General features: G+C 72.6%; 93 protein-coding genes and 2 riboswitches (1 of these 95 only partly in view). Of the genes, 33 read left to right on the top strand and 60 right to left on the bottom strand.

The genetic code is table 11. The features are described 5' to 3' along the window. Positions 1–19 precede the first annotated feature (19 nt). Complete coding sequence (locus tag ACH4RC_RS18810; RefSeq protein ID WP_398201972.1) at positions 20–883, bottom strand: SigB/SigF/SigG family RNA polymerase sigma factor; 864 nt, start codon at positions 881–883, stop codon at positions 20–22. Between the two features lie 394 nt (positions 884–1,277). On the opposite strand from ACH4RC_RS18810, the gene ACH4RC_RS18815 reads away from it, so the two are divergent. Then, complete coding sequence (locus ACH4RC_RS18815; protein WP_398201975.1) at positions 1,278–2,558, top strand: YeeE/YedE family protein; 1,281 nt, start codon at positions 1,278–1,280, stop codon at positions 2,556–2,558. Positions 2,559–2,603: 45 nt separating this feature from the next. Here ACH4RC_RS18815 and ACH4RC_RS18820 read toward each other — a convergent pair whose 3' ends face one another. From ACH4RC_RS18820 to ACH4RC_RS18830, 3 genes are all read right to left on the bottom strand, one after another. Continuing rightward, positions 2,604–3,149 (bottom strand): TetR family transcriptional regulator, encoded by a 546-nt coding sequence (locus ACH4RC_RS18820; RefSeq protein WP_398201978.1) that lies wholly within the window; start codon positions 3,147–3,149, stop codon positions 2,604–2,606. Next, positions 3,146–4,657: an MFS transporter gene (locus ACH4RC_RS18825; RefSeq protein WP_398201980.1), complete on the bottom strand. Its 1,512-nt coding sequence runs from the start codon at positions 4,655–4,657 to the stop codon at positions 3,146–3,148. Before ACH4RC_RS18825 ends, ACH4RC_RS18820 begins: the two co-directional genes overlap by 4 nt. Positions 4,658–4,820: 163 nt before the next feature. Next, entirely contained in the window at positions 4,821–7,832 is a 3,012-nt protein-coding gene (locus tag ACH4RC_RS18830; protein ID WP_398201982.1) for a family 16 glycoside hydrolase, read from the bottom strand. 314 nt (positions 7,833–8,146) lie between these two features. Between ACH4RC_RS18830 and ACH4RC_RS18835 the strand changes: the two genes are divergently transcribed. Together ACH4RC_RS18835 and ACH4RC_RS18840 are read left to right on the top strand one after the other, a co-directional pair. After that, a complete protein-coding gene (locus tag ACH4RC_RS18835; protein WP_398202319.1) occupies positions 8,147–8,962 on the top strand; it encodes a DUF1206 domain-containing protein in 816 nt (271 codons plus the stop codon). 80 nt (positions 8,963–9,042) lie between these two features. Continuing rightward, entirely contained in the window at positions 9,043–9,459 is a 417-nt protein-coding gene (locus ACH4RC_RS18840; RefSeq protein ID WP_398201985.1) for a hypothetical protein, read from the top strand. A 203-nt stretch (positions 9,460–9,662) separates the two neighbouring features. Here the strand turns inward: ACH4RC_RS18840 and ACH4RC_RS18845 are convergent, their stop codons facing one another. From ACH4RC_RS18845 to ACH4RC_RS18860, 4 genes are all read right to left on the bottom strand, one after another. Beyond that, on the bottom strand, positions 9,663–10,703 hold the full coding sequence (locus tag ACH4RC_RS18845) for a LacI family DNA-binding transcriptional regulator (protein WP_398201988.1): 1,041 nt from the start codon (positions 10,701–10,703) through the stop codon (positions 9,663–9,665). Between the two features lie 9 nt (positions 10,704–10,712). Further along, complete coding sequence (locus ACH4RC_RS18850) at positions 10,713–13,178, bottom strand: glycoside hydrolase family 3 C-terminal domain-containing protein (RefSeq protein ID WP_398201991.1); 2,466 nt, start codon at positions 13,176–13,178, stop codon at positions 10,713–10,715. A gap of 80 nt (positions 13,179–13,258) precedes the next feature. After that, positions 13,259–15,019, bottom strand: coding sequence for a discoidin domain-containing protein (locus tag ACH4RC_RS18855; protein WP_398201993.1), 1,761 nt, complete (start codon positions 15,017–15,019; stop codon positions 13,259–13,261). Positions 15,020–15,140: 121 nt separating this feature from the next. Beyond that, on the bottom strand, positions 15,141–16,241 hold the full coding sequence (locus ACH4RC_RS18860; RefSeq protein WP_398201996.1) for a DUF1996 domain-containing protein: 1,101 nt from the start codon (positions 16,239–16,241) through the stop codon (positions 15,141–15,143). Positions 16,242–16,506: 265 nt separating this feature from the next. Here ACH4RC_RS18860 and ACH4RC_RS18865 point away from each other — a divergent pair, with 265 nt between their 5' ends. Next, complete coding sequence (locus ACH4RC_RS18865; protein WP_398201998.1) at positions 16,507–17,091, top strand: histidine phosphatase family protein; 585 nt, start codon at positions 16,507–16,509, stop codon at positions 17,089–17,091. A gap of 83 nt (positions 17,092–17,174) precedes the next feature. On the opposite strand, the gene ACH4RC_RS18870 is transcribed toward ACH4RC_RS18865, so the two are convergent. The 6 genes from ACH4RC_RS18870 to modA all read right to left on the bottom strand — a co-directional run bounded on the left by ACH4RC_RS18870 (position 17,175) and on the right by modA (position 22,570). Further along, complete coding sequence (locus ACH4RC_RS18870; RefSeq protein WP_398202000.1) at positions 17,175–17,945, bottom strand: CbtA family protein; 771 nt, start codon at positions 17,943–17,945, stop codon at positions 17,175–17,177. Between the two features lie 22 nt (positions 17,946–17,967). After that, complete coding sequence (locus ACH4RC_RS18875; protein WP_398202002.1) at positions 17,968–18,192, bottom strand: CbtB-domain containing protein; 225 nt, start codon at positions 18,190–18,192, stop codon at positions 17,968–17,970. Between the two features lie 65 nt (positions 18,193–18,257). Next, positions 18,258–18,353: riboswitch (cobalamin riboswitch) on the bottom strand. Between the two features lie 108 nt (positions 18,354–18,461). Then, positions 18,462–19,523, bottom strand: coding sequence for an enoyl-CoA hydratase/isomerase family protein (locus ACH4RC_RS18880; RefSeq protein WP_398202005.1), 1,062 nt, complete (start codon positions 19,521–19,523; stop codon positions 18,462–18,464). 265 nt (positions 19,524–19,788) lie between these two features. Continuing rightward, positions 19,789–20,877, bottom strand: coding sequence for an ABC transporter ATP-binding protein (locus ACH4RC_RS18885; protein ID WP_398202008.1), 1,089 nt, complete (start codon positions 20,875–20,877; stop codon positions 19,789–19,791). After that, positions 20,874–21,725 (bottom strand): molybdate ABC transporter permease subunit, encoded by an 852-nt coding sequence (gene modB, locus ACH4RC_RS18890; protein ID WP_398202010.1) that lies wholly within the window; start codon positions 21,723–21,725, stop codon positions 20,874–20,876. The genes ACH4RC_RS18885 and modB overlap by 4 nt, the downstream gene beginning before the upstream one ends. Then, positions 21,722–22,570: a molybdate ABC transporter substrate-binding protein gene (gene modA, locus ACH4RC_RS18895; RefSeq protein ID WP_398202012.1), complete on the bottom strand. Its 849-nt coding sequence runs from the start codon at positions 22,568–22,570 to the stop codon at positions 21,722–21,724. The genes modB and modA overlap by 4 nt, the downstream gene beginning before the upstream one ends. 215 nt (positions 22,571–22,785) lie before the next feature. Between modA and ACH4RC_RS18900 the strand changes: the two genes are divergently transcribed. Then, complete coding sequence (locus ACH4RC_RS18900; RefSeq protein ID WP_398202015.1) at positions 22,786–23,226, top strand: molybdopterin-dependent oxidoreductase; 441 nt, start codon at positions 22,786–22,788, stop codon at positions 23,224–23,226. Between the two features lie 12 nt (positions 23,227–23,238). Here ACH4RC_RS18900 and ACH4RC_RS18905 read toward each other — a convergent pair whose 3' ends face one another. Genes ACH4RC_RS18905 through ACH4RC_RS18915 form a run of 3 tightly spaced genes read right to left on the bottom strand, consistent with a single transcriptional unit; the run spans position 23,239 to position 25,418 of the window. Beyond that, positions 23,239–23,634, bottom strand: coding sequence for a molybdopterin-binding protein (locus tag ACH4RC_RS18905; RefSeq protein WP_398202017.1), 396 nt, complete (start codon positions 23,632–23,634; stop codon positions 23,239–23,241). Positions 23,635–23,672: 38 nt separating this feature from the next. Next, positions 23,673–24,269 carry a hypothetical protein gene (locus ACH4RC_RS18910; RefSeq protein WP_398202018.1) on the bottom strand — a complete coding sequence of 199 codons (597 nt, stop codon included), beginning with the start codon at positions 24,267–24,269 and terminating at the stop codon, positions 23,673–23,675. A gap of 54 nt (positions 24,270–24,323) precedes the next feature. After that, positions 24,324–25,418, bottom strand: a complete 1,095-nt coding sequence (locus tag ACH4RC_RS18915; protein ID WP_398202020.1) for a chemotaxis protein — start codon at positions 25,416–25,418, stop codon at positions 24,324–24,326. Positions 25,419–25,607: 189 nt separating this feature from the next. On the opposite strand from ACH4RC_RS18915, the gene ACH4RC_RS18920 reads away from it, so the two are divergent. Together ACH4RC_RS18920 and ACH4RC_RS18925 are read left to right on the top strand one after the other, a co-directional pair. Beyond that, entirely contained in the window at positions 25,608–27,047 is a 1,440-nt protein-coding gene (locus tag ACH4RC_RS18920; protein WP_398202022.1) for a basic amino acid/polyamine antiporter, read from the top strand. 37 nt (positions 27,048–27,084) lie between these two features. Further along, entirely contained in the window at positions 27,085–28,347 is a 1,263-nt protein-coding gene (locus tag ACH4RC_RS18925; RefSeq protein WP_398202024.1) for an arginine deiminase, read from the top strand. A gap of 9 nt (positions 28,348–28,356) precedes the next feature. Here the strand turns inward: ACH4RC_RS18925 and ACH4RC_RS18930 are convergent, their stop codons facing one another. Next, on the bottom strand, positions 28,357–28,848 hold the full coding sequence (locus tag ACH4RC_RS18930; RefSeq protein ID WP_398202321.1) for a nucleotidyltransferase domain-containing protein: 492 nt from the start codon (positions 28,846–28,848) through the stop codon (positions 28,357–28,359). Positions 28,849–28,916: 68 nt separating this feature from the next. Then, a riboswitch (cobalamin riboswitch) is annotated at positions 28,917–29,114 on the top strand. 37 nt (positions 29,115–29,151) lie between these two features. Here ACH4RC_RS18930 and ACH4RC_RS18935 point away from each other — a divergent pair. From ACH4RC_RS18935 to ACH4RC_RS18945, 3 genes are read left to right on the top strand one after another with little or no spacing between them, the layout of a single operon-like run. Then, positions 29,152–30,210, top strand: a complete 1,059-nt coding sequence (locus tag ACH4RC_RS18935) for an ABC transporter substrate-binding protein (RefSeq protein WP_398202025.1) — start codon at positions 29,152–29,154, stop codon at positions 30,208–30,210. Positions 30,211–30,242: 32 nt separating this feature from the next. Further along, positions 30,243–31,280 carry a FecCD family ABC transporter permease gene (locus ACH4RC_RS18940; protein WP_398202322.1) on the top strand — a complete coding sequence of 346 codons (1,038 nt, stop codon included), beginning with the start codon at positions 30,243–30,245 and terminating at the stop codon, positions 31,278–31,280. Further along, a complete protein-coding gene (locus tag ACH4RC_RS18945) occupies positions 31,277–32,083 on the top strand; it encodes an ABC transporter ATP-binding protein (RefSeq protein ID WP_398202028.1) in 807 nt (268 codons plus the stop codon). Before ACH4RC_RS18940 ends, ACH4RC_RS18945 begins: the two co-directional genes overlap by 4 nt. Positions 32,084–32,090: 7 nt before the next feature. Here ACH4RC_RS18945 and ACH4RC_RS18950 read toward each other — a convergent pair whose 3' ends face one another. Then, positions 32,091–32,711: an L-threonylcarbamoyladenylate synthase gene (locus ACH4RC_RS18950; protein WP_398202030.1), complete on the bottom strand. Its 621-nt coding sequence runs from the start codon at positions 32,709–32,711 to the stop codon at positions 32,091–32,093. 159 nt (positions 32,712–32,870) lie between these two features. On the opposite strand from ACH4RC_RS18950, the gene ACH4RC_RS18955 reads away from it, so the two are divergent. Next, the gene (locus ACH4RC_RS18955) at positions 32,871–34,022 is read left to right on the top strand and encodes a hypothetical protein (RefSeq protein ID WP_398202031.1); all 1,152 of its coding nucleotides are present in this window, start codon (positions 32,871–32,873) and stop codon (positions 34,020–34,022) included. Positions 34,023–34,046: 24 nt separating this feature from the next. On the opposite strand, the gene ACH4RC_RS18960 is transcribed toward ACH4RC_RS18955, so the two are convergent. Next, positions 34,047–34,412, bottom strand: coding sequence for a hypothetical protein (locus ACH4RC_RS18960; protein WP_398202033.1), 366 nt, complete (start codon positions 34,410–34,412; stop codon positions 34,047–34,049). 75 nt (positions 34,413–34,487) lie between these two features. Between ACH4RC_RS18960 and ACH4RC_RS18965 the strand changes: the two genes are divergently transcribed. Then, positions 34,488–34,871, top strand: a complete 384-nt coding sequence (locus tag ACH4RC_RS18965; RefSeq protein ID WP_398202035.1) for a DUF779 domain-containing protein — start codon at positions 34,488–34,490, stop codon at positions 34,869–34,871. A 38-nt stretch (positions 34,872–34,909) separates the two neighbouring features. Further along, complete coding sequence (locus ACH4RC_RS18970) at positions 34,910–36,223, top strand: phosphodiester glycosidase family protein (RefSeq protein WP_398202038.1); 1,314 nt, start codon at positions 34,910–34,912, stop codon at positions 36,221–36,223. Here ACH4RC_RS18970 and ACH4RC_RS18975 read toward each other — a convergent pair. From ACH4RC_RS18975 to ACH4RC_RS19010, 8 genes are all read right to left on the bottom strand, one after another. Continuing rightward, a complete protein-coding gene (locus ACH4RC_RS18975; protein ID WP_398202040.1) occupies positions 36,175–37,758 on the bottom strand; it encodes a hypothetical protein in 1,584 nt (527 codons plus the stop codon). The genes ACH4RC_RS18970 and ACH4RC_RS18975 overlap by 49 nt on opposite strands. 95 nt (positions 37,759–37,853) lie before the next feature. Next, entirely contained in the window at positions 37,854–38,048 is a 195-nt protein-coding gene (locus tag ACH4RC_RS18980; RefSeq protein ID WP_398202042.1) for a hypothetical protein, read from the bottom strand. Positions 38,049–38,166: 118 nt separating this feature from the next. After that, on the bottom strand, positions 38,167–39,039 hold the full coding sequence (locus ACH4RC_RS18985) for a phosphatidylinositol-specific phospholipase C/glycerophosphodiester phosphodiesterase family protein (RefSeq protein ID WP_398202045.1): 873 nt from the start codon (positions 39,037–39,039) through the stop codon (positions 38,167–38,169). Between the two features lie 505 nt (positions 39,040–39,544). Next, on the bottom strand, positions 39,545–39,919 hold the full coding sequence (locus tag ACH4RC_RS18990; protein ID WP_398202048.1) for a VOC family protein: 375 nt from the start codon (positions 39,917–39,919) through the stop codon (positions 39,545–39,547). Between the two features lie 115 nt (positions 39,920–40,034). Next, the gene (locus ACH4RC_RS18995; RefSeq protein ID WP_398202049.1) at positions 40,035–41,135 is read right to left on the bottom strand and encodes an acyl-CoA dehydrogenase family protein; all 1,101 of its coding nucleotides are present in this window, start codon (positions 41,133–41,135) and stop codon (positions 40,035–40,037) included. Further along, complete coding sequence (locus ACH4RC_RS19000) at positions 41,132–42,316, bottom strand: acyl-CoA dehydrogenase family protein (RefSeq protein ID WP_398202052.1); 1,185 nt, start codon at positions 42,314–42,316, stop codon at positions 41,132–41,134. Before ACH4RC_RS19000 ends, ACH4RC_RS18995 begins: the two co-directional genes overlap by 4 nt. Next, the gene (locus ACH4RC_RS19005; RefSeq protein ID WP_398202054.1) at positions 42,313–43,299 is read right to left on the bottom strand and encodes an NADPH:quinone oxidoreductase family protein; all 987 of its coding nucleotides are present in this window, start codon (positions 43,297–43,299) and stop codon (positions 42,313–42,315) included. Before ACH4RC_RS19005 ends, ACH4RC_RS19000 begins: the two co-directional genes overlap by 4 nt. 189 nt (positions 43,300–43,488) lie before the next feature. Then, entirely contained in the window at positions 43,489–44,064 is a 576-nt protein-coding gene (locus ACH4RC_RS19010) for a helix-turn-helix domain-containing protein (RefSeq protein ID WP_398202324.1), read from the bottom strand. 187 nt (positions 44,065–44,251) lie between these two features. On the opposite strand from ACH4RC_RS19010, the gene ACH4RC_RS19015 reads away from it, so the two are divergent. Further along, positions 44,252–45,274: an NAD(P)/FAD-dependent oxidoreductase gene (locus tag ACH4RC_RS19015; RefSeq protein WP_398202056.1), complete on the top strand. Its 1,023-nt coding sequence runs from the start codon at positions 44,252–44,254 to the stop codon at positions 45,272–45,274. A gap of 123 nt (positions 45,275–45,397) precedes the next feature. On the opposite strand, the gene ACH4RC_RS19020 is transcribed toward ACH4RC_RS19015, so the two are convergent. Together ACH4RC_RS19020 and ACH4RC_RS19025 are read right to left on the bottom strand one after the other, a co-directional pair. After that, complete coding sequence (locus ACH4RC_RS19020; RefSeq protein ID WP_398202059.1) at positions 45,398–45,829, bottom strand: PPOX class F420-dependent oxidoreductase; 432 nt, start codon at positions 45,827–45,829, stop codon at positions 45,398–45,400. Between the two features lie 123 nt (positions 45,830–45,952). Next, positions 45,953–46,174, bottom strand: a complete 222-nt coding sequence (locus ACH4RC_RS19025; RefSeq protein ID WP_398202061.1) for a hypothetical protein — start codon at positions 46,172–46,174, stop codon at positions 45,953–45,955. Between the two features lie 40 nt (positions 46,175–46,214). On the opposite strand from ACH4RC_RS19025, the gene ACH4RC_RS19030 reads away from it, so the two are divergent. Beyond that, positions 46,215–46,805, top strand: coding sequence for a TetR/AcrR family transcriptional regulator (locus ACH4RC_RS19030; RefSeq protein ID WP_398202063.1), 591 nt, complete (start codon positions 46,215–46,217; stop codon positions 46,803–46,805). After that, entirely contained in the window at positions 46,802–48,181 is a 1,380-nt protein-coding gene (locus tag ACH4RC_RS19035) for an MFS transporter (protein ID WP_398202065.1), read from the top strand. The genes ACH4RC_RS19030 and ACH4RC_RS19035 overlap by 4 nt, the downstream gene beginning before the upstream one ends. A gap of 13 nt (positions 48,182–48,194) precedes the next feature. Here ACH4RC_RS19035 and hemC read toward each other — a convergent pair whose 3' ends face one another. The 9 genes from hemC to ACH4RC_RS19080 form a co-directional block, all read right to left on the bottom strand. Next, positions 48,195–49,127 (bottom strand): hydroxymethylbilane synthase, encoded by a 933-nt coding sequence (hemC, locus tag ACH4RC_RS19040; RefSeq protein WP_398202067.1) that lies wholly within the window; start codon positions 49,125–49,127, stop codon positions 48,195–48,197. A gap of 338 nt (positions 49,128–49,465) precedes the next feature. Beyond that, positions 49,466–49,723 carry a hypothetical protein gene (locus ACH4RC_RS19045; protein ID WP_398202070.1) on the bottom strand — a complete coding sequence of 86 codons (258 nt, stop codon included), beginning with the start codon at positions 49,721–49,723 and terminating at the stop codon, positions 49,466–49,468. After that, positions 49,720–49,938: a hypothetical protein gene (locus ACH4RC_RS19050; RefSeq protein ID WP_398202072.1), complete on the bottom strand. Its 219-nt coding sequence runs from the start codon at positions 49,936–49,938 to the stop codon at positions 49,720–49,722. The genes ACH4RC_RS19045 and ACH4RC_RS19050 overlap by 4 nt, the downstream gene beginning before the upstream one ends. Positions 49,939–49,967: 29 nt before the next feature. After that, positions 49,968–50,720, bottom strand: a complete 753-nt coding sequence (locus tag ACH4RC_RS19055) for a PIG-L deacetylase family protein (protein ID WP_398202074.1) — start codon at positions 50,718–50,720, stop codon at positions 49,968–49,970. A 295-nt stretch (positions 50,721–51,015) separates the two neighbouring features. Further along, positions 51,016–52,347, bottom strand: a complete 1,332-nt coding sequence (locus ACH4RC_RS19060) for an alpha/beta fold hydrolase (RefSeq protein ID WP_398202077.1) — start codon at positions 52,345–52,347, stop codon at positions 51,016–51,018. Between the two features lie 81 nt (positions 52,348–52,428). Continuing rightward, positions 52,429–53,460 (bottom strand): LacI family DNA-binding transcriptional regulator, encoded by a 1,032-nt coding sequence (locus tag ACH4RC_RS19065; protein ID WP_398202079.1) that lies wholly within the window; start codon positions 53,458–53,460, stop codon positions 52,429–52,431. Positions 53,461–53,530: 70 nt separating this feature from the next. Further along, on the bottom strand, positions 53,531–56,731 hold the full coding sequence (locus ACH4RC_RS19070; RefSeq protein WP_398202082.1) for a family 78 glycoside hydrolase catalytic domain: 3,201 nt from the start codon (positions 56,729–56,731) through the stop codon (positions 53,531–53,533). 17 nt (positions 56,732–56,748) lie between these two features. Continuing rightward, a complete protein-coding gene (locus ACH4RC_RS19075) occupies positions 56,749–60,126 on the bottom strand; it encodes a glycosylhydrolase-like jelly roll fold domain-containing protein (protein WP_398202084.1) in 3,378 nt (1,125 codons plus the stop codon). Between the two features lie 39 nt (positions 60,127–60,165). Continuing rightward, positions 60,166–62,751, bottom strand: coding sequence for a beta-L-arabinofuranosidase domain-containing protein (locus ACH4RC_RS19080; RefSeq protein ID WP_398202086.1), 2,586 nt, complete (start codon positions 62,749–62,751; stop codon positions 60,166–60,168). Between the two features lie 258 nt (positions 62,752–63,009). Between ACH4RC_RS19080 and ACH4RC_RS19085 the strand changes: the two genes are divergently transcribed. Together ACH4RC_RS19085 and ACH4RC_RS19090 are read left to right on the top strand one after the other, a co-directional pair. Further along, the gene (locus ACH4RC_RS19085) at positions 63,010–65,970 is read left to right on the top strand and encodes a glycosyl hydrolase (RefSeq protein ID WP_398202088.1); all 2,961 of its coding nucleotides are present in this window, start codon (positions 63,010–63,012) and stop codon (positions 65,968–65,970) included. 94 nt (positions 65,971–66,064) lie between these two features. Beyond that, the gene (locus tag ACH4RC_RS19090) at positions 66,065–69,160 is read left to right on the top strand and encodes a family 78 glycoside hydrolase catalytic domain (protein ID WP_398202091.1); all 3,096 of its coding nucleotides are present in this window, start codon (positions 66,065–66,067) and stop codon (positions 69,158–69,160) included. 17 nt (positions 69,161–69,177) lie between these two features. On the opposite strand, the gene ACH4RC_RS19095 is transcribed toward ACH4RC_RS19090, so the two are convergent. The 6 genes from ACH4RC_RS19095 to ACH4RC_RS19120 form a co-directional block, all read right to left on the bottom strand. After that, positions 69,178–70,200, bottom strand: a complete 1,023-nt coding sequence (locus ACH4RC_RS19095; RefSeq protein ID WP_398202093.1) for a LacI family DNA-binding transcriptional regulator — start codon at positions 70,198–70,200, stop codon at positions 69,178–69,180. Then, positions 70,193–70,513, bottom strand: a complete 321-nt coding sequence (locus ACH4RC_RS19100) for an L-rhamnose mutarotase (RefSeq protein ID WP_398202326.1) — start codon at positions 70,511–70,513, stop codon at positions 70,193–70,195. Before ACH4RC_RS19100 ends, ACH4RC_RS19095 begins: the two co-directional genes overlap by 8 nt. 33 nt (positions 70,514–70,546) lie before the next feature. Continuing rightward, positions 70,547–71,638, bottom strand: coding sequence for a rhamnose ABC transporter substrate-binding protein (rhaS, locus tag ACH4RC_RS19105; protein ID WP_398202096.1), 1,092 nt, complete (start codon positions 71,636–71,638; stop codon positions 70,547–70,549). Positions 71,639–71,686: 48 nt separating this feature from the next. Next, positions 71,687–72,694 carry an ABC transporter permease gene (locus ACH4RC_RS19110; RefSeq protein ID WP_398202099.1) on the bottom strand — a complete coding sequence of 336 codons (1,008 nt, stop codon included), beginning with the start codon at positions 72,692–72,694 and terminating at the stop codon, positions 71,687–71,689. Further along, entirely contained in the window at positions 72,687–73,742 is a 1,056-nt protein-coding gene (locus ACH4RC_RS19115) for an ABC transporter permease (protein ID WP_398202101.1), read from the bottom strand. The genes ACH4RC_RS19110 and ACH4RC_RS19115 overlap by 8 nt, the downstream gene beginning before the upstream one ends. Positions 73,743–73,890: 148 nt before the next feature. Then, positions 73,891–75,402 (bottom strand): sugar ABC transporter ATP-binding protein, encoded by a 1,512-nt coding sequence (locus tag ACH4RC_RS19120; RefSeq protein WP_398202103.1) that lies wholly within the window; start codon positions 75,400–75,402, stop codon positions 73,891–73,893. Positions 75,403–75,756: 354 nt separating this feature from the next. On the opposite strand from ACH4RC_RS19120, the gene rhaI reads away from it, so the two are divergent. The 7 genes from rhaI to ACH4RC_RS19155 all read left to right on the top strand — a co-directional run bounded on the left by rhaI (position 75,757) and on the right by ACH4RC_RS19155 (position 85,029). Continuing rightward, a complete protein-coding gene (gene rhaI, locus ACH4RC_RS19125; protein WP_398202106.1) occupies positions 75,757–76,923 on the top strand; it encodes an L-rhamnose isomerase in 1,167 nt (388 codons plus the stop codon). 56 nt (positions 76,924–76,979) lie between these two features. Next, positions 76,980–79,025: a bifunctional aldolase/short-chain dehydrogenase gene (locus tag ACH4RC_RS19130; RefSeq protein WP_398202109.1), complete on the top strand. Its 2,046-nt coding sequence runs from the start codon at positions 76,980–76,982 to the stop codon at positions 79,023–79,025. A gap of 372 nt (positions 79,026–79,397) precedes the next feature. Further along, entirely contained in the window at positions 79,398–80,843 is a 1,446-nt protein-coding gene (locus ACH4RC_RS19135; RefSeq protein WP_398202111.1) for a rhamnulokinase family protein, read from the top strand. Positions 80,844–80,944: 101 nt separating this feature from the next. Continuing rightward, complete coding sequence (locus ACH4RC_RS19140) at positions 80,945–81,718, top strand: (Fe-S)-binding protein (RefSeq protein ID WP_398202112.1); 774 nt, start codon at positions 80,945–80,947, stop codon at positions 81,716–81,718. Beyond that, positions 81,715–83,193 (top strand): LutB/LldF family L-lactate oxidation iron-sulfur protein, encoded by a 1,479-nt coding sequence (locus tag ACH4RC_RS19145; protein ID WP_398202115.1) that lies wholly within the window; start codon positions 81,715–81,717, stop codon positions 83,191–83,193. Before ACH4RC_RS19140 ends, ACH4RC_RS19145 begins: the two co-directional genes overlap by 4 nt. Further along, a complete protein-coding gene (locus tag ACH4RC_RS19150) occupies positions 83,190–83,843 on the top strand; it encodes a lactate utilization protein C (RefSeq protein WP_398202118.1) in 654 nt (217 codons plus the stop codon). Before ACH4RC_RS19145 ends, ACH4RC_RS19150 begins: the two co-directional genes overlap by 4 nt. A 22-nt stretch (positions 83,844–83,865) precedes the next feature. Further along, the gene (locus ACH4RC_RS19155) at positions 83,866–85,029 is read left to right on the top strand and encodes an ABC transporter ATP-binding protein (protein ID WP_398202121.1); all 1,164 of its coding nucleotides are present in this window, start codon (positions 83,866–83,868) and stop codon (positions 85,027–85,029) included. A gap of 135 nt (positions 85,030–85,164) precedes the next feature. Here the strand turns inward: ACH4RC_RS19155 and ACH4RC_RS19160 are convergent, their stop codons facing one another. The 4 genes from ACH4RC_RS19160 to ACH4RC_RS19175 form a co-directional block, all read right to left on the bottom strand. Beyond that, a complete protein-coding gene (locus tag ACH4RC_RS19160) occupies positions 85,165–86,382 on the bottom strand; it encodes an NAD(P)/FAD-dependent oxidoreductase (protein ID WP_398202123.1) in 1,218 nt (405 codons plus the stop codon). 79 nt (positions 86,383–86,461) lie between these two features. After that, positions 86,462–87,412, bottom strand: a complete 951-nt coding sequence (locus ACH4RC_RS19165) for an ABC transporter substrate-binding protein (RefSeq protein ID WP_398202126.1) — start codon at positions 87,410–87,412, stop codon at positions 86,462–86,464. Continuing rightward, on the bottom strand, positions 87,409–88,086 hold the full coding sequence (locus tag ACH4RC_RS19170; protein ID WP_398202129.1) for an ABC transporter permease: 678 nt from the start codon (positions 88,084–88,086) through the stop codon (positions 87,409–87,411). The genes ACH4RC_RS19165 and ACH4RC_RS19170 overlap by 4 nt, the downstream gene beginning before the upstream one ends. Then, entirely contained in the window at positions 88,083–88,778 is a 696-nt protein-coding gene (locus tag ACH4RC_RS19175) for an ABC transporter permease (RefSeq protein ID WP_398202328.1), read from the bottom strand. Before ACH4RC_RS19175 ends, ACH4RC_RS19170 begins: the two co-directional genes overlap by 4 nt. A 312-nt stretch (positions 88,779–89,090) precedes the next feature. Between ACH4RC_RS19175 and ACH4RC_RS19180 the strand changes: the two genes are divergently transcribed. Together ACH4RC_RS19180 and ACH4RC_RS19185 are read left to right on the top strand one after the other, a co-directional pair. Then, positions 89,091–90,071: a glycoside hydrolase family 11 protein gene (locus ACH4RC_RS19180; RefSeq protein ID WP_398202132.1), complete on the top strand. Its 981-nt coding sequence runs from the start codon at positions 89,091–89,093 to the stop codon at positions 90,069–90,071. Between the two features lie 34 nt (positions 90,072–90,105). Next, the gene (locus ACH4RC_RS19185) at positions 90,106–91,080 is read left to right on the top strand and encodes a polysaccharide deacetylase family protein (RefSeq protein WP_398202133.1); all 975 of its coding nucleotides are present in this window, start codon (positions 90,106–90,108) and stop codon (positions 91,078–91,080) included. Between the two features lie 9 nt (positions 91,081–91,089). On the opposite strand, the gene ACH4RC_RS19190 is transcribed toward ACH4RC_RS19185, so the two are convergent. From ACH4RC_RS19190 to ACH4RC_RS19200, 3 genes are all read right to left on the bottom strand, one after another. Next, the gene (locus ACH4RC_RS19190; protein WP_398202136.1) at positions 91,090–92,307 is read right to left on the bottom strand and encodes a cysteine desulfurase-like protein; all 1,218 of its coding nucleotides are present in this window, start codon (positions 92,305–92,307) and stop codon (positions 91,090–91,092) included. A 94-nt stretch (positions 92,308–92,401) separates the two neighbouring features. Further along, complete coding sequence (locus tag ACH4RC_RS19195) at positions 92,402–96,277, bottom strand: glycoside hydrolase family 2 TIM barrel-domain containing protein (protein WP_398202138.1); 3,876 nt, start codon at positions 96,275–96,277, stop codon at positions 92,402–92,404. Positions 96,278–96,393: 116 nt separating this feature from the next. Beyond that, a complete protein-coding gene (locus ACH4RC_RS19200; RefSeq protein ID WP_398202140.1) occupies positions 96,394–97,059 on the bottom strand; it encodes a DUF6226 family protein in 666 nt (221 codons plus the stop codon). Positions 97,060–97,175: 116 nt separating this feature from the next. Between ACH4RC_RS19200 and ACH4RC_RS19205 the strand changes: the two genes are divergently transcribed. Both ACH4RC_RS19205 and ACH4RC_RS19210 read left to right on the top strand, forming a co-directional pair. Beyond that, positions 97,176–99,248, top strand: coding sequence for a DUF4139 domain-containing protein (locus ACH4RC_RS19205; RefSeq protein ID WP_398202143.1), 2,073 nt, complete (start codon positions 97,176–97,178; stop codon positions 99,246–99,248). Between the two features lie 3 nt (positions 99,249–99,251). Beyond that, the gene (locus ACH4RC_RS19210) at positions 99,252–100,853 is read left to right on the top strand and encodes a mucoidy inhibitor MuiA family protein (protein WP_398202146.1); all 1,602 of its coding nucleotides are present in this window, start codon (positions 99,252–99,254) and stop codon (positions 100,851–100,853) included. 150 nt (positions 100,854–101,003) lie between these two features. On the opposite strand, the gene ACH4RC_RS19215 is transcribed toward ACH4RC_RS19210, so the two are convergent. Next, complete coding sequence (locus ACH4RC_RS19215; RefSeq protein ID WP_398202148.1) at positions 101,004–102,065, bottom strand: XRE family transcriptional regulator; 1,062 nt, start codon at positions 102,063–102,065, stop codon at positions 101,004–101,006. A gap of 236 nt (positions 102,066–102,301) precedes the next feature. Then, entirely contained in the window at positions 102,302–102,994 is a 693-nt protein-coding gene (locus tag ACH4RC_RS19220) for a TetR/AcrR family transcriptional regulator (RefSeq protein ID WP_398202151.1), read from the bottom strand. Positions 102,995–103,116: 122 nt separating this feature from the next. On the opposite strand from ACH4RC_RS19220, the gene ACH4RC_RS19225 reads away from it, so the two are divergent. Beyond that, on the top strand, positions 103,117–103,680 hold the full coding sequence (locus tag ACH4RC_RS19225) for an NADPH-dependent FMN reductase (protein ID WP_398202154.1): 564 nt from the start codon (positions 103,117–103,119) through the stop codon (positions 103,678–103,680). 66 nt (positions 103,681–103,746) lie between these two features. Here the strand turns inward: ACH4RC_RS19225 and ACH4RC_RS19230 are convergent, their stop codons facing one another. From ACH4RC_RS19230 to ACH4RC_RS19250, 5 genes are all read right to left on the bottom strand, one after another. Then, complete coding sequence (locus ACH4RC_RS19230; RefSeq protein ID WP_398202156.1) at positions 103,747–104,823, bottom strand: LLM class flavin-dependent oxidoreductase; 1,077 nt, start codon at positions 104,821–104,823, stop codon at positions 103,747–103,749. Between the two features lie 29 nt (positions 104,824–104,852). After that, positions 104,853–106,193: an NtaA/DmoA family FMN-dependent monooxygenase gene (locus ACH4RC_RS19235; protein ID WP_398202159.1), complete on the bottom strand. Its 1,341-nt coding sequence runs from the start codon at positions 106,191–106,193 to the stop codon at positions 104,853–104,855. A gap of 20 nt (positions 106,194–106,213) precedes the next feature. Further along, positions 106,214–107,443: an LLM class flavin-dependent oxidoreductase gene (locus tag ACH4RC_RS19240; RefSeq protein ID WP_398202160.1), complete on the bottom strand. Its 1,230-nt coding sequence runs from the start codon at positions 107,441–107,443 to the stop codon at positions 106,214–106,216. Positions 107,444–107,615: 172 nt separating this feature from the next. Next, complete coding sequence (locus ACH4RC_RS19245) at positions 107,616–108,275, bottom strand: YceI family protein (RefSeq protein ID WP_398202162.1); 660 nt, start codon at positions 108,273–108,275, stop codon at positions 107,616–107,618. Positions 108,276–108,442: 167 nt separating this feature from the next. After that, entirely contained in the window at positions 108,443–109,378 is a 936-nt protein-coding gene (locus ACH4RC_RS19250; protein ID WP_398202165.1) for an SDR family oxidoreductase, read from the bottom strand. Positions 109,379–109,497: 119 nt separating this feature from the next. Here ACH4RC_RS19250 and ACH4RC_RS19255 point away from each other — a divergent pair, with 119 nt between their 5' ends. Continuing rightward, positions 109,498–110,064, top strand: a complete 567-nt coding sequence (locus ACH4RC_RS19255) for a TetR family transcriptional regulator (RefSeq protein ID WP_398202167.1) — start codon at positions 109,498–109,500, stop codon at positions 110,062–110,064. A gap of 32 nt (positions 110,065–110,096) precedes the next feature. On the opposite strand, the gene ACH4RC_RS19260 is transcribed toward ACH4RC_RS19255, so the two are convergent. After that, the gene (locus tag ACH4RC_RS19260; RefSeq protein WP_398202169.1) at positions 110,097–111,902 is read right to left on the bottom strand and encodes a flavin-containing monooxygenase; all 1,806 of its coding nucleotides are present in this window, start codon (positions 111,900–111,902) and stop codon (positions 110,097–110,099) included. A 196-nt stretch (positions 111,903–112,098) separates the two neighbouring features. Here ACH4RC_RS19260 and ACH4RC_RS19265 point away from each other — a divergent pair, with 196 nt between their 5' ends. Next, the gene (locus ACH4RC_RS19265) at positions 112,099–113,148 is read left to right on the top strand and encodes an SDR family NAD(P)-dependent oxidoreductase (RefSeq protein ID WP_398202172.1); all 1,050 of its coding nucleotides are present in this window, start codon (positions 112,099–112,101) and stop codon (positions 113,146–113,148) included. A 73-nt stretch (positions 113,149–113,221) separates the two neighbouring features. Beyond that, positions 113,222–113,390, top strand: partial view of an SMP-30/gluconolactonase/LRE family protein gene (locus tag ACH4RC_RS19270; protein ID WP_398202175.1) — the 5' end (the start) only. 869 nt of this gene lie beyond the right edge of the window; 169 of the gene's 1,038 nt are visible here — the first part of the coding sequence; it begins with the start codon at positions 113,222–113,224; its stop codon lies beyond the right edge, outside the window.

Genomic DNA, 113,390 nt, shown 5'->3' on the forward strand with positions numbered 1-113,390 from the left:
TTCGGAGAAGTGCTCTTGGCTAGTCGGTGGCGAGCAGTCCGGCGCGGAGCTTGTTCACCACGCGGGTGATCAGCCGGGAGACGTGCATCTGCGAGCAGCCCAGCTCGTCGGCGATCTGCTGCTGAGTGCGCTCCTCGACGAAGCGCAGGTGCAGCAGCTTGCGGTCCCGCTCGTCGAGGTCCGCGATGAGCGGGGCCAGCGAATGGAAGTTCTCGACCAGCTCGAAGGAGTGCTCGTCGACGCCGATGAAGTCGGCCAGCATCGTGTCGGACTCGTCGTCCTGCCCGTTGACCGCCGCGTCCAGGGAGACGGCGTTGTAGCCGTTGGACGCCATCTGGGCCTGCGCGACCTCGGCGGGCTCCAGCTGCATCAGCTCCGCCAGCTCCGCCGTGGAGGGCGAGCGGCCGAGCCGGGAGCGCAGCTCCTCGGTGGCCCGGGACAGTTCGAGCCGCGCCTCCTGGAGCCGTCGCGGCACGTGCACGGCCCACGACGTGTCGCGGAAGAACCGCTTGATCTCGCCGGTGATGTAGGGCACCGCGAACGAAGTGAACTCCACCTCGCGCGTCAGCTCGAACCGGTCGATCGCCTTGATCAGGCCGATGGTGCCGACCTGGACGATGTCCTCCATCTCCTGCTGGCCGCGGTGCTTGAACCTGGACGCGGCGTACTGCACCAGGGAGAGGTTCATCTCGATGAGGCAGTTGCGCACGTAGCTGTGCTCGTGCGTGCCTTCCTCGAGCTGGCTCAGGCGGTCGAAGAACCGCTTGCCGATCTCTCGCGCGTCCTTCGGCGCGATGGACGACGGATCCGTGTATGCGCGCTCGACCAGGTCCTCCGAGGCCCGGTCGGACCTGGTCTGTTCCTGAGCCGTCACGGTGATCATTGAGTCCCGCTCCTTGTGAAATCGAGCTTGGCCTGACGTCCCCCGTCGCGCGCCGGTTACCCGTTGCGCGACGTCACACACCTGCGGTTTTAACACGTGACCGGGCGCGGGTTCGAATTCGGGCCCGGCGCGGGGCCGCGCCCCTGCTCAGGCCCGGCCCAGTGTCCATGTATGCGCCCGCTATGTGAGACGCATTGGGTTGCGCCCGCCCAGCTCCCTATGGTGGTTCGCATGTCCGGACCCGCTCGCCAGCTGGCTCTCGCGCTCTTCGCGGCCACCGCGTGGAGCGTCGACGACGCGCTCTGTCGCCGCTGACGCACGCCGCGCGGGCCCCTTCCCCGACGCAGGCACCCGCTGTCCGGAACCCTCCCCCCTCCTGCCTCGGAGACCCCTCTTGACCACCGCTCCCTCTCCCGGGGCGCCGCCCCGGGCCACCCTGCTCACGCCCGTCCCCACCTCCTCCCCCGCCCCTGTCGCCGCACCGGCGCCCCGGGTCCGGCGCGCACCGCTGACCGGCGCGGGCGTCATCGGCCTGGCGCTCGCCGGGTACGTCTTCGCCGAGCACGGTGCCAAACCCGGCGTCCTGCTGCTTCTCGGTATCGGGCTCGGCTTCGCCCTGTTCCACTCCCGGTTCGGCTTCACGTCCGCCTGGCGCCAGCTCGTCGCCGTCGGCAACGGCACCGGGTTGCGCGCCCACACGCTGCTCCTCGGTACCACCGCGACCCTGTTCGCGCTGATCATCGGCACCGGCAGCGGCCTGTTCGGCTCGGTGCCCGCGCCCAGCGCGGGCCCGATCGGCGTGGGTCTCCTCGTCGGGGCGTTCCTCTTCGCGATCGGCATGCAGCTCGGCGGCGCCTGCGCCTCCGGCACCCTGTTCGCCGTCGGCTCCGGGCAGTCCACGATCGTGCTCACCCTCTTCGGCTTCATCACCGGCTCCACGCTCGCCGCCTGGCAGTTCACCCTCTGGGACGACCTGCCCGCGCTCGACCCGTTCCTGCTCTCCGACCACGTCGGCCGGTTCGGCTCGTGGGCGGTGACCATCGTGGCCCTCGCCGCGATCTGGTGCGTCGCGCGCGCCGTCCAGGCCCGCCGCAACCCACCGCCGGTCGGCACGCCGCCGTCCGCCCGCGGCGCGCTGGCCCGTACGGTCCGCGGATCCTGGCCGCTGGCCGTCGGCGCGGTCGTGCTCGCCCTGCTCGGCGCCGGTGTGCTGCTCGTCTCGGGCGGTGCGTGGGGCATCACGAGCGCGTTCTCGCTGTGGGGCTCCAAGCTCGTGGGCGTCCTCGGCGGCTCGCCCGAGGCGTGGACGTACTGGCAGCAGCCGGGCAGCGCCGCGCAGTTGTCCGGGCCCGTGCTCGCCGACAAGAACAGCCTCACCGACATCGGCATCATGGTCGGCGCCGCCGTGGCCGCCGCCGCGGGCGGCGTGTGGAAGCTGCACCGCTCCGTCCCGGCCCGTACGGCGCTGGCCGCGGTCCTCGGCGGTGTCCTGATGGGCATCGGCGCGCGGCTCGCCGGCGGCTGCAACATCGGCGCCTACCTCGCGGGCATCGCCTCGGGCTCCCTGCACGGCTGGATCTGGGGCGCGGTCGCGATCCTCGGTACGTGGGCGGGCCTGCGGCTGCGTCCGCTGTTCGGCCTGGGCAACCCGAAGCCGACGGACAGCGTCTGCTGATCCGGTCCCGCCCGAAGGGCCGTTCCTCCCGGGAGCCCGGCCCGCTCAGGAGCCGTACATCTCCAGCAAGGTCTCGACGACCTCGTCCACCGTGGCCTGCGCGAGGTCGTCGAAGGCCCCGGAGTGGCGGGCGAGCAGGACCCCGGCGACCGCCGCGACCATGACGTCGGCGCGCAGGCCCGGCCGGTCGCGGCCCTCGCGGGCGAAGCGCTCGCGCAGCGGTGCCACGAGCCGTGCGTGCAGGGCCGCGCGCGTCGCCTCCTGGGCGCCCTCCTCGCTGAGCGGCTGGACCGCGACCCGCAGCAGCGGCACGGGTCCGCGCCGCTCGGCCCGTTCGGCGACCTCGCGCAGGCGGTCCTCGGTGAGCAGGTCGAGCGGGGCGGAGTCGCCGTGCTCGGCCCGCAGCACCTCCACGTAGAGCAGCGCCTTGGAGCCGAAGTGGCGGGCGATGAGGGCGGCGTCGACCCCGGCACGTTCGCCGATCTCGCGGATGGTGGTGCGGTCGTAGCCGCGCTCGGAGAACAGTTCCGTCGCGGCGCGCATCAGGGCGTCACGGCTGGGAGCGCCTTTGCGGGCAGGGGAGCCGGTCACGGGCGGCTCGTCTTCGTACCGCGCCCGGCGCTCGGCTCTGCCGCCGTTCCCGCGCTCTGCCCCGCCGCGACGACGGACGGCCGCGCGGGCACCCCGAAGCGGGTCAGGACCACGGCGATGACCCCGGTGACCAGGAACGCGGCGCAGCCGACGAGACCCGCGGTGCGGTAGCCGTCGTTCGCGGGCAGCGCCGCGCCCGGGGCGGTGTGCGCCTGGAGGACGACCGCGCTGAGGGCGCTGCCGGTCGAGTAGCCGATGTACTTCACGACCTGGTTGAAGCTCATGGCGCTGCCCGTCTCCGCCGCGGGCACCCCGCCGACGATCAGGCCCGGGGTGACGGCGAACGTCACGCCGACGCCGAGCCCGGCCAGGGCCATCATCACGCCGATGCCCCACAGGCTGGAGCGGGCGAACAGGAAGCAGACGAGCCCCGCGAAGGAGAGCAGGCAGCCGAGCGGCAGCATGCGGGCGGGGGTGGCGGCGGCGCCCATCGCGCGGACCAGACGGCCCGTGACCAGGCTGGCGGCGGAGAAGGGGACGAGCAGGAGGCCGGTGACGACGATGGAGGCGCCGAAGCCGTATCCGGCGGACTCGGGCGTCTGCACGTACCGGGTCACGAGCGCGATGAGCAGGTACGTGCCGACACCGCCGACCATGGTGGTCAGGTTGGCGACGAGGACGCCCCGGTCCTTGACGAGGCTCACCCGGACCAGCGGGTGCGCCGCGCGCAGCGAGTGCGCCACCCATCCGGCCAGCAGGAGGACGGCCGCGGCGGCGAGCGCGAGCAGCCCCGCGGAGGTCCAGCCCCAGCGCTCGCCCTCGGCCAGGGCGAGGAGGAGCGCCGCCATGCCGCCCGCGAGGAGCAGGGCGCCGGGGAAGTCCATCGGGGTGGTGGGGCGGTGCGGGGGCGCGGGCACGACGATCCAGGTCGCGGCGAACGCGGCGACGGCCGTGGCGAGCGCGAACCAGAACCCGGCGTACATGCCGAGGTACTCGGCGAAGAGCCCGGTGATCGGGTAGCCGAGACCGATGCCCGCCGCGGTGGTGAGGGAGAGCGTCGCCACCGCCGAGCGCGCCTGGTGCGGCGGCAGCGCGTCGCGGGCGGTCGCGATGGCGAGCGGGACGAGCCCCATGCCGACGCCTTGCAGCGCTCGCCCGGCGAGCAGGCAGGGGAAACCGAGCGGCAGCGCCGCGAGGAGACTGCCCGCCATGACGGCGGCGAGGCCGGTGAGGATGACGCGCTTGCGGTGCGGCCCGTCGCCCAGGCGCCCCATGACGGGGGTCGCGATGGCGCCGACCAGCATCGTCACGGTCAGCGCCCATTGCGCGCTGGAGAGCGCGACGTGGTCCTCGGCGGCGATGGTGGGGATCAGCGGTGCGCCGAGGCTGCTGACGACGGCGACGAGCATGCCGAGCGAGACGAGGACGGGCACGAGGGCGCGCGGGTGGCGCAGCTCGACGGCGGTCGAGGGCGGGGGCGGCGTGGGCACCGGTACGGAGGGGGGCAAGGTTTTCCCGTTCCTGTCATCAAGTGATGTCATCGCATGATGACAGGCGGATACACGTACTTCACCGTTCAGAGTGGTGTTTGGTGACCTAACTCACGCAGCACGGATCAACGCCGCGCCCCGGGCGGACCCGGGACGCGGCGCACGCGCGCACAGCTGTGGCTCAACCGAGCGGAGTCACCCGTATGTTGCGGAAACGCACCTTGTTGCCGTGGTCCTGGAGACGGATCGCCCCGGCCGCCGGACCTTCCGGCGCGCCCGCACCGGCGGTCGCTCCGTCGAGGGTGATGTCGTCGTGGACCTTCTTGCCGTTCCACACCACGGTCACCCGGGCGTCGGCGGTCTTGTTCCCCTGGTCGTCGAAGCGGGCCGCGCGGAACGTGATGTCGTACGTCTGCCAGGTCTCGGGCGCCGTCGCCGCGTTGCTGTCCGGCGCCTTCTTCAGATAGATCGCTCCCGCCTCATCGGTGTCCAGGGTGGTGTCACCGAACGAGTCCAGAATCTGGAGCTCGTAGCGGTCCTGGAGGTAGATGCCGCTGTTGCCGCGGTCCTGCCCCGTGACGTCGTCCGGCAGGAGCGGGACGCGGAACTCGGCGTGCAGGCGGAAGTCCTGGTAGGCGTCCTTGGTGCGGAGGTCGCCGCAGCACACCTCCATCGACTTCTCGGCGGCGAGCGGCCATTCGCTGTTCCGGCCGTCCGGGTGCTGCCACTGGGCCTGCGAGGCGCCGGTGCCGTCGAAGAGGGCGACCGGGGCGCCGTGCGAGCGCACGGTGATCAGGTCGAGGTTGACGTGGCCCGCGTCGCCGGTGTCGAAGCGGTAGGCGATCGTGTTCTTGCCCGCGCGCAAGGTGACGCGTTCGGTCTTCGTCGACCAGATGTCCCAGGTGCCGGTCGAGGGCAGCGAACTCTGGCGCACCTTCTGCCCGTTGGCGTACAGGGAGAGGGACTTGGCGCCCTGGTAGGGGTTGGGGCCGTTGGAGTAGCGCAGGTTCACGTCGTACTCGCCCGCCCTGGGGACCGTCACGTCGAAGGTCGTGGCGGCCTTGCCCTCGGTGTTGTAGCGGTCGACGAAGCCGCTGCCGGAAAAGCCGGTGTGGTCGCGGTTGATCCCCGCCGTGCCGGTGAGGCGCGCCTCCTCGGCCTCGTACTGCGTGGCGGCCGGCGGCTGCTTGCCCGGCATCTCGTTGAGCGTGTACCAGGCCTCCGTGGACCACAGGGTCTCGCCGGACGTGGACGCGAAGGGGCGCGGGGAGCGGACGTGGACGACCCGGTCCGGCTTGAGGCCGTCGAGCCGCAGCTTCACCGTGCGGCCCTTGTCGGCGAGGGTCGCCGAGCGCACGGCCAGCTGCTCCTCGGCGATCTTCGGACCGCCGTAGTCACTGGTCGGGGTGTAGCGCCACTGCTCGGCGGTGTAGCGCTCGGCCAGCTTGTCGGCCGTCTCCTGCGAGACGGGCTGCGTGTACTCCAGGTCGAAGCCGCCGGGGACGGCGCGCATCTCCTTGATGTCGAAGGTGTTGCCGCCGTTCGGGGTCAGCTTCTGCAGGCCGAAGCGGAGCTTGCCCTCCTGGCCCCAGTTGCCGTCGGCGCCGAGCCCGCCCGCGTAGATCGCGCCGTCGGGGCCCATGGTGATGCGGTTGACACCGGCTTCGAGCCCTTGCGTGTAGCGGAAGACGGCGCCCTGGTACTGCCCCTTCACCTTCTCCAGGTAGCCGCGCTGCAGGCCGCCGTAGGTGACGTCACCGAAGAGCATCTGCCCGGCGAACCGCCCCTTGGTCAGGTACAGCGGCGTACTCGGGGAGTTGGCTACCTCGTTCTGCGGCAGCCAGAGCACCGGCTGGGTGACGGGCTTGTCGTCGAAGAGCCCTGACGGCTCCGTGTAGTGGTTGAAGAAGCGGTCCTGCTTGATCTGGACGAGCTTGGAGGCGGGCAGCCAGCCGCCCTGGTTGTCGGCGGTGAAGATCGAGCCCTCGGGCCCCCAGGCGATCCCGTTCGGGGTCCGCAGACCGCCCGCGACCGCGTGCAGCTTCCCCGTCCTCTTGCTGATCTTGTACGTGGTGCCGCGCCCGGCGACCGGCTGCGGGGTGGTGGTCGCGCCGCCGTAGTTGATGGCGACGGACAGGTTCACGTAGAAGTAGCCGTCGCGGTAGAGCAGCCCGAAGGCGAACTCGTGGAAGTTCTTGCCCCACGGGAAGGCGGCGACGGTCTGGTACTCGTCGGTGACCCAGTCCTTGTCCTTGTCGACGAGTCGGGTCAGCTCGTGCTTCTGCGAGACGTACAAGGACCCGTCGACGTACTTGAGGCCCATCGGCTCACGCAGCCCGCTCGCGATCTTCGTGACGCCGACCTTCGAGCGGTCGGTGTCCCCGGTGACGTGGTCGAGGAGGTACACCTCCCCCGCCACGTTGTCCGTGCCGCCCCAGGTGCTGAGGGCGAGGCGGCCGTCGGGCAGCCAGTCCATGCCGGTGACCTGCGGCTCGAAACCGTCGGGGCGCAGGTCGGTGAGGTCGAGGTCGGGCCGAACGGCGGTCAGCGGGAGTCCGTCGCCGGGGCTGTCCGCGCCCGCCTCGCACTCCTTGCGGCCCGGCGCGGTGACCCGGACGACCCCGGCGTCGGTGGTGAGCGACTCGTTCGGTACGACGCCGAAGTCGGCGGCGCCCGGCGGCTTCCAGGCCAGGGTGAGCTGCTGGCCGCCGCCCGCCTCGAAGTAGTCGACGCGGAACGGGTGCGAGCCGGCGGTGAGCTGGACGGCGCCGTCCTTGGGTTCGGCGCCGTGCAGCCCGTCATGGTCGATGACCTCGCGGTCGTCGATGGTGAGCCGCGAACCGTCGTCGCTGGTGAGCCGGAAGCTGTACGTCCCGTCGCTCGGCACGACGAGGTAACCGGACGCCTGCGCCGTGAAGTTGTCGGCGAACCCGCCGAAGTCCTCGGTCGTGGACCAGTCCACGGTCGACATGAGCTTGTCGTGGTTGGGCGTCTGGCCGGGCTTCAGCGTGCACAGCTTGCTCAGCGGGGTCTGGGTGTCGAAGACGCGCAGGGTGACCCCGGGCTCCTGGGGCGGTATGTCGGCGGCGTCGGCGACGGACGGGGGCGCCGCCCAGCCGCCCGCGGCCAGGAAGCCGCCGACGAGCAGCGTGGTGAGGTGTCTTCGGGCGCGGCGGAACAGCCGTGGATGCATCGGTCCTCCAGGACGGGACCGGAGACCGCCGGATCGCACTCCGGTCGAGCTGAACGGCCCCGCGGGGGTGCGGAAGCCGGGGCTCCTACGGTTGCGCCGTCACGCTAGGGGACTTCTGCTCAGCTCGTCCATACTTTGTACTCAACGAGTTCAAAGTCCGGCCGAGATGTTTCCTCCGGCCTCCGCAGCCCCGTCCGCCCCGCCCTCCCGTCCGTGTCGACCGTCACCGCATGTGCGGCGCGGACCGGGGCAGTTGTCGTCCCTGCGCCGAACGGCGCGCGGCGGCGGTATGAGGAGGGCATGTGAGAACCACCATGGGGGCGGGCAAGGCCAAGGCCCGTCAGGCGGCGAACAGTTCGGTGGTCGACACCGGGGCGCGCGTCGGGCTGGCCGCGCGCGGAGTGCTGTACGTGCTGATCGGCGTACTGGCGCTGCGCGTGGCGTTCGGCGGCGCGAGCCAGGAGGCCGACAGCAGCGGCGCCATCCGTGAACTGGCCCAGCAGCCGTTCGGCAAGGTGCTGGTCTGGGCGGTCGGGATCGGCCTGGTGGGCATGGCGCTGTGGCGGCTCAGCGAGGCGCTGTTCGGTTCGGCGGGCCCGAAGGGGGACAAACCCGGCAAGCGCGCGCTGTCCGCCGCGCGGTTCGTCTTCTACGGGGTCATGGCCTATTCCGTGCTGTCGTTCGCGGCGTCCGCCCGCAAGAACAAGGGCAGCGACGCCAAGTCCCAGGACTTCACGGCCCGCGCGCTCGACCTCCCGGCAGGACGCTGGCTGGTCGGCATCGCCGGGCTCGTGATCATAGGCATCGGGATCGGCGTCGGGGTGCGGGCGGCCTTGCGCAAGTACCACAAGCACCTGAAGAAGGCGCAGATGTCGCGGCACGTACGCCGGGGCGTCGACGTGCTCGGCGTCAGCGGCGGTGTGGCGCGCGGCCTCATCTACGCGGGCGCCGGCCTCTTCGTGCTGATCGCCGCCGCGCAGTACGACCCGGACGAGGCCAAGGGCGTCGACGGCACCCTGCGCGCGTTCGCCGGGACGCCGGCGGGGCCGTGGCTGCTGGCGCTGGTCGCGTTCGGGCTGCTGCTGTTCGGGCTGTTCTCGTTCGCGCTGGCGCGGTATCGCAGGGTCTGAGAGTGATCTGAGAGCAAGAGCAGGGGTCCGCACCGGGCGGAGGCTGCATTCTTACTTACCGGTCAGTAGGATCATGCGGAATGCGGCGCCACCCGTCCGCAGCCCGACCGCTCCTCCTGGAGGCCCCCTTGTGCCGCGTCCGTTCACCCCAGCTCCTCGCCGGTCTCCTGGCCGGCGCCGGGGTCACCCACTTCCTGCTGCCGAAGCCCTTCGACTCGATCGTGCCGCGTACGCTGCCGGGCTCGCCGCGCGCCTGGACCTACGCCAGCGGCGCGGTCGAGCTGGCGCTCGCGGCCGGGATCGCGCTGCCGCGCACGCGGCAGCGGACGGCGAACGCCGCGGCCGCCTTCTTCGTCGCCGTCGCGCCCGCCAACGTGAAGATGGCCTGGGACTGGCGCGACCGCCCGGCCCCGCTTCGGCGCACGGCCGCGGCCCGGGTTCCGCTGCAGGTGCCGCTGGTGCTGTGGGCGCGGAAGGTGGCGCGCGACGCGGCCTGACGGGCTCGCTCCGGGGGCGGGAACTCCCGCGGCAGCTCGGTCGGCGCGCGGCGTCGGCGCGGGCCCGCTGTTCAGGGCGGCGGTCGGCAGGGTCGTCGCGACGGCCGCGACGACCCGGTTCGCCGGGCTGCTCCTGGCGCCGCTCACCCCGGTGGCGCCGCTCGCCCTGGTGGCGGTGGTCGGCCGCCGCGAGCAGACGCCTCTCAGGTCGACGCGCGGACGACCAGCTCGGGCTCGAAGATCAGCGAGGTCGGTTCCGTGCGTTCGCCCTCGATGTGCTCCTGCAGGATGCGGGCCATGGCCATGGCCATCTCCTCCACCGGCTGGCGCACCGTCGTCAGCGGCGGGGTGCAGGTGATGGCGATGCTGGAGTCGTCGAACCCGACCACCGCGACGTCCTGCGGGATGCGGCGCCCCCGCTCCCGCAGGACCTGGCAGACGCCTTGCGCCATCAGGTCGTTTGCGGCGAACACCCCGTCCAAATGCGGATGGTCGTCGAGGAGCCGCGCCAACGCCGCGGCCCCGCTGTCCAGCGTGAACCCGCCTTCGGCGATCGGTACGTACGGCATCCCGGCCCGCTCCACCGCCTCCCGGAACCCGGCGAGCCGCTGCTGCCCGGCCGGAAGGTCGAGCGGGCCCGACACCGTCGCGAGGCGGCGCCGACCGCGCTCGATGAGGTGCTGCGCCGCCATCCTGCCGCCCTCCCCGTGGGCCAGGTCCACGTAGCTGACCGGAGCGGGAAGCGCCGGCCGGGCGAAACACACGGCGGGCAGCTGTTCCCGGGCGAGCAGGGGCGGCAGCGGATCCTCCGCGTGCGTGGAGACGACGAGCGCGCCGTCGGCCCGGCCCTGGCGCAGGTACGCCATTACCTCGTCGCGGGCCGTCGCCGACTCCGCGAACATCAGCACCGGGTGCATGGACCGGGTCCTGAGAAAGGCCACGACGCCGCTGACGATGCGGCCGAAGAAGGGGTCGGCGAAGACCCGCGCCGCGAACGCGTTCTGCGCGCCCTCGTCCTCCTCGCCCGCCCCCGACACCACGAGCGCGATGGTCTCCGCCCGCCGGGTGACCAGGGATCGCGCCGCCCTGTTGGGGGTGTAGCCGGTGCGCCTGATCGCCTCGCGCACCGTCTCCCGGATGGCGGGATCCACGCTGGGGACCTCGTTGATCACCCGGGACACGGTGGCCCGTGAGACCCCCGCCTCACGCGCGACGTCCTCGAGCGTCAGGGACTGTCGTTGCATACGGGCAGCTTAATCGGGCCGCCTCAGCGCGCATAGAGCGCTCTCTTGCGGGCGTCCGGCGACCCGCACCCGCGTGGTGAGCGGCAGGTCGCCGGCCGAACGGCCCACGTGCACGGTGAACGGCCCCGGCTGCCCCGCCCACTCCTGCCGTTCGACGCTCCAGTGCCGCAGCGAGCGCGCCGCCACGGGAACGTCGACGCGCACCGACTCCCCGGGCCCGGCGTGCACGGCGGCGTACCCGGCGAGCCAGCGCACGGGCCGCTCGACCGCCGACCCGGGCCGCGACAGATAGACCTGCACGACCTCGCGCCCGCGCCGCTCGCCCGTGTTCCGCACCAGCGCCCTCACGGTGAACCCGCCGTCCTCGTCGACGGTGTCGGGCGCGACGACGCTCTCGTACTCCCACGTCGTGTAGCCGAGCCCGTGGCCGAACCAGTAGGCGGGGGTGCGACCGGTACGCAGCCACCCCCGGTGCCCGACATGGATGCCCTCGTCGTACGTGAGCCTGCCCTCGACCGGTCGGGTCGTGGAGACCGGGGCGTCGGCCAGGCGCGCGGGCCAGGTGGTCGGGAGTCTGCCGCCGGGCTCGGCGTCGCCGAACAGGATGTCGGCGAGCGCGCCGCCCGCCTCCTGCCCCGGCAGCCAGGTGAGCAGGACGGCGTCGACCTCGTCGCGCCACGGGAGTTCGACCGGACCGCCGGAGTTGACCACCACGACCGTACGGGGGTTGGCGGCGGCGACGGCGCGCACGAGGTCGTCCTGGCGGCCGGGCAGGGCGAGGGTGGTGCGGTCGTGCCCCTCCGACTCGCTGCCGTCCGTGGTGCCGACGACGACGATCGCCGCGTCGGCGCTGCGGGCCGCGGCGACGGCGTCGGCGAGGGCGTCCGCGTCGGACCGGGCGGGCGGGGCCGCGGTCAGGACGGTGGCGCGGCCGGTGCCGGGGGCGAGTTCGCGCCGCGCCACGACGAGCACGGGCACCTCCGCGGCGAGCGGGTGGCGGGCCGTGGGTCCCGGCGGGGTGACGTGGACGACGGCCGGGTCGTCGGTGCGGCGGGGATACGTACTGTCGATCAGCGACCGCCCGTCCACGGTCAGGGACATCCGGCCGAACCCGCCGAGCCCGAACTCCCAGACCCCGCCGGCCTCCGGTGTCAGCAACGCGCTGATCTCCACCGTGTGCGCGCCGTCGGGCACGTCGGGTTCGAGCAGGCGGCCCGAGCCGCGGTGCTCCGTGTACAGCTCGTTCCCGTCGGCGTCGAGCATGCGCAGGAGCACGCCGGGGGCGCCGGAGCGCGGGTCGGCGCAGTCGCGGGGCCCGAGCGGTGCGGGCGGGGCGCCGAGATCCGGGCCGGGTGCGTGGACGACACGGGCCCGCCCGCCCACCCGCTCCCGTATCCCGTCCAGCGGTGTGACGACCCGCTCGGGGAAGACACCGGCGCTGCCGCCGCCCTGGACGCGCGGCGCCACGGCGTGCGTACCGATGACGGCGAGTGTGCTCAAGTCCCCCTCTCGCAATGGCAGTACGCCGTTGTTGCTGAGCAGGACCGCGCCCGAGGTGACAGCGCGACGGAGCAGCCTGCGGGCGTCCGTGGTCGTGCGGCGCCGGGGAGCGGGCGCTCCGTCCAGCGCGCCGACCCGCTGCCCGAGGAGAATCAGCCGGCGCACCTTGTCGTCGATGACGGACTGCGGGACGTGGCCCGCGGCCAGGGCGTCGGCGAGCGTGTCGTCCCAGGGGCCGCCAGGGCCCGGCATCGCGAGGTCGAGGGCCGCGTTGGCCGTGTCGACCGCCGTGCGCAGGGCGCCCCAGTCGGACATGACGACGCCGTCGAAGCCCCACTCGTCCTTCAGCGGGTGGTCGAGGAGTGAACTGGCCGTCATGGTGGTCCCGTTGACACGGTTGTATCCGGCCATCACCGCCCAGACCCCGGCGTCGACGGCGGCCTCGAAGGGGGCGAGGCAGACCTCGCGCAGGGTGCGTTCGTCGACGCGTACGTCCACGGTCAGCCGGCCGGTCTCGGAGTCGTTGGCGACGAGGTGCTTCGCCGTCGCGGCGACGCCTTCGGCCTGGAGGCCGCGGATCAGCGCGGCACCGATCCGGCCCACGAGCCAGGGATCCTCCGAGAAGCACTCGAAGTGCCGCCCGGCCAGGGGCGAGCGGTGCAGGTTGAGGTTGGGGGCGAGGACGACGTGCACGCCCTTCCCGCGCGCTTCTTCGGCGAGCAACCCGCCGACCCGCTCGACGAGTTGCTCGTCCCAGGCCGCCGCGAGGGCGGACGCGGAGGGCAGCAGGACCGAGGTGAGGCGCTCGTCCCACGCCTCGCCCCGCACCCCCGCGGGCCCGTCCGAGGTGACGACCTCGGACAGGCCCACGGCGGGTTCGGCGCGGGTGCGCCAAGTGGTCCCGCCCGTGAGCAGCCGTATCTTCTGCCGTGGACTCAGCTTGTCGGTCAGCCGGTCCGGCTCCTCGTCGGACATGGTCCCCACCCTTCGTTCCCGCCCCCGGAGCGCCTACCTGGTGGAGCGCTCTCTCATCGTTCCGTTCTATCCGGTCCCGGTCAGCTGTAGATGCCGAACTCGTAGAGCGAGTAGCCGTATCCGGTGCCGCGGGCGGTGCCGTTGACGCGGACGTAGCGGCCCGTGCCGGTCACGTCGAAGTCGTCGACGCCGCCGTTGCCGTCGGTGACCTGGCGGACGGTCGTCCAGTTCTGCCCGTCGTCCGAGGTCTGGATCGTGTACGCCTTCGCGTACGAGGCCTCCCAGGTCAGCTGGGCGTGCTTGAACGAGCGGCGCGAGCCGAGGTCGACCTGGAGCCACTGCGGGTCGCTCCAGTCGCTGGCCCAGCGGGTGTCGTTCTTCCCGTCGACGGCCTGCGTCGCGGTGCACGGGCAGTCGCCGTAGTCGCTGGTCTGCTGGGAGGAGGCGGTGGCGGGCCGGTTCAGGGCGATGTTGGTGCCGTTGACGGGCGGCGGTACGACGCGCACGGAGCGGGTCTCGACGCCGACGTTGCCGTGGCCGTCGGTCGCCTTGACGTAGATCTTCCACACGCCGGGCTTGTCAGGGGCGGTCACCTTGAGCCGCCCCGAGCCGAGGTCGGTGACCTGCATGGGGGTGAGCTGCTTGCTCTGGTCGACGTAGTTGCTGTTGCTGAGGACCTCGTAGGAGAGGCGGTCGCCGTTCGGGTCGGTCGCCGTGGTGGAGACGATGAGGTCGCGCCCGGCGGGCACGCTGGTGGCGCCGCCCTCGATGTCCATCCGCGAGATCACCGGCGGGGTGTTGTCGCGGGAGGTGTCGGCTCCGTAGGCCCGCTTCACGGCGTAGTAGGAGAGCCGCTTCTGGCCCGCGGGCAGCAGGTTGAACCAGATGCCGCCGAAGTCGTACTCGGTGCCGTAGTGGAACATGGTGGCGCCGAGCGCGACGCCCTTGTGGCCGGTGATGCAGCCCCACGCCTTGGTGTAGCCCTCGGCCTTCGCCTGGTCGGTGGGTTCCTGCGGAACGCCGTTGGCGTCGTCGGGCACCTCCCACTCCCCCGCGGGCCCCGTCTCGGTGACGATGTAGGGCTTGGTGTAACCGCTCTGCTGCCAGGCCGACTTGACGTCGCAGACGGCGTTGTAGGAGTTGACGGCGTACAGATCGAGGTCGGGGGCGTTGCGCTGGTAGTAGGGCCAGGCGCCGACCCAGGCGTCGGTGGAGGTGACCGGGTGGTTCGGGTCGACGGCGTGGATCTTCTTGGTGATGTCGTTGACGAGGGTGGTGTAGGCGTTGCGCTGCTTCTCCAGCTCGTCGCCGCTGTAGCAGTTCTGCAGGCCGAGGACGGACTCGTTGCCGACGTTCCACATCAGGACGCCCGGGTTGTCCTTGTACGTCTGCGCCCACTTGGGGAACTCCGCGAGCATCTGGTTCTTGTACGCGGTGTCCGTCAGGTAGTTCACGCAGCCGCCGCTGCCGGGACCGCCGCCGGGCTGGAGCCAGAACCCCGCGATGACCTTGACGCCGTGCGCGGCGGCGGAGTCGAGGAGCGGCTTGCTGGAGGCGTCGGTGCCCCAGGTGCGGATGGTGTTGACGCCCATGGACTTCAGGTCGGGCAGGTACCGGTCGGCGTCGGCGACGGAAGGGCCCCAAGTCAGCCCCTTGACCTGATACGGCGATCCGTTGACCTGGAGCTGCCAGTTGCCCTGCGAGCCGGTCACCTTGACGACGTCGGGCGCGGCGTGCGCGGCCTGCGCGGGCAGAGCGAGGAAACCGGCCGCGAGCACGCCGGCGGTGAGGGGGGTCGCGAGGCGGTGCGTTCTGCGGTGGGCGGTGCGGGCGGTGCGCATGCGGATTGCCTCCGGCGGGGTCGGGGGGAAGGGCGGGAAGGAGGTGGTGCGGAGGGTGCGGGGAGGGCGCCGGGGCGGCGGCCGGTCAGGAGGACCGCCGCCCCGGCTGGTGCGGTGCGGGTCAGGGCAGTTCGTAGCGGTCGTTCAGGACCGCGCCGCGCTCGGGGCGGTTCTGGTCGTAGCCGCGCGTGTCGCACTGCAGGCCGCCGACGACGCAGTGGTCCACCATCGCCTTCAGCGTCCGGTCGTCCCAGGCGTTGAAGAAGTCGTAGTGGAACGAGTAGCCACGGCCGCTGGAGAGCCGGACCTTCGACATGTCACCGTTGACCGGGAACGCCATCTTGAACTCGATCATCGGCAGCGCGACGGGGTGGTCGGCCGGGCAGACGTTGTCGTTCGTGCCCTGCTTCACCACCGGGTAGGCCATGTGGCTCTTGTGGTCCGGGGTGTCCAGATACTTGCCGTCCCAGCAACTGGGCGCCTGCATTCGGATGTTGACCTGGGTGTCGCGGGAGGTGGGGCAGGTGGCCGGGAAGTCGACGTTGAAGTAGCTGTTGCCGCACTCCCAGCCCTCCACGAAACCGCGGTGGTTGCGGAACTCCTGCGCGGTCTGCATCGGGTTGCCGACGACGAACCGCAGCCCCTTCGGGAAGGGCCGCACGCTGGTGTAGTCGGTGACCCCGGCCTTGTAGTAGATGGTCTGCTCGCCGACGGGGAGGACCGGCTGGTCGCCGTTGAGCATGGTCGGCATCCAGTAGCCCGACTTGTCGCCGGGCGCGAGGCACCGGGTGGAGCCGCTGTCGAGCGAGGCGGTGGTGCTGTGCGCGTCGGTCGTGGTGTTGCCCATGAACGTGTGGTCGTGGGACTTGCCCGGCTGACCCGGGTAGACGATCGGGTCGTCGGGCTTGGTGTGGGTGACGTAACAGTGCGCCTGGAACTCGTGGAAGTAGGCGTGCGGCGGCACCTTCGTGGACGGTTCGACGCCGGTGACCGGCGGGTTCGCCGGAATGTAGCCGTCGGCGTCCGCGTCCTCGGCGGCGGCCTTGGTGGACGCGGCCATCGTGTGGCCCTGGTGCTGCGCGGAAGCGGTGGCCGAGGACGACTGCTGTACGGGGGCCTCCGCGGCGCCCGCGGTGAGGGCGACGCCGCCGACGCCCATGGTGGTCAGCACGAGTGCGCCGGATATGAGCAGCCCTGAGACGAGTTTCGATCTCCTTGGCATGGAGACCTCCTGCCATGTCGGTACGACGTGTGTGGGGGTGCGCTGTGAGCGCTGGGAACACCTCCGGGAGAGGTATGAGAGAGCGCTCTCTCGCCGGGGAGTGTTCTCGCTCCGGCGTGGCAGTGTCAAGAGTGGGTGAACGGCTTGTTGCGAGCGGATGTTCCGTTCCACTGAGCCCGCGGGGCTCTCAAGTGCCGCATATGGGGCGGCACTTGCACGCGGCCGAGAGAGCGCTCCCAGGTCTGCTGCGACTAGGCTCGTCCCCGTGCACCGGACCACCCGTATCCTCTTCGTCACCCCCGCGCTCAGCGTGGCGCAGCGGAAAGCCGCCTTCGACGACGACGGCCCGCTCGACCCGGCGGGCGCCGCGCAGGCCCGCGCGGCGGCCGGTGCGCTGCCCGCCGACGCCCGGGTGGTGGTGTCGCCGAGTGCGCGCTGTACGGAGACGGCGGAGGCGCTGGGCCTTACGAATACATCAAGCAGCGCGGAGCTCGCGGGAGTTGATGCGGGCAGCTGGCGCGGCCGGACGCTGGACGAGGTGGGCGCGGCGGAGCCCGGGGCGTTGGGGCGCTGGCTCACCGAGCCGGACGTCGCGGCGCCGGGCGGTGGCGAGTCGGTGGCTCAGGTGTGCGCCCGGGTCGGGCGGTGGCTGGGCCGGGTGGAGCCGGGCGCGGGGCGCCTTGTCGCCGTCGTCGAGCCCGATGTCGTACGGGCGGCGGTCGTCCACGCGATCGGGGCGCCGCCCGCGGCTTTCTGGCGGCTCGACGTGGAGCCGCTGACCGTCACGGAGTTCACCGGGCGCCTGGACCGGTGGAACGTCGGCCTCGGCCGTCCGCTCACCGGGGCCTGAGCCGCCGGGGCCGGTCGGACAGCGGCCCGTCCTGCGTCGCCGACCGCACTCCCGCTGTGGTCGGCGACGCGTTCACAGGGCGGTCATCGACCGGCCGGCACCGTCCCGGCCGGGGCCGGTGGCGCGGCGGGCCTCGGCCGGAGCAGGCGGTCGGCCAACTCCCCGAAGAGCAGCCTGAATCCGCCCCAGAGCACGACCTGCATGGCGACGGCGGAGAGCCGGAAGCGCCAGAGCAGTGCGGCCGGGAAATGGTCCGGTACGTCGTTGACGACGGGCAGGACCGCGAACGCGAGGCCGGTCACGACGGTGTAGGCGAGCACCGCCAGGACGGTGGCGTACCAGGCGCCGGTCCTGGGAGCGAGGCGCTTGCCCAGGATCGTCGCGCCGACGGCGAGGAGCACGCTCACCACGATCATCAGGAAGTACAGGGTGGTCCGCTTGCCGATGGTGTCGGGGTTGCCGACGGCGGGCGGGTTCGCCGGGTACTTCAGGAACGGGACGACGTAGACGGCGAGCAGGGCGCAGCCGGAGAGCAGCAGCGCCGTCGGGCGGGGCCCGAGGCGGCCCACCCGGCCGAGCGCGAAGCAGTGGGCGAGCGCCGCGATGCCGCCGAAGGCTACGCCGTAGACGAGGACGCCGGTGGCGAGTCCGGCCGTGGACTGCAGGGAGCGCGAGACGAGTTCGGTCTCCTCGCCGCCGTGGTCGTGGCCGGCGTGGGAGGACTCCTCGAAGCCGATGGCGCTGTCGACGCCGGGCTCGCCGAGGAAGTAGGCGACGACCAGGGCGAGCACGCCGGCGGCGAGACCGGCGAGCATGCCCCGGACGAGCAGGTTGCGTACGGTGCTTGAGTTCATGAGCGCTGCGGTGTCCCTCTGGTCAGTGGCAGGGGAAACCGAGCAGGTGGCGGGCGTCGTGCACCCATTCATGGACCCCGGCGCCGCTGAACACGGACGTGGCGCCCTGTTCCGCGCCGACGAAGTACAACAGGACCAGCATCAGGACACCGAAGAAGACCGCCCAGGGGGCGATCGCCTTCAGCGGCAGTTTGACGGGGGCGGTGACAGGGGTGGTGGCAGTCGGCTGGGCGACGTGCTGTGCCATGGCAGGAGCCTCCTCGGGGATTCGTTCGCGTCCCCACTCGGTGGTGCACAGGACGACAGCCACGGGTCTGACTCACGAACGGGCCCCGGCCTCGTGAAACCCGTGAGGGAGGGGCTGTTCGCACACAGTGGCGCGACCGTGCCGGAGTTCCACCGGCTTCCGTCGTGCTGTCGTCGATACGGACCGAAGGTACCGCCTGTCGCGTGCATGGCCAAGGCGCCCAGGACGATCCGATCTTGCTCGCGGCGCGCCGGTTCACGGACTCCGGATCACAACAGGGCGCTGCCGAGCCCCAGTTCACGCTCGCCCAGCGGGGCGAAGTGCCGCTCCACATCGGCGTCGGTGACCTCGGCGAGGGTGCGCGGGGACCAGCGGGGCCTGCGGTCCTTGTCGATGACCTGGGCGCGGACGCCCTCGACGAAGTCGGGGTTGTGCAAGGCGACGCAGGACACGCGGTACTCCTGGTCGAGCACGTCCTCCAGGGAGGCGAGGGCGCGGGCCCGGCGCACGGCGGCGAACGTGACCTTCACGGAGGTCGGCGACTTGCCGAGCAGCGTCTCGGCCGTCTCCTTGGCGGCGGGGTCGCCGTGGTCCAGGAGCCGGGCGACGATCTCCTCGACGGTGCCGGCCGCGAAACAGGCGTCGATCCAAGGGCGCTGGGCCGCGAGCACGCCCTCGGGCCCGGGGAGCGCGTGGCGTGCGACGGCGTCCCGTGCGGGCTGCTCGGCCAGGTCGGCGAGGAGCGCGGGCAGGGCGTCCGACGGGACGTAGTGGTCGGCGAGTCCGCACAGCAGGGCGTCACCGGCGCCGATGTGCTCCCCCGTGAGGGCGAGGCGGGTGCCGAGTTCGCCGGGGGCGTGCGCGAGGAGGTGGGTGCCGCCGACGTCGGGGACGAAGCCGATGCCGGTCTCCGGCATGGCGACCTTGGAGCGTTCGGTGACGATCCGGATGTCGCCGTGCGCGGAGATGCCGACGCCGCCGCCCATCACGAAGCCGTCCATCACGGCGACGTAGGGCTTGGGGTAGCGGGCGATGCGGGCGTTGAGGTGGTACTCGTCGCGCCAGAACTCGGTGGAGGCCGTGCCATCGCCGTCGCGGGCGTCGTCGTGGACGGCGCGGATGTCGCCGCCCGCGCACAGGCCGCGCTCCCCCGCGCCGCTGACGACGACGGTCTCCACGGTGTCGTCGTGTTCCCACTCCGTCAGCGCCCGGTCGACGAGGCCCACCATCTCGTGGTTGATCGCGTTCAGGGCGCGCGGCCGGTTGAGGACGAGGTGGGCGGCGCGCCCTTCCTTGCGTACGAGGACGGGGGCTTCGTCGGGGACGCGCATGGTCTCGCCGTTCCTTTCGGGGCACGGGCCCGCGGGGCCCGGACGATCTTCCTGCTGCTTGCTGCCATCCTCTCCGACGGCCCCGCGGGTCGTGCGGCGGCCCGTCGGACCGTGGCCGGCGACACCTCCGTGGACTTCATGAGCGCCACGACCGAGGAGCCGGCGCCGAGGCCGGTGACCGCCTCCTTGGTGACGTCGGTGACGGTGCCGGTCAGCTGGTCGGCGCGCGTTATGACCATGTCCTCCGCAAGCCGGACCGGGCGTCTCAGGCCGGGTAGGCGTGGGTCTGGGTCGCCTTGACCGTGGCCCAGACCGTGGCGCCGGGGTGCAGGTTCAACTCCGCGGCGGCCACGGTCGTGAGGTCGGCGGCGAGCGGGAGTTCGCCGGTCAGGGCGGCGCGGATCCGGTCGCCGTGCGTCTCCATGCCGGTGACCTCGCAGCGCCACAGGTTGCGGGCGCTGGAGCCGGTGGGGCGCTCGCCGTGCAGGGTCACCGCGCTGGGCGGGAAGGCGACGAGGACGGGTCCGGTCAGCTCCTCGGTGGTGGTGATCGCGGGGCCGTCGTCGTCACCGACGTGGACGCGGACGGTGTGTCCTTCGGCGCGCCCCCGGTACAGGTTGAGGCCGACGAGCTGGGCGATGTAGTCGGTGCGCGGGCGGCGGGCGATGTCGCCGGGCGCCCCCTCCTGCACGACGTGCCCGTTCTCCACGACCACGAGCCGGTCGGCGAGGACCATGGCGTCCAGCGGATCGTGCGTGACAAGCACGGCGACGGCCTCGAACTCGGCGAGATGCCGCCGGAGTTGGGCCCGTACGTCCAGCCTCGTACGGGCGTCGAGCGCGGCGAGCGGCTCGTCGAGGAGGAGCAGGCGCGGGCGGGTGGCCAGGGCGCGGGCGAGGGCGACGCGCTGCGCCTGGCCGCCGGAGAGGCGGCGCGGTCTGGCCCCGGCACACTCGGCCAGGCCCATCCGGTCGAGCCACGCGGCTGCCTCGGCGCGGGCCTCGGCCTTGGTCCTGCCCTGGCAGCGCGGCCCGAACGCGACGTTGTCCAGGGCGCTCAGGTGCGGGAAGAGGAGGTAGTCCTGGAAGACGACGCCGACGGGGCGTGACTCGGGCGGTGTGCCGTCCAGTTCGGTCCCGTCGAGGCGCAGATGCCCGTCGTCGAGCGGCACGAGCCCGGCGAGGGCGCGCAGGGCCGTGGTCTTCCCGGCCCCGTTGGGCCCGAGCAGGGCGACGACGTCGCCGGGGGCGGCGCAGAGGGCGACGTCGAGGCGGAAGGTGCCGCGGTCGACGACGAGCCGCGCGTCGAGCCCGGCTCCGTCAGCCGCGCCCGGTCCGGTGCGGGAGGTGGTCATGAGGCGGTCATCCATCGGTCGCGCAGGCCCGCCAGGACCGTGATGGACACGGCGAGCAGGACCAGGCTGAGGGCGATGGCCGCCGCCGGGTCGCTCTGCATGGCGAGGTAGACGGCGAGCGGCATGGTCTGGGTGCGGCCGGGGAAGTTGCCGGCGAAGGTGATCGTGGCGCCGAACTCGCCGAGGGCGCGGGCCCAGGCGAGGACCGATCCGGCGGCGATGCCGGGGGCGATGAGCGGCAGCGTCACACGGCGGAACGCGGTGAAGCGGGAGGCGCCGAGCGTCATGGCGGCCTCCTCGTAGCGGGGGTCGGCGGCGCGCAGCGTGCCCTCGACGCTGATGACGAGGAACGGCATGGCGACGAACGCCTCCGCGAGGACCACGCCTGTCGTCGTGAAGGGCAGGGTGAGGCCGAACCACTGGTCCAGGTACTGGCCGACGATGCCGTTGCGGCCGAGCGCGGTCAGCAGGGCGACACCGCCGACGACCGGCGGCAGCACGAGCGGCAGCGTCACCAGGGCCCGTACGAGACCACGGCCGCGGAACTCGGTGCGGGCGAGCAGCCAGGCGAGCGGCACGCCGAGCACCAGGCTGACCAGCGTCGCCAGCGTGGCGCAGATCAGCGACAGTTGCAGCGCCTGCCAGACCTCGGTGCTGGTCAGCTGGGACGGCAGGTCCTGCCAGGGGGCGCGGACGAGCAGGGCGAGCAGCGGCACCACGAGGAACGCGAGGCCCACCAGGGCGGGGAGCAGCAGGGGCAGCGGGGCCACGCGGCCGTGGGTGCGGCGGCGCCGCGGCCCGCCCTGGGGCGTGTCGGCCGCGGCGGCGCGCTTGTCGAGCTGGGTCACGGCTTGCGGAAGCCGGCGGCCGTCAGCACCTTCTGGCCGTCGTCGGAGCGCACGAGGTCGATGAACGCCTTCGCGGCGGCCGTGTTGGGCGCGTCCTTGAGCAGGGCGATCGGGTAGTCGTTGATGGCGTCGGCCGATTCGGGGAAGTCCACGCCCTCCACCTTGTCACCCGCCGCCTTCACATCGGTCTTGTAGACGACGGCGGCGTCGGCCTCCTTCAGCTCGACCTTGGTCAGGGCGCTCTTGACGTCCTGCTCGTAGGAGACCGGGGTGAGCTTCAACTTGCCGGCGTCGAGGGCCTTCTGCGCGGCGCCGCCGCACGGCACCGTCTTGTCGCAGAGCACGACCTTGAGGTCGGAGTTGGTGGTGAGGTCCTTGAGGGACGCCACCTTGTCCGGGTTGCCCGGGAGGGTGGCGATCTCCAGCTGGTTGCGGACGAAGGTGACCGGGTCGCCGGAGGCGTCGCCCGCGTCGGTGACGGTCTTCATCGTCTTGGGGCTCGCGGCGGCGAACACGTCGGCGGGGGCGCCGCCCGTGATGCCCGCTGCGAGGCTGTCGCTGCCGCCGAAGTTGAAGGTGACCTCGGTGCCGGGGTGCGCCTTCTCGAATTCCTTGCCGAGCGTGGTGAAGCTCTCCTTGAGCGAGGCGGCCGCGAACACGGTGACCTTGCCGGTCAGCTTCTGGTCCGCGGAGGCGGATGAGGAAGCGCTGCCGGAGTCATTGCCGGAGTCGGAGTCGGAGTCGGAGGAGCCGCAGGCGCTCAGGGTCAGCAGCGCGGCGGTGCCGAGGCCGGCCACGGACAGCATCCGGCGGGTCCGGCGGGTCCTGCGCGCGGAACGGGTCATCACGGGTCCACTCCCTCATTGCCTTCGGTTGCGTGGATCATACTGCCGCATCTGCGAGCGGTAAGTCTCCTGTGGCATCGCATGAGCTGGGATCTTGCGGCTTGGGCATACGCATGTGCGTTTGCACGACAGGCTCGGGTGGGTACGGTCCTGCGGGAGGTGGTCCTGTGCGGGAACCCGTGGGGGAACGTGTGGGGAAGCACGTGGGGGAGCACGTGGGGGAACTGACTCTGAACGGCGATCTCGCCCGCCCGGCCCGGCTGACCGTGGCGGGCCTGCGCGCCTGGCCGCAGCACCGGGCCGAGGTCGACTTCGAGTGCGCGACCAGCGGCGTCCGGCACCACCGGTTCTCCGGCCCGCGCTTGTACGACGTCCTGTCCGCGGCGGGGCCCGGCTTCGACCCCGTACGCCGCAAGGACCGGCTGCGGTTCCTCGTCTCCGTACGCGGGGCCGACGGCCATCACGCGGTGCTCTCGTGGGCGGAGATCGACCCCGACTTCGCGGGCGCGCCCGTGCTGCTCGCCCTGAGTATCGACGACACCCCGCTCGACGGCCCGGGTCCGCAGCTCGTGCTGCCGCAGGACCGGTGCGGGGCGCGGCACATCAGCGGGATCGACGCGATCCAGGTGGACGGGGGTTACCTGGACCGGTCATAGGCCGACAGGGGCTCAGGCCCGGTCGATATGTACGTTCGTCGACTTCACGCGGGCCGTCGCCTCCATGCCGACCTCCAGGCCCAGCTCCTCCACGGCCTCCCGGGTCAGCAGCGACACCAGGCGGTGCGGTCCGGACTGGATCTCGACCTGCGCGGCCACGTCACCGAGTTTGACGGCGGTGACGATGCCGGGGAACGCGTTGCGCACCGAGGTGTACGAGACGTCCTCGTCGCCGCCCGCGCCCCTGGCAAGCTCCACGGAGAACGCGGCCAGGTCCTTGCCCTCGACGAGCCGGCGCCCGGCCTCGTCCCGGTGCGTGGTGACCCGGCCGGCGTCGGCCCAGCGCCGCGCGGTGTCCGGGCTGACCCCGAGCAGCCGCGCTGCCTGGCCGATTGTGTAGGACTGCATGGATCACAAGATAGCGAGCGGCTCCGGACCACGTTCCCTCAGTACCGCTGCGCCTTCGCGATCTTCGCCGTGAGATGCGGCTGCGGCGGCTTGGAGCTGATGGCGAGTGGCTGGGCGCGCTCCCCCGCCTTGAGGTCCTTCGCGCCGACGACCTTGGACTCGACGACCTTGCCGTCGGAGTCGCTGAAGTCGACCCGCACCGCGAAGGAGGCCGTCTTGTCGGTCTTGTTGGTGATGTTGACGACGAGGGCGCGCACGTTGTCGGTCTCGGCGAGCGGCTTGCCGGTCAGCGACACGTCGTCGACGGCGTTGCCCCGGCCGTCGACGGCGTCGAGCTGCTTCGTGTACTCCTGCCGGTTGCGCTCCACGTCGGCGGCGACGGACGCCTCGAAGTCGTGCGCCTTCTCGGAGGCCGACTCGGCCGCGGCGGACGCGGACTTCTTCGCCTCCGCCTTCTTCGACTCGGCGCTGGAGGCCATCGAGGACGGCGGTTCACCGGAGAAGCGGGACGACTCCGGGGCCGACGCCTGCGGGCTGGCGCTCGCGCCGCTGTCGTTGCCGTCGTCACCGCCGCACGCGGTGAGCGCGAGCGCAGCGGCGGCCGCGCACGCGGCGAGGAGGGAAGCTGCACGCATGGGAGGGGGTTCCTTTCCGACGGCTTCAGAAGCGATGCACGAGCGAGGGCGGGGTCAGAAGCGCAGCACCGCGGCCACGTGCCCCGCGTCCGCCAGCGTCCCGTCCGGAACGAAGTCGACCTGCGCGCCCGTCTCCAGGGCGGACTCCACGATCTCGTCGACGATGTCGTGGACGGCGTCCACGTCGTCGTCCGCCGCCGGCTGAAGGTGGCCGTCGCCGGCCCGTACGGTGGTGCGGTAGTGCTCCTCCACCACGAGCAGGTGGATGCGGCCGTCCGAGGCCTTCTCCCAGACCTCGTCCACGCCGGCGGCGTACGTGTTGCCGCCGCGCGCCCGTTCGAGCGCGGCGAGCGCGTCGGCGATCCCCCGTTCGGCCTCTTCCGCGCGGGCCGGACCGACGGCCCGCGCGACCGTCTCCGGGGTGGCCTGGGCGAGGCCGCCGACGGGGACCTGCACCGCGTCGTGCGCGGCGCTCCCGGCGTCGGTGAACAGGGCGAGCGCGGCCGGGTCGCCGGTGATGTGGAGCGGGCGCGGCGCGGCGCGCAGGACGGCGGCCAGGGCGGTGTCGGCGTCCCGGAAGAACTGCCGGGTCTCCTCGCTGTGGAAGGTGCTGGGCAGGTCCCCGACGCGCTCCTTGCGTTCGGAGTCCGGGCGCTCCAGGCTGCGGCTCTGCGGGAAGCCGTGGCCGGTGTGCTCCGTGACGCGCTCGCCGCGGCCGTCCCAGAGGGTGATCCGGTCGGCGGCCACGGCCAGGACCCAGTACGGGCGCTGCGCGGCGTCGGCGGCGACGAGGTTGCGGGTGAGGAAGGTGTCCGCGAGCACGACGCGTTCGGGCACGGTCCGGTCGACGACCCACGCCTGGTGCTCGCCGGGCGCCGCGAAGATCACGAGGCCGTCCCTGACGTAGGCGAGGTCGAGCTCGGCCACCGCCGCCTTCAGCTCGGCGACCACGTCGTCGCGGCGCTCCCTGGTCACGGCGGGGTCCACGTCGAGCTGTCGCACGGCCTCGCGGACCAGGTTGTCGAGGCGGACGGGGTCCTGGGCATTGTCCGGCTGCGTCCGGTGGGTCGGCATCGCCAGGGAGACGGCGGGATAGGGCCGGGGCGCGCGCAGGTCGCGCAGGACCGCCGGGTTCAACGAGGAGTGCATGCCTGAGTGCCCTTCCGACGCAACGCCTTCGTGTGCCGCAACCTCTCCATGCTGTGCACAGACAGGCGTATCCGGCACTTTTTATCCGGACAAAGGCATGCGGACAAAAAGTGCGAGCCTCCGCATTGCGGGCTGAGACTGTTTCCCGACCCGTAACGCAGATCGCGGATCTTCACCGAGGGGGACGCCATGGAGCAGACCGCCGAGCGGAGCGCGCCCGCCGCGAAGCTGCCGCTCTTCACCCTGACCACCATGGTCATCGGCTCGATGGTCGGCGCCGGGGTCTTCTCGCTGCCCAGCCGCTTCGCCGAGGAGACCGGTGTCGCGGGCGCGCTGATCGCCTGGGCCATCGCGGGCACCGGCATGCTGATGCTCGCCTTCGTCTTCCAGTTGCTGGCCGTGCGCAGGCCCGACCTCGACGCGGGCGTGTACGCGTACGCCAAGGCCGGTTTCGGCGAGTACCTGGGCTTCTTCTCGGCGTTCGGCTACTGGGCCAGCGCCTGCGTCGGCAACGTGACGTACTGGGTGCTGATCATGTCGACGGTGGGCGCGATCTGGCCCGCGCTCGGCGAGGGCGACACGGCGCTCGCGATCGTGCTCTCGTCGGCCGGGCTCTGGGCGTTCTTCCTGATGATCAGGCGCGGGGTGAAGGAGGCCGCGGCGATCAACAGGATCGTGACCGTGGCCAAGATCGTGCCGATCCTCGTCTTCATCGTCCTCGCCCTGGTCTTCTTCGACCCGTCGGTCTTCGCGGACAACTGGGGCGGCGAGGAGTACGCGGGTTCACTCTTCGGGCAGGTCAAGGGCACCATGCTGGCCACCGTCTTCGTCTTCCTCGGCGTCGAGGGCGCGAGCGTGTACTCACGGCACGCGAAGAAGCGCTCGGACGTCGGCCGGGCCACGATCCTCGGCTTCCTCAGCGTCTTCGCCGTCTTCGCCTCCGTCGTCGTCGTGTCGTACGGGATCCTGCCGATGGGTGAGATCGCGGAGCTGCGCCAGCCGTCGATGGCGGGCGTGCTCGAGGACGCCGTCGGCACCTGGGGCAAGGTCTTCATCAGCGTCGGCCTGATCGTCTCCGTGCTCGGTGCCTATCTCGCCTGGACGCTGATGGCGGCCGAGGTGCTTTTCGTGGCGGCGAAGGACGACGACATGCCGCGCTTCCTGCGCCGCTCGACCCCCGCCGACGTGCCCGTGCCCGCGCTCCTCATGACGACGGTCCTCACCCAGCTGGTGCTGATCGTCACCGCGTTCTCGGACGACGCGTTCAACTTCGCGCTCAACCTGACCAGCGCGCTCTCCCTGATCCCCTACCTCTTCGCGGCCGCCTTCGCCGTGCGGATCGGAGCCCGGGACGACCCGCTCACCGCGGGCGGGCGCGCCTCGTCGCGCGAACTGGTGATCGCGGCGGTCGCCACGCTCTACACGGCGTTCATGCTGTACGCGGCCGGGCTGAAGTTCGTCCTGGTCTCCTTCGTCTTCTACGCCCCGGCCACGATCCTGTTCGTCATGGCCCGCAGGGAGCAGGGCCGGCGCCTGTTCTCGCCGGGCGAGCTGGTCGTCCTCGCCGTCTCCGTCGCCGGCGCCGTGCTCGGCGTCGTCGCCCTCGCCGCGGGCTGGATCAGCCTGTGACACCCGTAACCCCTCTCACGAAGCCCGGAGGCACACCGTGACCGACCACGAGACACCCGCGTCCGCCACGTACGGCGTCCACTCCGAGGTGGGCCGACTCCGCAAGGTCCTCGTCTGCGCGCCGGGGCTCGCGCACCGCAGGCTGACCCCGACCAACTCCGACGACCTCCTCTTCGACGACGTGATGTGGGTGGAGAACGCGCAGCGCGACCACGCCGACTTCGTCAACAAGATGCGGCAGCGCGGCATCGAGGTGGTCGAGCTGCACGAACTGCTCGCGCGGACCATGGCGCTGCCCGAGGCCAGGTCGTGGCTGCTTGACCGCAAGATCGTCGCGAACCAGGTGGGGGTCGGGCTCATCGACGACACCCGTACCTTCCTGGAGACGCTCCGTCCCGAGCAGCTCGCCGAGTTCCTCATCGGCGGGCTCGCCACCACCGATCTGCCGGACGAGTACCGCTCCGCGTACGTGTCGATGGCCCGCGAGTCCAGCGGCGTACGCGAGTACCTCATGCCGCCGCTGCCCAACACGCTCTACACCCGCGACACCACCTGCTGGCTCTACGGCGGCCTCACGCTCAACCCGCTGTACTGGCCCGCGCGGCACGACGAGACGCTGCTGATGAAGGCGGTCTACCGCTTCCACCCGGACTTCGCGGGCTCGACCGTCTGGTGGGGCGACCCCGAACAGGGCTGGGGCCAGGCCACCTTCGAGGGCGGCGACATCATGCCGGTCGGCAACGGCGTCGTCCTGATGGGCATGAGCGAGCGCACCTCGCGGCAGGCCATCACCCAGGTCGCCACCGCGCTGTTCGAGAAGGGCGCGGCCGAGCACGTCATCGTCGCCGGGATGCCGAAGCTGCGCGCGGCGATGCACCTGGACACCGTCTTCACCTTCGCCGACCGGGACGTCGTCACGCTCTACCCGCGGATCATGGACTCGGTGCACACGTTCTCGCTGCGCCCCAGCGACAAGGCGCCGGGGCTCGACATCACCGACGAGGGGACGACCCCGTTCGTCGACGTCGTCGCGCGGGGGCTCGGCCTGCCGGAGCTGAGGGTCATCGAGACCGGCGGCGACGTGTACGCCTCCGAGCGCCAGCAGTGGGACAGCGGCAACAACGCGGTCGCTTTGGAGCCCGGCGTCGTCGTCACCTACGACCGCAACACCCAGACCAACACGCTGCTGCGCAAGGCGGGCGTCGAGGTCGTCACGATCGTCGGCGCGGAGCTGGGGCGCGGCCGGGGCGGCGGCCACTGCATGACGTGCCCGATCGTCCGCGACCCCGTGGCCTACTGAGACACCTGGTCAGATGTGTGTGCCGATGCCGAAGACCCGGCGCAGCTGCGCCATGTCGTGCCGGTCCCGCTCCGCGGGCTCGTACCCCTGATGGAAACGGACCTGCTGCTCGGCTGAGAGGCACGGGACCGGCTCCCCCGCGATGGTGCCGGTGACGAAGACCTCGGCCGGGTAGCGGAACGGCTGGTCCGGGTCGAGCGAGGACTGCTCGGCCGAGCCGTCGGGGGCGAAGCGCAGGGGGTGCAGGTCGATCTCACGGCCGTCGGGGTGGGCGAGGACGAAGCGCGCGGGGCGCCGGTCGAGGGTCTCGGCGAACCCGGCGCCGGTGAGGGCGGCGAGCACGGCGGGCTCCTGCTCGGCGCGGTGCATCAGGTCGAGGTCGCGGTGGTTCCTGGTCTGCTCGCCGGTCAGGGCGTCGATGCCCCAGCCGCCGCCGATCCAGATGTCCGCCCCGGCCTCCCGCAGCAGGACGAGGACGTTCCGTACGTCGTCGGCTGTCATCACGCGAGCAGGGTAGGCGGGCGGGCGGGGGGCGGCGAACGATTAGCGGGGCCCGCCCCGGCCCGTGATACGTTCCGTGAGCCAGTCGTACCTTTGTGCGTTCTCGAACGCGTACGGGTCAGGGAATCCGGTGGAAGTCCGGAGCTGACGCGCAGCGGTGAGGGGGACGGGCGGAGCCACTGCCACTGAGCCGCTCGCCGGTTCGGGAAGGCGCTCCGCCTGGACGATCCCGAGTCCGAAGACCTGCTGGCGGCCTCCGGGACCGAGACCCGGCCGGGGGTGAACCGTAGGCCGGCTCCGCGTATGGGCCCTGGACGCAGAGGAACCCCCGTGCCCTTCGCACGTCGACTCCGCCACATCGCACCGCTGTTGGCGGGCGCCCTCCTCCTCACCGCATGCGGCGGTGGCGCGGGCTCCGCCGGCACCGCGAAAGACGCTGACGCCGCTGTCACCCTCGACAACTGCGGCGCGAAGGTCCGTGTCGCGCACGCCCCGCGCCGCGCCGTCGCCCTCGACCAGGGCTCGGCGGAGATCATGCTCTCGCTCGGCCTGGAGGACCGCATGGTGGGGACCGCGACATGGACCGACCCGGTCCTCGAGGGCCTGGAGAAGGCGAACGCGAAGGTGCCGCGCCTCGCCGACCGCTACCCCTCCTTCGAGAAGGTCCTGGACACCGAGCCGGACTTCGTCTCCGCCTCCCTCACGAACACCATCGCCAAGGGCGGGGTGGCGCCGCGCGAGCAGTTCGAGAAGCTCGGCGTGGACACCTACCTCTCCCCCGCCGACTGCGCCGGCAAGGACAACAGCGGTGACGGTGACGGCGCCCGCACCAGCGCGCTGACCATGGACACCGTCTACGGCGAGATACGTGACCTGGCGCGGATCTTCGACGTGAAGGAGCGCGGCGACAAGCTCGTCGCGCAGTTGAGGTCCCGTGTCGGCAAGGCGACGTCAGGGGTCGACGCCGAGGGCGTGAGCGTCCTGTACTGGTTCGCCAACTCCGACTCGCCCTACATGGCGGGCTGTTGCGGCGCCCCTGGCGTCGTCACCAGGGAACTCGGGATGCGCAACGTCTTCGACGACACGCACGAGGAGTGGCCGCAGATCAACTGGGAGACGGTCGCGGACCGCGACCCCGACCTCCTCGTCATCGGCGACCTGACCCGCCGCTCGCAGTCCGCCGAGTCGGCCACGCAGAAGATCAAGTTCCTGGAGTCCGACCCGGTCACCAAGAACATGACCGCCGTACGGAAGAAGCGGTACGTGCTGCTCAGCGGGCAGGCCCTGAACCCCACCATCCGGACCGTCGAGGGCGTGGAGAAGGTGGCCGCCGCGCTGCGCGAGTTCGGCCTGGACAAGTGAGACCAGTGAGACCGGTGAGACCAGCGGAACCGGTGAGTACGGCGGCGGCCCGGCCCGCCCTGTACTGGGCCGCGGCCCTCGCGGCGCTCTGCGCCTCGGTCGCCGTCGCCATCACCATCGGGCCCGCGCACATCCGCGTCGCCGACGTGTGGTCGGCGGTCGGCGCCCGGCTCGGCTGGGGCGCCTCAGACCTCTCCCCGATCCGCGACGGCATCGTGTGGAACCTGCGGCTGCCGCGCACCCTGCTCGCGGCGGTCTGCGGCGCGGGCCTCGCCGTCTGCGGCACGGTGCTGCAGGCGCTGCTGCGCAACCCGCTCGCCGACCCCTTCGTGCTCGGCATCTCCTCGGGCGCGTCGACCGGGGCGGTCCTCGTCGTCGTCCTGGGCCTCGGCGGCGGCGCGCTCTCCGTCTCGGGCGGCGCCTTCCTCGGCGCCCTCTGCTCGTTCGCGCTCGTCCTGGTCCTCAGCCACATGCTGGGCGGCTCGACGGACCGGGTCGTGCTCTGCGGGGTCGCCGCGATGCAGCTGTTCTCGGCGCTGACCTCGTTCGTGGTGCTGACCGCCGCCGACGCGGAGACGACCCGCGGCGTCCTGTTCTGGCTGCTCGGCTCGCTCGGCGGCGTCGGCTGGACCGAGGTGTGGCTGTGCCTCGCGGTGCTCGTGGTGGCGCTTGCGGTGTGTCTCGGCTACGGGCGGACCCTGGACGCGTTCGCCTTCGGGCAGGAGGCGGCCGCCGCGCTCGGTGTGCGCGTGGCACGGACCCGGCTCGTCCTGCTGTGCGTGACGGCGCTCCTGACGGCGGCCCTGGTCAGCGCGGCGGGCGCGATCGGCTTCGTCGGGCTCGTCCTTCCGCACGCGGCGCGCGCCCTGGTCGGCCCGGGACACACCCGGCTGCTTCCGGTCACGGCGGTCGCCGGGGCGGTGTTCCTGGTCTGGGTCGACACCCTGGCCCGTACGGTCCTCGAACCGCAGGAGGTTCCGGTGGGGGTGGTGACGTCGCTGATCGGCGTGCCCGCGTTCGTGCTCGTCCTCTTCCGCGGAAGCGGCCGGTCCGGCCGGGGCGTCCGGTGAGCGCGGGCGGCGACGTCAAGGAGACCGGACAGGGGCTGGCGGCGGACCGCGTCTCCTGGTCGGCGGGCGGCACGCTCGTGCTCGACGGGGTGAGCGTGACGCCACGACCCGGCGCCGTCACCGGTGTGCTCGGCCCGAACGGCTCCGGCAAGTCGACCCTCCTGCGTCTGCTCGCCGGGGTCCTCGCCCCGGCGTCCGGCGTCGTCACGCTCGACGGCACCGCGCTCGGCGAGGTGCCGCGCAGGACGGCGGCCCGGCGCATCGCGCTCGTCCACCAACAGGCGGACACTCAGGTCGAGTTGACGGTGACCGACGTCGTACGGCTCGGCCGGACCCCGCATCGCAGGGCCTGGGCGCCCGCCTCCGCCGCCGACGAGGCGACGGTCCACGACGCCCTGGAGCGCACCGGCCTGACCGACCACGCGCGCCGCCTGTGGCACACCCTGTCCGGCGGCGAACGCCAGCGGGCGCAGATCGCGCGCGCCCTCGCGCAGGAGCCGCGCGAGCTGCTGCTCGACGAGCCCACGAACCACTTGGACATCCAGCACCAGCTGGAGCTCCTCGACCTGATCTCAGGGCTCGATCTGACCAGCGTCGTCGCCCTGCACGACCTGAACCTGGCCGCCACCTACTGCGACCAGGTCGTGGTCCTGCGCCGGGGCCGGGTCGTCGCGGCGGGCGAGCCCGGCGCCGTCCTCACCGAGGAGCTGATCGCCGACGTCTACGGCGTCCGCGCGCGCATCTCCCGCCCGGGGCCGGGCGAGCGCCCCCACATCCGCTTCCTGGGGACGCTCGGACCGTAGTGCGATGTCACTCGAAGCGGTCGGGGTCCCCCGCGCCGCGCCGTACGACGGTGGCCTCACCGTCGGAGAAGTCGATGACGGTCGTCGGCTCGGTACCGCAGTCGCCGGAGTCGAGCACCGCGTCCACCACGTGGTCGAGCCGCTCCTTGATCTCCCAGCCCTGCGTCAGCGGCTCGTCCTCGCCGGGCAGCAGCAGGGTGCTGGAGAGCAGCGGCTCGCCCAGCTCGGCGAGGAGCGCCTGGGTCACGACGTGGTCGGGGATGCGGACGCCGACCGTCTTCTTCTTGGGGTGCTGCAACTGGCGCGGCACCTCGCGCGTCGCGGGCAGGATGAACGTGTAGCTGCCGGGCGTCGCCGCCTTGACGGCGCGGAACACGTCGTTGTCGATGTGCACGAACCTGCCCAGCTGCGCGAAGTCCTGGCACACCAGGGTGAAGTGGTGTTTGTCGTCGAGCTGCCGGATCGTGCGGATCCGCTCGACGCCCTCGCGGTTGCCGAGGCGGCAGCCGAGCGCGTAGCAGGAGTCCGTGGGGTAGGCGATCAGCGCGCTGTCGCGGACGGAATCGGCGATCGCGCCGATGGTGCGCGTTTGCGGGTTGTCGGGGTGCACGTCGAAATAGCGGGCCATCCGTCGACCCTACGGGATCAGTGGCGAACGCCACGGCGTTGCGGGGCGGCGTATTCCGCGTACACGCGCGACAATCCCGACACCCGCCCACCCTGCCCTCTTCCGACGGGCGCGGCACGGACCATACTGGTCCTGCCCCGACCACTCACAGAAAACCTCATGGCCAAAAACAGCAGCTCCCCGACCACCGTCCCCGACACCGCGTGGCTCGGTCACGGGCGCCACCTCGGCCCCGAGCCCGAGCAGGACGTGCGGCGCAACCTGATCGCCCTCAAGGCGGCCGGGGTGCTCGACGACTTCGCCGACCTCGACCCCGTCGAGGCGGCCCGCTCCACCGTCCTGCACCCGCGCGACGAGTCCGCCGACCCGGGCCCCACCGCCCGGCGCCTGTTCGAGGCCCGCTGGCGGGTCGCCGACGACGTCACGGTGCGTGCGCAGCTGACGACGTACGAGCCCGAGGGGCGCCGCAAGGACGGTGACGGCGTGGTCTGGGTCCTGGCGGCCGAGGCCGAGCGGGCGTGGGACCCGAACTGGGCCTCGCCGGCCACGATGTTCTGGCCCGACAGCGACATAATCCCCTGGGACCACGCGATGATCCCGGGCGTGCGCCTGCGCGCGGTGAACCATCTGCCGAAGGACGACGACGAGCTGCGCCACCGGCTGCGGGACTGCACCCGCGAGAGCTGGTACGTCCATGTCGTGGTGCACGAGGCGATGACACCGGACGCGCGAGGGCAGCGGCCGGTCATCGAGTTCCTGCCGCCGAGCCTGCGCCACCGGGTGATAGAACACCGGGCCAGCCCGGAGCAGGCGCAGATCGCCGACTTCGCGATGAAGCGGGAGCTGAAGCTGCGGATGCCGCGCGGCGGCGCCGTGCTCCTGCCGACGGCCCCGCAGGAGCCGGGGTACGACGCCGAGCACTTCGCCGTCCGCAACGTCTTCCTGGACGGCTCCGAGCCGGTCGAGCTGCTCCAGCGGATCAACGAGTTCGCGGCGCTGCCCCAGCCGCTGACGCCGGACGCCGAGCGGGCCCTGACCCGCCTTCGGCAGGGCTGGCACCTGCTGACGCCCGAGGAGGAGCTGGCCCACGCCCAGTCGATGGTCGGCCGGTACGCGGAGGCGCTCGACGCCATGACCACATCACGGGACCTGTACCGGGAGGCGGCCGAGGCGGCTCAGGCGGCGCTCGCCGAGGTCGGCGCGGCCGCTCCGCCGCCCGGACCGGCCGGGACCGGCCAGACGAGGGCGGACGGCTCGCCGCTGAGCGCGCTCACGAAGGCGTTCGGCCGCTTCCGCGACCCGAACAAGTAGCCGCACAGACACCTTCGGGGCGGGTCATTCCTCCTCTTCCGCCTCCAGGCCGCCCGGGTCGGACATGCGCAGCGCGATCTCCCGCAGCAGCTCGGTGGAGTTGACGTCGGTCCGTCCTTCGTCATGCACCTTCGCGAGCTGAGTGAAGAGGAACGCGAACGCCTCGACGAGCGACACGCTGGCCGGCATGAGCGCGGCGATGGCCAGCTCGGCGGCCTCCTCCGGGTCGGCCCCGGCCGGGATCTCGATGGTCGGGAACACCTCCGACACGAGCCGCCCGAGCTGGGTGAGGTCGTTGTCGAGCTCGGCCCCGTCATTGATTCTGCGCACCATCTCCTGCGTCTCGGTCAGTACACCGATGGCCCGCAGAACGATCTCCCTCTGTTCCATGTGGGGAGCCTATGCGGGCGAGCCGTCCGCGCGTGCAACGTGGTCGCAACGTCCTGTCGCCTTCACTGCTCCGTCATGAGCGACGACGCCCGTGACGACGCCCGTGACGACGTGCCCCGTGTGGAGCTGACCCCGGCCGCCGCGGAGCTGCTGCGGCGGTTGCGCGAGGACCACGGGCCGCTGATGTTCCACCAGTCCGGCGGCTGCTGCGACGGCAGTGCGCCGATGTGCTACCTGGCGGGCGAGTTCCGCACCGGCGCCGCCGACGTGCTCCTCGCCGAGCTCGCCGTCGACGGGGTGGCGGAGACCGTGCCGTTCTGGATGTCGAGGAGCCAGTACGAGGGCTGGAGCCACACCCGCCTCATCGTCGACGTCGTCGAAGGGCGGGGCAGCGGATTCTCCCTGGAGGCGCCGGAAGGAGTACGTTTTCTGATCCGTTCCCGCCTTGTCGGCGCGTAGCCATCGACGGGACCACTGTCGTCTGCTGAACTCCCCTGATGCAGACGAGAGTTGACAAGAGACGCACGTCTTCCGGAAAGGCCGTGGCGAGCCTCGCGCTCGTGGGCGCGCTGACCGGTGCCGGTCTGACGGGGGCGCCGCCGGCGGGCGCGGCCACCGCCGCCGGTGCCGCCGGGCAGATCGCGCCCGGCGTGTCGTACGCCGAGTTCGACGTGCCCGCCGCCAAGGGCACCGCCCACGCCCACGTCCTCACCGTCGATCTGCGCAACCCGCGGGTCCGCGTCGGCCTGCTGCACCCGGGCGCTGTCGGGGCCCGCGCCACCGTCTCCGCGATGGCGGACGCGGCCGGCGCCGTCGGCGGCGTCAACGGGGACTTCTTCAACATCAGCGAGGCTCAGCACCCCGGCGTCGAGGCGACGGGCGCCGCGGTCGGCCCGGCGATCGCGAGGGGCCACACCCTGAAGGCGGCCGTGCCGGACGGGCAGCGCTTCGGCCCGGCCCTTCCGCCCGGCACCTCGACCCGCGACGTGCTCGGCGTCGGCGTCGACCGGCGGGCGCGGCTCGACAGCATGGCCCTGGACGGCTCGGTACGTACCCGCGCGGACCGCGTGCCGCTCGGCGGGCTCAACCAGTACGCGCTGCCGGTCGGCTCGGTCGGCGCGTTCACCCCGGAGTGGGGCAGCGTCTCGCGGGTGCGGGCCACGTGCGGCACGGACACGCAGCGGGCGGCGCCGTGCAGCACGGACACGTACGAGGTGACGGTGGACCGGGGCCGGGTCGTCGCGGCGGCCGATACGCCGGGCGCCGGTCCGATCGCCGACGGGACGACCGTCCTGGTCGGCCGGGAGGCGGGCGCGCAGTGGCTGCGCAAGCTGTCGGCGGGCGACCCCGTCCAGGTACGCCACCGCCTGGTCGCCGCGCGGTCGCGGATCCCGTACCGGTTCGCGGTCGGCGGCTATCCGGTCCTTCGCGGCGGCGCCCCGCTGCCGGGCCTGGACGCCGACACGTCGGCGGTCCGTACGGCCGCGGGCATCGGCGACCACGGCCGCACGCTCTACCTCCTCGCCCTGGACGGCGCGCCCGCGTACCGCACGGGCCTGTCGATCGCGGAGGTCGCCCAGACCATGCGCTCGCTCGGCGCGGACGACGCGTTCTCGCTCGACGGCGGCGGTTCGTCGACCCTGGCGGCCCGGGAGCCGGGGGCGTCGTCGGTCACCGTCCGCAACCATCCGACGGACGCCCCCGAGCGCGCGGTCGCCAACGGCATCGGGGTGTGGGCTCGCCAGGACCGCTCGGCCCACCCTCAGCCCTTGTCCCGTACGGCTACGAGGCCGTTGAAGACGCCGGCGTAGGCCGTGCCGTCGGGGCCGAGCGTGACCGGCGCCCAGTTGTTGTCGTAGGCGACACCGGTCCCGGCGAGGCGCTTCCAGCGGGTCTCGCCCGTACGGAAGTCGACGGCGGTCAGGTACCAGGCGTCGATGCCGAGGGAGTTGGGCTCCTTCGTGTAGAAGTACAGCAGGCCGTTGGCGGTGGACAGCTTCGGCACGGTGGACGGGGAGCGGACGCCGCTCTCCCACACCGTGTCGCAGCCGCTGCCGTCGGGGCGTACGTCGACGCGGGTGACGCCGCCGACGACGCTGCGGCCGAAGGTGAGCGAGGTGATGTTCTCGTAGCCGTAGTTGTTCTCCACGACGAGGCTGTCGCCGTACGAGATGAGGCTGTTGTCGGTGGTGGAGGCGCCCGGGCCGAAGACCGGGACCTTGCAGACGAGGCGCCGGCCGGCCGGGACGTCGGCGCCGCGCCGGTAGACGAGGACGTTCATGCGGTCGTCGGCGTTGTCGGTGATGGCGACGTAGTCGTCCTCGACGCCGAACAGGTCGGGGGTGGTGCCCGAACCCTGGTTGACCGAGCCGGGTTTGGTGCCGGTGCCGCGGTCGTAGGTCTGGCGCCAGACGGTGCGCGGGGTGCCGTCGGCGGCGGCGTCGAAGCTGTAGAGGGCGTGGTCGGTGACGATGGAGACACCGTCGTCGGCGACGGAGAAGGAGTTCTGGATCTCCTCGCCCGGCAGTTGGACCGACTTGAGAGAGCCGGTGGCGGGGTCGACCGTGCCGACACGGCCCTGGCGGGTCACCCACCAGATCCGGCCCGACCAGTCCGGCATGACGGAGGTGACGGGGTCGCAGGTGCCGCTGGGGTAGAGGTTCGTCCAGCTCACGCAGGAGTGCGGGACGTGGTCGGTCAGGTCCCAGTCGTCGGTGACGACGAAGCGCCAGGCGCCGTCCGCCTCCTGCTCGTGGGCCAGGCGCACGATGTGCTGGCGGGAGTCGGCCAGGACGAGCCGGTCCTGGTCGTCGAGGTAGGAGTAGGCGCCGCCCGACGTGTCCTTGAAGATCCTGGAGAAGTCGAGGCGGGTGATGGCCTCGACGGTGGAGGGGCGCTGCGGCAGCTTGTACTCGGCGAGGGTGGCCAGGGTGTGCGGGTCGAGGAGTTTGACGAGGAAGCCGGTGAAGGTGCCGCAGACGGTGACGATGCGGCCGGCCTTGTCGAAGGTGACGGTGGCGCACTCGCCGCCGAGCGCGGCCATCTGCTCGCTGGTGACCCCGGGTTCCCGCCCGTCGGGCCCGGCCCAGGGGTAGGTGCCGCTGCCCCAGGCGTCGGCGTGCATGCCGCTGCGTCCGTTGGCGGCGAGGAAGGGGTGTTGGGCGGGCGTCCTGCCCGCCACCGGTTGCTGAGCGGCGGGGGCGCCCTCGTACTGCGTGACGAGCCGGTGGCCCGGCGCCTTGGGGATCTCGTCGGCCCAGGCGCCGGGCGGCTGGACGGCGCCGAGGGCCACGAGGGTCAGGGTCGCGGCCAGGGCGGCGCGGGCGAGGCTTCTTCGCTGCGGCATGGGCCCGAAGCTAGGTTCCGCCGCTTGAAGTGTCCATGCCCGTACGGGGGTTGTTCACGAACCCGAAACGATCACATGCGCGGGGTGCGCGCGGATCATGGCTGGAGGCTGCTGACCAGTCCGGCGGTGGCGTTGAGGCCGTCGTTGATGGTCGGCGCCACATTCGTGCCCGCGAGCAGGAAGCCCAGCAGGACACAGACGAGGGCGTGCGAGAACTTCATGGCTCCGTTGCGCAGGAAGATCACCGCGACGATCAGGAGCAGCAGCACGATGGAAATGGACAGAGACACCGTCGAACCTCCTCCGCCACGCCGGCACCGTGGCTTTCGGCCGCAAGTGTGACGCAGCGGAGGCCGTTCGGCGGTGTCTGACCTGTCCCCCGATCGGGTGTTATATCGGGATCACCGGTTAGGGGCGACGGCCGTGGGCGTCATGGGCGTCGAGGAAGCGCTCGAGGCCGGCGAGGTCGTCGGTGTTGAGGTGGTCGACGCCCGCGGCGAGCAGTTCGGTCCAGACGGCGTCGCGCTCCGGGCCCGGCAGGTCGGGTGTGGCCCAGAACCGTACGCGCTGGCCGCGCTTGTGGGCTGCGGCGACGATGCCGCGCAGCTTCGTGCGCTCGGCGGCGGGGATCGGCCCGACGCCTTGCCAGGTGAAGTTCGTGGACCAGTTGTCGCTGATGAGCGGAGCGAACGACGCCGGGGTCGGTGTCCCGAGGTCGGTGAGGCGTCCGTCGTAGAAGGCGCTGCGGGCGCGCTGGGCCTCCATCGGGGCGCGGGCGGCGCGGTCCCCGGAGACGACGGCGGTGACCGGTCCGGTGCGGACGCGCCCGTGGGCGTACGTCGTGAACAGCCCGCGGTGACGCCGCAGCCGGCGGTCGAGTTCGAGGTAGGTGGCGGCGCCCTCGGTCTTGATGTCGATCAGCAGCTGGAACGGTATCCGCCGGCCGCGGTACACCGAGCCGTGCTGCGCCCGCACGCGGTCGGCCAGCGGGCCGAGGTACAGCGATTCGAGCGTGCGGTTCGGGTCGAGGTCGACGGGGTCGTGCGCGACGAGCAGATCGCCGTCGACGAGGTAGATGTCGGCCTCGACGCTGTTGAACCGGTGGTCAAGGGCGTCGAAGAGGGGCCGCGCGTGGTCGTAGTCGTTGTGCGCGTGGGCCCGCAGGAGCGGCCGGGGCCCGCGCTTCCCCTCCCCGGCGTGGGCGAGCTGCGGCGTGGCGGCGCCCACGGCGAGGGCGGCGGCGAGCGTACCGAGGGCTCTGCGTCGGGTGGTCGGGGCCATGAGTGCCTCCCGTGTCGGTCGGGTGGGACAGGACGGACACGGCGAGTATGAGGGGCGGACGTCGGCAAGAGGAGTCACTGGGACGGGAGTTGGCCGGACTGCCACCCCCGGTTCACCGAGGGGGCACGTGTGCGGGCGTCGGGCGCCGCGTTCCCTTCGGGGGACGCGTGGGCGGCAGCCGCCGCGTTCGCTCGCGGGGTACGCGGGCGGCGGCCGCCGGCGCTCACCTGCGGGGCGCCCCGACGGCGCCAGCCGGGGCGTGCAGTCGCGGGGCACGCCGGTGACCTCAGGCAGCACTCACCCGCCGGGTACGCCGACGGCGCCAGCCGGAGCATGCAACCGCAAGGCACGCCAGTGATCTCAGGCAGCGCTCACCCGCCAGGCACCCCAGACGTCAGCCGGAGCATGCACTCCGGAGCACGCCAGTCACCTCGGGCAGCGCTCACCCGCCGGGTACGCCGACGGCGTCGGCCGGGGTGTGGAGTCGCGGGGGATGCCGGTGGTGTCAGTCGGTGCGTTCGGCGGCGCTGCGCTCGACGCAGAATTCGTTGCCCTCCGGGTCGAGGAGCGTGGCCCAGCCGCGCCCGTCCGGGCGCCGGTGGTCCTCGTGCAGGGTGGCGCCGAGCGCCAGCAGACGCTCGACCTCCTCGTCGCGGGTGACGTCCTGGGGCTGCAGGTCCAGGTGCACCCGGTTCTTGACCGTCCTCGGGTCGTCGACCCGGATGAACAGCAGGTGGGCGGCGGGGCTCGCCACCAGCGCCTCCGGGTCGCCGGGGTGGTCGTCGTCCGCGAGGCTGCCGCCCAGCACCCCGGCCCAGAACCGGCCGAGGGCGTAGGGGTCGGCACAGTCGATGGTCACGTGTCTGATCAGGGACGTCATGCGGGTCAATGGATCACGGAGCCCGGCCCGCTGTCCAGGGACCGGACACGGCGGACAGCGGCCGGCGCCGGAGCGGCGGCCGCTGTCCCCGCCGGTGTTCGGGTCTGCTGAGGGCTCAGTGGGCCCGGAGGTCGACCAGCCCGGCCAGTTCCTCCCGGTGATGTCCCGCCGTGCCCAGGGCGATCGAGTCGGCCTTGGCGCGCTTCAGGTACAGGTGGATCGGGTGTTCCCAGGTCATGCCGATGCCGCCGTGCAGCTGGAGCGCCTCCTCGGCGGCGCGGACCGCGACCGGCGCCGCGTACGCCTGGGCGACGGCCACCGCGATGGCGGCGTCGTCGCTGCCGGTGGCCAGCGCGTCGGCCGCGTTGCGGGCCGCGGCGCGGGTGTTGACGACTTCGAGCCAAAGCTGCGCGAGCCGGTGCTTGAGGGCCTGGAAGGAGCCGACGGGCCGGTTGAACTGGTTGCGGTCACGCGTGTAGCGCACCGTCTCCGTCAACAGCCAGTCGGCGAGCCCGAGCTGCTCCGAGACCAGAAGGCCGGCTCCGGCGCGCAGGGCCCGGCGGACCGGGGCGGCCACGTCGGCGGCAAGGAGGCGGCCCGTCGCGCCCTCGAACGTCACGGCCGCGAGCGGGCGGGTGCGGTCGAAGGAGGTCTGGGACTCGACCGTGACCCCGGAGGCCGTGGCGTCCACCGCGTACAGGCCGTCCGGCGTGGGGACCAGCAACACGTCGGCCGCCGTGGCGTCCGCCACCGCCGTGACGCGTCCGATCAGCGTCCCGTCCGACGCCCGTACGTCACTGAACTCCGCGCCCGGCGCCGCCGCCAGCGGCACCGCGAGGGCGCCCACCGTCCGGCCCGACGCGAGGGACGCGAGCAGTGTCCGCGCTTCCTCCGTGTCGCAGCCGAGCAGCGCCTCCGTCGCGATGACGGCGCTGGTCAGGTACGGCACGGGGGCGACAGCCCGGCCCAGCTCCTCCAGGACGACGGCGGCCTCACGGTGCGAAGCACCCTGGCCGCCCCGCTCCTCGGGGACCAGGAGCCCGGCGAGGCCCATGGACTCGGCGAGGTTCTTCCACAGGGCGCGGTCGTGCGGCTCGTCGCTCTCGACGCGGGCGAGCACGGTCGCGGCGTCGCTGTGGTCGGCGAGGAGGTCGCGGACGGCCGAGCGCAGCGCCTCCTCCTCCTCGGAGTACAGCAGATCGGGCTGGGTGCTCATCGGGCCAGGTCCTTCCAGGCGACGTCCTTGTCGGTGCGCGGCTCGGGCGGCAGGCCCAGGACACGCTCGGCGACGATGTTCAGCAGGACCTCGCTCGTCCCGCCCTCGATGCTGTTGCCCTTGGCGCGCAGGTACCGGTATCCCGCCTCGCGGCCCGCGAAGTCGACGATCTCGGGGCGGCGCAGCGTCCAGTCGTCGTACAACAGGCCCTCCTCGCCGAGGAGTTCCACCTCCAGGCCGCTGATCTCCTGGTTGAGGCGGGCGAAGCCGAGCTTCATGCCCGCGCCCTCGGGTCCCGGGTGCCCGGCGACGAGCTGTTGGCGCAGGCGTTCGCCGGTGACCCGTGCGACCTCGGCGTCGACCCAGAGCTTGACCAGGCGCTGGTGGAGGTCGGGGGTGCGCAGCTCGGGGCGTTCGCGCCAGGTCTTGGCGACGATGCCGATGAGGCCGCCCTCGCGTGGGATGCGCATGCCGCCGATGGCGACGCGCTCGTTGTTGAGGGTGGTCTGGGCGACCTTCCAGCCGTCGCCGACCGCGCCGAGGCGGTGGGCGTCGGGGATACGGACGTCGGTGAGGAACACCTCGTTGAACTCGGCCTCGCCGGTGATCTGGCGCAGCGGCCGCACCTCGACGCCGGGGTCGGTCATGTCGCAGACGAAGTACGTGATGCCGCGGTGCTTGGGCACGTCCGGGTCGGTGCGGGCGATGAGGATGGCGAAGCGGGCGTTGTGCGCGCCGGAGGTCCACACCTTCTGCCCGTTGACGATCCAGTCGTCGCCGTCGCGGACGGCGCGGGTGCCGAGCGCGGCCAGGTCGGAACCGGCGCCGGGCTCGCTGAACAGCTGGCACCAGATCTCGTCGCCGACCCAGAGCGGCTTGAGGAAGCGCTGCTTCTGGTCGTCGGTACCGTAGTGGAGGACGGTCGGGGCGGCCATACCGAGCCCGATGCCGTTGCGCCGGGGCGCGTTGTCCGGGGCGTCCGCCGCTTCGAGTTCGGCGTCGACGACGGCCTGGAGCGAGCGCGGCACGCCGAGCCCGCCGAGCCCCTCCGGGTAGTGCACCCAGGCGAGCCCGGCGTCGAAGCGGGCGCTGAGGAAGTCCGCGCGGGGCGTCGTGGCGGGCGGGTTGGCGGCCAGGAACTCCTGGGTGCGGGTGCGCAGTTGCGCGGCGTCGATGCTCATGCGGCGGCTCCTTCCGTACGCGCGTCGAGCCCGGGGATGACGACGACGCGACCAGTGGTCACGCCGTCGGCGACACGCTGCACGGCGGACGCCGCCTGCGTCAGGTCGACGCGCTCGCTGACCAGCGGCTTGATGGCGCCGCGCGCGGCCAGCTCGGTGAGCTGCCCGTGGCAGTGCTGGATCAGCTCCGGGTTCTTGCCGGCGTACAGGCCCCAGTGCAGGCCCATGATCGAGTAGTTCTTGACCAGGGCGTGGTTGAGCGCGGGGCTCGGGATGGTGCCGCTGGCGAAGCCGACGACGACGATCCGGCCCTCGAAGGCGACCGTCTTGGCCGACTGCGTGTACGCCTCGCCGCCCACGGGGTCGTAGACCACGTCGGCGCCGCGCCCGCCGGTGGCCTCCTTCACGGCGGCGATGACGTCCTCGCCGCGCCGGTCCACGACCACGTCGCAGCCGAGCTCGCGTGCGACCTTGGCCTTGTCGGGCCCGCCGACGACGCCGATGACGCGGGCGCCCGCGGCCTTGCCGAGCTGGACGGCGGCGCTGCCGACCCCGCCCGCGGCGGCATGCACGAGCAGCGTCTCGCCCTCTTGCAGACGCGCGCGCTGGTGCAGGCCGAACCAGCCGGTCTGGTAGCCGATGTGCAGCGCGGCGGTCTCGGCGTCGTCGAGCGCGTCGGGCGCGGGCAGCAGGGCGCGCGCGTCGGCGACGACGTACTCGGCGAGGCCGCCGTGCGGCAGCGCCGGATTGGCGATGACCCGGCGCCCGTCCTCGGTCTCCCCGCAGACTTCCACGCCGGGCGTGAACGGCAGCTCCGGCCTGACCTGGTACTGGCCCTTGCAGAGCAGCGCGTCCGGGAAGTTGATGTTGGCGGCACGCACCTTGAGCAGAACCTGCCCCTCACCGGGCACGGGACGCTCGACCTCTTCGAGGCGCATCACCTCGCTCGGCTCGCCGTTCTCGTGCACTTGCCATGCCTGCATGCGGGGCCTCCACGGACTGGCTACCGGTTCGCGTTCAGCCGCATACTAAGCGGTCGCTTGCCACCTTGGGAATGCCGATCGGGGGCGCCGTTCCGAGATGACGCGCGAAGTGCGCATCTCAGGGGCGCGGGGAACTGTGCGACCAGCCACGACGGCGCCGCGGCCGCGAAGGAACAGAACGAGCCCTGCTCAGTCCGCCCCGCCCCGCGAAGGCCGTGCCCGCACATGCATCCGTTCCCCCTGCGGCCCGAACAGACTCAGATACTCGGCGGGCCCGTCCTGCGTCGCCCCGAACCAGTGCGGCACACGCGTGTCGAACTCGGCGGCCTCACCGGCACCGAGGATCACATCGTGCTCACCGAGGACGAGACGCAGCTTGCCGGACAGCATGTACAGCCACTCGTACCCCTCGTGCGTACGCGGCTCCGGCGCGTCCGTGCGCGCCGGCTCGATCACCTTGTACGCCTGGAGCCCGCCGGGCTGACGGGTGAGCGGGATCATCGTCCGGCCGTACCGCACGATCGGCTTCGAACGCACGCGCGGGTCACCGACGGGCGGCGCCCCGACCAGCTCGTCCAGCGGCACCTGATGGGCGCGGGCGATCGGCAGGAGCAGCTCCAGGCTGGGCTTGCGCAGCCCCGCCTCCAGGCGGGAGAGCGTGCTGACCGAGATGCCGGTGGTCTCGGAGAGCCCGGAGAGCGTGGCGCCGCGCTCCTTGCGCAGGGCGCGCAGGCGCGGCCCGACACCGCCGAGCACCGCGTCCATGTCGCCCTCGGACGCCTCGTCCGTGGGGCGATCCGTGGGGTGAGGAGAGTTCCGCTTCATTCCTCCATTGCAGTTTCGGCAAGTCTGTTTGTCAATACCGCCTGCCCGGGTGCACCGTCGAGGACAGCAGGACACAGCCAAGCCGCAGGCACAGCCACAGGCACACAACCCGCACGAGGTGGTCACCATGAACAACCGGCAACACGCACAGGACGCGTACGACGTCGTGGTCGTCGGCGCCGGAGCGGCGGGCCTCGCGGCCGCCCTGATCCTGGGCCGCTCGCGCCGCTCGGTCCTGGTCGTCGACGCGGGGGAGCCGCGCAACGCGCCCGCCGCGCACATGCACGGCTACCCGTCGCGCGACGGCATGCCGCCCGCCGAGTTCCTGGCCGAGGTGCGCCGCGAGGTCGCCGCGTACGGGGTGGAGCTCGTCCGGGACCGGGTCACCGCGGCGGAGCCGGACGGGTCCGGCGCCTTCGACGTGGACCTGGAGGACGGCGGCCGGGCGCACGCCCGTCGGCTCGTGATCGCCACCGGCCTGGTCGACGAGCTGCCCGACCTCCCCGGCGTCGCCGAACGGTGGGGCCACGACGTGATCCACTGCCCGTACTGCCACGGCTGGGAGGTGCGCGACGAGGCGATCGGCGTCCTGTACTCGAAGGCGTCCGGCATCCACCAGGCCCTCCTGTTCAGCCGGCTCTCCGACGACGTGACCCTGTTCCTGGACGGCGCCGCCGAGGACGATCTGCCGGACGCCGACTGGCAGCTCCTCGCGGCGGCGGGCGTGAGCGTGGTCAGCGGCAAGCTCGACGGGCTCGTGGTGAGCGGCGACGCGCTGAGCGGGGTCCGGCTCGCCGACGGGCGGGAGTTCGCGCGCTCGGTGTTCGTCGTGGCACCGCGCATGGTCCCCCGGGACGCGCTGCTCATCGCCCTCGGCGCCCGCACCAAGGAGACCCCGGCGGGACCCTTCGTCGACGTGGACCCGGTGGGGCTGACCAGCGTCCCCGGCGTCTACGCGGTGGGCAACGCGGCGGGCGCCGCCGAGCAGGTGGTGAACGCGGCGAGCGCCGGTTACCGGGCCGGGGCGACCCTCAACGGCGAACTCCTCCACGCCGACCTGGAGCGCGTGGCGGAGCGGCGCCGCGGCGGGGTCTTCTCCGCGGAGGGCGAGCGCGCGGTGGCCCGGGCCCGCGAGGCGCACGGCGCGTGAAGCGTCCGCGCGGGGCGGGGCGATGCGCGAGCTGGGCCGGGCCGCGACCTTCCTCGCCTCCCCCTACGCGCGCCCGACCGGGGGCCGTTCGAGGCCGGGTGAGGAGCGGGGCAGGGCCGGGGCTCAGCGGATCCGCTGCCCGTACACGTGGTCCACGCTCATCTCCATCAGCACCCGGCGGTCGGAGACCATCACCGCCCGGTACTCGTCCCAGTCCGGGTGCTCGCCCGCGGCCTTGCGGTAGTAGGCGACCAGCGCCTCGACCTCGGGCCCGTGCGGGTCGGTGCCGGGCCCGGTGAGCTTCACCGCGCCCTCGGCGGTGGCCCACGCCCCGGCGTCCGGGGCGGTGACCTCGAGCGCGGCGCGCGGATCGCGGCGCAGGTTCGCCGTCTTGGCGCGGCCCTCGGTCATCGACACGTACAGGGTCTCGGTCGCGCGGTCGTAGAACGGGGTGACGGGCGACAGTTGCGGGCGGCCGTCGGACTTGATCGTGGCCAGGACGCCGAGGCGGCTCCCGGCGAGCAGGGAGCGCGGGTCGAAGGGTGCGGTGGTCATGGTCACCTCTCCAGCGGGCGGGGCGGCGAGCCCCGCGGAACGACGCGATGTGCTGCGCCCATCGTGACCCATCGGCCACCGCCGCGCGGGCGCGGGCGAAGGGAAGGTCGAAAGACGTACGGGTCACGCGCCCCGGAACTCCGGCGGCCCGCGGCTCGCCCCGGCCCGGAAACCCTCCGCCGCGTCGTCGGACGTGAGCGTGAGCGCGGCGCCGGCGGCCACCCGGTCCAGGGCCGCGTCGAGACCTTGGTCGGCGTACGCGTCGATGTCCCGTTTGACGGACTGCACGGCGAGGGGCGCGTTCGCGGCGATCTCGGCGGCCGGCGCCGAGGCGGCGCTCCCCACCTGGTAGACACTGTCTACTCGCCTGCGGTAGACAGTGTCTATGCAGCAGGAGAACAGTGGCGGCAGCCTGCGGGACCGCCTCATCGACACCGGCGTGGGACTGGTCGACACGGAGGGCGCGGCGGCGCTGTCCCTGCGTGAGATCGCCCGCAGGGCAGGCGTCTCGCACGGCGCGCCGCGCCGCTACTTCCCCACCCACCTGGAGCTGTTGTCGGCGATCGCGCGGCGCGGTTTCGAGGAGCTGGGCGCGCGGGCGGCAGAGGTCGCGCGCGGCGGCGGTGCGGACGACCCGCGCGCACAGCTCGCCGGCCTCGCCCGCGTCTACCTCGACTTCGCGCAGCACCACCGCGGCATGTACGAGCTGATGTTCCGCCACGACGTGCTGGACAGCGGCGAGCTGGGCCTTCGCGAGACGAGCCTGCCGCTCTTCGCCATGCTGGCCGCTTTGGTCGCGAAGGCCCGCCCGGACGCCGCCGAGCCGGCCGTGGTCGCGGGCGCGTTGTGGGCGAACCTGCACGGCCTCGCCCAGCTCTGGCGCTGGGGAAGTCTGCAACTGGCGGTCGGCGGCGACACGGTCGAGCCCCTCCTCGCGTCGGTGCTCGACGCCCATCTGGGCCCGGTGGCGCCGTGAGCGTGCTGTCGCACCGTCGTGTCACGCTCGCCGGCAGCGTCGTCGGGGCGGTGCTCGTCGCCCTCGACGGTACGGTCCTGACGGTCGCCCGCCCCGCGCTCCAGCGCGACCTGGGCGCGTCCCTCGCCGAGGCCCAGTGGACGAGCACGGGCTACCTGATCGCCGTCGCGTCCCTTCTGGTCCTCGCGGGGCGGCTCGGCGACCGGTACGGGCACCGGCGGCTCTTCGCCCTCGGCATGCTCGGCTTCGCCGCCACGTCGGCGGCGATCGGGTGCGCGCCCGGCATCGGCTGGGTCGTCGCGCTGCGCGTCGTGCAGGGCGTGTGCGGCGCGCTGCTCCAGCCCGCGACCCTGGGCATGCTGCGGGCGGCGTACCCGCCGGACCGACTGGGCATGCCGATCGCCCTGCGTACGAGCGCGATCGGCGTCTCGGCCGCCGCGGGCCCGCTGATCGGCGGCGTCCTGACGGCACAGTTCGGGTGGCGCTCGGTGTTCTTCCTGGGGGTGGTGCCCGCGGTGGTGATCGCGCTGCTGGTCCTGTGCGTACGGGAGCCGGAGCCGTCGCCGGCAGCGGAGACAGCGGCGGCGCGGCCGAGGGGTCTGGACCCGGTCGGCGCGGTGTTGCTCGGGGTGGCGCTCGCGTGCTTCGTCACGGCGCTGGTCACCCTGCCCGACGCGGGCCGGTCGGCGGTCACCGTTGTGACGACGGGCGGGGCGATCGCCGCGACCGTGTGCCTCGTCCGGCACGAGCGCCGCACACCGGACCCGCTGCTGCCGCCGTCGGCCGTCGCGTCACCGGTCGTCGTCGCGGCGCTCGGCATCCTGCTCACCGCGTCGGCCGCGCTGTTCGGCGCGCTGTTCGTGGCGTCGTACTTCCTTCAGGACGTGCTCGGGCTCGACGCGTTCCACACGGCCTTGTCCATGCTGCCCGCCGCGCTGTGCATGGTGCTCGCGGCGCCGCTCAGCGCGGTGCTGCTGCGCCGCCTCGGGGCGCGGGCGACGACCGGGGCGGGCATGACCCTGATGACGGTCGGTGTCTTCGCCTTCGGCCGCCTCGACGCGACGGCCACGGCGCTGCCCGTGGGGGCCTGCGCGTTCGCCATGGGGACGGGCTTCGGCACCGTCATGGTCACCGCGACGGAGGTCCTCGTCCGCCGGGCCGCGGCGAGCGAGGCCGGGGTGGCGGGCGGGCTCCAGCAGACGGCGATGAACGTCGGCCCGACGCTCGGGACGGCCGTCGCCACGACGCTGCTCGTGTCCGGCCGGGACCTCACCGCGTCGATGGGCCCGACGCTCACCGTCCTCGCGGTCCTGACCTGCGCGGGCGCGGCCGCCGCGATCCGGCTGCCCCGGGCGGGACCCGTACCGGCCGGGTAAGGGGCCCGGTACGTCAATGCGCGATGGAGTCGATCAGTTCGCGCGCGCCCTGCCGCAGCAGCGCCACCGCCACGGACATGCCCAGCGTGGCGGGGTCCAGCGGCCCGGCCCACTCCTGGGCGTTGAGCACCCGCTTCCCGTCCGGCGTGAACACGCAGGCGCGCAGGGACAGGTCGCCGCTGCGTTCCGCGCGCGCGTACCCGGCGACCGGCGAGTTGCAGTGCCCCTGCAGTACGTGCAGGAACATGCGCTCGGCGGTCGCTTCCCGCCAGGTCTCCCGGTGGCCGAGCCCGCTCACCGCCGCCAGGGTCGCCTCGTCGTCGGCGCGGCACTGCAGCGCGAGGATGCCGGCGCCGATCGGCGGGCACATGGTCTCCGGCGACAGGATGTGGGTCATGAGGTCGGGGCGGCCGATCCGTTCGAGCCCTGACACGGCGAGGAGCAGCGCGTCCGCGTCGCCCGCGGCGAGCTTCTCCAGCCTGCGGTTGGCGTTGCCGCGCATCGGGACGCAGGTCAAGTGCGGGTGCGTGGCGGCCAGTTGAGCGACACGGCGGACGGAGGACGTGCCGATGCGGGTGCCCTCCGGCAGTTCGTCCAGGGTGCGGCCCTGGGGGTCGATCAGCGCGTCGCGCACGTCGTCACGCTTCAGGTAGGCCCCGAACGTGCACCCTTCCGGCAGCGGCCGGTCCGCCGGGATGTCCTTGAGGCAGTGCACGGCGAGGTCGGCGCGGTTGTCGAGCAGCGCCTGGTCGACCTCCTTGGTGAAGGCGCCCTTGCCGCCGAGCTTGGCGAGATCGCCCATCCACTTGTCGCCGCTGGTGGTGACGGGGACGACCGCTGTGCGCACGCCCAGGTGGAGCGCGGCGAGTTCGGCGCGGACCCGCTCCACCTGGGCGAGGGCCATGGGGGATGAACGGGAGACGATACGGATCAGCTCGGGAACCATCCGGACACCATAGTGCTTACGCTGCCCCGCATGAACGAGCTCGAGGACGACGCGGAGGTACTGCCGCACGCCGTCGCGGTCTGGGGCCGACTTCGCCGCGGCCGGCTGCCGTCGCCTGGTCTACACGAACACGGCGAGCGTGCTCACGGAGACGACGGGCATGTTCGAACGCGCCATGGGCCCGCGGGCCGCGATCACCCGTGTGCTGCTCACCGCCACCGACGCCACCGCCCACGCCCGCCTCTCGGGCCGCGAACTCGGCTCGGAACCGGCACACGAACTGGCGGCGAGCGCCCGCGCGAGGTGGTGGCGGCCACGGGGTGGACCGAGCGGCAGTCCTAGGCCGTCCCCAGGGGGCAGGACCGGGCGTGGTACCAGTACCGGCGGGTCTGCGTGCTCTCCTCGTCGCTGCCCTCGGGCACGCCGCAGGTGCACCGGCCTGCGCGCGGGTCGATGAGAGCGGCGGCGTCGCGGTGGCCGGTGTCGCGGAGCTGGACGGCGAGTTGATGGGCGTAGTCCTCGACGAGGGCGGCGGCGGACTCCCCGGTGTGCCCGCCGCGCCGCAGCTCCTGGATCAGCTTGGAGCGCGCCATCATGGGCGCGGCTCGTCCGGCGCGCTCTCCACGAGGCGCCGCAGGTCCTCGCGGCTCCAGCCCGTGATCCGGGCGACCTCGTCCTCGTCGCCCGGGCGTACGTCGTCCTGGTGCAGCACGGCGAGCGCCTCGGTCCGGAGGTCGAGGGATGCGCCCTCCAGCGCCTCCACGGCTTCCCGATAGCGCTGAGCTGCGAGTTCGAGCTTGGCGGTGTCCACACCCCGAGTCTCGCACAGCCGCTCGGCGGTCAGCGCGGGAAGACCTCGAACGGCACGGCGGGCCTTCCGCCGAAGCGGTCCGCGGCGACCTGTGCGTTCCGCGTCAGGAAGGTCCGGCAGTAGGTTTCCGGATCCTCATCTGTCAGTACCTCGATGTACGTACGGTGTTCGAGCAGCGAGCGGATCGAACGCTCGAGCCCCGCCCTCGCGTCGACCGCGTGCGTGGGCCGCGTCGACCCGGCGACGGCCACCCATCGCACCCCGCCCCACGGTTCCAGGCCCTGCTCGGTCAGCTCGGGGAAGATCCAGCGGTTGCCCGCGTCCGCGGCGGCGTCGAGGGTGGCGCGGCCGACGGCGACGTGGTCGGGGGTGTTCCAGTAGACGCCGCCCCATGTGTCGCGGTGGTTGAGGGTGAGGACGAGTTCCGGGCGGTGGCGGCGGATCGCCGCGGTGATGTCGCGGCGCAGCGCCGTGCCGTACTCGACGACGCCGTCCCGGTGGTCCAGGAACTCGACGGTGTCGACGCCGACGACCGCCGCGCTCGCCCGCTGCTCCTGCTCGCGCAGCGGCCCGCACTCGGCCGGTTCCAGGGTGTCGATGCCGGCCTCGCCGCGGGTCGCGAGTACGTACGTGACCTCCCGGCCCGCGTCGGTCCATGCGGCGACGGCCGCGGCGCAGCCGTACTCCAGGTCGTCCGGGTGCGCCACGACGGCGAGGGCTCGCGCCCAGTCATCGGGCATCGGCTCCAGCGGGGGCTCTGCGTTCGGCTCGGCGGGTGTCATACCTCGGCAGGGTAGGCGCGCTCGGCCCGGGACGCGGCCCATTTCCGGCTGCGACCCGGCGCGGCTGCTCGCGCGGTTCCCCGCGCCCCTGAAAACACGGCCGGCCGCCGTACAAGGCGCGCTCACCGGCCGACCCTCCCACCATCGTGGTTGCTCGCGCAGTTCCCCGCGCCCCTGCGATGCGCACTCCGTGCGCCATCTCGGGCCCTGGGGCTGCGGCGAAGCCGCATGCCTCAGGGGCGCGGGGAACTGCGCGGCCAGCCACGACGGTGGGACAGCCGGGCACTCGCCTGGGTCACACCTCCCCGCGCACCATCCCGAGCAACCGGTCCAGGACGCGGGGGCCACCCGCCCGCAGGCCGTCGTGCTCGAACTCGTTCGTCACCCAGGGCCGCAGACCCCGTACGGACGCGGCGGTGCGCAACGCGTGGGCCGTGTCGACGTACATGTCGTCGTGGTAGACGGCCGCGGCCACCGGCACCTCGTTCGCGGCGAGGCGCGCCGGGTCGTACAGCGGCGCCCACTCGGTACGGGCGGCCAGATCCTCCGCCACCTCCCGGAGAGGGCGAAGCGCCGGGTCGACGTCGAACTGCCAGGGGTGGATCGACTCCCCGGTGAACATCAGGGCCGCGCCGGACGCGAGGGACTTCTCGCCGTCGAACTGGGGGAACTCCGCGCGGACCCGCTCGGCGGCCCAGCCGGTCGCCCGCCCGCCCTGCGCGTAGATCACCTCGTGCAGCAGCGCGTAGACCGGATGACCGGCGTACGACAGAGCCGACGCCACCTGCTCCTGGAAGGAGTCGGAGAGCGCGCGCCCGCCCGGGGTCGGGACGAACGCGTCCTCCAGCAGGTAGTGCAGGCGGTCGCTGCCGTCGCCGGCGCCCAGCCAGATGCCGAGCGACTGGAACGCCTCAAGGGTGAGCCGGTACCCGTTCGGCAGGACCGGCTCGTGCTCCGCCACGTACGCGGCGATCTCCCGCGCCCGCTCGACGTCCATCGGGTAACGCGCGTAGTGCGCCCGCACCTTGCGCTCGATGCGCGGGTAGGCGGCCCGGTAGACGTCGTCCGCGTGGCCGTCCAGGGCCGGCAGACCGCCCGTGATGAGCGCGGCGCTCAGACCCTCGGGCGCGCTCGACAGGTAGTGCGTGGTGCAGAAACCGCCGAAGCTCTGGCCGAGGACGGTCCAGGGAGCGCCGCCGGTGACCTCGCGGCGGATCAGCTCACTGTCGCGGACGATGGAGTCGGCCCGGAAGCGGCTGAGGTAGTCGGCCTGGGCGGCGGCGTCGCCGCGCAGGGGAAGCGTCTGCCGGTTGACGGGCGTGGAGGCGCCCGTGCCGCGCTGGTCGAGCAGGAGGACGCGGTAGTCCTGGAGGGCGCGGCCGAGCCACGCCTGCTTGCCGGAGAAGCGGTTGGCGCCGAAGCCGGGGCCGCCCTGGAGGTAGAGCAGCCAGGGCAGCTCCTCGCCCTCGCGGCCCGCGGCGACCGCTTCACGCGCGTAGACCTCTATGTGCTCGCCGTCCGGGGCGTCGTGGTCCAGGGGGACGGAGAATCGGCGGTCGGTGAGGACGACCCCGGGCTGGCGGTAGCTGACGACGCTCAAAGCGGCTCCTGTACGGGAGTTCTGCATACGGTTCTGCATACGGTGCGGGCTGCCCGGATTCCGGACGTCCGGGGCCGCGCCCAGTTCAGCACACGGCCGCCGGAGGCGTCAGCGCGGGCCCAGGCTGGAGCCGCGGACGACCAGTTCGGGCTGGAGCACGACGCGGCGGTGCTCGTGCGCCGCGCCCTCCGGACGGTCGGCGGCGGCGATCTCCTCCAGGAGGAGTCCGGCGGCGAGGGCGCCCATGGTGACGGCGGGCTGGCGCACGGAGGTGAGCGGCACGGCAGCGGCGGCGGCGAACTCGATGTCGTCGTAGCCGACGATCGCCACGTCCTCGGGGACCCGCACCCCGGCCGCGTACATGGACTGCAGGACGCCGAGGGCGAGGAGGTCGTTGGCGCAGAAGACGGCGGTGGGGCGGTCGGCGAGGCCGAGGAGGCGGGCGCCCGCGTCGCGCCCCGCGGCCACGTCGAGCCGTTCCGTCGGCAGTTCGTGCAGCGCCGAGCCGGGAAGACCGGCCTCCGCGAGCGCGCGCAGGGCACCGACCCGGCGGTCCGTGACCTGATCGAGCGCGGACGGCCCGCTCACGTACGCGATGCGCTGGTGCCCCGCGTCGACGAGGTGGCGCACGGCGAGGGCGCCACCCGTGACGTCGTCCACGGACACCGAGCACTCCGTGGCGCCCTCGGCGACCCGGTCGACCAGCACGAACGGAATGTCGTGGCGCCGGAAGGACTCCACGGTGCGGCCGGTCGCCTCGGCCGGGGTGAGCAGGACGCCGCGCACCCGCTGCTCGGCGAAGAGCGACAGGTACTCGGCCTCCTCCGACGCGCTCTGCGCGCTGTTGCACACCATGACGCCGAGCCCGGCGTCGCGCGCGGCCCGCTCGGCACCGCGCGCGACATCGACGAAGAACGGGTTGCCCATGTCGAGGACGAGCAGGCCCATGATGCGGCTGCGGCCCGCCCGCAGCTGGCGGGCGGACTCGCTGCGGACGTAGCCGAGCCGGTCGATGGCGGCGAGGACGCGGGCCCGCGTATCGTCGGCGACGGTCTTCGGCCGGTTGATCACGTTCGAGACCGTCCCCACGGACACCCCGGCGACGCGCGCGACGTCCTTGATCCCCACGGACTGTGCCATCGGGCGTGGACCTCCAGGTGAGCGGGTGCGGCACAGGGATTCTACGGGGGACGGCCCGGCCGGCGTTCGATCAGCCGGACAGCGCGGGACCGTCCTCGGCGGCCGGCGCGTAGGCCGACCGGAACGTCCAGCTCCCCGCCCCGACCTCGTACGTGGCGACCCCGTCCGCACGGCCGGCGAGCCGCGCCCCCTCGGGCGCGGAGACCCGCCCGGAGGTGACGGGCATCTCGACGCGCGCCGTGCTGCCCGCGGGTACGCGCGCGGTCAGCTCCAACTCCCCGCCCGCACGCCGCCATTGCGTCGCCGCCTCACCGTACGGCGTCGTGTACGTGGCCCGCGCCGACGTCAGATCACCGACGACCGCCGGGGCGATGCTCAGCGTCCGGTAGCCGACCGAGTCCGGCGTCTGGTCGAGCCCGGCGAGGCCGCGGGTGAACCAGGCGTCGATCGCGCCGAGCATGAAGTGGTTCTGCGACTGGCCCGAGCCGCCGTCCCAGCTCTCGCCCAGGGCGGTGTTCCCGGCGAGGACCTGGTAGCCGTAGCTGGGCGAGGTGGTCTGCGTGGCGATCTTGTAGACGACGTCGTCGCGACCGGCCTGCGACAGGACGCGGAAGGCGGCGGGCAGCGAGATCTCGCCGAGCAGCAGATGGTGCCCCGCGGCCTCGATCGAGGACACCAAGTGGCCGAGCAGGCGCGCTCGTTCGCCGTCCGGGTAGGCACCCATGTCGAGCGCGAGCGCCTCCGCGCCCTGCCCGCCGCCGCCGAACGTCCCGGACGTCTCGTCGTAGTACGCGTCCGAGAGCGCCCTCGCGCTCGTGTCCGCCTTCGCCCGGTAGACGGCCACGTCGTCGTCCTCGCCGATGACGCCCGCGATGTCGCTGAGCGCGTCGACGACGCGCCAGTAGCCGTACGTCCCGGAGACCGCCTTCGGGAACGTCCTGTCCGGCGTGAACCAGTCGCCGAGCGAGTAGTCGAGGAGGCCGCCGGAGACCTTCTGCTCCAGGAACGTCACGTACTTCTTCATCTGCGGGTAGTACGCGCGCAGGGTGTCCGTGTCGCCGTACGTCGTGTAGAGCTGCCACGGTACGAGGACGAACGCGCCGCCCCAGTTGGCGTCGTTGCGGTAGGTGCCGGCGAGTTCGACGTAGTCGGGGACGGTGGAGGGGACGAGGCCCTCGGTGGTCTGCGCGTCGGCCATGTCGCGGACGATCTTGCGCAGGTAGGACCGCATGTCGTAGTTGGCGGCGAGGGTCGGGAAGACGAGCTGGTCCTGTTCGAGCCAGCCGAGCTTCTCGCGGCTCGGGCAGTCGGTGAGGACGCTCATCATGTTGCCCTCGACGGCGCGACGGGTGATCGAGTGGATGCCGTTGATGAGGTCGTTCGAGCTGGTGAAGGAGCCGGCGGAGGCGTTGTCGGCGCGGAGCACCTTGCCGCGTACCGAGACCGTCGCGCCCTTCGGCAAGCCTCTGATCTCCACATACCGGAAGCCGTGGTAGCTGAACCTGGGGTGCCAGGTTCCGCGGCCTGCGCCGCCGGTGGTGTAGCTGTCCCAGAGGGGTGCGCCGACGTTGCTGATGGACTGGTCGGCATGGCCGTCCTTGAGCCCCTCGGCGGGGTACGCGCGGATCGTCGTGCCCTTGGGCGCGGTGACGGTGAGCTCCGGCCAGCCCGCGATGTTGCGCCCGAGGTCGAAGATCCGGCTGCCTTCCGCCGCGCCGGACACCTCGGTGCCCTTGAGGGTCTCGACGACGCGGACGGGTTCGGTCTCGCGGGCGCTCAGGGTCGCCGGGGTGTCGGCCGCGTCGACGCGCCGGGCCGCCGCCCAGGACGACGGGGTGCGGCGGGCGTCGTAGTCCTCGCCGCCGTACCAGTTGGAGGAGGTCGTCGCGCCGAGCGCGGTGCGCCAGTCGGTGCCGGAGGCGATGCGGCGCACGCTGCCGTCGGCGAGGGTGATCTCCAGCTGGGCGATGAGCTTGGGGTCGGCCTTGTTGCCGTAGAGCTTGCGGTAGCGGTCGGCGGTGGAGAGCTGGTTGGAGATGCCGTTGCCGAGTTCGACGCGGAAGTCGTTGGCGCCGCGCCGCAGTTGACCGGTCACGTCGTAGGTGGCGTACTGGACGCGGTCGGCGAAATCGGTGTTGGCGGGTTCGAGGACGGCGTCGCCGACCGCCTTGCCGTTGACCTGCGCGTCGTACACGCCGAGCCCGGCCATGTAGAGGCGGGCCTTGCGGACGCCCTTGGGGAGGGTGAACTCCTTGGCGAAGACGGGCAGCCCCGAGGGCAGGTAGGGCTTCGGCGGCCGCTGGCCGGTGACGCGGGCGGCCGTCGTGTACGGGCCGTCGGCCGCGTCGGCGGTGGCGAGGCCGTAGTCGACGGGGAAGTTCGGTACGCGGCCGTCGGCGGTGAGGACGTCGGCGCGCGGGTACAGGACGACCCGGTCGAAGGTTTTCGCCTCCTTCAGGTCGAGGGTGAGCGTGACCGGGGCGTCGGCGCTGTCGTGCGTCAGGCTCTGATACCCGGCGGCCTGGCTCCACGAGCTGTTGGTGTTGCCGTCGACGGCCAGCTTCGTCTCCCACACCTTGCGTTCGGTGTCGGCCTCGGAGGCGGTGACGGTGGCGCCCAGCGCCACGTTCGTGCCTGGCGCGGCCGAGTCCACGACCTCGATCTCGGCGAGCTGGAGGCGGTGCGCGAGGGCGGGGAAGTCGTCGGCGTACGGCAGGCCGAGCTTGGTGACGTCGAGGCGTACGTAGCGGGCGGTGGTGCGCGGCACTTTCACCGTCACCGGCTGGACGGTGCGCTTGCCCAGCTGCCAGTCCTTGTTCGTGATCCAGTCGGCGGACCAGTCCTTCGCGCTGGTCAGGCCGGTCTCGAACACGGAGGGCGCGCTCCAGGCGGCGGCGCGGTCCGCACCGGGCGACCACAGCCGCACGCGCCAGTACACGCTCACCCGTGAGCCGAGCCCGCGGCCCGCGTACGTGGCCTGCGGAACGGCCGAGCCGACTCTGCCCGAGTCCCACAGGTCCGCGCGGCCCGCGAGCAGCGCGGCGCGGCTGGTGGCGGCCTGGACTCGGTAGGCGCTCTGGCCCGCGCCGCGCGGCTGCCAGGTCAGTTCGGGGGTGGTGTCGTCGATGCCGAGGGCGCTCGCGAGGTGCTGGGTGCGCAGGGCGGTGGCCGTGCCGCTCGCGCCCGGGGCGGCGGCCACGGCGGACGGCGCGACGGTGACGAGGGCGGTGAGCGCGGTCGCGAGCAGCAGGGAGTGTCTGCGTCGGGTCATGACGGGGTCTCCGGAGGTCAGGCGCGGGTCGGCGCGAGGTCGACGGTGAGAGGGCGGCGGGGGCGCAGGACGACCGGGCCCAGGAGGCCGGACGGCAGCGGTTTGTTGCGCTCGTTGGAGAGCGTGTTGGAGACGCGGACCGAGATCCGGTTGGCTCCGCGCCGGAGTCCGTCCGTGATGTCCACGACGTACGGGGACCAGAGCGCCGGCCCGAACTCCCGTCCGTTGACCGTGACATGGGCGACTTCGCGGACCGTGCCGAGGTCGAGGAGGAGACGGCGGCCGTGGAGCGCGGCGGCGTCCAGGGTGAGGTCCTTGGTGTAGGTGCCGCTGCCGGAGTGGAGCGGGGCGATGTCGCTCCAGCTGCCGAGGGGGCGGGTGACGGGCTCGGCACCGTCCTCGCCGTCATCGTCGAGGGTGAGCGTCCAGTCGCCGTCGACGGGGATCGGGGCGAGCGGATCGGTGATCTTCGCGGTACCGGCGTACGTGTGGTCACTGTCGCGGCCGGTGAGGCGGTGAGTGCCGGGCGCGTCGGCGAGCGCGGTCGCACGCACGTTCCGCCCGTGGCGCGTCACCGTGCTCACGGACAGCCCGTCCGCGTCGGTCAGGTACGGGGTCTCGCGGGCCCCGTGCCGGACGACGACGGCGAGCGTCTCGTACGGGCCGAGGTCGAGGGCGACGCGCACCCCGTCCCGGGTGGGCAGACCCCGTACGGGCGCGGGCCGCACCGTGCCGGTCGCCGGGTCCCACAGCTCGGGTTCGCCGTGCGCGGGCAGCAGGGCCGTGGTGGTCACCCGCGTACCGCTCTCGTTGTTGAACAGGAACGCGGTGTCGGCGCCGCGCGTGGTGCGCAGGACGCGCACGGCGTCGGCGGCGGGTTCCAGGACGGCGGCCCGCACACCCGCCTCGTGCGCGACGGCGGCGAGGCCGTTCACGTCGGTGACGCGCGTGGCACGCTCGCCGCGGAACAGCTTGCCCAGCTCACGGGCGAGCGCCGTGTCGTCGCCGTCCGCCGCGAGCGCGGGCGGCCCGCCGACCGTCACGACGGTGCCGCCGGAGCGGACGAAGGCGGCGAGCGTACGGGCGGTCGCCGTGTCCAGGACGGGGGTCGAGGGCAGGACGACGAGTTCGTACGCCGCGTTGCCGACCCGGAGCAGCCCCTTGCCCGTCTCGGCGTGGGCGAGCAGCGCCTTGTCGCCGCTCAGCGCGCCCTCGTGGACGAGGTCGAAGTCGACCTGCGCCCGTTCGAGCGCGTACGCCGCGTCCGCGAAGGCGGAGTCGACCTCGCCCTGGCGCGCGGTCCCGGTGAACTGCTCGGCGGCGCGCTGCGGCTGGAGCAGCGCGGTGCGGGCGCCGGACGTGCCGCGCGCCAGCTCCATGACGCGGCCGATCCACGCCGACACGGGCGGCATCGCCCACCACCAGGGGTTTCGGGGGCCGAACGGCGGCGCGAAGTAGACGTGCGTCTCGTCGGTCCACAGGGCGTGCAGGACGGCGAGGTTGATGCCGCGCGTGGCGAACGCGCCGACGAGGGCCCGCATGAAGTCCGGGGCGACCTGCCATCCCATGTTGCCGAACATCTCCATGAGGACGCGCGGCCGGCCGGTCTGGTGGGCGACCGACGCCGGGTTGCGCGGGTCCATGGTCGGTGCGTCCAGCTCGTACTCGGCGGTGATGCAGTCGCCGCCGGGCACCTGCGCCCACTGGTTGATCTTGTGGAGGTCCCCGGTGGAGGCGATCCGCTTGGAGGGTGCCGTCTCGTCGTAGAGCGGGTTGGTGACGAGGCGGACGCCGCGCTCGGCGTACCACTCGGACTGCTTCTCGAAGTAGCGGGAGAAGCGGTCGGAGACGGCCTGCCAGTAGCGTCCGCGCAGGACGCGGCCCTGCTCGCCGAGGTCGTCGAAGGCGCTCGCGTACGCGCGTCCCGGCTCGGCCCCGATCCCGTCGAGGGCGGCGGCGAGCGTCGGGGACCAGGGGCGGCGCTTGAAGGAGTGCGGCTGGGCGGAGGCGATGAAGGGCTCGTCGTCCCAGAAGCCCTTGACGACGGTGCCGAAGTAGCGGCGGAAGCGGCGGTGGTACTCGCCGGGCACGATGTCGAGGAACAGCTCGACGGGCTCGTCGTCGAGGAGGTCGAGGTAGCCGCGCGCGTACCCGGTGGAGTCGTCGGTGAGGTCGAGCCCGCCGAACAGGTCGATCTGCCACTCCCCCGCCGGAACGCGCCAACTGCCCTCGCGCAGCTGCCCGGTGAGTTCGACGAGGTCGGCGGCGTCGGTCGAGCCCGCCGGGCGCGCGGTCGCCGCGACGGGCGCGGGCGCGCCCTTCGGAGCGGGGCGGGCGGTGAAGTCGCCGGCGGCCGAGGAGTCCTCGTAGGTCTGCGTGTAGAGGGCGCTCCCGTCGGCGGCGATGACCTTCAGCTCCTCCCAGAGGGAGCGCTGCCCGTCGCGGGCGTGCACGCCGACGCCGCCGTGGGTGAGGCCGGCGTCGGTGACGGTGCCCTTGTCCTTGGCGTCGAGGGTGACGGAGACCGTGGTCCCGCTCATCGTGACGGCGAGGGTGTGGAACTTGGTCTTGTTGAAGCCGTCGGTGCGGGTGGACCTGGCGACCTGGGTCACCGTGCCGCCGGCGACGCGCGACAGGGTGACGACGCCGGTCTGGTCGAACTCGACGAGGAGCCCGTCGCGGCCGTCGGCGGAGGCGCGGACCAGGAGTCCGGCGGCGAGGACGTCGGGCCTGGCGCTCGCGGTGACGGTGCAGTCGCCCCAGCCGGTGCCCGCCCGGAGCACGGCGGGCCCGGCGAGGACGGCGGCGTCGGCGATGAGCTGCCCGGTGTCGACCCCGACGCCCGTGGTCTCCGTCAGGCTGACGGTGCGCGGGCCGTGGACGACGGCCGTGGACCGCCACAGCCCCTTGAGACGCAGGTCGGGGCGGGGCTCGTAGGTCCGCGAGCCGACGGTGCCGCCCTTGGTGACGAAGTATCCGGCGCGGCCGCTCGGGAAGTGGTTGTCGTTGAACAGCCACACCTTCATGCCGGTCTTCTCGGCGGTCCGCAGGACGTGCTCGATGACGTCGAACCAGTCCTCGGTGAAGAAGGCGGGCTGCATCTCCGCGTTGTCGTACGGGAAGACGACGACCTCGTACAGGCCCTTGTCGCGCAGGTCCGCCATCTGGGTGGTGACGAGTTCGCGGGTGACGGGCCCGTTCCAGTACCAGTAGACGGCGGGGCGGCTGTCGCGGCGCGGGTCGGCGAAACCGGCCGCGTCGTAGCCGGCGGCGCCGCCCCGGTCGCGGTCGGCGAACGCGATGCCGGGCAGGCCGCCGGTGAGGGCGGCGGCGGTGAGCGCGGAGGCGGCGACGAAGCCGCGTCTGGACAGGGGGGCGGGGAGCTCTTCGGGCATGGCGGGACCTTCTGACTGGGCTTCGGGTGCTGGGGCGGTTCAGGCGCGGGCGAGCGCAGCGATGTCGGCGGCGGGCAGCGCCCGGTTGTGGATGCGGAATTCGGCGACGGCGCCGTGCAGATACGGGTGGGTGGAGTTCTGCGAGCGGCCCAGGTAGTTGCGGGCGGTGGCGCCGAGGAGCAGCGGCGAGGAGACGAAGGCGTCGTTGCGCCCGGCTTCGCGGCCGTCGACGTAGAGGGCGCCCCGGCTGCCGCCGATGGTGAGCGCGACATGGGCCCAGCTGCCGGTCGGCAGCGGCGCGTCGGCGTCGACGAAGTCCTCGCCCTCCATCCCGGCGATCTTCAGCGCGGCGCGCGGGCGGCCGGTGCCCGTGCGGGCGGCGAGGAAGAGATAGGTCGCCTTGTGGTAGCCGAGGTCGAAGACGCGGGCCGAGTTCGCCTGCGTGTCGACGCGGACCCAGGCGCTGACGGTCAGCTCGGTGAGCCCGGTGATCAGGCCGGGCGGCAGCGCGACATGACCGTCCACGCCGTCGAGGGCGACGGCGGCGGTGTGCCCGTCGCGGCCGGTCGTCCAGGTGGCGCCGCCGGTGAGCCGTCCGGCGCGGTGGGTACGGGTGGCGTCGGTGACCGTGCCGCCCGCGCCCTCGTCGAGGAGGTAGCGGGCGGTCTCGCGGGGGCGGCCCGGTCGCGGCTCGGTCGCGAAGTAGACGTTGTAGTGCTGGTGGTGGATCTGGTGGAAGGGGCGCAGGGTGACGCGCTTGCCGCCCGCCTCGTTCGCCGTGAACTCGGCGTCGGCGGCGCGTACTTGGCGTACGGAGGACCGGTCGAGCGTCGGGATCGTGGGCGATTCGTCGGTGCCGTACGCGCCGGCCAGGACCAGCGGCCCGTACGACAGGGCCTGCACGTGCGGGTTGTCGGGGGCGGGGCGCCAGGTCAGGGCGCGCGGGAAGGTCAGCTCGACGGTGTCGCCCCGCTTCCAGTGCCGGTCGATCGTCAGGTACGAGCCCGGGGCGGCGTGGGAGGTGTCGATCGCGCGGCCGTTCACGCGGACGCGGGCTGTGAGGCGGGGCTCCGCGTCGGCGAGCCAGCCGGGGATGCGGATCTTGAGCCGGAAGCGGGAGGCGCCGTGGGTGACGGTGAGGCGTACGGGGCGGTCACCGCCGGCGTATCCGCCGTATCCGCCGTCCTGGCGCACGGTCACCCCGCGCTCGCGCCAGCGCACCTCGGAGGGGATGAACAGGTTCACGTACAGCGAGGCCGCGTCGGTCGGCTCGTGACAGTCCGCCGACTTGAAGTAGATCGTGTCCGCGAACTTGGTGTGCGTCTCCAGACCCGTGCCGTGGTCGCACGAGAAGTTGTCGTAGTCCCCGCTGTAGCTGCCGGGCGCGGCCCCGAGCCCGCCCTTGGGCTGCCGCTGCGATCCGGCCCACAGTCCCGTGTAGTACGTGACGAAACCGTGCGCGGAGTCCGGGTCCTGTTCGCCGAGCATCTGGTTGAGCAGCGCCCACTCGTGGTGGTCCATGTAGGCGGCGTTGCCCGGCTCGTGCAGGAAGAGGCGGCGGCCGAGCTTGAGCATGTTGTAGGTGTTGCAGTTCTCGCAGGTGTCCTCGGAGAGGCGGCTGACGATCTCGCCGGGCGGGCCGAAGAGTTCCTGGCCGGAGTTGCCGCCGATGGCGTACGAGTGGTCGTGGACGACGATGTCCCAGAAGTGCGCGGCGATGGCCCGGTAGCGTTCCTCACCCGTCGCGTCGTACAGCCGCGCCGCACCCACGATCTTGGCGATCTCGGTGTTGGCGTGGTGTCCTTCGAGTTCGTCGCGCCCCTCGGCGAGCGGTGCGAACAGGTCTTCCTGGTCGAAGCGGCGCGCGGTGCGCAGCGCGGCCTTGTCGCCGGTGGTGAGGTGGAGTGCGGCGAGGACCTCGTTCATGCCGCCCCACTCGACGCGCAGGACGTTGCGCAGTCGCGTGGCGTCCAGCGGGGCCATCCGCGTCTCGACCCAGCCGGCCATGCGGGTCAGGACGTCGAGCGCCTGCCTGTTCCCTGAGAGCCGGTACTGGTCGAGGAGTCCGGCCATGATCTTGTGGATCGTGTAGTACGGCGCCCAGGGCTTGCCGCCCGCCTCCAGGTCGGCGAAGACCTTCTCGGGGAAGGCCGAGAGGTAGCCCTCGGTGTACCCGGCTCCGGATGCCGCCTGTTGGCAGTCGGCCAGCGCGTTCACGAGGTGGGCGGCCTTGTCGGCGTACTCCTTGTCGCCCGTGTTGGCGTGGGCGAGGGCGAGGCCCGACAGGAGGTGTCCTGTGGTGTGGCCGCGCAGTTGGACGTCGGGGGCCTCCCAGCCGCCGCAGGGTTCGGCGTCCGAGGGCAGGCCGACGTTGGTGCGGAACGTGTGCAGGAGCCGGTCGGGGTCGATCGCCTTCAAGTAGGCGCAGGTGCGGCGCATGTTGGCGCGGAACGGGCTGTCGAGCAGGGTCACGTCGGAGAGCGGGAACTCGGCGAGCGGGGCCCCGGGGGCCGGAACTCCGCCATGGGCCCGCGCCGTGCCGGAGCCTGCGCCCAGGACGACGGCCCCCGCCGCCACGCCTGATCCCGCGACGAACGTGCGTCTCGTCAGCTGTGGTCCGGGCATGCGGCGGCTCCTTTGCGCGTCTGTACGACGTCCGGCTGAGGGAGGAAGCGGGGTGCGGCGAGTCCGCCACGAAGGTGGTGGCCAGGGGGACTTGAATCGTTTCGCCTTACACCGTCGGCAACTTTGCGGGAGGCGGCACCGCCTGTCAATCAGTCTGCACAGGTGCGTTTCGCGCACGCCTCTTGCCACTGGTAACGGCTGCACGTAAGTTCCTCCACCCCACATTGAATCGTTTGAAACTGTTCAACGAGGAGAACCATGAGCTTGCGCCGTCGGACCGTGCTGAGAATGAGCGCCCTGGCCGGGGCCGCGACAGCGCTGCCGTTCTCCGGCGCGACGGACGTACTCGCGCAGGGTGGAGCACCGGAACAACTGGGCCGCCCGGCGCCCGCCGTGCGTCCCAAGTTCCGCTGGTGGTGGCCGGACGCGCTGGTCGACACCGGCGAGATCGCCCGCGAGATCCGGCAGATCGCGGCGGCCGGGTTCGGCGGCGTGGAGATCGCCGCCGTCACGCACAGCATGGACACGCAGCTCGACACGGTGCGCTACGGCTGGGGCACCGACGCCTGGCGGGCGGCCGTCGAGGCGGCGCTGCGCGAGGCGAGGAAGCGCGATGTGGTGGTGGACCTGACGATCGGCCCCGCGTGGCCCGCCGCGATGCCGTCGATCACGCCGGACAGCAAGGCGGCGGCGAAGGAACTCGCGCACGGCACCGCCGTGCTGGAGCCGGGCGGCGCCTACGAAGGGCCCGTCCCGGCCGCCGTCAGCGAGGCCGGGGCGGGCGTCACGGACCAGCGGCTCCTCCTCGTACAGGCAGTGCGGGTGACGGACGGCAGCTCGCCGGCGGCCGTGCCGGTCCGCCTCGACCAGGCCACCGTCACCGACGTCACCGCGCACGTCACCGGCGGCCGTATCGCCTGGACCGCGCCCGACGACGGCGCCACGTGGCTCCTCGTCGCCTACTGGGAGCGCGGTTCGGGCCAGCGCCCGGAGGGCCGCGACCACACCACGCCGCTCGCCTACGTCGTCGACCACTTCAGCGACGCGGGCACCCGCGCGGTCACCGACTTCTGGGAGCGGCACATCCTGACGCCCTCGATCCGCAAACTGCTCAAGGACGCGGGCGGCACCCTGTTCGAGGACTCCATCGAGATCGAGACGGACGCGACGCTGTGGACGCCGGCGCTGCCCGCCGAGTTCGAGCGCCGCATGGGCTACTCACTCCTCCCTTACCTCGCGACGTTTGTCGAGAAGAAGGAGAAGTACGTCTTCGGCTTCGAGCCGGCGCTCGACAAGGCGGTCCGGCGTGACGTGATGGAGGTCGTCACCGAGCTGTATGTCGAGCACCATCTGCTGCCGCTCCAGAAGTGGGCGCACACGCTCGGTCTGAAGCTGCGCATCCAGCCGTACGGGCTCGAGACCGACGCCGTCCACAAGTCCGCGCTGCTCGACGTCACCGAGGGCGAGTCGCTCGGCTTCAAGAACCTCGACGACTTCCGCTGCCTGGCCGGCGGCCGTGACATGGGCGGCAAGCCGCTCGTGTCGAACGAGGCGGGCGGCACCGCGGGCGGCGCCTACTCCACCACGTGGACGGACACGCTGAAGAAGCTGGTCACGCAGTACGCGGCCGGGGTCAACCAGGCCGTCTTCCACGGCTTCGGCTACGCGGACGCGCCGGGCGCCGAATGGCCGGGCTTCGCCGCGTTCTCCCCGTACAAGGGCGCCGCCGGATACGGCGAGGCGTGGGGCCCGCGCCAGCCGCTGTGGCGGCACACCCCGCGGATCGCGGACTTCCTGGCGCGGGTGCAGGAGGTGTTGCAGACCGGTGTGAACAGGGTCGACATCGGGATTCTGCGGCAGAAGGGGTACGCGGGCTCCGGGCTCGGGGCGCCCTGGTTCACCAGCGACGGTGTGCCGGTCGGCTGGACGCACACCTTCCTCAGCCCGCGCCTGCTCGACCTGAAGTCGGCGGTGGTGCGCGGGGGCCGGTTCGCGCCGGACGGGCCCGCGCTCAAGGCGCTGCTCGTCGACGGCGACATCATGATCAACCGCGAGCACACCCTCCAGCTCGACGTCGCCGAGAAGCTGCTCGGGTACGCCCGCGCGGGTCTGCCGATCATCCTGATCGGCGACTGGTCCGACGCGCATGTACCCGGCCTGGCGGGTCCCGGCGACAACGACCGTCTGCGTCAACTCCTGGCAGAACTTCAGCAGTTGAAGACCGTGCACACCGTCGCCGACCGGCCCGACGTCCCGGAGGCCATCGCCGCGCTCGGCCTCACCCGCGACGTCGAGTACGCCGAGTCCTCGATGCTGCTGCACGCCCACCGCGCCGACCGCGACGCCGACTACTACTTCTTCGCCAACGACGCCGTCAGCAAGAAGGGCTCGACCGGCACCCGCATCACCCACGACGTCACGCTCACCGCCCGCACCAAGGGCGCGGTCCCCCACCGCCTCGACCCGTGGACCGGCGCGATCACCCCGATCGCCCTGTACACGCGCACGGCGGACGGCCGCGTCAGGCTCACCGTCGACCTCCGGCCGGGCGCCGTCACCGTCGTCGTCCTGGCCCGCCCGTCCGGCGCCGCGCCGAAGCGGCACGCCACGGGGACGCGGGCCGACGCCATCCACGTAGCCGCGGGCGGACGCCTGGAGATCCGGGCCTCGGCCGCGGGCACCTACGCCACCACGCTCGACAACGGGCGCACCGTCACCACGAAGATCCCCGCCGTGCCCGCCCCCACCCCCCTCACCTCCTGGAAGCTGACGGTCGACGACTGGCGCCCCGGCGCGAGCGCGACCGAGACGGCGCACGAGAAGCACGAACTGACGCTGGACGCGCTCGCGCCCTGGACGGAGCTGCCCGGCCTCGCTGACGTCTCCGGCATCGGTACCTACCGCACCACCGTGCGGCTCGGCCGCGAGTGGACCCCGGCGCACGGCGCGCTGCTCGAACTCGGCGGCGTCTTCGACACGTTCACCGTCCGCGTCAACGGGCACGAACTGCCGCCCCTCGACCAGCTCACCCGCGTCGCCGACCTCGGCAGCCGCCTGCGCCCCGGCACCAACTCCATCGAGATCGAGGTGGCGACGACCCTCCTCAACCGGCTCCGCGTCAGCCGCCCCGCCGTGTTCGGCGGCAACAGACCGCAGGCCTACGGGCTGACCGGGCCCGTGCGCCTGGTCCCGTACGGGCGCGCCACCGTGCGCGCCTGAGCACCATCCGCAAGGAGCACCATCCGCAAGGAGCACGTCCGCAGCACCCCCCACCATCACAGAGCACCTTCACCGTCGAAGGGACACCTGAAAGATGAGCAGCGACATCCGCCGCAGGACCGTTCTCGCCGCGACCGCCGGAGCCGTGCCCGTCGTGGCCGCCGCCGGTACGTTCGCGGGCGCCGCGCCCGCCCGGGCCGCCACCCCCACGGCGCGGGGCGGGGACGGCGCCGTCACCGGGCTCACCGTCGAGCACCGCGCGCTGCCGCTCGGCACGGACGCCGCACGGCCGCGCTTCGGCTGGCGGCTCGGGGCGCGGCGGCGCGGGCTCGCGCAGGGCGCGTACCGCATCCGTGTCGCCACCTCGGCCGCACGGCTGGACAAGTCACGGGCCGACGTGTGGGACAGCGGGCGGGTGGCGTCGTCCGACTCCGTCGCCGTTCTGTACGACGGACCCCGGCTGAAGCCGTCGACACGCTACTTCTGGAACGTCACCGTCTGGGACGGCGGGAACCGCCCGGTCGGCACCGCGTCCACCGCCTGGTTCGAGACCGGGCTGCTGAGCACCGACGGCGCCACCCAATGGGACGGCGCCCAGTGGGTCGGCATGAGGGGCAAGGCACCGAACTCGGCGGGCGCGCCGCTCCTGCGCCGCGAGACACCCCTGCGCAAGGGCGAGGTGAGCGAGGCGCGCCTGTACATCAGCGCGCTCGGCGTCTACGAGGCGTACGTGAACGGCGAGCGCGTCACCGTCCCGCAGGACGGCGGCCGCACGGCCGAGCTGCTCACGCCCGGCTGGACCAACTACGACATGACCGTGAACTACCTGACCTACGACGTCTCAAAGCTGGTCGCGCGCGGCCGGTCGGTGACGCTCGCCGCCGTCCTCGGCAACGGCTGGTACAACGGCCGCGTCTCCGAGGGCAGCACCTACTACTCCAAGGACGGCAAGCCCCTCGCCCTCAAGGCCAAGCTCCTCGTCCGCTACGCCGACGGCTCCACGCAGAGCATCGTCACCGAGCCGGGCGAGGGCTGGCGTGCCACCGACACCGGCCCGTACCGCGCCGACGACATCTACGACGGCCAGACCTACGACGCCCGCCAGGAGCTGGCCGGCTGGACCGCGAACGGCTTCGACACCAAGGGCTGGGCGGAGGTCGACCAGGTCGGGTACGCAGCCGAGTTCCCCGACGCCCAGCTCACCGCCTACCCCGGTGAGAGCGCGCGCCTGATGGCGAAGTGGGACCGGCGCCCGCAGTCCCTCACCGTCTACAGCGAGGTGACCGGCGCGTCGTCGAGCGCCAACGGCAAGGGCCGCATCGTGCCCGACGAGGACCGTTCGACGGACGGTGCGCCGGGGCCCGTCGCTCTGCGGGCCGGTGACACCGCCGTCTTCGACCTCGGCCAGAACATGGTCGGCGTCCCCCGTTACACGCTGCGCGGCCCGGCCGGCGCGGAGGTCGTCGTCAGGTTCGGCGAGATGCTGAACGACGACAGCGCGGGCGCGGACGGCCCGGTGGGCTCGCTGTACCGCGCCAACCTGCGCAGCGCCAAGGCGACGAGCACGTACATCCTGAAAGGCGCGAAGGACGGCGAAACGCACCAGGACTCGCTCACCTTCTACGGCTTCCGCTTCGTGTCCGTGGAGGTGACGACGCCCGGCGCCGAGGTGACCGTCTCCGGGCTCACCGGCAAGGTCGCCACGTCCGCCCTCCGCGACATCGGCAGCCTCACCACGGACGACGACGCGATCAACCAGCTCATCAGCAATGTGCGGTGGGGGCAGCGCGGCAACTACCTCTGGGTGCCGACCGACTGCCCGCAGCGCGACGAGCGGCTCGGCTGGACCGGCGACACCCAGGTCTTCTCCAACACCGGCCTCTACAACACCGACTCGGTCGCCTTCCTCAGCCACTTCCAGTCCACCCTGATCGAGTCGCAGAAGATCTACGGGGTGGACGGCGCCCAGTTCACGGCGGTCGCGCCCGGCAACCGGTACAACGCGGCGGCGCCGTGCAGCGGCTGGGCGGACTGCGGTGTGATCGTGCCGTGGACCGTGTGGCAGATGAGCGGGGACGCGACCATCATCGACCGCAGCTGGGAGGCGATGGTCCGCTACATCGACTGGATCGAGCGGAAGGGCGGCGACACCTACGCCGGGCAGGGCGCGATCTTCGCCGACTGGCTCGCGTTCCAGAACACCGGCACTCAGCTGATGAGCGACGTCTACTACGCCTACAGCGTGCGGCTCATGGCCCAGATGGCGCGGGCGACGGGGCGTACGGCCGAGGGCAGGGCGTACGACGACCTCTTCGGGAAGATCCGGCGCGCCTTCATGGCCACGTACGTGACGGCCGACGGCGACACCGTCACCGTCAAGTCCAGCATCGGCGGCAAGCCGCCCATGGGCGGTGACCCTGAGGACGACAGCCAGTCCGCGCTCCTCTGGGTCCTCAAGCTCGGCTTCTACGACACCGAGGCCCAACGCCGGGCCCTGGTCGCCCTGTTGGCGGACAACATCGGCAACGACGCCGCGTACAAGGCCGCCCACCCGGACAGCGCCCGCGTGCGGTACGCGGAGAACACGCTCTCCGTCGGCTTCCTCGGCGTGAACGTCCTCGCGCCCGTCCTGACCGACGAGGGCCGCGCCGACCTCGCGTACAAGCTGCTGCACCAGAACGCGATGCCGTCCTGGCTGTACTCGGTCGAGAACGGCGCGACGACGGTGTGGGAACGCTGGAACTCGTACTCGCGGGAGGACGGTTTCGGGCCCGTCGAGATGAACTCCTTCAACCACTACTCCTACGGCGCCATCGCCGAGTGGATGTACGCCTACATGGCGGGCATCGCCCGCGACCCCGAGCACCCCGGCTTCCAGCGGTTCGTCCTGCGTCCGCACCTCGACCCGACCGGCTCCGTCACCAGGGTCACCGGGCGGCACGAGTCCCCGTACGGCGAGATCACCAGCGCGTGGTCGCTGGCCGAGGACGGGACGCTGGCGTACGAGGCGGTCGTCCCCGCCAACAGTGCGGCGACGCTGAGCCTGCCCGCCGTGTCGGCGTCCTCGGTGCGCGAGGGCCGCACCCCGCTCGCCTCCGTGGACGGGGTGCGGTTCGTCGGGTTCGAGGACGGTACGGCCACCTACCGGCTGCCGGCGGGGCGGTACCGCCTGACCAGCGCGGTGCGCTGACACCCCGGACCGTTGAGCTAGAGGGCCCTGCTCGATCCGCGTACCACCAACTCCGGGCGCAGCACCACGTGTTGGTGGCGGTGGTCGGCCGCGCGTTCACCCGTCTCCTGGAGCAGCAGCTCCGCCGCGATGGTGCCCAGGGTGAGCGCCGGCTGGCGCACCGAGGTGAGCGGGACGGTGGCCGCCGCCGCGAACTCGATGTCGTCGTAGCCGACGATCGACATGTCGTCGGGGACCTTGACCCCGGCCGCGTACAGCGCCTGGAGGACACCGAGGGCGAGCAGGTCGTTGGCGCAGAAGACGGCGGTGGGCCGGTCGGCGAGGCCGAGGAGGCGGGCGCCCGCGTCGCGTCCGGCGGCCACGTCGAGCCGTTCGGTGGGCAGTTCGCGCAGGATCCCGCCGTCCAGGCCCGCCTCGGCGAGCGCCTTGAGGGCGCCCTCGCGGCGGTCCTGCACCTGTTTGAGGTGGGGCGGGCCGCTGACGTAGGCGAGGGAGCGGTGGCCCCCGGCGACGAGGTGGCGGATGGCGAGCGCGCCGCCGGACACGTCGTCGACGGAGACCGAGCACCCCTCCTCGTCCCCGGCGACCCGGTCCACCACCACGTACGGGATGGAGTGGCGGCGGAAGTCGCGCAGGGTCGCGCCGCTGGGGTCGGCGGGGGTGATCAGGGCGCCGCGCACGCGTTGCTCGGCGAAGAGGGAGAGGTACTCGGCCTCCTCCGCCGGGTTCTGCGCGCTGTTGCACACCATGACGCCGAGCCCGGCGTCGCGCGCGGCGCGCTCGGCGCCGCGCGCGACATCGACGAAGAACGGGTTGCCCATGTCCAGGACGAGCAGCGCCATGATCCGGCTGTGTCCGGCGCGCAGCTGGCGCGCGTACTCGCTGCGGACGTAGCCGAGCCGGGCGATGACCTGCTGGACGTGGCGGCGGGTCGGCTCGGAGACCCGGTGGGGCTGGTTGAGGACGTTGGAGACGGTGCCGACGGAGACCCCGGCGACGCGCGCCACGTCCTTGATGCCGGCCGTCGCGCGCTCACGCAAGGTGGAAGACCTCGGTGAGCGGGCGCATCGCGGCGTCGGGGGCCTGCCCGTCGAGCTCCTCGAAGAAGCCGGACATCTCGGCCTGCCAGCGGGCGTTGACGTCGGTGGCGTCCATGGCGGCGCGCGCCGCGTCGAAGTCCGCGGTCTCCAGGTAGCCGACGAGCAGGCCGTCCTCGCGCAGGAAGAGCGAGTAGTTGTGCCAGCCGGTGGCGGTCAGGGCCGCCCGCATCTCCTGCCACACGTTCTCGTGGCGGGCGCGGTACTCGTCGATCCGGTCGGCTCTGACCTTGAGCAGAAAGCAGACGCGCTGCATGGACACTCGGGGTGCTCCCTCAGGACTCAGGACTCAGAACTTGTACTGGTCGATGTTGGACTTGTCGAAGACGGTCGGCTTGCCGAGGGAGACGACGCCGTCCTTGCCGATGGTGAACTCGCCCAGGTCACCGGCCTTGTAGCTCTCGCCCTCCTTGCCGCTGATCTGGCCGGACTCCAGGGCGACGGCGGTGTGCGCGGCGAGCGCGCCGAGCTTGGCCGGGTCCCACAGCTCGAACGCCTCGACGGTGCCGTTCTTGACGTAGGCGCGCATGTCGTTGGGGGTGCCGAGGCCGGTCAGCTTGACCTTGCCCTTGTACTTCGAGCCGGACAGGTACTGGGCGGCGGCCTTGATGCCGACGGTGGTCGGGGAGATGATCCCCGCCAGCTTCGGGTGCTCCTGGAGCAGCCCTTGCGTCTGCTGGAACGACTTCTGCGCGTCGTCGTCACCGTAGGCGGTGGTGACGAGCTTGATGTCCTTGTACTCGGGCTTCTTCAGCTCGTCCTTCATGTAGTCGATCCACGTGTTCTGGTTGGTGGCCGTCTGGGCCGCCGAGAGGATCGCGATCTCGCCCTTGTTGCCGATCTGCTTGGCCATCTGCTGCACCTGGGTGCGGCCGAGGTCCTCGGCGCTGGCCTGCGAGACGAACACGTTGCGGCAGTCGGCCTTGGTGTCGGAGTCGTACGTGACGATGCTGACGCCGTTCTTCATGGCCTGCTTGAGCGCGGTGCACAGGGCGCCCGGGTCCTGCGCGGACACGGCGATGGCGTCGGCCTGCTGCTGGGTGAGCGTGTTGACGTAGGAGACCTGCCCGGAGGTGTCGGTGCCGCTGCTGGTGCCGACCTCCTTGTACGTCGAGCCGAGCTCCTCGACGGCCTTCTTGCCGCCGTTGTCGGAGGTGGTGAAGTACGGGTTGTTGACCTGCTTGGGCAGGAAGGCGACCGTGAGGCCCTTCTTGGTGGCGGCGTTCGGGTCGGCCTTGCCGGCCGCGTTGGACTTCACCGCCTCCTTGTCGGCGTCGTCCTTCGTCGTGCCGCCGCAGGCGGTGGCGCCGAGGACGAGCGCGGTGGTGACGGCGAGCGCGGCGGTGAGCCGGCGGGTTCTGGCGGTGACGGTCCGGGACATGGCGGTTCCTTACGGGTGGTGGACTGTACGGAGACGAGAGGGCGTGTTCTACGAGGTGGCCGGCGCCGGAGGTGGTGGCGCCGCGGCTGTCCTGCGGCGCGCCCTGGCCTGCGCCATCTGGCGGCCGACGCGCGGGGCGAGCACGGAGATCACCAGGAGGACACCGGTGACGACGATCTGGGACTGCGCGGAGACGTTGAGCAGGCTCATCACGTTCTGGAGCGAGCCGAGCAGGAAGACGCCCGCGATGGCGCCGCCGAGCGTGCCCTTGCCGCCGTCGAAGTCGATGCCGCCGAGCAGGACGGCCGCGATGACGGAGAGTTCGAGCCCGGTGGCGTTGTCGTAGCGGGCGCTGGCGTAGTGCAGGGCCCAGAACACGCCGGTCAGCGCGGAGAGCACGCCCGTCGTCACGAACATGGACAGCTTGAGCCGCTTGACGCGGACGCCGGAGAACCGGGCCGCCTCCTCGCTGGCGCCGATCGCGAAGAGCGAGCGTCCGAGGCGGGTGGCGTGCAGGACGACGACGGCGACGGCGCACAACACGATGAACGGCAGCGCGGCGTACGGCAGGAACGTGTCGCCGAAGCGGCCCGCGCCGAAGTCCAGGTACTGCGAGGGGAAGTCGGTGACGGAGTCGGAGCCGAGGACGATCTGGGCGATGCCGCGGTAGGCGGCCATCGTGCCGATGGTGACGGCGAGGGACGGCAGGCCGAGGCGGGTCACGAGGAGCCCGTTGATCAGGCCGCAGACGACGCCGAGGACCAGGCAGAGCGGGATGATCGTCTCGATGGCCATGCCCTGGTTCCACAGGGCGCCCATGACGGCCCCGGAGAGCCCGGCCGTCGAGCCGACGGACAGGTCCACCTCACCGGAGATCACCAGCATCGTCATCGGCAGCGCGATCAGGGCGATGGGCAGCGTGTTGCCGATCAGGAACGAGATGTTGAGCGCGTTGCCGAAGTTGTCGACGAACGAGAACGAGCAGAGCAGCAGCACGATGAGCAGGGCGCCGACGGCGGTGTCCCAGCGCACGGCGTTCTTGAGGCGGTCAGGCATGGCGGGCGCTCCTCATCTGTGCGGCCTGCTTGCGCAGCACTGCGGCGACCCGCAGGGCCAGGATCCGGTCGACGGCGATGGCGAGCAGCAGCAGGATGCCGTTGATGGCGGTGACCCAGACGGAGCTGACGCCGATGGCGGGCAGGACGCTGTTGATGGAGGTGAGGAGCAGGGCGCCGAGGGCCGCGCCGTAGACGGTGCCGGAGCCGCCGGTGAAGGCGACGCCGCCGACGACGACGGCGCTGACGACGGTGAGTTCGTAGCCGTTGCCGGTACCGGAGTCGACGTTGCCGAAGCGGGCCAGGTAGAGGGCGCCGGCGAGTCCGGCGAGGGCGCCGCACAGGACGTACGCGGTCATGATCCGCTTGCGGACCGGGATCCCGGCGAGCGAGGCGGCCTCGGGGCTTGAGCCGAGGGCGTACATGTCGCGGCCGCTGCGGTAGCTGCGCAGGTAGTAGCCGACGCAGAGCAGGACGGCGGTGGCGAGGATGGCCAGGTAGGGCACGATCCACAGGCCGTCGTGGCCGAAGTCGACGAACGCGTCGGGCAGGTCGGCGGCGACGATCTGCTGCGAGCCGACCCAGATGGAGTCGATGCCGCGCACGATGTACAGGGTGCCGAGGGTGACGACGAGCGCGGGCACCTTGCCGAGGCTGACGAGGGCGCCGTTCAGGACGCCGAAGACAGCGCCGATGGCGACCGCGTAGACGACGGCGACGATCGAACTGCCGCCCCCTTGCAGGTAGTCGCCCGCGGCGAAGGCCGAGATGCCGAGGACGGAGCCGACGGACAGGTCGACGTTGCGGGTGATGACGACGACGGCCTGACCGGTCGCGACGAGGACGAGGATGGTGGCGTTGAGGAGGAGGTCCTTGACGCCCTGCTCGGACAGGAACTCGCTGTTGGAGACCTGGGTGGCGAGCAGCATGAGGACGAGTACGCCGGCGACGGCGATCTCGCGTGCCTTGAACACCTTGTCGATGAGGCGGCGCCCGGCGGTGGGTTCGGGGACGGTGTCCTCGCGGACGGCTGGAGCGGTAACGGTCATGATGCGGCCACCTCTGCGGGCCTCGGGTCCGCGGGCCTCGGGGGCGCGGGGCTGTATCGGTCAGCGGCTCCGCCGCGGGGCGCCGGCCACCACGAAGCACGCGCGTACGCGTAGGAACGGACAACGGCCGACGGCGAGTGGACGGACATCAGGCGGCCCTCCCCGTCGCCGCGGCCATCACGGACTCCTCGTTCGCCTCGGCTCGGGAGAGTTCCGCGGTGAGGCGGCCCTCGTGCATGACGAGGACGCGGTCGGCCATGCCGAGGATCTCGGGGAGGTCGGAGGAGATCATCAGGACGGCGACGCCCTCCGCGGCGAGCGAGGAGAGCAGGCGGTGCACCTCGGCCTTGGTGCCGACGTCGATGCCGCGGGTCGGCTCGTCGACGATGAGGACCTGCGGCCCGGTGGCGAGCCACTTGGCGAGGACGACCTTCTGCTGGTTGCCGCCGGACAGGGTGCCGACGACGTCCGCGAGGCGCGCGTACTTCACCTGGAGTCTGACCGACCAGTCGAGGGAGCGGCTGCGTTCGGCCCTGCGGTTCATGAGTCCGGCGCGGCTGGTGTCGGCGAAGCCGGTGAGGCCGATGTTGCGCTCGATGGACATGTCCATCACCAGGCCCTGGGCGCGGCGATCCTCGGGGACGAGGGCGAGCCCGGCGTGCATGGCGAGGCTCGGGGCGCCGGGCTTGAGCCTCTGGCCGAGTACTTCGACGTCGCCGCCGTCGAACCGGTCGACGCCGAAGACGGCGCGGGCCACCTCGCTGCGTCCGGCGCCGACGAGTCCGGCGAGGCCGACGATCTCGCCGCGCCGCACCTCGAAGGAGACGTCGGTGAAGACGCCCTCACGGGTGAGGCGGCGCACGCTGAGCGCCACCTCGCCGATCTCGGTCTCCTGCTTGGGGTAGAGCTCGTCGAGGTCGCGGCCGACCATGCGGCGCACGAGGTCGTCCTCGGTCAGTCCGTCGAGGGGTTCGCTGGCGACCCAGGCGCCGTCGCGGAGCGTCGTGACGCGCTGGCAGAGCCCGAAGATCTCCTCCAGGCGGTGCGAGATGAACAGGACGGCGGCGCCCTGTTCGCGCAGGGTGCGTACGACGCCGAAGAGGCGGGCGACCTCGCTGCCGGTGAGCGCGGCGGTCGGCTCGTCCATGATCAGGACGCGGGCGTCGAAGGAGAGCGCCTTGGCGATCTCGACGAGCTGCTGGTCGGCGATGGAGAGGCCACGTGCGGGCTGGTCCGGGTCGAGCGCGACCCCGAGCCGTGCGAACAGGTCGGCCGTGGCCTGCTTGACGGCGCGGTGGTCGACGCGGCCGAGCGCGCGGCGCGGCTGGCGCCCCATGAAGATGTTCTCGGCGATCGACAGGTCGGGGAAGAGCGTCGGCTCCTGGTAGATGACGGCGACACCGGCGTCCCGGGCGTCCGCGGGGCCGTGGAACTCCACCGGGGCGCCGTCGAGCAGGACCGTTCCGGTGTCCGGCCGGTGCACCCCGGCGAGGGTCTTGATCAGGGTCGACTTCCCCGCGCCGTTCTCGCCGGCGAGGGCGTGCGCCTCTCCGGCGTACAGGCGCAGGCCGACGCCGCGCAGGGCGCGCACCGCGCCGAAGGACTTGCTCACCCCCTCCAGCGCGAGCACCGGAGTCGTCTCCGGTTCAGGATGCGTCATTGCATGTCTCCGTGAGTGTGCGGAAGTGGTGGGCCCGGTTGCCGTGCCGAGCGCACGGGGATGGCTGAGGGCGCCGGACGGATCACGATGGATCAGGTTGGATCAGATTGGATCAGGTTGGATCACCGGCGGTGAAATGTTTCAGTGAAGTTGCCCGGAAGCTAGCCCCGCTTCTCCCGACAGGTCAAGAGGCGAACGCCGGAAGAACCAGAAAAAGCGCCTGTAGAGCGGCGCACCGCGATGAACAGCACGATCGCGTAACGCACTTGGCTCCATGTCCGACCCCTTGACGCGCTCCGCACCCGGGGTTAACTTCCCAGCGAAGTGAATCGATTCACGAATTCAGAGGTGGACATGCCTGACATCGCTGCCGTGAAGGCCGCACTCGCCCGCCAGCGGATCGAGACGCCGTCCTGGGGCTACGGCAACTCCGGCACCCGGTTCAAGGTGTTCGCCCAGGCCGGCGTGCCGCGCACCCCGCGGGAGAAGCTCGACGACGCGGCGAAGGTGCACGAGTTCACCGGCATCGCCCCCAAGGTGGCGCTGCACATCCCGTGGGACACGGTCGACGACTACGCGGCGCTCGCCGCCTACGCCAAGGAGCGCGGCGTCGAACTCGGCACCATCAACTCCAACACCTTCCAGGACGACGACTTCAAGCTCGGCAGCGTCTGTCACCCGGACCCGAAGGTGCGCCGCAAGGCCGTCGGCCACCTCCTGGAGTGCGTCGACATCATGGACGCCACCGGCTCCGGGGACCTGAAGCTGTGGCTCGCCGACGGCACCAACTACCCGGGCCAGGACGACATCGTGGCCCGCCAGGACCGCCTCGCGGAATCCCTGGCGGCGGTCTACGAGCGACTCGGCGACGACCAGCGCCTGCTCCTCGAGTACAAACTCTTCGAGCCCGCCTTCTACACGACGGACGTGCCGGACTGGGGCACCTCCTACGTGCAGTGCCTGAAGCTGGGCGAGCGCGCACAGGTCGTCGTCGACACCGGCCACCACGCGCCCGGCACCAACATCGAGTTCATCGTGGCGCTGCTCCTGCGCGAGGGCCGGCTCGGCGGGTTCGACTTCAACTCCCGCTTCTACGCCGACGACGACCTCATGGTGGGCTCGGCCGACCCCTTCCAGCTCTTCCGCATCCTGCACGAGGTCGCCAAGAACGGCGGCTTCGACGCGGAGACGAACGTGGCGTTCATGCTCGACCAGTGCCACAACATCGAGGCGAAGATCCCCGCGGTCATCCGCTCCGTCCTCAACGTCCAGGAGGCGACGGCCAAGGCGCTCCTCGTCGACCGCGACGCCCTGACCGCCGCCCAGCGCGCGGGCGACGTCCTCACCGCCAACGCGGTCCTCATGGACGCCTACAACACCGACGTACGCCCGCTCCTCCGCGAGCTGCGCGAGGAGCAGGGCCTGCACCCGGACCCGGTCGCCGCGTACCACGCGAGTGGCTGGCAGGAGCGGATCGTGGCCGAGCGGGTGGGCGGCGAACAGGCCGGCTGGGGCGCCTGACCGCATCCGCCCCGCCCCGTTCCCCTCCCCCTCACCTCCCTACTGAAGGAATCCGCATGTCCTCCGCCACCCCTCCCGAAGTCGCCGCTCTCCTGGCGCGTTCGAACCGGCTCGGCGCCGACCCCCGCAACACCAACTACGCCGGCGGCAACACCTCCGCCAAGGGCACCGCCACCGACCCCGTCACCGGTACGGACGTCGAGCTGCTGTGGGTCAAGGGCTCCGGCGGCGACCTGGGCACCCTCACCGCGGCGGGCCTCGCCGCACTGCGCCTGGACCGCCTGCGTGCGCTCACCGAGGTGTACCCGGGGGTGGAGCGCGAGGACGAGATGGTCGCCGCGTTCGACTACTGCCTGCACGGCAAGGGCGGCGCCGCGCCGTCCATCGACACCGCGATGCACGGCCTGGTCGACGCCGCCCACGTCGACCACCTGCACCCGGACTCGGGCATCGCGCTGGCCTGCGCGGCGGACGGCGAGAAGCTGACCGCCGAGTGCTTCGGCGAGAAGGTGGCGTGGGTGCCGTGGCGCCGCCCCGGTTTCCAGCTCGGCCTGGACATCGCCGCGCTGAAGGCCGCCCACCCCGAGGCGGTCGGCTGCGTCCTCGGCGGCCACGGCATCACGGCGTGGGGCGACACAGCCGAGGAGTGCGAGGCGAACTCGCTGTTCATCATCCGCACGGCGGAGACGTTCCTGGCGGAGCGCGGCAAGCCGGAGCCGTTCGGGGCGGTCCTTGAGGGGTACGGGGCGCTGGGCGCGGCGGAGCGCCGGGCACGCGCGGCCGAACTGGCGCCTCTCGTCCGGGGACTGGCATCGGTCGACCGACCCCAGGTGGGCCACTTCGACGACTCCGACACGGTCCTCGACTTCCTGGCGAGCGCGGAGCACCCGCGCCTCGCCGCGCTCGGCACGTCGTGCCCGGACCACTTCCTGCGCACGAAGGTGCGCCCGCTCGTCCTGGACCTGCCGCCGACGGCGGACCTCGACGCGGTGGCGACCCGCCTGAAGGAACTCCACGCCGAGTACCGCGAGGAGTACGCGGCGTACTACGCGCGCCACGCCGTGGAGGGCTCCCCCGCGATGCGCGGCGCGGACCCGGCGATCGTGCTCGTGCCCGGCGTCGGCATGTTCAGCTTCGGCAAGGACAAGCAGACGGCGCGCGTGGCGGGCGAGTTCTACCTCAACGCGATCAACGTGATGCGGGGCGCCGAGGCGGTCTCCACGTACGCGCCCATCGAGGAGTCCGAGAAGTTCCGCATCGAGTACTGGTCCCTGGAGGAGGCCAAGCTCCAGCGGATGCCGAAGCCGAAGCCGCTGGCCACGCGCGTGGCGCTGGTGACAGGCGCGGGCAGCGGCATCGGCAGGGCCATCGCGCGCCGGCTGGCCGCCGAGGGCGCGTGTGTCGTCGTGGCCGACCTGAACGCCGAGGGCGCAGCGGCCGTCGCCGAGGAGCTGGGCGGCCCGGACAAGGCGGTCGCGGCGACGGTGGACGTGACATCGGAGGAGCAGATCGCGGAGGCGTTCAAGGCGGCGGCCCTGGCGTTCGGCGGCGTGGACCTGGTGGTCAACAACGCCGGCATCTCCATCTCCAAGCCGCTCCTGGAGACGACCGCCAAGGACTGGGACCTCCAGCACGCCATCATGGCCCGCGGCTCGTTCCTCGTCTCGCGCGAGGCGGCCCGCGTCATGCGGCAGCAGGACATGGGCGGCGACATCGTCTACATCGCCTCCAAGAACGCGGTGTTCGCGGGCCCGAACAATGTCGCCTACTCGGCGACGAAGGCGGACCAGGCGCACCAAGTGCGGTTGCTGGCAGCTGAGTTGGGCAGTGACGGCATCCGCGTGAACGGCGTCAACCCCGACGGGGTCGTGCGCGGCTCCGGCATCTTCGCGGGCGGCTGGGGCGCGCAGCGCGCGGCGACGTACGGCATCGAGGAGGAGAAGCTCGGCGAGTTCTACGCCCAGCGCACCCTCCTCAAGCGCGAGGTCCTCCCCGAGCACGTGGCCAACGCGGTCTACGCCCTGACAGCAGGCGACCTGACCCACACCACGGGCCTGCACGTCCCGGTGGACGCGGGGGTGGCAGCGGCGTTCCTGAGGTGAGGTGAGACGACGAACCGGGGCGCCGCCCAGCCCCGGCGCCCCGCAAAAAACGCGGAGACCGCCGCACCCACCCACAACACACCCGCCCCCACCCACAAACCGCCCACCACCACGGCGCCCCAGGGGCGCGAGGAACTGCGCGACCAGCCACAACACACCCGCACCCACCCACAAACCGCCACACACAACGGCGCTATCAGGGGCGCGAGGAACTGCGCGACCAGCCACAACACACCCGCACCCACCCACAAGCCGCCACACACAACGGCGCTATCAGGGGCGCGGGGAACTGCGCGACCAGCCACAACGCACCCGCACCCGCATCCGCACTCGCACCCACGTCCCCACTTGCTACGGCGCAAAGGCGAACCCATGCCCACCACCCCCTACGCCGCAATAGACCTGGGCGCATCGAGCGGCCGAGTCATCACAGCCCAGGTCACCCGCGACACCCTCACCCTGAACGAAGCGCACCGTTTCCCGAACACCCCGGTCCGCACGGGCACGTCCCTGCACTGGAACATCCTCACCCTCTACGCAGGCATCCTGGACGGACTCCGCAAGACGGGCCAGGTCCGCTCGATAGGCATAGACAGCTGGGCCGTCGACTACGGCCTCCTCGACGCGGACGGCACTCTCCTGGGCAACCCGTACCACTACCGGGACACCCGCACGGACACCATCGCGGAGAAGGTCTGGTCCCAGGTACCCCCAGCGGAGCTGTACGCGTCGACGGGCCTCCAGTACGCCCCCTTCAACACCCTCTACCAGCTGGCGGCGGCCCGGGAAACAGCCCAACTGGGCTGCGCGGCAACCCTGTTGCTGATCCCCGACCTCCTCACGTACTGGCTCACAGGAGAACGCGGCACCGAGCTGACGAACGCCTCCACCACCCAGCTCATCGACCCCCGCACACGCGACTGGGCGCACGACATCGCCGCCCGCACCGGCACGGACCTGGCCCTCTTCCCCGCACTGCGCCACCCGGGCGACCCGGCCGGCGTACTCCTGCCCCATGTCCTCGCCGAAACCGGCCTGACCGGCCCGGTCCCGGTGACGACGGTCGCGTCGCACGACACGGCGTCAGCCGTGGCGGCGGTACCGGCGACCGAGGACGCGAACTTCGCCTACATCTGCACAGGCACCTGGTCCCTCGCGGGCCTGGAACTGGACGCCCCCGTCCTGACCGAGGAAAGCCGCGCGGCGAACTTCACCAACGAGCTGGGCATCGACGGCACGGTCCGCTACCTGCGCAACATCATGGGCCTGTGGCTGCTCCAGGAGTGCCAACGCGCCTGGGGCGACCCGGACCTGGCCGACCTGCTCGACAAAGCCGCGCACGCACCCGCCCTGCGTTCGGTCGTCGACGCGAGCGACCCCGCGTTCCTGGCCCCGGGCTCCATGCCGGCCCGCATCGCCGCCGCCTGCCGCGCCACGGACCAGCCCGAACCCCGTACCCCCGCCGAGACCACCCGCTGCATCCTCGACTCTCTCGCGCTCGCGCACCGCAGGGCCGTCGCGCAGGCGGCGCGGCTCGCCGACCGCCCGGTGGACGTCGTGCACATCGTCGGCGGCGGCGCCCGCAACGCGCTGCTGTGCCAGCTGACCGCGGACGCCTGCGGCCTGCCGGTGGTGGCGGGCCCGGCGGAGGCCGCGGCGCTCGGCAACGTCCTCGTCCAGGCCCGCGCCGACGGCATCCTCGGCGACCGGGCTGCGGCCCGCGCGCTCGTCGCCGACACGCAGCCGCTGACGCGCTACACACCGCGCGGACCGGCGACGCAGTGGGCGGCGGCGGAGGCCCGTGTCGCCGCCTCGTGACCGGGTACGGCACACGACGTACGCTGCACCCGTCCGATGACCGACCCGATCAGAACGCCCAGCTCGAACCGACCCAACCGCACCGAACCGAAGGGGCCACGATGCGTGTCGCGCTGTTCCTGACCTGTGTCAACGACACGCTCTACCCCGATACGGGCCGTGCCGTGGTGAAACTCCTGACCAGACTGGGTGTGGAGGTGGACTTCCCGGCGGCGCAGACGTGCTGCGGGCAGGCCCACTACAACACCGGCTACCGTCACGAGGCCGAACCGCTCGCCCGCCACTACTCCGATGTCTTCGGCCCTGGTATCGCTTCGGGCGCGTACGACGCGATCATCACCCCGTCCGGTTCGTGCGCGGCGATGGTGCGCGAGCTGTACCCGCGCATGGGTGAGCGGGCCCGCGCCGAGGGCCGCGGCGACGGCCTCGCCGCCACCCTCGCCCCGGTGGTGCCGAAGACGTACGAACTGACCGAGTTCCTGGTCGACGTGTTGAAGGTGACGGACGTCGGCGCGTACTACCCCCACAAGGTGACCTACCACCCCACCTGCCACGGCCTGCGCTCCCTCGGCCTCGGCGACCGCCCCGCCCGGCTCCTCCGCGCGGTCGAGGGTCTGGAGCTCGTGGAACTGCCGGGCGCGCAGGAGTGCTGCGGCTTCGGCGGCACGTTCGCCGTGAAGAACGCCGACGTCTCGGCCGCGATGGGCGCCGACAAGGTGCGCAACGCCGAGTCGACCGGCGCGGACGTGCTCTGCGCCGCCGACAACTCCTGCCTGATGCACATCGGCGGCACGATGAGCCGCCTGCGCACGGAGCTGCGGCCGGTCCACATCGCGGAGATCCTTGCGAGCACCGAGAAGGAGCCCCTGGCATGAGCGGCACCTACGTGGGTATGCCCGCCTTTCCCAAGGCGGCGCACGACGCCGTACGGAACACCACCCTGCGCGCCAACCTGAAGCACGCCACCCACACCATCCGCGACAAGCGCGCCCGCGCCGTCGCCGAGCTGGACGACTGGGCGCTGCTGCGCGAGGCGGGCAAGCAGATCAAGGACCACACGCTCCACCACCTCGACCACTACCTGCTCCAGCTGGAGGAGTCGGTGACGGCGGCGGGCGGCACCGTGCACTGGGCCGCCGACGCCGACGAGGCCAACCGGATCGTGACCCGGCTCGTCAAGGAGACGGGCGAGTCGGAGGTCGTCAAGGTCAAGTCGATGGCCACGCAGGAGATCGGCCTCAACGAGGCTCTCGAAGCGGTGGGGATCGCCGCGTACGAGACCGACCTCGCCGAACTCATCGTGCAGCTCGGCAAGGACCGGCCCTCGCACATCCTCGTCCCCGCCATCCACCGCAACCGGGACGAGATCCGCACCATCTTCAAGAAGGAGATGGGCGAGTGGGGCCGCCCGGCCCCCGAAGGGCTCACCGACACGCCCGCCGAACTCGCCGAGGCCGCCCGCCTCCACCTGCGCGAGAAGTTCCTGCGCGCCAAGGTCGGCGTCTCGGGCGCGAACTTCATGGTCGCCGAGACCGGCACGCTCGTCGTCGTCGAGTCCGAGGGCAACGGCCGGATGTGCCTGACGCTGCCCGAGACGCTGATCTCGGTCGTCGGCATCGAGAAGATCGTGCCGACCTGGCGGGACCTGGAGGTCTTCCTCCAGACGCTGCCGCGCTCCTCCACCGCCGAGCGCATGAACCCGTACACCTCGACCTGGACCGGCACGGCCGACTCCGACGGTCCGCGCACCTTCCACCTGGTCCTGCTCGACAACGGCCGCACCGACACCCTCGCCGACGAGGTGGGCCGCCAGGCGCTGCGCTGCATCCGCTGCTCGGCCTGCCTGAACGTCTGCCCGGTGTACGAGCGGGCCGGCGGCCACGCCTACGGCTCCGTCTACCCGGGCCCGATCGGCGCCATCCTCAGCCCCCAGCTCCGGGGCACCGCCAGCGAGATCGACGCCTCCCTCCCGTACGCGTCCTCGCTCTGCGGCGCCTGCTACGAGGTGTGCCCGGTCGCCATCGACATCCCCGAGGTGCTCGTACATCTGCGGGAACGGGTCGTCCAGGGCGGCGACGTGACCCGGCGCGGCGCGAAAGTGACGCTGAAACCGGCCAAGGGGCACGCGGCGGAGCGCGCCGCGATGCGCGCGGCGCGCTGGGCGTTCACCCACCCGGCGGCGCTCGGCACGGGCCAGCGCCTCGCCTCGCGCACCCGCCGCTTCCATCCGCGTACGGTGCCGGGCCCCGGCCGCGCGTGGACGGCGACCCGCGATCTGCCGAAGGTGCCCGCGGAACCGTTCCGCGACTGGTGGCAGCGGACGAACGGCGGAAAGGACGACGCGCGATGAGCAGCAGGGAGGTGATCCTGGGCCGCGTGCGGCGTGCGCTCGGAGACCGGCAGGGCGGGGCGGCCCCGACGTCGTACGCCACGGACATCGACCGGGACTATCTGCGCGAGCACGGCGACCGGAGCGTCGAGGAGACGGTCGAGCTGCTCGCCGAGAACCTGGCCGACTACCGGGCGATCGTGCACCGCACCACCTCCGCCGAAGTGAGGCGGACGATCGCGCGGCTGCTGTCCGAGCGCGGCTCACGGACGGTGGTGGTGCCACCGGAGCTGCCGTCGCAGTGGCTGGCCGAGGTGGACGCGACCCTCATCCGGGACCGGGCCGCGAACACCCCCGCCGAACTCGCCGAGGCCGACAGCGTCGTCACCGCCTGCGCGGTGGCCGTCGCCGAGACCGGCACCCTCGTCCTCGACGGCTCGCCCGACCAGGGCCGCCGCCGCATCACCCTCGTGCCCGACCACCACATCTGCGTGGTGCGCGTTCCGGACCAGGTCGTCTCCGCCGTCCCGCAGGCCCTCGAACGGCTCGATCCGCGCCGTCCGCTCACCTGGATCTCGGGCCCGTCCGCGACCAGCGACATCGAACTCGACCGGGTCGAGGGGGTGCACGGTCCGCGCACCCTGGAGGTGGTTCTGGTGAGCGGGGAGTGACGGGCGCGGTTAGCGTGCTTCCATGATCCGGTTCGATCAGGTCACCAAGCGGTACGCGGACGGCACGACGGCGGTGGACGGCCTCTCCTTCGAGGTCGCCGAGGGCGAACTGGTCACGCTCGTCGGGCCGTCCGGCTGCGGCAAGACCACGACGATGATGATGGTCAACCGGCTCATCGAGCCGACCTCCGGCCGCGTCTTCGTCGACGGCGAGGACATCTCCACCCTCGACCCGGTGAAGCTGCGCCGCCGGATCGGCTACGTCATCCAGCAGGTCGGTCTCTTCCCGCACCGCACGGTCCTCGACAACACGGCGACCGTGCCCGCGCTGACCGGCTGGAAGAAGGCGAAGGCGCGGGCGCGCGCCGCCGAACTCCTCGATCTGGTGGGCCTGGACCCGAAGACGTTCGGCGGCCGCTATCCCGAGCAGCTGTCCGGCGGGCAGCGCCAGCGGGTCGGCGTGGCGCGGGCGCTGGCGGCGGATCCGCCCGTGCTGCTGATGGACGAGCCGTTCGGCGCGGTCGACCCGGTGGTGCGCGAGCAGTTGCAGGACGAGTTCCTGCGGATGCAGGCGGCGGTGCGCAAGACGGTGCTGCTCGTCACGCACGACATCGAGGAGGCGGTCCGGCTCGGCGACCGGATCGCGGTGTACGGGCAGGGCCGCATCGAGCAGTTCGACACCCCTGGCGCGGTCCTGGGCACGCCCGCGACACCGTACGTCGCCGAGTTCGTCGGCGCGGACCGTGGCCTGAAGCGGCTGTCGGTCACCGCGATCGAGCCGGACGACCTGGAGCAGCCGGCCGTGGTCCGCCTCGACGGGTCCGCCGAGCAGGCCGCGGCCCGGATGCGCGCGGAGGCGGCGCGCTGGGCGGTGGTCCTGGACGGAAGCGGTGATCTGCACGGCTGGATCGGCGTCGACGAGGCGGCCCTGGCCGGTCCTGACGGCCGGGTCGGCGATCTCGCGCACCGGATGAACGCCTGGGTCCCGGTCGGCGCCCCGCTCAAGCAGGCGTTCGGGGTGATGCTCCAGCACGACGCGGGCTGGGTCGCGGTCCTCGACGGTGCCCGCTTCCTCGGCGTCCTCACCCCGGCCAAACTCCACGAGGCGCTGCGCCGCTCGGTCGACGCGGACGCGCAGGGCGTGGGCCGCGACGAGGTGCAGTTCGACTCGGTCGCCGATGCCTGAGCGCTCCGCTGGAAGTACCGCGACAGGTGTCCGGCCGACTGCGGCGCCGTCGTGGCTGGTCGCGCGGTTCCCCGCGCCCCTCCGGGGCGCTGCCGGACCGCGACGTGCTTCGCCCGACCCGCTGAGGACCTGTCCTCAGAGTCCTTGGCCGGCCCGTTGCGACCGCCGGCGCCGGCCGTTCATCGCGCGCAGGTTCTCGTCCTGCACGGAGTCGTGGACGGCCCGGTCGGGGCGGTACGGGGCGAGTTCGGCGGCGGGGCGTCCGGTGACGATCTCGCGCGCGGCGAGCCGGCCGAGAACCGGGGCCAGGGTGACGGCGCTGTGCGAGACGAGGTGGTAGAGGCCGGGCGCCGAGGCGACCGCGCCGACCAGCGGCAGCCCGTCGGACGGGATGGGCCGTACGCCGATCCTGGCGTCGTCGATCCTGGTGCGGGCCAGGCCGGGCAGGACGGTGCTCGCGCGCCGGTGCAGTTCCCGCGGCAGCCCGTCGAGGGCGGCGGTGCCGGAGCCTTCCAGGCGTGCGTCGATCTCCCAGGACAGCGCGAGGACACCGCCGTCCGCCGTGGGCCGCAGGTCGACGCCCGGGGCGACGACGATCGCGGCGAGCGGCGGCCCTGGCAGCGGTGCGCTCTCGGCGAGGAGCCCCGGCACCTGCCGCATGGGCAGCCGCACCCCGGCGAGGGCGGCGATCCGGTCGGCCGCCGGGCCCGCGCAGTTCACGACGGTGTCGGCGCTCCAGGAGCGGTCCCCGGCCGTGATGCCGGTGATCCGCCCGTCGCCGGTCCGCGTCAGGCCGGTGACGGCGACCCCGTAGTGCGTCTCGGCGCCGTGCTCCACGGCCGCGTCGAGCAGGGCGTGCACGAAGCGCGGCGCGTCGAACCAGACGGCGCTGCCGTACACCGCGACCTCGTCGGCGGCGCAGGCGGCGGGGTCGACGGCGGGCGCGAGGTCGCGCAGCGCGGACGGCGGGGCGAGGCGGCAGTCGTGGCCCCAGCCCCGGGCGCGCAGGACCCGTTCGCGCAGCGCCTGGTGGGCCGCGTCGCCGTCGGCCCACTGCACGAGGGGTGCGGGGTGGAGCCAGGCGGGTCCGGCGAGCGTCCCGGAGAGCAGGCGGTGCTCCTCGGCGCCCTGCCGGTTGAGCCGGTAGTAGGCGTACGGGGTCTTCAGATGGGTGACGTCGGCGGAGAAGGTGGCGCCGGAGGTGCCGGACGCGGGCCGCGCCTCCTCCAGGACCACGACGCGGACGCCTTGGCGGGCGAGGTGGTAGCCGACGCAGGCGCCGAGCACGCCCGCGCCGACGACGACAGCCGAGACGGCTGGGGTTTTCGGGGTTCCTGGGACGGCTGTGTCCATGGCTGGTCCTGTTCGGTGGTTCCACCGGGGGCGCTCCACCTTCCCGCCCTTCGGCCCCCGCACACCCTCCGGTACCGGCCTACTTCAGCAGCCCCTTGTCGCGCAGGTAGGCGCGTGCGACGTCCTCGGGCAGCCGCCGCCAGCTGTCGACCTGCTGGTTCATGGCGGCCAGGTCCTGGGTGGTGAGGACGGAGTTGAGCGCGCCGAGCGTCTTGGCGACCTTCTCGCTGCCCGCCTGCGACCGGTTCACGACGGGCACGATGTAGTCGGCGTTCTGGAGCTTCTTGTCGTCGGCGAGCAGGACGAGCCCGAACTCGGCGAGCGTGGCGTCGGTGGTCGTGGTCAGCACCATCTGGTCCTGCCCGTTCTGCACGGCCTTCTTGGACTGGGTGGTGCCGACGCCCTTCGGGTCGACGCCGGTGACATCGATTCCGTAGACCTTCCGCAACCCCGGTTCGCAGTACGGGCGTTGCACGCATTCGTCCCCGGCTGCGAGCCGCACCCCCAGACCGGAGGCGCCGAGGTCGCTGAGCGTCTTCAGCCGGTGCCCGGCGGCGTAGGACCGGGTGACGGCGAAGGCGTTCTGGTCGACGGCCTTGCCGGGGTCGAGGACCACGAGGCCGCGCGGCCGGGCGAGCGTGCGCAGCGCCTCCATGGTGGCGTCGAGGTCGGGGGAGCCGACGGGGTCGGCGTCGGCGCCGTGGGTCTTGGCGCCCAGCCAGTCGGCGAACGTGGCCGCGTACTCCGGGACGACGTCGATCTGGCCGGACTCCAGGGCGGGTTCGTACAGCTCGCGGTTGGCGACGGAGAGGATCTCGGTCCCGTACCCGGCGTTCTCGAGGAGCAGCGCGTACATGGTCGCGAGCAGGTCGCTCTCGGTGAACCCGGCGGATCCGATGACCAGGTGTTTGCTGTCACCGGGCGGCGCGGTCACCTCGCCCTGGTTCTCCAGGGAGGGCCCGGTGGCACACCCGGTGAGGAGGAACGCGACCGCGAGGAACACCGCGCGTCGGCGGCTGGGCGCGCTCATCCGGTGGCCCTTCCCCGCGCCCAGGACGGCGCGCACCGCTCGGCGATCTCGAAGAGCCCTTCGACGACGAGCGCGAACACGGCGACGAGCACGGCTCCCGCGACGACCTGCGGGGTGCTGGCGAGGTTGAACCCGGCGGTGATGAGCCGCCCGAGCCCGCCGCCGCCCGCGAGCGCGGCGATGGTGGCGGTGGCGACGAGCTGCACGGCCGCGATCCGCACCCCGTTGAAGATCAGCGGGAGCGCGAGCGGGGCCTCCACCTTCAGCAGCATCTGCCGCCCGGTCATGCCCATTCCGCGCGCGGCTCGGACGATCTCCCGGTCGACGCCGCGCATGCCCACGTACGCGTTGGTGAGCAGGGGCGGCACGGCGAACAGGACGAGCGCGACGACGGTGGGCCCCTCGCCGTACCGCCCGAGCGGGGTGAGGAGCAGCAGGACGAGGACGGCGAAGGTGGGGACGGCCCGGCCGACGTTGGAGATGTTGACGGCGAGCGCGCCGCCCTTGCCGAGGTGCCCGAGCACGAGGGCGATGGGCAGGGCGATCAGACAGCTGACGGCGAGGCAGAGGAGGGTGAGGACGAGGTGCTGGGTGAGCCGGTGCCAGATGCCGTCGTCGCCGGACCAGTGCGCGGAGTCGGCGAGCCAGTTCCAGGCGTCGGTGAGGGTCTTCACGCGCGGCTCGCTCTCGTCCAGGGGGTGAGGAGGCGCCCGACGCCCAGGAGCACCAGATCGGCGACGATCGCGATGACCACGCACAGCACGGAGGCGGTCAGCACCTGAGCCTTGAAGTACGTGTTCATACCCGCGTAGATCAGGTTGCCGAGGCCGCCGTGTCCGACGATGGCGCCGATGGTCACCAGGGACACGGCCGAGACGGTCGCGATGCGCAGCCCCGCCATGGCGGCGGGCAGAGCGAGTGGCAGCTCGACGCTGAGCAGCAGCCGGACCGGCCCGTACCCCATGCCGCGCGCGGCCTGCCGGGTCTCCTCGGGCACGGCGCGCAGCCCGGCGAGGATGTTCCGCACGAGCAGGGTCAGTGAGTACAGCACGAGCCCGGCGGCGACGAGCGTGGCGGAGAGCCCGTAGACGGGCAGCAGCAGCGAGAACATGGCGAGGGACGGGATCGTGTAGAGCACGGTCGTCAGGGCGAGCACGGGCCCGGCCGCCCATCCCCACCGGCGGGCGACGACGGCCAGCGGTACGGCGATGACGAGGGCGATCGCCACGGCGATCAGGGTGATCTGCAGGTGCTGCACGACGGCGTCGAACAGGATGTGCCTGCGCGTGCTCAGATACGCGCCGCAGATCCAGTCGTTGCGGGCGAGGCAGTCGTCCGGCGGCGAGGTGTCGAGGACGGCGGTCACGAGGGGCACTCAGCCATTCCAGTGGCGGGGGCGGGTGTCGGCGCGCTGGGTGATCCGTACGGGCGAGACGCCCCGCGTCATTGACCGATAACCTTCGATAATTCTCCGAAAGTTTCGGCGCACATCAGCGCGGATCGCGGTGACCGAGGGCCCGCCACGGACCACGCGTGACCTGCAAAGTCCTGGTCCGTGCCCGAAGAAACCTTTCGAGATGCTGACCGAAACTCTTGACAGTTGGCAGGGCCAGTTCAAAGCTGTCGCCGTCACAAGGAAGAGCACGAGCAAGAGCACGAGCTAGGAGGAGGCACGCTCATGCACAACACCCCCGCACACCGGTTCAGGCTGCTCATCAGCACTGTCTGCGCCGCGCTGCTGGTCGCCGTCGCCGCGCTGGCCCTGCCCGGCACCGCGCACGCCGACACGGTCGTCACCACGAACCAGACCGGCACGAACAACGGTTACCACTACTCGTTCTGGACCGACGCCCCCGGCACGGTCTCCATGAACCTGGGCTCCGGCGGCAACTACAGCACCTCATGGAGCAACACCGGGAACTTCGTCGCGGGCAAGGGCTGGGCCAACGGCGGGCGCCGGAGCGTGACGTACTCGGGCACGTTCAACCCGTCCGGCAACGCCTACCTGGCGCTGTACGGCTGGACGTCGAACCCGCTCGTCGAGTACTACATCGTCGACAACTGGGGCACGTTCCGGCCCACGGGCACGTACAAGGGCACCGTCACCACCGACGGCGGCACGTACGACATCTACAAGACGACGCGGTACAACGCGCCGTCCGTCGAGGGCACCAAGACCTTCGACCAGTACTGGAGCGTCCGGCAGTCGAAGCGGACGGGCGGCACCATCACCACCGGCAACCACTTCGACGCGTGGGCCCGCGCGGGCATGCCGCTCGGCAGCTTCAACTACTACATGATCATGGCGACCGAGGGCTACCAGAGCAGCGGGAACTCCAACATCACGGTGGGCGGCACGGGTTCGGGCGGTGGCGGCGGTGGAGGAGGCGGTGGCGGGTGCAGTGCGACCCTCTCCGCCGGTCAGTCCTGGAGCGACCGCTACAACCTCGACGTCGCCGTCACCGGCTCCACCAACTGGACCGTCACCATGAACGTCCCCTCCCCCGCCAAGATCCTCTCCACCTGGAACACCAGCGCGAGCTACCCCAGCGCACAAGTCCTGACCGCCAGGCCCAACGGCAACGGCAACACCTTCGGCGTCACCGTCCAGCACAACGGCAACACCACCTGGCCGACCGTCTCCTGTTCCGCGAGCTGACCCCCGTCCCTCGATGGCGAAGGAGCACACCCCCATGCGCGCACGTTCCCTGCTCGCGAGATCGGCCGTCGTCGCCATGGCTGCCGCGAGCACCCTCACCGTCCACGGCGCCGCCGCGCCCGCGCAGGCCGCCGCCTGCACCGGCTACGTCGGCCTCACCTTCGACGACGGCCCGTCCAACACCACCCCGGCCCTGCTCGACGCGCTGAAGCGGAACGGGCTGCGGGCCACGATGTTCAACCAGGGCCAGTACGCCGCCGCCAACCCGGCCCAGGTACGGGCGCAGGTCAGCGCCGGGATGTGGGTCGCCAACCACAGTTACACGCACCCCCACCTGACCACGCTCGGGCAGGCGCAGATCGACTCGGAGATCTCCCGCACCCAGCAGGCCATCGCCAACGCCGGCGGCGGGACGCCCAAGCTGTTCCGGCCGCCGTACGGCGAGACCAACGCGACGGTGAAGGCCGTCGAGGCCAAGTACGGCCTGAAGGAGATCATCTGGGACGTCGACTCGCAGGACTGGAACAACGCCAGTACCGACGCGATCGTCTCGGCGGCGGGCCGGCTCACCGACGGACAGGTCATCCTGATGCACGACTGGCCCGCCAACACGCTCGCCGCGATCCCGCGGATCGCGCAGGGCCTCGCCGCGCGCGGCCTGTGCGCCGGCATGATCTCGCCGACCACCGGCCGCGCCGTAGCGCCCGACGGCGGCTCGGGCGGGGGCGGTGGCGGCGGAGGCAGCTCGTGCACCGCCACCCTCTCCGCCGGTCAGTCCTGGAGCGACCGCTACAACCTCGCCGTCGCCGTCACCGGCTCCACCAACTGGACCGTCACCATGAACGTCCCCTCCCCCGCCAAGATCCTCTCCACCTGGAACACCAGCGCGAGCTACCCCAGCGCACAAGTCCTGACCGCCAGGCCCAACGGCAACGGCAACACCTTCGGCGTCACCGTCCAGCACAACGGCAACACCACCTGGCCGACCGTCTCCTGCGCCGCGGGCTGACGCCGCGCCTCAGCCCGGGGCCGGCGCCTCGTCGAGGAGCCGCAGCGCCGCGAGGAGCCGGTCCACGTCCTCCTCGCTGGTGTAAGGGGCGAATCCGACGCGGACGCCGCCCCCGGCGCCGAGGCCGAGGTCCTCCGCGGCGTGCACGGCGTAGAAGGAACCGGCGGGTGCGTCGACGCCGTGGGCGGCGAGGTGGCGGGCGACGTCGGCCGGGCGGTGGCCCGCCACCGTGAAGAAGGTGATCGGGGTCGGTGCCGCGGGGCGGCCGTGCACGGTGATGCCGTCCAGCTCCGCGAGCCCGTCCGCGAGGCGCTTCCCGAGCGCGTGCTCGTGTTCTTCGAGCGCCGCGAACGAGGCGGTCAGCCGGTCACGGCGGCTGCCCCGGGCGTCGGGGTCGAGGTGCGCGAGGAAGTCCACCGCGGCGTGCGCGCCGGCCAGCAGCTCATAGGGCAGCGTGCCCAGTTCGAAGCGCTCGGGCACCTGGTCGCTGGACGGGAGCAGCTTGTCCGGGCGCAGGGATTCGAGGAGTCCGGCCCGCCCGGTCAGCACGCCCAGGTGCGGGCCGAGGAACTTGTACGGCGAGCAGACGAGCGTGTCGGCGCCCATCGCCGCCAGGTCCACGAGGGCGTGCGAGGCGTAGCCGACGGCGTCGACGTGGAACAGGGCGCCCGCCTCATGGACGAGCGCCGCGATCGCGGGCAGGTCGGGGCGTGCGCCGGTGAGGTTCGACGCGGCGGTCACGGCGACGAGCCGGGTCCGGGCGGACAACCGCGCCGCGATGTGCTCGGGGCGCAGTTCGCTCGTCGCCGGGTCGAAGCCGGCCCACTTCACGACCGCGCCGGCCGATTCGGCGGCCTGCACCCATGGCCGGATGTTGGAGTCGTGGTCAAGGCGGGTGACGACAACCTCGTCGCCCGGTCCCCAGGTCTTGGCGAGCGTCCGCGACAGGTCGTACGTGAGCTGCGTGGCGCTGCGGCCGAAGACGACGGTGCCGGGCGCGGTGCCGAGCAGGTCGCCGAGGGCCGCGCGCGCCCCGGCCACGATGCGCTCCGCGTTGTGCTCGCCCTCCGTGACACTGCCACGGTTGGCCGTGGGCCCGGTCAGCGCCGCCACGACGGCGTCGATGACGGGCTGCGGCGCCTGCGTGCCGCCCGGCGCGTCGAACCGGGCGGAGCCGGAGGCGAGCGCGGGGATCTGTGCGCGGATCGCGGCTATGTCGAAGGGCATGCGTCAACTCCAAGGGGGCGGCACCAGGGGTGGCGGGGTAGGCCGTGCGGCTGCGACGCACGGCCTACCCCGAGTCTCTCCTACTACGGCCCGGCTACCGCGTCCCGGTGGGCCGCCGCGCCAGCCGCCCCGCCTCGTCCACGTCCGTGATCAGCCGCAGCCGGTACGTGTACGCGTAGTCCCGGTCGGCGAACAGCTTGTACGGGTCGTGGGTGTGCGCGCCCCAGCTGTTGTCGCCGCCGACGCCCATCTGGCGGTGGTTGACGCGCAGGACCACCTCGTCGCGCGGGGTGAGCTGGTAGTCGTGGCGGGCGCCGACGGACAGGTCCTCCGGGGTGAAGTGGGAGGCGTTGAGTTCGAGGAGGCCGTCGCCCCACACGAGCAGGCCGCGGCCGCGCCGGTCGGTGAGCGCCGCCCAGCGCACGTCCGTCTTGTTGCCGTTCTCCTGCGGCCGGATGTACGGGGTCCACTGGTCGCGCACGGTGGAGGAGTAGCGGCCCACGTCGGTGCCGTCCTTGCGGTCCCAGTGGTTCTCCTCGGGCCCGCGGCCGTAGTAGTGCAGCCGCTCGAAGGCCGCGGGCAGGTGCAGGATCGTGCCGACCTCGGGGAGGTAGGGGAGGTCCGGGGCGCCGGGGTGGAGGGTGTTGTCGACCTTGATCTCGCCGTTGCTGAAGACGGTGTAGGCCGTGGTGCAGGCCGACTCCGTGGTGGTCGGGAGTGTGCTCTTGACGGTGACGGTGACCGCGCGGCCGCCGTCGAGCGGGCGCACCGTCACCTCCTCCACCCTGCGCCGCGCGCCCGCGTCCCGCCACGTCTGGTTGCGGGTGTGCTGGCCGTTGCCCTGGTCGTTGTCGACGGGGGCGCGCCAGAAGTTCGGGACCGCGCCGGTGACGAGCAGCTTCGTACCGCCGGACTCGAACGTCGTGATGAGCCCGGTCGACTTGTCGACGACGACCTTGAGCCCCTTGACGCCCGTGACGGTGATCTGCGCGGCACCGTCCTCGTACGACACCTTCGGCACCTCGGCCAGCGGTACGGGCACGGCCTCGGGGCTGTCCACGTCGAGCGGCAGCTGTACGCGCGCCACCTCGAACCCCTCGTCCGCCCAGGGGGTGCGCTCCTTGGTGGTGAAGGAGAGCTGGAGGAAGTACTCGGCGCCGGGCGCCGGATCGTCCGGCAGCCGTACGGGGACGGTGATGTCCTTGCTGCTCAGCGGGGCCACGTCGAGCTGGGCGCGGGTGAGTGTGCCGCGCTGGACCACCACCCCGTCGCAGGCCAGCTCCCAGCTCCCGTGCCAGGCGCGGAGGCTGGTGAAGAGGTTCTCGTTGTGGAGCGTGAGGGCGCCGCTCGCGCCGCCGTCCCTGAGGGTCGCGCCGATCGTCTGGTAGATCCGTCTGACCTCGGCGGCCTTTCCGGTGTGGCCGCGGTCGGGCAGGACGATGCCGTCGCCGCTGAAGGCGCCGTCGTTGGGGTTGTCGCCCCAGTCGCCGCCGTACGCGGCGAACGTCCTGTCCCGCGCCTTCTTCGCCTCGTGGCCGACGGTGCGGGCGTCGAACCAGAAGCGCACCCCTTCGTCGTCCGGGGTACGTCCGTCGTCGGCGAGTTCGGCGGCGCTCAGGGCGCGGGCGTGGACCCGGGCCCGGCGGATCGTGCCGCTGAACTCACGGGTGGGGTTCTCGACCTCACCGGCGAGCGAGAGCGGCGCGGTGGAGCCGGACGGCTTGCGCGTGGTGGTCTTCACCGCCCTGACCACGCCGTCCACGTACAGGGTGAGCGTGCCCCTGTCCGCGTCGAAGACGCCCGCGACGTGGTGCTCGACGCCCGTCCAGCCGTCGTCGGGCGTCTGCCAGGACGCCGCGATCCACTGACCGTCGGCGTAGAGGAAGAACTCCAGGGTTCTCCCGGACTGCTTGAGCGCGTAGTGGGTGTCGCCCTTGGCGAGGATCGGCTGGTCGTAGCCGCGCACGTGCGGGGTCGCCCAGGCTTCGAGGGTCAGTGAACCGCGCAGGTCGAGGCGGTCGTCGCGGGCGAAGACGGTCGCGCCGGAGACACCCTTGTCGCGGCTGAACGAGCCCGACGGGTTGACGATCTGCCCCTTCAGGCGGGCGGGCCCCTCCTCGGTGAACAGGGTGCGCGCCGGGGTCGGCCAGTTCAGCGCCTGGTCGACGAAGTCCCAGATCCAGCCGCCCTGGAGGACGTCGTAGCGGCGCACGACGTCCCAGTACTCCTTGAAGTTTCCGGTCGAGTTACCCATCGAGTGGGCGTACTCGACCATCACGTACGGGCGGGTGTCCGTGGTGTCTTTCGCGCGCGCCTCGACCCGGCTCGGCGACTCGTACATCTTGGAGCGGATGTCGCTGACGCCCGGCCGGTCGTCGCCCTCGTAGTGGATGACGCGGGTCGTGTCGTAGCCGTGGATCCAGTCGTACATCGCCTTGAACGACGAGCCGCCGCCCGCCTCGTTCCCGAGCGACCAGATGACGGCGGAGGCGTGGTTCTTGTCGCGGTGCACCATGTTCTGGGCGCGGGCCACGCACACGGTGGTCCAGTCGGCGCGGTCGCCCGGGTAGGAGCTGTTGATGCCGTGGGTCTCCAGGTTGGTCTCGCCGACGAGGTAGAGGCCGTACTCGTCGGCGAGTTCGAGCCACAGCGGGTTGTTGGGGTAGTGCGAGGTGCGCACGGAGTTGATGTTCAGCTGCTTGATGATCCGGATGTCGCGGACCATGTCGGCGCGGCCGAGGGCGGAGCCGCGGTCCGGGTGCATCTCGTGGCGGTTGGTGCCGCGCAGCGAGACGGGCTGCCCGTTGATCCGCATGAGGCCGTCCTTCAGCGCGAACTCGCGCAGGCCGACGCGGTGCGAGAGCGTCTCGAGGACCTTCCCGCGCGGGTCGCGCAGGCGCAGGACGGCGGTGTAGAGGTAGGGGTCCTCGGCGGACCACAGGCGCGGCGAGGGCACGGATCTCGCGCCCCCGACCGTCACCTCGGCCGAGGTGAGCGCGGCGGACCCGGTCAGCGGCCGGGCCCAGACGGCGTGTCCGTCGGCGTCGTAGAGCTGGGTCTCGACCGTGTACGTCGCCCCGCCGGCGTCGCCCGCGTAGTCCCGGACCTGCGCCGTGACCGACAGCCCGGCCGACCTGTACCCGTCGCCGAGCGGTGTCTCGATCTTGAAGTCCCGGAGGTGGACCGTGGGCGTCGAGTACAGGTACACGGACCGGAAGATGCCGCTGAGCCGGATCATGTCCTGGTCCTGCAGCCAGTCGCCGTCCGAGTAGCGGTAGACCTCGACGGCGACGTGGTTGGTGCCGTCCTTCAGGTGCGGCGTGATGTCGTACTCGGCGGGTGTGTACGAGTCCTCGTGGTACCCGGCGAGCTGCCCGTTGACCCATACGTAGTGCGCCGCCTTGACGCCCTCGAAGTGCAGGAAGGTCCGCCGCCCGCGCCAGCCCCTTGGCACGGTGAACGTCCGCCGGTACTGGCCCACCGGGTTGTACCGGGTCGGCGCGGCGGGCGGCTGGGCGTCCTCGCCGAGCCCGTTGGCGCCCCACCACGGGTAGGTGATGTTGACGTAGACCGGGGTGTCGTACCCGTGCAGCTGCCAGGCGGACGGGACCGGGATCGTCTCCCAGCCGGAGTCGTCGAGGTCGGTGCGGTGGAAGTCGTCGAGCTTGTCGGCGGGCCGCTCCACGTAGGCGAACTTCCAGTCGCCGTCGAGGCTCTGCCGGTACGGGGATCTCGTGCGGTCGGCGGCGAGCGCCTGCCGGACGCTCTCGTACGGCATGAGGGTGGTGTGGGCGGGCTCGGTGCCGAGGCGGAAGAGGTCGATGTGCCCGTTCCACTCGTCCCCGCCGGCAAAGACGTCTCCCGCGGCGCCGAACGCCTTCGCGCCGGGCAGCGCGAGCGCGCCGAGCACGGCCGCCCCCGCTTCCAGCAGACGACGGCGGCTGACGTACGTGCGGGACGGGTGCGGCATGGCTGTGCCCTTCCGGCCGGGAGCTCTTGCGGAACCGCGCCCACCCTAGGAAGGGAACACAACCGAGACAATATCGACGTCAGATTCTGTCGCTTTCTGAGTGCTGGGGGCGGGACTCAGCCTTCCGCTCGCGCCCAGGGCGCACCGAGCACGACCTCGTGGGGCGAGCGTCCCGCCCGCGCCGCGGCGAGCGTCTCCGCCACCGGGAACCGCTCGTCGTCCCAGTCGCTCGCCGACCAGTCGTCCTCCCCGGTGGCGACGATCTCGCGGCCCCGCCCCGCGTCGACGTGCACGAACGCGCCGGTCACCACGGCCGTCACGAGCTCGTCGACCGCCGCCAGGAGCGAGTCGGAGCCGTCGTCGCAGGCGTCGCAGCCGCAGTCCGGCAACTGGCCGACCCGCACGGCCGGTTCACCCGCGCCGACCACCAGGGCCGTCCGGGGCACCCCGTCCACGGCGGCGTACCCGAACACCAGCGGCAGGGCGCCCGACCGCACCGGGCGCAGCCGCACGACGTCCACCACGGAGACGTCGCCGCCCAGCCGCCCCAACCCCACGAGGTTGTCGGCCTCCTCCGCCACGGCCAGGCCGCTCTCGCACAACGCCAGCGTCCACGCCTGCGCGCGCGCCGCGAGGACGCGGTACTTCTCCGGGTGCGTGCACCGTGTGTACTCCTCCTCGCCCACCTCACGTCCGGCGTGCGGATCGGGCCAGGGCGGCGTCTTCGCCCCGGTGCGGGTGAACGCCTCGGCCACGGCCCTGTCCAGCACGTTCTGATCCATGACGGGCACTTTACGCAGCGTCCGGCCGCGGGTGCGCGAACCTCCCCGCTCCATGATCACGGCGTAGTCTTCGAGCGGAACCGGGTCGGTGACGGCGGTGTACGGGGGGACACGCGATGACGGACAACAAGACAGGTGCGGTGCGGGCCTGGGAGTCGACACTCACGTCGGTGGTGGTGTACGCGCGGGGCGCGGTGTGCGTGCGGCGCGCCCGGGGCGTCGTCACGGCGGCCGACGGCCGGGTGCGGATCGGCGGCCTGCCGCTCTCGCTCGACCCGGGGTCGCTGCGGGCGTCCGTCGTGGCCGCGCCGGGTGTGCGGGTCGCCGAGGCCCGGGTGGCCGTCGGGGCCGAACCCTCCGCGTCCGACGCGCACGAGGAGCTGCGCCACGAGGTGGAGCGGCTGAGCGAGGCGCGGCGGGCGGCCGAGGCGCGGCGGGACCGGCAGCTGCGGCGGATCGAGGAGGTCGCGGCGGTGCGGCCGGTGCAGCCGCCCCGCAGGCGCGACGACCCGCACCGCCGCACCCCCGTCGACGCGTGGCTCGGCCTCGCGGACTTCGTGGACGAGCGGCTCACCGCGCTGCACGCCCGGCTCGACGAGCGGGACGAGGAACTCCGGCGCGTCCGGCACGAGTTGGACCTGGCCACCGAACGGCTGCGCCGCGCCCCCACGGGTACGGCGACGGGCTCGGTGCGCACCTCGGTCTCGGCCGTGCTGACCCTGGAGGGCGCCGCGCGCGAGGAGGTCGTGGTCGAGGTCGAGTACCGCGTGCCCGGCGCGGTCTGGGTGCCGTCCTACCGGCTGACGTACCGTCAAGGCGAGGGCAGCGGGCGTCTGGTGCTCCGCGCGTCGGTCGCGCAGCACACCGGTGAGGACTGGACCGGTGTCCGCATCGGTCTGTCCACCGCCGACCTGCTCCGCCCCACCGGGGCCCCGAAACTCCGCTCGACCCGTATCGGACGCCGCCAGCCCCCGCCTGCACCGTCCGGCCGGCGAGAGCCTCCTGCGGGCCTCGCCGAGCTCTTCACCGGGTACGACGCGGCGGGCCCGAGGCCGGTCCCGCGGGCGGGCGGCGCCGCCGTGCCACCGCCTCCCCCGCAGCTCTACGGCGCCGCCGGGGAAGACACCGCACAGGGCTACGGTGCACCGTTCGCCGCCGGTGCCGCCGAGGACGCGCCGGCGTACGGGGCGCCCGCGCCCGTCGCGCCCGGGGCCGCCCGGCCCCGTTCGGTGGGCAAGGCGAGGGCGGCCCACGCGCCCCTGTCCGCGGGCGCCCCGGTGTTCGCCGACGCCCCGATGGCGCCCGGCGCCGCTCCCGCACCGCCTCCCTCGGCCCTGCCCCGGTCCGGGCCACCGCGCCCCGGCGCGGCCGACCTGGACTACGGGGACCTCGTCCTGTCCGGCGCCGACGCGCCCGACGGGCGGCGCGGGCTGCTCGAGCCGGTGGCGCCCCATGACCGTACGACCGCGGAGGACCGGGGACGCGCCGAGGCCGTCCGGTTCCTGCCGCTGCCCGGGCACGCCGCGTGGCCCCGCGAGTCGGCCGGCTCCTTCGACCACCGGTACGACGCCGAGGGCCCCGCCGGCATCCCCTCCGACGGCGCCTGGCACACCGTGACCGTCACCGGACTGCCGGTCGGCCTGCGCACCGAGTACGTGTGCGTACCGTCCGTCGAGGAGACCGTGTACGCGACGCTGGTGCTCACCAACGCCACCGACCGGGCCCTGCTCGCGGGCCCCGTCGACCTCACCTCCGACGGCGATCAACTGCCCACCACGGCCTTGCCGACCGTCGCCCCGGGCGGCACGGGACGCATCGGGCTCGGCCCCGCCGAGGCGGTCCGGGCCAGCCGCCGCACCGAGCTGCGCGAATCCACCGCGGGGCTGCGCAACACCACCACCGTGCTCGACCACCGCGTCCACGTGGAGCTGGCCAACCGGCTGCCCCGCACGGTCACCGTCGAGGTCCGCGAACGCGTGCCCGTCACCTCGGACGGCGACATCCGCATCGAGGAACGGGGCGGATGGACGGCCCCGCCGGACGGCGGCGAGGGACCCGAGCGGCCCGTGCCCGGCACGCGCCTGTGGCGGGTGGACGTCCCCGCGGGCGGCACCGCCGTGCTCGACGGCGGCCACGAGATCCGCGTCCCGGCCGCCAAGGCCCTCGTCGGCGGAGAGCGGAGGAGCTGACCCATGACCACTTCACCTGAGGCCGGGGCCCCTGAGACCGGGGCGCCGGTCACCGCCCTGATCCCGCTGCCCGTCACCGCCGTGACCTGCCTGGAGGACCGCGCCCACGTCGAGCGCACGGCCACCCTCGCGCTGCGCCCCGGCGTCCGGCGTCTGCTCCTCGGCCCGGTCCCCGCGCTCGCCGTCGACCGCAGCCTGCACACCGCCCTGACCGGCGACGACACCGCCGCCGCCGTCCTCGACGTACGCCTGGTACGGGCCTGGACGCCGCGCGCGCCCGAGCCGCCCGGCGACGAGGACTCCGCGCTGCGCCGGCACACGTACGCCCTGCGGGAGGAGGAGCGGGCGCTGCGGCAGCGCGGCGACCGGTTGCGGGCCCGTCTGGAGCTCCTGGCGCGGCTCGCCGCCGACCTGCTGCGCGAGTTCGGCGAGGGCGCGGGGTACGGCGAGAGCGAACCGGAGCGCTGGGCCCGCGAGCTGGAGCGCGCCTACGCCGAGCGCGATCGGTACGAGGACGAGCTCGCCGCCGTAGAGGGGCGGTCGCGGGCGGTCGGCGCGGAACTGGCGCGCGCGGAGGGTGCGTTGCAGGCCGCCGAGGAGGAGCCGCCGGAGCTGACCGCGCACGTCGAACTGACGGTGCGGGCGGCTGCCGAGGGCGAGGCGGAGCTGCGCCTGAGCCACCTCACCCCGTGCGCGCTGTGGCGCCCCGCCTACCGCGCCACGCTGGACGCGGGCCGCGTGACCCTGCGGACCGACGCGACGGTGTGGCAGCGCACGGGCGAGGACTGGTCCGGGGTCCGCCTGACGCTGTCGACGGCCCGGTCGGGGCCGGCCACCGCGCCGCCGCGGCTCGTGGAGGACCGGCTCACCCTGCGGGACCGGACCGCGATCGAACGCCGGACCGTCGACATCGAGGTGCGCGAGGAGGACATCACCGATGTGGGCCCGGCGCCCGTACCCGGGCTGCCGGGCGTGGACGACGGCGGCGAGGTCCGTGTCCTGCACGCCCCCGCCCCGGCCTCCGTGCCGGGCGACGGCCGCGCCCACCGCGTACCGCTGACCGAGGCCACCAGTGCGGCCCACAGCGAGTACGTCTGCGCGCCCGAACTCTCGCCGCTGGTCACCCAGGTGGTGCGGTTCCCGAACGCGAGCGGGCACGCGCTGCTCGCCGGGCCCGTGGAACTGGTCCGCGACAGCGGCTTCACCGGCCGCTCCGCCCTGGACTTCACCGCGCCGGGCGCCACCGCCGAGCTGGCGTTCGGCAGCTCCGACAGCCACCGGGTGCTCAGGGAGACCGACGAGTCCCGCGACACCACGGGCCTCACCCACCGCACCGTGCTCACCCGCACGGTCCGGCTGCACGTGTCGCGGTTCTCCGCGCCGGACGACACCGACGACCGCACCATCACGCTGCGTGAACGGATTCCGGTCTCCGAGGTCGCGGACGTCGAGGTGCGGCTGCGCGAGGACGCCTGCTCCCCCGCCCCCGACTCGCTCGACGCCGAGGGCATCGCCCGCTGGGACGTCTCGCTGCCGCCCGGCGGCCGCCGCACCGTGACGCTGGTCTACGAGGTGTCGGCGAGCGGCAAGGTCAACGGGCTGTAGTCGTAGGGCTGTCCGGGACAACGCGATCCTGTCCCGGACAGCCCGGACTCTTGCCGGGCAGGGTCCCACCTGGCAGTTTCTTGTCCGGCGCCGGCCGCGAGGGGAGAGCTCGGGGGGACCCTCGCGGCCGCGCCGCGCAGGGGGGTGGAGTCAGCCGGCGGTCGGGGTGGCCGCGCCTGCGGTGGTTCGGCGGATCACGAAGCGCTGGCCCGCCGAACCGTCGCAGGGCCTGACCACCGCCTCCACGCCGGTGACGGGCCGCTCACCCTGCGCCCCGGCCGTCACGCACTGCGCGTCGGTCACTTCGAGTACGTAGGTGGAGGTGGTGTCCCGTACGCGCTCCACCCGCAGGGGGCTGCCCTGGCCGCACTCGTCGAACGGTTCGAGGAACCCCTTCGGCGGGCCTTCCCTGCGCACCACCAGGCAGCCGGGGCCGTGCTCCGGGTGGTACCAGTGAACGCGGTAGCGGCCGTCGTCCGTCGCGCGCAGTTCCGTGACGGGCGGGGACGCGTTCGCGCACGACCGGAACACGGCGACGAGGCTGTCGTAGCGCCCCGCACGGTCCTTGCCGTCGCTGAGACAGAGGTCGGGCCCCTCCACCGGCCGTACGGTCACCGCTCCGGCGGGCACGTCGGCCCCGCCCTGCCCGCCGTCGTCGTCCTTGACGGCCTGCACGGCCACGATCAGCAGCGCGGCACACACCACGACGCCGCCGACGAGGAGCAGGGCGCGGCGGCGCGCCCGCACCAGCCGTTTCCCGCCACGCCGCAGCTGCCCGCCGGAGGTCGCGCCGCGCGGGCCGCCCGCTCCGGTACGGCCGTCGTCGGCCTCGGGGTCCGGTCCGGCGACGGCCGCGGCACCGGCGTCTTCGGCGTTCACGGTGTCCGCGCCGGCCCCGGGCTCACCGCCCGCCGCCAGCCGCTCCCGGGCCGCCTCCCACTCCGTGACCTCCTCCTCGCCCACCCCGCACGCGCGGACGAAGGCGGTCAGCAGGTCCGCTTTGGGGAGCGCTTCGCGGGAGAGAGCGCCCGCGAGGGTGCTGCGGGCCAGGACGTCGCCGTTCTTCGCGGCGCGCAGCTCCAGCTGGCGGTAGGTGAGGCCGGACGCCTCCTTGCGGTGGCGCAGCAGCGCCACGAACTCCCGCACCGTCCGTATCCCGCCCGGTCCGCCCACCACCCCGTGCGTTCCGCCGCCCCGCGTCAGGTCGTCCACCGCCGCTCGTCCCCCACCCGCCCAGATGCTCCGTCGAACCGGATCAAGTCTCACCACTGCCCGCATCCGCCACAAGAGCCGATCGCGTCAGTCGCGGCACGCCGGTCGCTGCTCGGGGGCTCGCTGCCGCCGCCCCGGCGGACAGGGTGTTTCCTGAGGTCGGGGCGGAACCCGGCATGGCGGACGGCGACCTCGAAGGGGCCGACGGGCCAGAGGGCTGACGCCCGTCCCCGAGGTCAGCGCGGGCCGGGCGCGCCCGCCGCACCCGTGACGCGGGCGACCAGGTCGCTCCAGCCCGCCTCAAGGCGCTCAAGGGGCATGTCGCACCGCTTCGTCAGGTAGTGGATCAGCGCCGGGTCGAGGTAGCCCATCAGCGCCTGCGCCTGGAGCGCGCAGTCGGCCTCGGGGACGAGTTCGCGCAGCAGGATCGTGACGTGGGTGGCGAGCACCCGGTGCGAGGGGTGGGCGATGCGGCGCGCGGGTTCGGGCTGCGCGGCCAGGTGCAGCTCCAGCTGGGCGACGGACCAGCGCAGCACGGCCTTGCCGAACGCGCGCAGCCGTTCGTCGGCGGGGGCGCCGGGGCCGAGCGGCGGCGGCCCGCTCATCAGGTCGGCCTGGAGCTGTTTCGTGGTGTGGTCGAGCAGTGCGGTCAGCAGGCCGGTACGGTCGCCGAAGCGGCGGAAGACCGTGCCCTTGCCCACCTGGGCGGCGGCGGCCACGGCCTCCATGGTGACGCCCGCCGGGCCGTGCTCCGCGACAAGGCGGGCCGCCGCTTCGAGGAGCCGGGCGCGGTTGCGGGCGGCGTCGGCGCGCAGGCACGGCTCGTCGTCCGCGGCGAGGCCGATCTCCAGCAGAGCAGGCTCGCCCACGGGGTCGGGCGACGCCGGAAGGTGGGGCGAACTCGGGGACATGAACACAGCGTAAAGCATTCCCGGCCGAACTGGACCGCGGTCCGCTTAGGGTGCTAGAACTGTAAACGGACCTCGGTCCGGATTTCCCTCCGGATCGTCTGAGGACCGTGGAGAGTCTTTTTCAGCCCATTGGAGCCCCCATGTCTGTTCGTATCCTTGCGCTCGTCGGCAGCCTGCGCGCCGGTTCGCACAACCGCCAGCTCGCCGAGGCGGCCGTCAAGCTCGCGCCCGAGGGCGCCGAGGTCGAGCTGTTCGAGGGCCTGGCCGAGATCCCCTACTACAACGAGGACATCGACGTCGAGGGCGAGGTGCCCGCCGTCGCCGCCAAGCTCCGCGAGGCCGCGCAGAACGCCGACGCGTTCCTGGTCTTCACGCCCGAGTACAACGGCACGATCCCGGCCGTCCTGAAGAACGCCATCGACTGGCTGTCCCGCCCGTACGGCGCCGGCGCCTTCGGCGGCAAGCCCGTCGTCGTCGGCGGCACCGCCTTCGGCCAGTACGGCGGCGTGTGGGCGCAGGACGAGGTCCGCAAGTCCGTGGGCATCGCCGGCGGCAAGGTCATCGAGGACCTCAAGATCTCCATCCCGTCCTCCCTGACCCGCTTCGCCGAGACCCACCCGGTCGACGACGCCGAGGTCGCCGAGCAGCTCACCGAGCTCCTCGCGCGCCTGCACGGCCACGCGGGCGAGACCGTCGCCGCCTGATCCGCGCACCGTACGTCCGAAGCGGCCCGAGCCTTCCGGCTCGGGCCGCTTCGCGTGCGCGCGACGTCAGGCACCGGCCAACCGCCGCAGGCGGGGCAGCAGTTGGTCCCCCACCCGCGCGGTCTCCTCACGGTACGGGGTGTCGGACAGGACGAAGTGCGTGACGCCGAGCGCGCGGTAGCGGCGCAGCGCCTCGGCCACGTCGTCCGGCGAACCGACCAGCCAGGTGCTCCCCGCTCCACCGCCGCCGGCCCTGCCCGGGGCGGTGAAGAGGCAGGTGTCGAGCACCTCGCCGCGCTCGGTGAGGTCGAGGAGGCGCCGCTGGCCGACGGCGGCCCGCTGTCGCGCGGCCCACGCCGGTTCGGTCCCGTCCTTCGCCATCCGCGCGACCTTCTCCTCGGCCGCGCGCCACGCCTCCTCGGTCGTGTCGCGTACGAGCGTGGTGACGCGCAGCCCGAACTCCAGCGGCTCGTGGCGGCGCTCCACCTCATCGCTCAACTTCCGTAACCTGTCGATGCGTTCGGCGATCCCGTCGAGCGGCTCGCCCCAGAACAGCTGCACGTCCGCCTCGGCCGCCGCCACCCGCTCGGCCGCCTCCGACGCGCCGCCGAAGTAGAGCGCGGGATGCGCCCGGTCCCCGGAGGCGTAAGGGCGCGGCGCCACCGTCGAGTCCGTCACCCGGAAGTGCTCGCCGTGGAAGGTGACCCGCTCCTCGGTCCACAGCCGCCGCACCAGCTGCAGGAACTCCCGGGTCCGGGCGTAGCGCAGGGCCGGTTCCAGCGTGGTGTCGCCGTACGCGGCCGGGTTGTCCAGGCCGCTGACGATGTTGACCAGGACCCGGCCCCGGCTGAGCTGGTCGAGCGAGGCGGCAGCACCGGCGAACTGCGCGGGCTGCCAGTACCCCGGCCGGACCGCGACGAGCGGCTTGAACGTCGTGGTGCGGGCGGCCAGGGCGGTGGCGACGGTGAACGCGTCGGGGCGGCCCCACCCGGTACCGAGCAGCGCGCCGCCCCAGCCGTGCGCCTCCGCCGCCAGGGCGAGTGCGGTCGAGTACTCGATCGAGCCCCAGCCGGCCGTCGTGTCGTCCCCGCGGTGCCCCGGCTCGACGGTGTTGGGGATGTACCAGAGGAACTCCTGGCTCATGGGCTGTCCTCCTGGGCTGGGTGCGTGGCCTACTGGTCGAGTCCCAGGTGGTGGCGGAGGGTCGGGCCCTCGTACTCGGTGCGGAAGACACCGCGTTCCTGGAGGATCGGGACCACCTGGTCGGCGAAGGCGTCCAGGCCGCCGGGGGTGAGGTGCGGGACGAGGATGAAGCCGTCACTGGCGTCGGCCTGGACGAGATCGTTGATGGCGGTGGCGACGGTGGCCGGGGTGCCGACGAAGCTCTGCCGGTTGCCGGTGTGGATGACCAGGTCGCGGATGGACCAGTTGTTGGCGGCGGCCAGTTCGCGCCATTCGCGGGCGGTGGCGAGCGGGTCACGGTACATCCGGACCTGGGCGCGGCCCTCGGCGATGTGGTGGTCGCCGACGTCCGGGTCGACGTCGGGCAGCGGCCCCTCGGGGTCGTATCCGCTCAGGTCCCGGTTCCAGACGAACTCCAGGTGCTTGAGCGCGGTGGCGCCGCTGACCTGACGGCGCCGTACGTCCCGGGCCTTCTCCTCCGCCTCCGCGTCGGTGTCGCCGAGGACGAAGGTCGCGGCGGGCAGGATCTTGAGCTGCTCCGGGCGGCGCCCGTACGCGGCGAGGCGGCGCTTGACGTCCGCGTAGAACGCCTGGCCCTCCGTGAGCGTGGCGTACCGGCTGAAGATCGCGTCGGCGCTGGACGCGGCGAACTCGCGGCCCTCCTCGGAGTCACCGGCCTGGAAGATCACGGGGCGGCCCTGCGGGGAGCGGGGTACGTCGAACTGGCCCTGGATGTCGAAGTGCTGCCCGGTGTGGACGAAGGAGCCCGCCTTCGCGTCGTTCAGGAAGGCGCCGGTGGCCTGGTCGGCGAGGATCTCGTCGCCGTGCCAGGAGTCGAAGAGTTCGTTGGCGGTGGTCAGGAACTCCTTGGCCCGCGAGTACCGCTCCTCCTTCGGCAGGAAGCCGCCGCGGCGGAAGTTCTCGCCGGTGAAGGCGTCCCAGGAGGTGACGACGTTCCAGGCGGCGCGCCCGCCCGAGAGGTGGTCGAGGCTGGCGAACTGGCGGGCCACCTCGTAGGGCTCGTTGAACGTGGAGTTGATGGTGCCGGTCAGGCCGAGCCGGTCGGTGACGGCGGCGAGCGCGGCCAGGACGGTGAAGGTGTCGGGGCGGCCGACGACGTCCAGGTCGTATATCCGCCCGCCCTGTTCCCGCAGCCGCAGCCCCTCGGCGAGGAAGAGGAAGTCGAACTTGGCGCGCTCGGCGGTCCGCGCGAAGTGCGCGAACGAGCTGAACTCGATGTGGCTTCCGGCCTCCGGGTCGCTCCACACGGTGGTGTTGTTGACGCCGGGGAAGTGCGCGGCCAGATGGATCTGCTTCAGCGGCTTGCTCATGTCGTCCTTCTCCGTCCGGCTCAGACCGTGGCAGGGGCGGCCGGGGTGGCCGCGTAGCGGTTGGCGGGCCGGGCGAGCCCGAGCAGACCGCGCAGGGTGTCGGCCTCGTACGCGCGCCGGAAGGCGCCCCGGCGCTGGAGTTCGGGGACCAGGCCACGGGTGATCGCGGGCAGGTCCTGCGCGAGGACGGCGGGCCGCAGCCGGAACCCGGTCAGTCCGGCGGCCTGCAACTCCTGCAAGGAATCGGCCAGTTGGGCGGGCGATCCGGCGAAGATCCGGGCGTCACTGGTGTACGGCTCGCCCGCGGCGGTGTCCAGGCGGGCTCGGCGCGCCCGCGCGGCGTCCGGGTCGTCGTCGAGGAAGACGACGAGGTCGCCGAAGACGTGCAGCGGCTCCCCCGCACGGCCCGCCGCCTCCTGCTCGGCGCGGATCTCGGCGACGATCGCGCGGGCCTCGCCGGCGTCGTGCGGGGTGACGTAGCCGATGTCGCCCTGCCGGGCCACGAGCCGGTACGGGACGGACTGGTGGGCGAGGGCGCTGACGACGGGCTGGCCCTGCGGCGGGCGCGGGGTGATCGAGGGGCCCTTCACGCTGAAGTGGCGGCCTTCGAAGTCGATGTAGTGCAGCTTGTCGCGGTCGACGAAGCGGCCGGTGGCCTCGTCGCGGATCTCGGCGTCGTCCTCCCAGCTGTCCCAGAGGCGGCGGACGGCCTCCACGTAGTCGGCGGCCTCGTCGAAGAGGTCCGTCACCAACTCCCCCGCTTCACCGAGCCGTTCGGCGTCGAGATGCGGGATCGCGCGGCGGCCGAAGTGGGCGGCCTCGTTCGCCCGCGCGGAGACCTGGACGCGCAGCCCGGCCCGGCCGCCGCTCACGTAGTCGAGGGTGGCGACGGCCTTGGAGAGGTGGAACGGCTCCGTGTGCGTGACGTTCGCGGTCGGCACCAGGCCGATGTGCCGGGTCAGCGGGGCGATACGGGCCGCGGTCAGGACCGCGTCGAGACGGCCGCGGACCTGGTCGGTGCGGCCGTCGGGCTCGAAGGGGTGCGAGGACTGGAGACCGAGCCCGTCCTCGAAGGTGACGAAGTCGAGCAGCCCGCGCTCGGCCTCGGCGACCAGGTCCGCCCAGTACGCGGCGGTGAACAGGTCACGCGGCCGGGCCGCCGGTTCCCGCCAGGAGGCCGGGTGCCAGCCGGTGCCGTCGAGGGCGACGGCGAGGTGCAGCGCAGGGGCAGGAGTGGATGCTGAGGACACAGCTGTGCCTCCCGGAAAGGGTTGCGGCAGGTTCGTAGCTGCATGTCTAACAGGCGGATGGCCGAAAGATCGTTGCAGATGCATGAAATCTGCCGGGCGGCCCTCAGCTCCTCATGGCGGCGCCCTCCGCCGACGTGAGGCCGGGGAGGGCGCGGCGTGGCGGTGGCGGCCGCTACTCCAGCGGCGTGGCGCGGACCGCGGAGATGTCGAACTGGAGCCGGACCTTCTCGCTCACCATCGTGCCGCCCGCTTCCAGGCGCTGGTTGTAGACCAGGCCCCAGTCCGTGCGGTCGATGGTGGTGGTGCCGTCGAACCCGGACCGCTCGAAGCCGAACGGGTCGAGGACCGAGCCGAGGTAGTCGAGTTGCAGCTCGACGGGCCGGGTGACGCCCTTGATGGTGAGGTCACCGGTCATCAGGAACGTCTCGCCGCCCACGTGGGCCGTGGACGTCGAGCGGAACACCATCTCCGGGTGGCGCCGCGCGTCGAAGAAGTCCTTGCCGACGAGGTGCGCGTCCCGCTGCTCGACACCCGTGTCGACGCTGGCGACCCGGATGACGATCTCCGCGCGCGACTGCTCGGGCCGCGCGCCGTCGAAGTAGAGCTTGCTGTCGTAGTCGGCGAAGGCGCCGCGCACGGTCGTCACCATCGCGTGCCGCACGGAGAATCCGACCCGGCTGTGCGGGCGGTCGATCGTCCACTCGCCGGTCAGCGCGCGCAGCGTCGGATCGAGGGCGACGCCGGAGGCGGCGGACGCCGGGAAGGGCGTGCCGGGGCCGACGTCGGGCGTCGGCTCGAGGGTCGCGGTCGGGCGACGGCTGAAGATACCCATGAGGTCGTCGTCTCCTTCGAGTCTGATCGCTCCGTGCTATCACGCGGCCGTCGCCCGGCCCCGGCGAGATGGGAGGCCTCGTCCGGGTTCCATGGAGCTGCCCGCAAAGATGCACAGGATCAGCACGAATGAGGATGCACGGACGGGTGGCCCGGCATCACGCAGCGTCAGCGGCCGGCGGCTCCCGTGAAGTAGTGCCCCTCGTCCAGGTCCTCCAGGAGGCCGGGCCGCGTCGGCTCCCAGCCGAGGAGCGCACGGGTGCGCTCGGCGGAGGCGGGGCTGTCCAGGCCGAGGAAGCCGGCCAGCCAGGCGAAGTGCGCGGGCGCCTCCTCGGGCGCGACCGAGGCGACCGGCAGGCCGAGGTGGCGCCCGATCACCTCGGCGACGGAGCGGATCGGCACCCCCTCGTCGCCCACGGCGTGCAGCGTGGCGCCCGCGGGGGCGCCCTCCAGGGCGAGACGGAAGAGCCGGGCCGCGTCCGCACGGTGCACGGCGGGCCAGCGGTCGGCGCCGTCACCGATGTAGCCGGAGACCTTCTTCTCGCGGGCGGTGGCGATCACGGCGGGCATGAAGCCCTGGTCCCCTTCGCCGTGCACGGTCGGGGGCAGCCGTACGACGGACGAGCGCACGCCTCGGTCCGCGAGGGCGACGACCGCCCGCGCGTTGGCCATCCGCTGGGCGGGACCGCTCGCCTCTTCCTCCTGCGCGGACTGCGCGGAACCGTCCTCCTCGGTGGCGACCCGGCCGGGCGCGAGGCCGAGGAGGCCGGAGGCGATGACGAAGGGGCGGCCGGTACCGGCCAGCGCGGCGCCGAAGGTGTCGATGGCGCGCCGGTCGGCGTCGGCGGCCTGCTCGAAGCCGCCGCTGAAGGCGATGTCGTGCTTGAAGGCGAGGTGCAGGACGCCGTCGGAGCCGGCCGCCGTGTCGCGCAGCGTGCCGAGGTCGTCGAGGGAGCCGCGGACCACGTGGGCGCCCGCGGCGGTGAGGGCGGCGGCCGAGGCGTCGGAGCGGGCGAGCCCGACCACCTCATGACCGTGGGCGGTGAGCTCCGGGACCACGGCGGAACCGATCCAGCCGGATGCGCCGGTGACGAAGACACGCATGAGAAGACCTCCACGAGGCAGTGAACGGAACAGGGATGCGGCAGCGATGTCAGTAACTGTCATCGCTCACTCGACAGTAGCACCGATGTCAGCCACCGTCATCACATAGGATTCGGGGCATGAGCCGATGGGAACCGAACGCGCGTGGCCGCCTGGAGCGTGCGGCGCTCGACCTGTACCGCGAGCGCGGGTTCGAACAGACCACCGCCGCGCAGATCGCCGAGCGCGCCGGTCTCACCGAGCGGACCTTCTTCCGGCACTACGCCGACAAGCGCGAGGTGCTCTTCGGGGGCGCGTCGCAGATGGAGAAGTTCTTCGTGGAGACGCTCAGCGGGGCGCCGGAGAGCTCCGGGCCCCTGGACGCTGTCGCCGCGACGCTGGACGCGGCCGGTGAACTCTTCGAGGGCCGCCACGAGTTCGCCCGGCAGCGCCAGGACGTCATCATGGCCAGCCCCGAGCTGCGCGAGCGCGAGCTGAACAAACTGGCCTCGCTGTCCCGGGCGGTCGCCGACACGCTGGAACAGCGGGGCGTCCCGGCCGACGCCGCGCACCTGGCGGCGGAGGTGGGCATCGCCGTCTTCAAGGTGGGCTTCGAGCGCTGGACCGGCTCGGAGGGCACACGGCCGCTGGAGGAGTTCCTGGGGGACGCTCTGCGTGAGCTGAGGGAGATGGCCGCGGGCCGCTGACCGGCCCGGAGCCACTTCCGCTCACAGAACTGCTACTTGGCCTGAAGCACCTCGTCCATATGCTCCGCGCGCCAGCGGCGCAGCAGCTCGTGGAAGGCGACGGCCCCGTGCGGATAGGCGAGGGGCCCGTTCGGGCGGCCGCGGCCCTCCCGGTTGTAGTAGCCGGGGGTGCACTCGGCGTGGAACCACGCGTGGTCCGGGGCGCCCTGCGCGCAGACACCGGTCCAGGCGTCCTCGGCCTCGGGCGTCGGCTCGAGGACGGCGTCCTTCTCGAGCGCGGCGGCGATCAGCGCGGCGGCGTGCACCGCCTGTTCGTCCAGGATGTGCGTGAAGTTGACGCTGCTGGCGTTCTGCAGCGAACCCATCTGGATCAGGTTCGGGAAGCCGTTGCTGAGGAAGCCGTGCAGGGAGCGCGGCCCGCGCCGGACCCGCTCGTCCAGGAGCTGGACCCCGCCGCGCCCGGTCACGGGCAGCTTGCCCGAGGTGACCCCGGAGACGCCCACGGAGAACCCGGTGGCGAAGATCAGGCAGTCGACCTCGTACTCGGTGGAGCCGACGACGACCCCGCGCTCGGTCATGCGCTCGATGCCGTGGGTGTCGGCGGTGTCCACGAGCGTCACGTCGTCCCGGTTGAAGACCGGCAGATAGAGGTCGGAGAAGGTCGGGCGCTTACAGGCGTACCGGTACCAGGGCTGGAGCGCCGCCGCCGTGGCCGGGTCGGCGACCTCGGCGCTCACCCGGTCCCTGATCCGGTTCATGGTGGCGTGGTCGGCGGCCTCGTACGCGGTCTCGAAGTCCGGTTCGCCGTCGCGGCGGAAGCTGGGCAGGAGCTTCTCCAGGAGCGCGGCGGACGCGGTCCAGCCGTCGGCGACCAGGTCCGTCGTGGCGTCCTCGCCGGAGACGATGCGCAGGAAGTTCTCGCGCCGCTCGGCCGCCCAGCCCGGCCGGTCGGCGCCGACCTCCCCGGGCGACACGCGCTGCTGGCCCCGTACGTCGACGGCGGAGGGCGTGCGCTGGAAGACGTACAGGTGGGCGGCGTCCTCGGCGAGTTTCGGGATGACCTGGACCCCGGTGGCGCCGGTGCCGACGACGCCGACCCGCTTGCCCGCGAGGCCCGTCATGGAGCCGTCGGGGCCGCCGCCCGTGTACCCGTAGTCCCAGCGCGAGGTGTGGAAGGTGTGGCCCTTGTAGTCCTCTATGCCGGGGATGCCCGGGAGCTTGGGCTCGGTGAGCGTGCCGGTGGCGGTGACGACGTGGGTGGCGTGGAACGCGTCGCCGCGGTCGGTGCCGACCAGCCATTGGCGGGCGGTGTCGTCCCAGGTCAGTGCGGTGACGGAGGTCGAGAACAGGGCGTCCTCGTACAGCCCCGACTGCTCGGCGATGCGGACCGCGTGGCGCCGGATCTCCTCGCCCGGGGCGTACTTCCACTCGGGCACGTAGCCGGTCTCGTCGAGCATCGGCAGGTAGATGTGCGACTCGATGTCGCAGTGGACGCCCGGGTAGCGGTTCCAGTACCAGGTGCCGCCGAAGTCGCCGCCTCTCTCGACGACACGGACACGCAGACCCGTTCCGGCCCGGGCGCGCAGGCGGGCGCCCGCCAGGATCCCGCCGAAGCCGCCGCCGACGACCGCGACGTCCACGACGTCGCGCACCGGCGCCCGCTCGCCGGTCCCGTCGACGTACGGGTCCGCGGCGAAGTAGCCGAACTCCGCGGTGGTGGGCCGGTACTGGCCGGGGCCTTCGGGCCGTACGCGGCGCTCCCGCTCCGCGCGGTAGCGCTCGCGCAGGGCGGCCGTCTCCTGCGGGGTGGGCGGGTTGTCGCAGTGCGGCAGGGTCATCGGGCCGGTTCCTCTCGTGTGGGGACGAGCGTGTACGGGGGCGGGCGCGGCGCCGGGACGGCCGGTGCCGGTCTGGGCGTGCCGCGCGGCCCCGGGTACCGTAACCCAGCAACCGGACACCGTTGTCCGGTAGTGGCCGGATCGCGCCTTCGCGGGTCCGCCACACAAGCGTTCAGCCGGACACGAAAGGCCCGCGATGTCGGAACTCACCCCCGCCTCCCCGCTGCGCGACTGGCTGGCGGACCCCGCCGCAGGACGGGCCCTGCGCGGCATGCTCGCCGCCCAGGGCCAGAGCGAGGAGGCCCTCTCCCCCGCCCTCGGCCTGTCGTTGGAGCAGCTCGTGCGGATGTCCGGCGGAAAGTTCCCGCCGGAGCTGGTGGACGTCCTGGTCACCGCCGCCGAGACCGGCCTGGTCCCCGAGGACCTGCCCACCGCCGCCCCCGTGGAACGGCCGGACACGGGCGCCGGGCCGGGCGTCCCCGAGACGTGGACCGAGCAGGTCACGCCCGGCCGCTTCGACGGCCAGTCCGTCATCGTGACCGGCGCCGCCTCCGGCATCGGCCGGGCTGTCGCCACCCGGATCGTGCGCGAGGGTGGCCGGGTGATCGCCGTCGACCTGTCGGACGGCGTCAAGGCGCTCGCCGCCGATCTCGGCGAGGCGGTCGTCCCCGTCACCGTCGACATCACGGCGCCCGGCTCGGCCGAGGCCGTTCTGGACGCGGCGGGCAGCCGCGGCCGCGTTGACGGACTGGCCAACGTCGCGGGCGTCATGGACGACGACGCGGCCGTACACGAGGTCGACGACACGATCTGGGACCGCGTCATGCGCGTCAATCTCGACGGGCCCATGCGGCTGATGCGCGCCGTCGTACCCGGCATGCTCGCCGCGGGCGGCGGCCGTGTCGTCAACGTCGTCTCCGAGGCGGCCCTGCGCGGTTCGGCGGCGGGCGCCGCCTACACGGCGTCCAAGCACGCCCTTGTCGGCCTGACGAAGTCGTCGGCCTACCAGTACGCGGGCACAGGCGTACGGGTCAACGCGGTCGCCCCCGGCGCCGTCGCCACCGGCATCCAGGTGCCCGCTCCCGCCCCGTACGGCTCGTCCCGCACGGCGAGGATGCGCGTCGCGATCCCGAGCCTGGCGACGGCCGAGGAGCTGGCGGCCTCGATCACCTTCCTGCTCAGCAAGGACGCGGTGAACATCAATGGCGCGATATTGCCCTCCGACGGCGGCTGGTCGGTGGCATGAGCAGGACCTCGTACCCCGAAGACGCCAAAGCCACCAAAGACACCGGAGACACGATGGAAGGAGCTGACCGCGCATGAGGACGCCCAAGGCCCTGCCGACGCTGGTTGCCACCGCCGCCCTTCTCGCCCTGACCGGCTGCGGCACGGAGAGGGCCGCCGATACCGGCGCCGGCGCCGGCGCTCCGGCCACGCCCGGAGAGGGCAGGCGCATCAGCGCCACCCAGGTAGCGCATGTGACCGACG

Source organism: Streptomyces sp. NPDC016845 (assembly GCF_044332585.1).
Classification (GTDB): domain Bacteria; phylum Actinomycetota; class Actinomycetes; order Streptomycetales; family Streptomycetaceae; genus Streptomyces.

Bases quoted from the DNA above. Each gene is read 5' to 3' on its own strand.
- ACH4RC_RS18810 (WP_398201972.1), bottom strand. From the start codon at position 883: ATGATCACCGTGACGGCTCAGGAACAGACCAGGTCCGACCGGGCCTCG.
- ACH4RC_RS18830 (WP_398201982.1), bottom strand. From the start codon at position 7,832: ATGCATCCACGGCTGTTCCGCCGCGCCCGAAGACACCTCACCACGCTG.
- ACH4RC_RS18835 (WP_398202319.1), top strand. From the start codon at position 8,147: ATGGGGGCGGGCAAGGCCAAGGCCCGTCAGGCGGCGAACAGTTCGGTG.
- ACH4RC_RS18840 (WP_398201985.1), top strand. From the start codon at position 9,043: ATGCGGCGCCACCCGTCCGCAGCCCGACCGCTCCTCCTGGAGGCCCCC.
- ACH4RC_RS18845 (WP_398201988.1), bottom strand. From the start codon at position 10,703: ATGCAACGACAGTCCCTGACGCTCGAGGACGTCGCGCGTGAGGCGGGG.
- ACH4RC_RS18850 (WP_398201991.1), bottom strand. From the start codon at position 13,178: ATGTCCGACGAGGAGCCGGACCGGCTGACCGACAAGCTGAGTCCACGG.
- ACH4RC_RS18855 (WP_398201993.1), bottom strand. From the start codon at position 15,019: ATGCGCACCGCCCGCACCGCCCACCGCAGAACGCACCGCCTCGCGACC.
- ACH4RC_RS18860 (WP_398201996.1), bottom strand. From the start codon at position 16,241: ATGCCAAGGAGATCGAAACTCGTCTCAGGGCTGCTCATATCCGGCGCA.
- ACH4RC_RS18870 (WP_398202000.1), bottom strand. From the start codon at position 17,945: ATGAACTCAAGCACCGTACGCAACCTGCTCGTCCGGGGCATGCTCGCC.
- ACH4RC_RS18875 (WP_398202002.1), bottom strand. From the start codon at position 18,192: ATGGCACAGCACGTCGCCCAGCCGACTGCCACCACCCCTGTCACCGCC.
- ACH4RC_RS18880 (WP_398202005.1), bottom strand. From the start codon at position 19,523: ATGCGCGTCCCCGACGAAGCCCCCGTCCTCGTACGCAAGGAAGGGCGC.
- ACH4RC_RS18885 (WP_398202008.1), bottom strand. From the start codon at position 20,877: ATGACCACCTCCCGCACCGGACCGGGCGCGGCTGACGGAGCCGGGCTC.
- modA (WP_398202012.1), bottom strand. From the start codon at position 22,570: ATGACCCGTTCCGCGCGCAGGACCCGCCGGACCCGCCGGATGCTGTCC.
- ACH4RC_RS18905 (WP_398202017.1), bottom strand. From the start codon at position 23,634: ATGCAGTCCTACACAATCGGCCAGGCAGCGCGGCTGCTCGGGGTCAGC.
- ACH4RC_RS18910 (WP_398202018.1), bottom strand. From the start codon at position 24,269: ATGCGTGCAGCTTCCCTCCTCGCCGCGTGCGCGGCCGCCGCTGCGCTC.
- ACH4RC_RS18915 (WP_398202020.1), bottom strand. From the start codon at position 25,418: ATGCACTCCTCGTTGAACCCGGCGGTCCTGCGCGACCTGCGCGCGCCC.
- ACH4RC_RS18920 (WP_398202022.1), top strand. From the start codon at position 25,608: ATGGAGCAGACCGCCGAGCGGAGCGCGCCCGCCGCGAAGCTGCCGCTC.
- ACH4RC_RS18930 (WP_398202321.1), bottom strand. From the start codon at position 28,848: ATGACAGCCGACGACGTACGGAACGTCCTCGTCCTGCTGCGGGAGGCC.
- ACH4RC_RS18935 (WP_398202025.1), top strand. From the start codon at position 29,152: ATGGGCCCTGGACGCAGAGGAACCCCCGTGCCCTTCGCACGTCGACTC.
- ACH4RC_RS18950 (WP_398202030.1), bottom strand. From the start codon at position 32,711: ATGGCCCGCTATTTCGACGTGCACCCCGACAACCCGCAAACGCGCACC.
- ACH4RC_RS18955 (WP_398202031.1), top strand. From the start codon at position 32,871: ATGGCCAAAAACAGCAGCTCCCCGACCACCGTCCCCGACACCGCGTGG.
- ACH4RC_RS18960 (WP_398202033.1), bottom strand. From the start codon at position 34,412: ATGGAACAGAGGGAGATCGTTCTGCGGGCCATCGGTGTACTGACCGAG.
- ACH4RC_RS18965 (WP_398202035.1), top strand. From the start codon at position 34,488: ATGAGCGACGACGCCCGTGACGACGCCCGTGACGACGTGCCCCGTGTG.
- ACH4RC_RS18970 (WP_398202038.1), top strand. From the start codon at position 34,910: ATGCAGACGAGAGTTGACAAGAGACGCACGTCTTCCGGAAAGGCCGTG.
- ACH4RC_RS18975 (WP_398202040.1), bottom strand. From the start codon at position 37,758: ATGCCGCAGCGAAGAAGCCTCGCCCGCGCCGCCCTGGCCGCGACCCTG.
- ACH4RC_RS18985 (WP_398202045.1), bottom strand. From the start codon at position 39,039: ATGGCCCCGACCACCCGACGCAGAGCCCTCGGTACGCTCGCCGCCGCC.
- ACH4RC_RS18990 (WP_398202048.1), bottom strand. From the start codon at position 39,919: ATGACGTCCCTGATCAGACACGTGACCATCGACTGTGCCGACCCCTAC.
- ACH4RC_RS18995 (WP_398202049.1), bottom strand. From the start codon at position 41,135: ATGAGCACCCAGCCCGATCTGCTGTACTCCGAGGAGGAGGAGGCGCTG.
- ACH4RC_RS19000 (WP_398202052.1), bottom strand. From the start codon at position 42,316: ATGAGCATCGACGCCGCGCAACTGCGCACCCGCACCCAGGAGTTCCTG.
- ACH4RC_RS19005 (WP_398202054.1), bottom strand. From the start codon at position 43,299: ATGCAGGCATGGCAAGTGCACGAGAACGGCGAGCCGAGCGAGGTGATG.
- ACH4RC_RS19010 (WP_398202324.1), bottom strand. From the start codon at position 44,064: ATGGACGCGGTGCTCGGCGGTGTCGGGCCGCGCCTGCGCGCCCTGCGC.
- ACH4RC_RS19015 (WP_398202056.1), top strand. From the start codon at position 44,252: ATGAACAACCGGCAACACGCACAGGACGCGTACGACGTCGTGGTCGTC.
- ACH4RC_RS19020 (WP_398202059.1), bottom strand. From the start codon at position 45,829: ATGACCACCGCACCCTTCGACCCGCGCTCCCTGCTCGCCGGGAGCCGC.
- ACH4RC_RS19030 (WP_398202063.1), top strand. From the start codon at position 46,215: ATGCAGCAGGAGAACAGTGGCGGCAGCCTGCGGGACCGCCTCATCGAC.
- hemC (WP_398202067.1), bottom strand. From the start codon at position 49,127: ATGGTTCCCGAGCTGATCCGTATCGTCTCCCGTTCATCCCCCATGGCC.
- ACH4RC_RS19045 (WP_398202070.1), bottom strand. From the start codon at position 49,723: ATGATGGCGCGCTCCAAGCTGATCCAGGAGCTGCGGCGCGGCGGGCAC.
- ACH4RC_RS19055 (WP_398202074.1), bottom strand. From the start codon at position 50,720: ATGACACCCGCCGAGCCGAACGCAGAGCCCCCGCTGGAGCCGATGCCC.
- ACH4RC_RS19060 (WP_398202077.1), bottom strand. From the start codon at position 52,347: ATGCAGAACTCCCGTACAGGAGCCGCTTTGAGCGTCGTCAGCTACCGC.
- ACH4RC_RS19065 (WP_398202079.1), bottom strand. From the start codon at position 53,460: ATGGCACAGTCCGTGGGGATCAAGGACGTCGCGCGCGTCGCCGGGGTG.
- ACH4RC_RS19070 (WP_398202082.1), bottom strand. From the start codon at position 56,731: ATGACCCGACGCAGACACTCCCTGCTGCTCGCGACCGCGCTCACCGCC.
- ACH4RC_RS19075 (WP_398202084.1), bottom strand. From the start codon at position 60,126: ATGCCCGAAGAGCTCCCCGCCCCCCTGTCCAGACGCGGCTTCGTCGCC.
- ACH4RC_RS19080 (WP_398202086.1), bottom strand. From the start codon at position 62,751: ATGCCCGGACCACAGCTGACGAGACGCACGTTCGTCGCGGGATCAGGC.
- ACH4RC_RS19085 (WP_398202088.1), top strand. From the start codon at position 63,010: ATGAGCTTGCGCCGTCGGACCGTGCTGAGAATGAGCGCCCTGGCCGGG.
- ACH4RC_RS19090 (WP_398202091.1), top strand. From the start codon at position 66,065: ATGAGCAGCGACATCCGCCGCAGGACCGTTCTCGCCGCGACCGCCGGA.
- ACH4RC_RS19100 (WP_398202326.1), bottom strand. From the start codon at position 70,513: ATGCAGCGCGTCTGCTTTCTGCTCAAGGTCAGAGCCGACCGGATCGAC.
- rhaS (WP_398202096.1), bottom strand. From the start codon at position 71,638: ATGTCCCGGACCGTCACCGCCAGAACCCGCCGGCTCACCGCCGCGCTC.
- ACH4RC_RS19110 (WP_398202099.1), bottom strand. From the start codon at position 72,694: ATGCCTGACCGCCTCAAGAACGCCGTGCGCTGGGACACCGCCGTCGGC.
- ACH4RC_RS19115 (WP_398202101.1), bottom strand. From the start codon at position 73,742: ATGACCGTTACCGCTCCAGCCGTCCGCGAGGACACCGTCCCCGAACCC.
- ACH4RC_RS19120 (WP_398202103.1), bottom strand. From the start codon at position 75,402: ATGACGCATCCTGAACCGGAGACGACTCCGGTGCTCGCGCTGGAGGGG.
- rhaI (WP_398202106.1), top strand. From the start codon at position 75,757: ATGCCTGACATCGCTGCCGTGAAGGCCGCACTCGCCCGCCAGCGGATC.
- ACH4RC_RS19130 (WP_398202109.1), top strand. From the start codon at position 76,980: ATGTCCTCCGCCACCCCTCCCGAAGTCGCCGCTCTCCTGGCGCGTTCG.
- ACH4RC_RS19135 (WP_398202111.1), top strand. From the start codon at position 79,398: ATGCCCACCACCCCCTACGCCGCAATAGACCTGGGCGCATCGAGCGGC.
- ACH4RC_RS19140 (WP_398202112.1), top strand. From the start codon at position 80,945: ATGCGTGTCGCGCTGTTCCTGACCTGTGTCAACGACACGCTCTACCCC.
- ACH4RC_RS19145 (WP_398202115.1), top strand. From the start codon at position 81,715: ATGAGCGGCACCTACGTGGGTATGCCCGCCTTTCCCAAGGCGGCGCAC.
- ACH4RC_RS19150 (WP_398202118.1), top strand. From the start codon at position 83,190: ATGAGCAGCAGGGAGGTGATCCTGGGCCGCGTGCGGCGTGCGCTCGGA.
- ACH4RC_RS19155 (WP_398202121.1), top strand. From the start codon at position 83,866: ATGATCCGGTTCGATCAGGTCACCAAGCGGTACGCGGACGGCACGACG.
- ACH4RC_RS19160 (WP_398202123.1), bottom strand. From the start codon at position 86,382: ATGGACACAGCCGTCCCAGGAACCCCGAAAACCCCAGCCGTCTCGGCT.
- ACH4RC_RS19165 (WP_398202126.1), bottom strand. From the start codon at position 87,412: ATGAGCGCGCCCAGCCGCCGACGCGCGGTGTTCCTCGCGGTCGCGTTC.
- ACH4RC_RS19180 (WP_398202132.1), top strand. From the start codon at position 89,091: ATGCACAACACCCCCGCACACCGGTTCAGGCTGCTCATCAGCACTGTC.
- ACH4RC_RS19185 (WP_398202133.1), top strand. From the start codon at position 90,106: ATGCGCGCACGTTCCCTGCTCGCGAGATCGGCCGTCGTCGCCATGGCT.
- ACH4RC_RS19190 (WP_398202136.1), bottom strand. From the start codon at position 92,307: ATGCCCTTCGACATAGCCGCGATCCGCGCACAGATCCCCGCGCTCGCC.
- ACH4RC_RS19195 (WP_398202138.1), bottom strand. From the start codon at position 96,277: ATGCCGCACCCGTCCCGCACGTACGTCAGCCGCCGTCGTCTGCTGGAA.
- ACH4RC_RS19200 (WP_398202140.1), bottom strand. From the start codon at position 97,059: ATGGATCAGAACGTGCTGGACAGGGCCGTGGCCGAGGCGTTCACCCGC.
- ACH4RC_RS19205 (WP_398202143.1), top strand. From the start codon at position 97,176: ATGACGGACAACAAGACAGGTGCGGTGCGGGCCTGGGAGTCGACACTC.
- ACH4RC_RS19210 (WP_398202146.1), top strand. From the start codon at position 99,252: ATGACCACTTCACCTGAGGCCGGGGCCCCTGAGACCGGGGCGCCGGTC.
- ACH4RC_RS19220 (WP_398202151.1), bottom strand. From the start codon at position 102,994: ATGCTTTACGCTGTGTTCATGTCCCCGAGTTCGCCCCACCTTCCGGCG.
- ACH4RC_RS19225 (WP_398202154.1), top strand. From the start codon at position 103,117: ATGTCTGTTCGTATCCTTGCGCTCGTCGGCAGCCTGCGCGCCGGTTCG.
- ACH4RC_RS19230 (WP_398202156.1), bottom strand. From the start codon at position 104,823: ATGAGCCAGGAGTTCCTCTGGTACATCCCCAACACCGTCGAGCCGGGG.
- ACH4RC_RS19235 (WP_398202159.1), bottom strand. From the start codon at position 106,193: ATGAGCAAGCCGCTGAAGCAGATCCATCTGGCCGCGCACTTCCCCGGC.
- ACH4RC_RS19245 (WP_398202162.1), bottom strand. From the start codon at position 108,275: ATGGGTATCTTCAGCCGTCGCCCGACCGCGACCCTCGAGCCGACGCCC.
- ACH4RC_RS19250 (WP_398202165.1), bottom strand. From the start codon at position 109,378: ATGCGTGTCTTCGTCACCGGCGCATCCGGCTGGATCGGTTCCGCCGTG.
- ACH4RC_RS19255 (WP_398202167.1), top strand. From the start codon at position 109,498: ATGAGCCGATGGGAACCGAACGCGCGTGGCCGCCTGGAGCGTGCGGCG.
- ACH4RC_RS19260 (WP_398202169.1), bottom strand. From the start codon at position 111,902: ATGACCCTGCCGCACTGCGACAACCCGCCCACCCCGCAGGAGACGGCC.
- ACH4RC_RS19265 (WP_398202172.1), top strand. From the start codon at position 112,099: ATGTCGGAACTCACCCCCGCCTCCCCGCTGCGCGACTGGCTGGCGGAC.